Annotated in this window: 108 protein-coding genes (2 of these 108 cut by a window edge); 56 read left to right on the top strand and 52 right to left on the bottom strand. The window is 44.2% G+C overall.

Going from position 1 to position 115,343, the window contains the following annotated elements; all coding sequences use genetic code 11:
* The 3 genes from bfr (K5L93_RS04810) to K5L93_RS04800 form a co-directional block, all read left to right on the top strand.
* On the top strand, positions 1–150 hold the 3' portion of the coding sequence (bfr, locus tag K5L93_RS04810) for a bacterioferritin (RefSeq protein WP_220718702.1). 330 nt of this gene lie to the left of the window's left edge; only the last 150 of its 480 coding nucleotides appear in the window; its start codon lies off the left edge, out of view; its stop codon occupies positions 148–150.
* A complete protein-coding gene (gene bfr, locus K5L93_RS04805) occupies positions 150–617 on the top strand; it encodes a bacterioferritin (protein ID WP_220718701.1) in 468 nt (155 codons plus the stop codon). The genes bfr (K5L93_RS04810) and bfr (K5L93_RS04805) overlap by 1 nt, the downstream gene beginning before the upstream one ends.
* 291 nt (positions 618–908) lie before the next feature.
* Positions 909–2,036 carry an ISAs1 family transposase gene (locus K5L93_RS04800; RefSeq protein ID WP_220718649.1) on the top strand — a complete coding sequence of 376 codons (1,128 nt, stop codon included), beginning with the start codon at positions 909–911 and terminating at the stop codon, positions 2,034–2,036.
* 67 nt (positions 2,037–2,103) lie between these two features.
* Here K5L93_RS04800 and K5L93_RS04795 read toward each other — a convergent pair whose 3' ends face one another.
* A complete protein-coding gene (locus tag K5L93_RS04795; RefSeq protein ID WP_220718700.1) occupies positions 2,104–2,760 on the bottom strand; it encodes an HAD family hydrolase in 657 nt (218 codons plus the stop codon).
* A 117-nt stretch (positions 2,761–2,877) separates the two neighbouring features.
* Positions 2,878–4,224, bottom strand: a complete 1,347-nt coding sequence (locus K5L93_RS04790; protein WP_220718699.1) for a pullulanase-associated domain-containing protein — start codon at positions 4,222–4,224, stop codon at positions 2,878–2,880.
* Between the two features lie 215 nt (positions 4,225–4,439).
* On the opposite strand from K5L93_RS04790, the gene K5L93_RS04785 reads away from it, so the two are divergent.
* Positions 4,440–5,480, top strand: coding sequence for an NADP(H)-dependent aldo-keto reductase (locus K5L93_RS04785; RefSeq protein ID WP_220718698.1), 1,041 nt, complete (start codon positions 4,440–4,442; stop codon positions 5,478–5,480).
* Entirely contained in the window at positions 5,480–6,088 is a 609-nt protein-coding gene (locus K5L93_RS04780) for a uracil-DNA glycosylase family protein (RefSeq protein WP_220718697.1), read from the top strand. Before K5L93_RS04785 ends, K5L93_RS04780 begins: the two co-directional genes overlap by 1 nt.
* Here the strand turns inward: K5L93_RS04780 and K5L93_RS04775 are convergent.
* On the bottom strand, positions 6,085–6,915 hold the full coding sequence (locus tag K5L93_RS04775; RefSeq protein ID WP_220718696.1) for an AraC family transcriptional regulator: 831 nt from the start codon (positions 6,913–6,915) through the stop codon (positions 6,085–6,087). The two genes, K5L93_RS04780 and K5L93_RS04775, sit on opposite strands and share 4 nt — an antisense overlap.
* Positions 6,916–7,028: 113 nt before the next feature.
* Between K5L93_RS04775 and K5L93_RS04770 the strand changes: the two genes are divergently transcribed.
* Positions 7,029–7,502, top strand: a complete 474-nt coding sequence (locus tag K5L93_RS04770) for a YHS domain-containing (seleno)protein (protein ID WP_016402936.1) — start codon at positions 7,029–7,031, stop codon at positions 7,500–7,502.
* 34 nt (positions 7,503–7,536) lie between these two features.
* On the opposite strand, the gene K5L93_RS04765 is transcribed toward K5L93_RS04770, so the two are convergent.
* Positions 7,537–7,842: a 4a-hydroxytetrahydrobiopterin dehydratase gene (locus tag K5L93_RS04765; protein WP_220718695.1), complete on the bottom strand. Its 306-nt coding sequence runs from the start codon at positions 7,840–7,842 to the stop codon at positions 7,537–7,539.
* Between the two features lie 38 nt (positions 7,843–7,880).
* On the bottom strand, positions 7,881–8,798 hold the full coding sequence (locus K5L93_RS04760; protein WP_220718694.1) for a hypothetical protein: 918 nt from the start codon (positions 8,796–8,798) through the stop codon (positions 7,881–7,883).
* A gap of 296 nt (positions 8,799–9,094) precedes the next feature.
* On the opposite strand from K5L93_RS04760, the gene K5L93_RS04755 reads away from it, so the two are divergent.
* Positions 9,095–11,296, top strand: a complete 2,202-nt coding sequence (locus K5L93_RS04755) for a malate synthase G (protein ID WP_220718693.1) — start codon at positions 9,095–9,097, stop codon at positions 11,294–11,296.
* A gap of 183 nt (positions 11,297–11,479) precedes the next feature.
* Positions 11,480–12,208: a hypothetical protein gene (locus K5L93_RS04750; RefSeq protein ID WP_220718692.1), complete on the top strand. Its 729-nt coding sequence runs from the start codon at positions 11,480–11,482 to the stop codon at positions 12,206–12,208.
* Positions 12,209–12,255: 47 nt separating this feature from the next.
* On the opposite strand, the gene K5L93_RS04745 is transcribed toward K5L93_RS04750, so the two are convergent.
* A complete protein-coding gene (locus tag K5L93_RS04745; protein ID WP_220718691.1) occupies positions 12,256–13,380 on the bottom strand; it encodes a DUF481 domain-containing protein in 1,125 nt (374 codons plus the stop codon).
* Positions 13,381–13,649: 269 nt separating this feature from the next.
* Entirely contained in the window at positions 13,650–14,120 is a 471-nt protein-coding gene (locus tag K5L93_RS04740) for a WbuC family cupin fold metalloprotein (protein WP_220718690.1), read from the bottom strand.
* Positions 14,121–14,261: 141 nt separating this feature from the next.
* On the opposite strand from K5L93_RS04740, the gene K5L93_RS04735 reads away from it, so the two are divergent.
* Entirely contained in the window at positions 14,262–14,669 is a 408-nt protein-coding gene (locus tag K5L93_RS04735; protein WP_220718689.1) for a GFA family protein, read from the top strand.
* 367 nt (positions 14,670–15,036) lie between these two features.
* On the opposite strand, the gene K5L93_RS04730 is transcribed toward K5L93_RS04735, so the two are convergent.
* The 4 genes from K5L93_RS04730 to rsmC all read right to left on the bottom strand — a co-directional run bounded on the left by K5L93_RS04730 (position 15,037) and on the right by rsmC (position 19,353).
* Complete coding sequence (locus K5L93_RS04730; protein ID WP_016402924.1) at positions 15,037–15,315, bottom strand: late competence development ComFB family protein; 279 nt, start codon at positions 15,313–15,315, stop codon at positions 15,037–15,039.
* Between the two features lie 77 nt (positions 15,316–15,392).
* Positions 15,393–16,871: a glycogen synthase GlgA gene (gene glgA / locus K5L93_RS04725; protein ID WP_220718688.1), complete on the bottom strand. Its 1,479-nt coding sequence runs from the start codon at positions 16,869–16,871 to the stop codon at positions 15,393–15,395.
* Positions 16,872–16,963: 92 nt separating this feature from the next.
* The gene (gene glgC, locus K5L93_RS04720) at positions 16,964–18,205 is read right to left on the bottom strand and encodes a glucose-1-phosphate adenylyltransferase (protein ID WP_281422601.1); all 1,242 of its coding nucleotides are present in this window, start codon (positions 18,203–18,205) and stop codon (positions 16,964–16,966) included.
* Between the two features lie 116 nt (positions 18,206–18,321).
* Positions 18,322–19,353: a 16S rRNA (guanine(1207)-N(2))-methyltransferase RsmC gene (gene rsmC / locus K5L93_RS04715; RefSeq protein WP_220718686.1), complete on the bottom strand. Its 1,032-nt coding sequence runs from the start codon at positions 19,351–19,353 to the stop codon at positions 18,322–18,324.
* 317 nt (positions 19,354–19,670) lie between these two features.
* Between rsmC and dapA the strand changes: the two genes are divergently transcribed.
* Positions 19,671–20,543: a 4-hydroxy-tetrahydrodipicolinate synthase gene (gene dapA / locus K5L93_RS04710; RefSeq protein WP_220718685.1), complete on the top strand. Its 873-nt coding sequence runs from the start codon at positions 19,671–19,673 to the stop codon at positions 20,541–20,543.
* Between the two features lie 146 nt (positions 20,544–20,689).
* A complete protein-coding gene (locus K5L93_RS04705; RefSeq protein WP_220718684.1) occupies positions 20,690–21,469 on the top strand; it encodes a GGDEF domain-containing protein in 780 nt (259 codons plus the stop codon).
* Positions 21,470–21,519: 50 nt separating this feature from the next.
* Here the strand turns inward: K5L93_RS04705 and K5L93_RS04700 are convergent, their stop codons facing one another.
* The 5 genes from K5L93_RS04700 to thiB all read right to left on the bottom strand — a co-directional run bounded on the left by K5L93_RS04700 (position 21,520) and on the right by thiB (position 27,003).
* Positions 21,520–23,016, bottom strand: a complete 1,497-nt coding sequence (locus K5L93_RS04700; RefSeq protein ID WP_220718683.1) for a hypothetical protein — start codon at positions 23,014–23,016, stop codon at positions 21,520–21,522.
* 305 nt (positions 23,017–23,321) lie between these two features.
* On the bottom strand, positions 23,322–23,660 hold the full coding sequence (locus K5L93_RS04695; RefSeq protein WP_220718682.1) for a hypothetical protein: 339 nt from the start codon (positions 23,658–23,660) through the stop codon (positions 23,322–23,324).
* 96 nt (positions 23,661–23,756) lie between these two features.
* A complete protein-coding gene (gene thiQ, locus K5L93_RS04690) occupies positions 23,757–24,458 on the bottom strand; it encodes a thiamine ABC transporter ATP-binding protein (RefSeq protein WP_220718681.1) in 702 nt (233 codons plus the stop codon).
* A complete protein-coding gene (locus K5L93_RS04685; protein WP_220718680.1) occupies positions 24,442–26,016 on the bottom strand; it encodes an ABC transporter permease subunit in 1,575 nt (524 codons plus the stop codon). The genes thiQ and K5L93_RS04685 overlap by 17 nt, the downstream gene beginning before the upstream one ends.
* Positions 26,017–26,019: 3 nt before the next feature.
* A complete protein-coding gene (gene thiB, locus K5L93_RS04680; RefSeq protein WP_220718679.1) occupies positions 26,020–27,003 on the bottom strand; it encodes a thiamine ABC transporter substrate binding subunit in 984 nt (327 codons plus the stop codon).
* Between the two features lie 46 nt (positions 27,004–27,049).
* Between thiB and K5L93_RS04675 the strand changes: the two genes are divergently transcribed.
* Complete coding sequence (locus K5L93_RS04675) at positions 27,050–27,859, top strand: phosphotransferase (protein ID WP_220718678.1); 810 nt, start codon at positions 27,050–27,052, stop codon at positions 27,857–27,859.
* Positions 27,860–27,989: 130 nt separating this feature from the next.
* Here the strand turns inward: K5L93_RS04675 and K5L93_RS04670 are convergent, their stop codons facing one another.
* Both K5L93_RS04670 and K5L93_RS04665 read right to left on the bottom strand, forming a co-directional pair.
* The gene (locus K5L93_RS04670; RefSeq protein WP_016403823.1) at positions 27,990–28,832 is read right to left on the bottom strand and encodes a 23S rRNA (adenine(2030)-N(6))-methyltransferase RlmJ; all 843 of its coding nucleotides are present in this window, start codon (positions 28,830–28,832) and stop codon (positions 27,990–27,992) included.
* A gap of 109 nt (positions 28,833–28,941) precedes the next feature.
* On the bottom strand, positions 28,942–30,327 hold the full coding sequence (locus tag K5L93_RS04665) for an aminotransferase-like domain-containing protein (RefSeq protein WP_220718677.1): 1,386 nt from the start codon (positions 30,325–30,327) through the stop codon (positions 28,942–28,944).
* Positions 30,328–30,447: 120 nt separating this feature from the next.
* Here K5L93_RS04665 and K5L93_RS04660 point away from each other — a divergent pair, with 120 nt between their 5' ends.
* From K5L93_RS04660 to K5L93_RS04650, 3 genes are all read left to right on the top strand, one after another.
* Positions 30,448–31,041 carry a LysE family translocator gene (locus K5L93_RS04660; protein ID WP_220718676.1) on the top strand — a complete coding sequence of 198 codons (594 nt, stop codon included), beginning with the start codon at positions 30,448–30,450 and terminating at the stop codon, positions 31,039–31,041.
* Between the two features lie 358 nt (positions 31,042–31,399).
* Positions 31,400–33,289, top strand: coding sequence for a DUF1800 domain-containing protein (locus K5L93_RS04655; RefSeq protein WP_246614986.1), 1,890 nt, complete (start codon positions 31,400–31,402; stop codon positions 33,287–33,289).
* A 9-nt stretch (positions 33,290–33,298) separates the two neighbouring features.
* Positions 33,299–34,645 carry a DUF1501 domain-containing protein gene (locus tag K5L93_RS04650; RefSeq protein ID WP_220718674.1) on the top strand — a complete coding sequence of 449 codons (1,347 nt, stop codon included), beginning with the start codon at positions 33,299–33,301 and terminating at the stop codon, positions 34,643–34,645.
* A 62-nt stretch (positions 34,646–34,707) separates the two neighbouring features.
* On the opposite strand, the gene K5L93_RS04645 is transcribed toward K5L93_RS04650, so the two are convergent.
* Positions 34,708–35,928 (bottom strand): uracil-xanthine permease family protein, encoded by a 1,221-nt coding sequence (locus K5L93_RS04645; protein WP_220718673.1) that lies wholly within the window; start codon positions 35,926–35,928, stop codon positions 34,708–34,710.
* Between the two features lie 171 nt (positions 35,929–36,099).
* Here K5L93_RS04645 and K5L93_RS04640 point away from each other — a divergent pair, with 171 nt between their 5' ends.
* Both K5L93_RS04640 and K5L93_RS04635 read left to right on the top strand, forming a co-directional pair.
* The gene (locus tag K5L93_RS04640; RefSeq protein ID WP_220718672.1) at positions 36,100–36,444 is read left to right on the top strand and encodes a DUF2956 domain-containing protein; all 345 of its coding nucleotides are present in this window, start codon (positions 36,100–36,102) and stop codon (positions 36,442–36,444) included.
* 9 nt (positions 36,445–36,453) lie between these two features.
* A complete protein-coding gene (locus K5L93_RS04635; protein WP_152781889.1) occupies positions 36,454–36,999 on the top strand; it encodes a GNAT family N-acetyltransferase in 546 nt (181 codons plus the stop codon).
* On the opposite strand, the gene K5L93_RS04630 is transcribed toward K5L93_RS04635, so the two are convergent.
* The 4 genes from K5L93_RS04630 to K5L93_RS04615 all read right to left on the bottom strand — a co-directional run bounded on the left by K5L93_RS04630 (position 36,996) and on the right by K5L93_RS04615 (position 40,119).
* Positions 36,996–37,493 carry a hypothetical protein gene (locus K5L93_RS04630; RefSeq protein WP_220718671.1) on the bottom strand — a complete coding sequence of 166 codons (498 nt, stop codon included), beginning with the start codon at positions 37,491–37,493 and terminating at the stop codon, positions 36,996–36,998. The two genes, K5L93_RS04635 and K5L93_RS04630, sit on opposite strands and share 4 nt — an antisense overlap.
* Positions 37,494–37,542: 49 nt before the next feature.
* Positions 37,543–38,250: a glycerophosphodiester phosphodiesterase family protein gene (locus K5L93_RS04625; RefSeq protein ID WP_220718670.1), complete on the bottom strand. Its 708-nt coding sequence runs from the start codon at positions 38,248–38,250 to the stop codon at positions 37,543–37,545.
* Positions 38,251–38,317: 67 nt separating this feature from the next.
* Positions 38,318–39,151, bottom strand: coding sequence for an ion transporter (locus K5L93_RS04620; RefSeq protein WP_246614985.1), 834 nt, complete (start codon positions 39,149–39,151; stop codon positions 38,318–38,320).
* A gap of 83 nt (positions 39,152–39,234) precedes the next feature.
* On the bottom strand, positions 39,235–40,119 hold the full coding sequence (locus K5L93_RS04615) for a LysR family transcriptional regulator (protein WP_220718669.1): 885 nt from the start codon (positions 40,117–40,119) through the stop codon (positions 39,235–39,237).
* 104 nt (positions 40,120–40,223) lie between these two features.
* Between K5L93_RS04615 and K5L93_RS04610 the strand changes: the two genes are divergently transcribed.
* Positions 40,224–41,435: an MFS transporter gene (locus K5L93_RS04610; RefSeq protein ID WP_220718668.1), complete on the top strand. Its 1,212-nt coding sequence runs from the start codon at positions 40,224–40,226 to the stop codon at positions 41,433–41,435.
* A gap of 2 nt (positions 41,436–41,437) precedes the next feature.
* Here K5L93_RS04610 and K5L93_RS04605 read toward each other — a convergent pair whose 3' ends face one another.
* Entirely contained in the window at positions 41,438–42,184 is a 747-nt protein-coding gene (locus K5L93_RS04605; RefSeq protein ID WP_220718667.1) for a hypothetical protein, read from the bottom strand.
* 290 nt (positions 42,185–42,474) lie between these two features.
* On the opposite strand from K5L93_RS04605, the gene K5L93_RS04600 reads away from it, so the two are divergent.
* On the top strand, positions 42,475–45,459 hold the full coding sequence (locus K5L93_RS04600; RefSeq protein ID WP_220718666.1) for an ExeM/NucH family extracellular endonuclease: 2,985 nt from the start codon (positions 42,475–42,477) through the stop codon (positions 45,457–45,459).
* Between the two features lie 65 nt (positions 45,460–45,524).
* On the opposite strand, the gene K5L93_RS04595 is transcribed toward K5L93_RS04600, so the two are convergent.
* Both K5L93_RS04595 and K5L93_RS04590 read right to left on the bottom strand, forming a co-directional pair.
* Positions 45,525–46,295, bottom strand: a complete 771-nt coding sequence (locus tag K5L93_RS04595; RefSeq protein WP_220718665.1) for a class I SAM-dependent methyltransferase — start codon at positions 46,293–46,295, stop codon at positions 45,525–45,527.
* Positions 46,296–46,400: 105 nt separating this feature from the next.
* Positions 46,401–48,851, bottom strand: a complete 2,451-nt coding sequence (locus K5L93_RS04590; protein ID WP_220718664.1) for an EAL domain-containing protein — start codon at positions 48,849–48,851, stop codon at positions 46,401–46,403.
* 214 nt (positions 48,852–49,065) lie between these two features.
* On the opposite strand from K5L93_RS04590, the gene K5L93_RS04585 reads away from it, so the two are divergent.
* From K5L93_RS04585 to K5L93_RS04575, 3 genes are all read left to right on the top strand, one after another.
* Complete coding sequence (locus K5L93_RS04585) at positions 49,066–49,413, top strand: hypothetical protein (RefSeq protein ID WP_220718663.1); 348 nt, start codon at positions 49,066–49,068, stop codon at positions 49,411–49,413.
* Between the two features lie 424 nt (positions 49,414–49,837).
* Positions 49,838–50,776, top strand: coding sequence for a nucleoside 2-deoxyribosyltransferase (locus K5L93_RS04580; protein WP_220718662.1), 939 nt, complete (start codon positions 49,838–49,840; stop codon positions 50,774–50,776).
* A 71-nt stretch (positions 50,777–50,847) separates the two neighbouring features.
* The gene (locus K5L93_RS04575; protein ID WP_220718661.1) at positions 50,848–51,255 is read left to right on the top strand and encodes a hypothetical protein; all 408 of its coding nucleotides are present in this window, start codon (positions 50,848–50,850) and stop codon (positions 51,253–51,255) included.
* A gap of 31 nt (positions 51,256–51,286) precedes the next feature.
* On the opposite strand, the gene arsJ is transcribed toward K5L93_RS04575, so the two are convergent.
* The 4 genes from arsJ to K5L93_RS04555 all read right to left on the bottom strand — a co-directional run bounded on the left by arsJ (position 51,287) and on the right by K5L93_RS04555 (position 55,077).
* Positions 51,287–52,498 (bottom strand): organoarsenical effux MFS transporter ArsJ, encoded by a 1,212-nt coding sequence (gene arsJ / locus K5L93_RS04570; protein ID WP_220718660.1) that lies wholly within the window; start codon positions 52,496–52,498, stop codon positions 51,287–51,289.
* Positions 52,499–52,768: 270 nt separating this feature from the next.
* Complete coding sequence (locus tag K5L93_RS04565; protein ID WP_220718659.1) at positions 52,769–53,779, bottom strand: ArsJ-associated glyceraldehyde-3-phosphate dehydrogenase; 1,011 nt, start codon at positions 53,777–53,779, stop codon at positions 52,769–52,771.
* Positions 53,780–53,790: 11 nt separating this feature from the next.
* A complete protein-coding gene (locus K5L93_RS04560) occupies positions 53,791–54,285 on the bottom strand; it encodes a phosphatase domain-containing protein (protein ID WP_220718658.1) in 495 nt (164 codons plus the stop codon).
* A 9-nt stretch (positions 54,286–54,294) separates the two neighbouring features.
* Positions 54,295–55,077 carry a metalloregulator ArsR/SmtB family transcription factor gene (locus tag K5L93_RS04555; protein ID WP_220718657.1) on the bottom strand — a complete coding sequence of 261 codons (783 nt, stop codon included), beginning with the start codon at positions 55,075–55,077 and terminating at the stop codon, positions 54,295–54,297.
* A 203-nt stretch (positions 55,078–55,280) separates the two neighbouring features.
* Between K5L93_RS04555 and K5L93_RS04550 the strand changes: the two genes are divergently transcribed.
* The 5 genes from K5L93_RS04550 to K5L93_RS04530 all read left to right on the top strand — a co-directional run bounded on the left by K5L93_RS04550 (position 55,281) and on the right by K5L93_RS04530 (position 61,322).
* Positions 55,281–55,520 (top strand): HP1242/YdcH family protein, encoded by a 240-nt coding sequence (locus K5L93_RS04550; protein WP_220718656.1) that lies wholly within the window; start codon positions 55,281–55,283, stop codon positions 55,518–55,520.
* A gap of 287 nt (positions 55,521–55,807) precedes the next feature.
* Positions 55,808–56,578: a ribonuclease H family protein gene (locus K5L93_RS04545; RefSeq protein WP_220718655.1), complete on the top strand. Its 771-nt coding sequence runs from the start codon at positions 55,808–55,810 to the stop codon at positions 56,576–56,578.
* A 3-nt stretch (positions 56,579–56,581) separates the two neighbouring features.
* Complete coding sequence (locus K5L93_RS04540; protein WP_220718654.1) at positions 56,582–56,944, top strand: hypothetical protein; 363 nt, start codon at positions 56,582–56,584, stop codon at positions 56,942–56,944.
* 375 nt (positions 56,945–57,319) lie between these two features.
* The gene (locus K5L93_RS04535) at positions 57,320–59,989 is read left to right on the top strand and encodes a nitrate reductase (protein WP_220718653.1); all 2,670 of its coding nucleotides are present in this window, start codon (positions 57,320–57,322) and stop codon (positions 59,987–59,989) included.
* 88 nt (positions 59,990–60,077) lie between these two features.
* The gene (locus K5L93_RS04530) at positions 60,078–61,322 is read left to right on the top strand and encodes an EAL domain-containing protein (protein WP_220718652.1); all 1,245 of its coding nucleotides are present in this window, start codon (positions 60,078–60,080) and stop codon (positions 61,320–61,322) included.
* Between the two features lie 27 nt (positions 61,323–61,349).
* Here K5L93_RS04530 and glgC (K5L93_RS04525) read toward each other — a convergent pair whose 3' ends face one another.
* Positions 61,350–62,603 carry a glucose-1-phosphate adenylyltransferase gene (gene glgC / locus K5L93_RS04525; protein WP_220718651.1) on the bottom strand — a complete coding sequence of 418 codons (1,254 nt, stop codon included), beginning with the start codon at positions 62,601–62,603 and terminating at the stop codon, positions 61,350–61,352.
* Between the two features lie 323 nt (positions 62,604–62,926).
* The gene (locus K5L93_RS04520; protein ID WP_220718650.1) at positions 62,927–63,646 is read right to left on the bottom strand and encodes a substrate-binding periplasmic protein; all 720 of its coding nucleotides are present in this window, start codon (positions 63,644–63,646) and stop codon (positions 62,927–62,929) included.
* A gap of 73 nt (positions 63,647–63,719) precedes the next feature.
* Between K5L93_RS04520 and K5L93_RS04515 the strand changes: the two genes are divergently transcribed.
* Positions 63,720–64,847 carry an ISAs1 family transposase gene (locus K5L93_RS04515; protein ID WP_220718649.1) on the top strand — a complete coding sequence of 376 codons (1,128 nt, stop codon included), beginning with the start codon at positions 63,720–63,722 and terminating at the stop codon, positions 64,845–64,847.
* Positions 64,848–65,032: 185 nt separating this feature from the next.
* On the opposite strand, the gene K5L93_RS04510 is transcribed toward K5L93_RS04515, so the two are convergent.
* The 4 genes from K5L93_RS04510 to K5L93_RS04495 all read right to left on the bottom strand — a co-directional run bounded on the left by K5L93_RS04510 (position 65,033) and on the right by K5L93_RS04495 (position 68,421).
* Positions 65,033–65,575: an acyl-CoA thioesterase gene (locus tag K5L93_RS04510; protein ID WP_220718648.1), complete on the bottom strand. Its 543-nt coding sequence runs from the start codon at positions 65,573–65,575 to the stop codon at positions 65,033–65,035.
* A gap of 118 nt (positions 65,576–65,693) precedes the next feature.
* On the bottom strand, positions 65,694–66,260 hold the full coding sequence (locus K5L93_RS04505; protein ID WP_220718647.1) for a NapC/NirT family cytochrome c: 567 nt from the start codon (positions 66,258–66,260) through the stop codon (positions 65,694–65,696).
* Between the two features lie 49 nt (positions 66,261–66,309).
* Entirely contained in the window at positions 66,310–67,776 is a 1,467-nt protein-coding gene (locus K5L93_RS04500; RefSeq protein ID WP_152781855.1) for a multiheme c-type cytochrome, read from the bottom strand.
* A gap of 114 nt (positions 67,777–67,890) precedes the next feature.
* Complete coding sequence (locus K5L93_RS04495; protein ID WP_220718646.1) at positions 67,891–68,421, bottom strand: NUDIX hydrolase; 531 nt, start codon at positions 68,419–68,421, stop codon at positions 67,891–67,893.
* Positions 68,422–68,730: 309 nt separating this feature from the next.
* On the opposite strand from K5L93_RS04495, the gene K5L93_RS04490 reads away from it, so the two are divergent.
* Entirely contained in the window at positions 68,731–69,846 is a 1,116-nt protein-coding gene (locus K5L93_RS04490) for a phosphoserine transaminase (RefSeq protein ID WP_220718645.1), read from the top strand.
* 81 nt (positions 69,847–69,927) lie between these two features.
* Entirely contained in the window at positions 69,928–71,106 is a 1,179-nt protein-coding gene (locus K5L93_RS04485) for a 3-phosphoglycerate dehydrogenase family protein (protein ID WP_220718644.1), read from the top strand.
* On the opposite strand, the gene K5L93_RS04480 is transcribed toward K5L93_RS04485, so the two are convergent.
* Together K5L93_RS04480 and K5L93_RS04475 are read right to left on the bottom strand one after the other, a co-directional pair.
* Entirely contained in the window at positions 71,103–71,774 is a 672-nt protein-coding gene (locus tag K5L93_RS04480; RefSeq protein ID WP_220718643.1) for a trimeric intracellular cation channel family protein, read from the bottom strand. The two genes, K5L93_RS04485 and K5L93_RS04480, sit on opposite strands and share 4 nt — an antisense overlap.
* Before the next feature lie 79 nt (positions 71,775–71,853).
* Positions 71,854–72,588 carry an autoinducer binding domain-containing protein gene (locus tag K5L93_RS04475; protein ID WP_246614984.1) on the bottom strand — a complete coding sequence of 245 codons (735 nt, stop codon included), beginning with the start codon at positions 72,586–72,588 and terminating at the stop codon, positions 71,854–71,856.
* Positions 72,589–72,712: 124 nt separating this feature from the next.
* On the opposite strand from K5L93_RS04475, the gene K5L93_RS04470 reads away from it, so the two are divergent.
* Positions 72,713–73,159 carry a DUF4902 domain-containing protein gene (locus K5L93_RS04470; RefSeq protein ID WP_220718642.1) on the top strand — a complete coding sequence of 149 codons (447 nt, stop codon included), beginning with the start codon at positions 72,713–72,715 and terminating at the stop codon, positions 73,157–73,159.
* Here the strand turns inward: K5L93_RS04470 and K5L93_RS04465 are convergent.
* Both K5L93_RS04465 and K5L93_RS04460 read right to left on the bottom strand, forming a co-directional pair.
* Positions 73,156–73,707, bottom strand: a complete 552-nt coding sequence (locus K5L93_RS04465; RefSeq protein WP_220718641.1) for an acyl-homoserine-lactone synthase — start codon at positions 73,705–73,707, stop codon at positions 73,156–73,158. The two genes, K5L93_RS04470 and K5L93_RS04465, sit on opposite strands and share 4 nt — an antisense overlap.
* Positions 73,708–73,914: 207 nt before the next feature.
* Entirely contained in the window at positions 73,915–74,361 is a 447-nt protein-coding gene (locus tag K5L93_RS04460; RefSeq protein WP_220718640.1) for a DUF6942 family protein, read from the bottom strand.
* Positions 74,362–74,481: 120 nt separating this feature from the next.
* Here K5L93_RS04460 and olsF point away from each other — a divergent pair, with 120 nt between their 5' ends.
* Entirely contained in the window at positions 74,482–76,227 is a 1,746-nt protein-coding gene (gene olsF, locus K5L93_RS04455; protein ID WP_220718639.1) for a bifunctional ornithine lipid synthase OlsF, read from the top strand.
* 7 nt (positions 76,228–76,234) lie between these two features.
* Here olsF and K5L93_RS04450 read toward each other — a convergent pair whose 3' ends face one another.
* Positions 76,235–77,401, bottom strand: coding sequence for an aminotransferase-like domain-containing protein (locus tag K5L93_RS04450; protein WP_220718638.1), 1,167 nt, complete (start codon positions 77,399–77,401; stop codon positions 76,235–76,237).
* 129 nt (positions 77,402–77,530) lie between these two features.
* Here K5L93_RS04450 and K5L93_RS04445 point away from each other — a divergent pair, with 129 nt between their 5' ends.
* The 3 genes from K5L93_RS04445 to K5L93_RS04435 all read left to right on the top strand — a co-directional run bounded on the left by K5L93_RS04445 (position 77,531) and on the right by K5L93_RS04435 (position 81,450).
* Positions 77,531–78,424, top strand: a complete 894-nt coding sequence (locus K5L93_RS04445; RefSeq protein WP_220718637.1) for an AraC family transcriptional regulator — start codon at positions 77,531–77,533, stop codon at positions 78,422–78,424.
* Between the two features lie 182 nt (positions 78,425–78,606).
* A complete protein-coding gene (locus K5L93_RS04440; RefSeq protein ID WP_220718636.1) occupies positions 78,607–80,523 on the top strand; it encodes a methyl-accepting chemotaxis protein in 1,917 nt (638 codons plus the stop codon).
* Positions 80,524–80,613: 90 nt separating this feature from the next.
* Entirely contained in the window at positions 80,614–81,450 is an 837-nt protein-coding gene (locus K5L93_RS04435) for a CvfB family protein (protein ID WP_220718635.1), read from the top strand.
* 197 nt (positions 81,451–81,647) lie between these two features.
* Here the strand turns inward: K5L93_RS04435 and K5L93_RS04430 are convergent, their stop codons facing one another.
* From K5L93_RS04430 to lhgD, 5 genes are all read right to left on the bottom strand, one after another.
* Positions 81,648–82,625 (bottom strand): DUF4382 domain-containing protein, encoded by a 978-nt coding sequence (locus K5L93_RS04430; protein ID WP_220718634.1) that lies wholly within the window; start codon positions 82,623–82,625, stop codon positions 81,648–81,650.
* A gap of 212 nt (positions 82,626–82,837) precedes the next feature.
* Entirely contained in the window at positions 82,838–83,797 is a 960-nt protein-coding gene (locus K5L93_RS04425; protein ID WP_220718633.1) for a YbgA family protein, read from the bottom strand.
* 73 nt (positions 83,798–83,870) lie between these two features.
* Positions 83,871–84,569: a S1/P1 nuclease gene (locus tag K5L93_RS04420; protein ID WP_220718632.1), complete on the bottom strand. Its 699-nt coding sequence runs from the start codon at positions 84,567–84,569 to the stop codon at positions 83,871–83,873.
* A gap of 116 nt (positions 84,570–84,685) precedes the next feature.
* On the bottom strand, positions 84,686–85,159 hold the full coding sequence (locus K5L93_RS04415) for a peroxiredoxin (protein WP_220718631.1): 474 nt from the start codon (positions 85,157–85,159) through the stop codon (positions 84,686–84,688).
* A 222-nt stretch (positions 85,160–85,381) separates the two neighbouring features.
* Positions 85,382–86,587, bottom strand: coding sequence for an L-2-hydroxyglutarate dehydrogenase (gene lhgD / locus K5L93_RS04410; RefSeq protein ID WP_220718630.1), 1,206 nt, complete (start codon positions 86,585–86,587; stop codon positions 85,382–85,384).
* 153 nt (positions 86,588–86,740) lie between these two features.
* On the opposite strand from lhgD, the gene K5L93_RS04405 reads away from it, so the two are divergent.
* The 5 genes from K5L93_RS04405 to K5L93_RS04385 all read left to right on the top strand — a co-directional run bounded on the left by K5L93_RS04405 (position 86,741) and on the right by K5L93_RS04385 (position 92,755).
* The gene (locus K5L93_RS04405) at positions 86,741–87,499 is read left to right on the top strand and encodes a sulfite exporter TauE/SafE family protein (protein ID WP_220718629.1); all 759 of its coding nucleotides are present in this window, start codon (positions 86,741–86,743) and stop codon (positions 87,497–87,499) included.
* Positions 87,500–87,531: 32 nt separating this feature from the next.
* Positions 87,532–88,071 (top strand): lipocalin family protein, encoded by a 540-nt coding sequence (locus K5L93_RS04400; protein ID WP_220718628.1) that lies wholly within the window; start codon positions 87,532–87,534, stop codon positions 88,069–88,071.
* Positions 88,072–88,095: 24 nt separating this feature from the next.
* Positions 88,096–88,833 (top strand): ferredoxin--NADP reductase, encoded by a 738-nt coding sequence (locus K5L93_RS04395; RefSeq protein ID WP_220718627.1) that lies wholly within the window; start codon positions 88,096–88,098, stop codon positions 88,831–88,833.
* 242 nt (positions 88,834–89,075) lie between these two features.
* Entirely contained in the window at positions 89,076–89,816 is a 741-nt protein-coding gene (gene xdp1, locus K5L93_RS04390; RefSeq protein WP_220718626.1) for an exosortase-dependent surface protein XDP1, read from the top strand.
* A 140-nt stretch (positions 89,817–89,956) separates the two neighbouring features.
* Positions 89,957–92,755, top strand: coding sequence for a tetratricopeptide repeat protein (locus K5L93_RS04385; protein WP_220718625.1), 2,799 nt, complete (start codon positions 89,957–89,959; stop codon positions 92,753–92,755).
* A gap of 54 nt (positions 92,756–92,809) precedes the next feature.
* Here K5L93_RS04385 and ettA read toward each other — a convergent pair whose 3' ends face one another.
* Positions 92,810–94,474: an energy-dependent translational throttle protein EttA gene (ettA, locus tag K5L93_RS04380; protein ID WP_220718624.1), complete on the bottom strand. Its 1,665-nt coding sequence runs from the start codon at positions 94,472–94,474 to the stop codon at positions 92,810–92,812.
* Between the two features lie 273 nt (positions 94,475–94,747).
* On the opposite strand from ettA, the gene K5L93_RS04375 reads away from it, so the two are divergent.
* Entirely contained in the window at positions 94,748–95,659 is a 912-nt protein-coding gene (locus K5L93_RS04375) for a L,D-transpeptidase family protein (protein ID WP_220718623.1), read from the top strand.
* Positions 95,660–95,703: 44 nt separating this feature from the next.
* Here K5L93_RS04375 and K5L93_RS04370 read toward each other — a convergent pair whose 3' ends face one another.
* Together K5L93_RS04370 and K5L93_RS04365 are read right to left on the bottom strand one after the other, a co-directional pair.
* Positions 95,704–95,970: an Lpp/OprI family alanine-zipper lipoprotein gene (locus K5L93_RS04370; protein WP_016402681.1), complete on the bottom strand. Its 267-nt coding sequence runs from the start codon at positions 95,968–95,970 to the stop codon at positions 95,704–95,706.
* Positions 95,971–96,218: 248 nt separating this feature from the next.
* Positions 96,219–97,214 carry a ChaN family lipoprotein gene (locus K5L93_RS04365; protein WP_220718622.1) on the bottom strand — a complete coding sequence of 332 codons (996 nt, stop codon included), beginning with the start codon at positions 97,212–97,214 and terminating at the stop codon, positions 96,219–96,221.
* A gap of 303 nt (positions 97,215–97,517) precedes the next feature.
* Here K5L93_RS04365 and glyA point away from each other — a divergent pair, with 303 nt between their 5' ends.
* Entirely contained in the window at positions 97,518–98,771 is a 1,254-nt protein-coding gene (glyA, locus tag K5L93_RS04360; protein ID WP_220718621.1) for a serine hydroxymethyltransferase, read from the top strand.
* A gap of 536 nt (positions 98,772–99,307) precedes the next feature.
* Here the strand turns inward: glyA and K5L93_RS04355 are convergent.
* Both K5L93_RS04355 and K5L93_RS04350 read right to left on the bottom strand, forming a co-directional pair.
* Entirely contained in the window at positions 99,308–99,640 is a 333-nt protein-coding gene (locus tag K5L93_RS04355) for a ribbon-helix-helix domain-containing protein (RefSeq protein WP_220718620.1), read from the bottom strand.
* A 74-nt stretch (positions 99,641–99,714) separates the two neighbouring features.
* Positions 99,715–100,275, bottom strand: coding sequence for a DJ-1/PfpI family protein (locus K5L93_RS04350; protein WP_220718619.1), 561 nt, complete (start codon positions 100,273–100,275; stop codon positions 99,715–99,717).
* 354 nt (positions 100,276–100,629) lie between these two features.
* Between K5L93_RS04350 and nrdR the strand changes: the two genes are divergently transcribed.
* The 14 genes from nrdR (at position 100,630) to K5L93_RS04280 (ending at position 114,153) form a co-directional block, all read left to right on the top strand.
* Positions 100,630–101,079: a transcriptional regulator NrdR gene (gene nrdR, locus K5L93_RS04345; protein ID WP_016402688.1), complete on the top strand. Its 450-nt coding sequence runs from the start codon at positions 100,630–100,632 to the stop codon at positions 101,077–101,079.
* Positions 101,080–102,213: a bifunctional diaminohydroxyphosphoribosylaminopyrimidine deaminase/5-amino-6-(5-phosphoribosylamino)uracil reductase RibD gene (gene ribD, locus K5L93_RS04340; protein ID WP_246614983.1), complete on the top strand. Its 1,134-nt coding sequence runs from the start codon at positions 101,080–101,082 to the stop codon at positions 102,211–102,213.
* The gene (locus K5L93_RS04335) at positions 102,213–102,869 is read left to right on the top strand and encodes a riboflavin synthase (protein ID WP_016402690.1); all 657 of its coding nucleotides are present in this window, start codon (positions 102,213–102,215) and stop codon (positions 102,867–102,869) included. The genes ribD and K5L93_RS04335 overlap by 1 nt, the downstream gene beginning before the upstream one ends.
* Positions 102,870–102,933: 64 nt before the next feature.
* Positions 102,934–104,046 (top strand): bifunctional 3,4-dihydroxy-2-butanone-4-phosphate synthase/GTP cyclohydrolase II, encoded by a 1,113-nt coding sequence (gene ribBA / locus K5L93_RS04330; RefSeq protein ID WP_220718618.1) that lies wholly within the window; start codon positions 102,934–102,936, stop codon positions 104,044–104,046.
* Positions 104,047–104,149: 103 nt separating this feature from the next.
* Positions 104,150–104,620, top strand: a complete 471-nt coding sequence (ribH, locus tag K5L93_RS04325) for a 6,7-dimethyl-8-ribityllumazine synthase (protein WP_220718617.1) — start codon at positions 104,150–104,152, stop codon at positions 104,618–104,620.
* 15 nt (positions 104,621–104,635) lie between these two features.
* Entirely contained in the window at positions 104,636–105,052 is a 417-nt protein-coding gene (gene nusB / locus K5L93_RS04320; protein WP_220718616.1) for a transcription antitermination factor NusB, read from the top strand.
* Between the two features lie 4 nt (positions 105,053–105,056).
* On the top strand, positions 105,057–106,034 hold the full coding sequence (gene thiL, locus K5L93_RS04315; protein WP_246614982.1) for a thiamine-phosphate kinase: 978 nt from the start codon (positions 105,057–105,059) through the stop codon (positions 106,032–106,034).
* 24 nt (positions 106,035–106,058) lie between these two features.
* Positions 106,059–106,538 (top strand): phosphatidylglycerophosphatase A family protein, encoded by a 480-nt coding sequence (locus tag K5L93_RS04310; RefSeq protein WP_220718615.1) that lies wholly within the window; start codon positions 106,059–106,061, stop codon positions 106,536–106,538.
* 390 nt (positions 106,539–106,928) lie between these two features.
* Entirely contained in the window at positions 106,929–108,518 is a 1,590-nt protein-coding gene (locus tag K5L93_RS04305) for an ABC transporter substrate-binding protein (RefSeq protein WP_220718614.1), read from the top strand.
* A 58-nt stretch (positions 108,519–108,576) separates the two neighbouring features.
* Entirely contained in the window at positions 108,577–109,587 is a 1,011-nt protein-coding gene (locus K5L93_RS04300) for an ABC transporter permease subunit (protein WP_220718613.1), read from the top strand.
* A gap of 13 nt (positions 109,588–109,600) precedes the next feature.
* A complete protein-coding gene (dppC, locus tag K5L93_RS04295) occupies positions 109,601–110,503 on the top strand; it encodes a dipeptide ABC transporter permease DppC (RefSeq protein WP_220718612.1) in 903 nt (300 codons plus the stop codon).
* A 10-nt stretch (positions 110,504–110,513) separates the two neighbouring features.
* Positions 110,514–111,494, top strand: coding sequence for a dipeptide ABC transporter ATP-binding protein (gene dppD / locus K5L93_RS04290; RefSeq protein ID WP_220718611.1), 981 nt, complete (start codon positions 110,514–110,516; stop codon positions 111,492–111,494).
* 53 nt (positions 111,495–111,547) lie between these two features.
* On the top strand, positions 111,548–112,525 hold the full coding sequence (locus tag K5L93_RS04285; protein ID WP_373869982.1) for a peptide ABC transporter ATP-binding protein: 978 nt from the start codon (positions 111,548–111,550) through the stop codon (positions 112,523–112,525).
* 98 nt (positions 112,526–112,623) lie between these two features.
* Positions 112,624–114,153 (top strand): ABC transporter substrate-binding protein, encoded by a 1,530-nt coding sequence (locus K5L93_RS04280; protein WP_220718610.1) that lies wholly within the window; start codon positions 112,624–112,626, stop codon positions 114,151–114,153.
* A gap of 4 nt (positions 114,154–114,157) precedes the next feature.
* Here the strand turns inward: K5L93_RS04280 and dxs are convergent, their stop codons facing one another.
* A protein-coding gene (gene dxs / locus K5L93_RS04275) for a 1-deoxy-D-xylulose-5-phosphate synthase (protein WP_220718609.1) crosses the window boundary here: on the bottom strand, positions 114,158–115,343 show its 3' portion. The gene runs 683 nt beyond the window's last position; only the last 1,186 of its 1,869 coding nucleotides appear in the window; the start codon falls outside the window, past its right edge; its stop codon occupies positions 114,158–114,160.

Genomic DNA, 115,343 nt, shown 5'->3' with positions numbered 1-115,343 from the left:
GCTAAAGACTTTGTCAGCCGAGATTTATTAGAAGAAATATTAGGTTTTGAAGAAGATCATATTGATTGGATTGAAACACAGCAATATCAAATTAAAAAAATGGGCCTAGACAATTACTTAGCTGCTCAAATTACCAAAGGAGATGATTAATGAAAGGTAATAGTGAAGTCATTGATGCGCTAAACCGCCTGCTAATGAATGAACTAACGGCAATGGATCAGTACTTTATTCATTCACGCATGTATGAAGACTGGGGCCTTAATAAATTGTATGAGCGTATAGATCATGAGTTCGATGATGAAAAAGGTCATGCCTCACTACTTATTCAACGTATTCTGTTCCTCGAAGGTACGCCAGACTTAAGCAAACGCGAGCCTTTGCGTATTGGTAGTGATGTGCCAAGCATGCTTGAGAATGACTTAAAGGTTGAATACGAAGTAGATGCGCTTCTTAAAGAAGCTATGGCCCTTTGCGAACTGAAGCAAGATTATGTAACACGCAATATGTTGCAAACTCTGATTGACGATACCGAAATGGACCATGCGTACTGGTTAGAGCAACAGCTAGGACTTATCAAGAAAATTGGCTTAGAGAATTACCTACAAAGCCAAATGTAAAACTTGTGCTCAGCAGATATAAAAACGAGAGCTCTTGCTCTCGTTTTTTGTTTTATACCAATCACACTAAGTAGGTGTTCAAAAAAACGCAGGAAAAATACTCGAGAATGAGGCAGAATTTTTTGATAAGTAGTTATTCTACAATCAAAAATTCTAACGCAGTTATCGAGTATTTTAACCAGATAGAGTGAACAGTTACTTAGTCAGGGCGAGATCATGAACGCTTTCGCCCTTTGATTTGACGCCGATCGCCGTCTGTGATCATATGCTCTCTTTTTGGGAGCCCTCACCATGCACATCAAATCGTTTCAGGAACACTTTAAGCCCGTCGAAGACCCTCGCCAAGGAGCCAAGGTGCGTCACCCGCTGTTCGATGTGTTGTTTGGTACCTTGTGTGCGGTGATTTCCGGCGCAAAAGGCTGGCACGATATTCGTGAATACGTGCTTGGCCACCACGACTGGTTTAGGGACCACGGGCTTTTTAAACTCGGTGTTCCTGTCGATGACACCTTTGCCCGGATCATCTCAAGCGTTGAACCTGAACAGTTCAGAGAGAGCTTTCTGGTGTGGATGAAAGCGGTACATGAACTAACTGAAGGCAACGTTGTTGCTATCGATGGCAAAACGCTCCGAGGCTCCTACAATCGCGACGAACGCAGTAGCGCCATCCACATGGTCAGCGCTTATGCGTCAGCCAATAAGTTGGTTCTCGGACAGCTAAAAACCGACAGCAAGAGCAACGAAATCATCGCAATCCCGGAACTGATAAAGATGCTTGAGCTGCGTGGCGCACTGGTCACCATTGATGCCATGGCATGCCAGACCAAGATCGCTAAAGCCATTGTTAAGCAAGGTGGTCACTACCTGCTGGCGGTAAAGGGCAATCAGAGCAACCTGGCAAAAGCGGTACAGGCAGCATTCAGTAAGCAGCGCGGGCAATCACCTGACGCACAAGAGCTTCAGACTGAAACAGGTCGGGGACGGATAGAATCCCGAATCAGCCACGTACTCAGAGCAGATGCGCTGGAAGGCGATTTCAGTAACTGGTGCAGCCTGAATACCATTGCTATGGTTGAGAGCTATCGCACCGAAAAAGGCAAACCGACCAGCCTTGAGTACCGTTACTACATCAGTTCTAAAGAGATGACAGCGACGCAAATTGCCACTGCTGTTCGCGAGCATTGGGCCATTGAAGCGATGCACTGGGTGCTCGATGTCAGTTTGCAGGAAGACGCCTGTCAGATATTTAAAAAGAACGCAGCGGAAAACCTAGCTTGTCTGCGCCATATGTCATTGAACATGCTGCGCTCTGAGCCGACTAAGGCCAGTATTCCGACGAAGCAGAAGCGCTGCTGGATGAAAACTGAAAACCTCGAGAAGGTGTTGGTCGCCGGGTTCTCAGCAATGGCTGATAGCTAAGTTTCGACGCAGACAATCGGTCAAAAAACATTCATGCGCTTGCCCTGGTTACTTAGTACGATTGGTATTAGTTGAGCTGCCAGCTAAATTGCGTCCAATTCCGCTCTAAGGCGAGCTGTTTAAGCTTAGGGCAGGGGTTAACCGTGTATGCATTGTCTACATACTCTAGTAAGGGCTGATCGTTAATTGAGTCAGAATAAAAGCTGATTGATGAGTATTGCCTTGACTGATCGGTGAGCCATTGCTTAAGCCGTGTGACTTTACCTTCTCGAAAGCTAGCAACACCCTGTATTTGTTCTGTGTATTTTCCCTGCTCGGTATGTAAATCAACGCCTAAGTGATGTTCAACACCTAGTAATTGCGCAACTTGGTTAACGATAAAGCTAACTGTAGCCGAGATTATTAGTACTTCATGGCTTTGCTTTAACTGAGAGATTAATACTCGGCCTTGTGGGTAGGCAATACGATTAACTTGCTGGCGAACAAAGTGACTTACTAAGCGGTCAACTTGCTCACTACTAAGGTGTTTTATCGGAGTTAAACTGAAAGATATGTATTGTTCTAAAGCTAGCTCGCCTAACGCATATTGCTGCATCATTGCTGCGTCTTGCTCAAGAAAACCTGCTTGGGTAACTACTCCTTCTTGTACTAGAAATTGATGCCATAGTACACCGCTGTCTCCGGCGATCAGTGTTTCATCTAAATCGAATATATGTAGTTCCACAAAAGCCTCTTTCACGAGTGAGTGACTAAAGACGATGCTAAGGAAAACTGAAGGATAGCTCAATGGCTAAATTTTATTTAGGGTAAAGAAAAGGCCAGCTAAGCTGGCCTTGTTATTTTATGCAGTATCTTTTTTGAGATTCTCTGGTAAGCCATCTGGTACTGGCGCCCAACTGCGTTGTTGCGCTTCGCCGTGAAGTACCTTGCGTAGCTTCTCGTTAGCAGCTGCAGCGTAAATTTTCTCGGTTTTGATTTCTTCTTCTTTACGTTTAAGGGCATCTTCCATATCTAACTGGAGATCTTTGTAACGTTTGCTGGTTGCCAAAAAGACTAGACCAATTAATACCACTAGCACCGCAACTACCGCGCCGAATAACCACCAAGCAATGCCTGATTCTTGGGCTTGGCCGGAACTTTCTGAGCGTTGAACGAGTTCTACAATATGAGCGCTTAGCTTATTGTTGTCTGCTCGTAATTCATCTCGTTGCGTTTGCATTTGGTTAAACTGTTCTTGCAACTGTTTTTGTTGCTCAGAGTTACCCGTGTTTTCAGCAATGGTTTTCTGTAAACCAAGGACTTGCTCGTTTACGCCAGCGAGTTGTTTTTCAAGCTGCTGATTTCGCTCTAACAACTGAGCCTCAGCATTGCTGCTACCAGCTTGTTCAACTTGCGCATATAAGCTTTGGTTAGACGCAGTCAATGTGCGGTTCTCATTGCTTATCTTATCGTTAAGTTGTAGCAGCGCTTGGTAATCAATCAGCTTACTGTTTAAGTCATTTTGTAAACGCTGATTAATTTTTTGAGTGTCATTCAGCGCAGATTGCAGCTTACTAATGGTTGCATTCTTTTTACTTAGATCATTTTTAAGCAAATCTAAGGTACGCTTCATTTCAGGGCTTGGACCACTAGACTTAGCAATTGGCTTAGGTTGGGCTACTGCTTTTGTGGCAGTCGCAGTGGTTGCTTTAGGCACTGGTGGTGGCAGCACGGCTTTAGGTTTAGCTACCGTGCTAGTTGCTTTCTTCGCCGTTGCAGTGGCGCTTTTAGCAAATTTTGCAGGTATTGCGGTGTAAATTTTGGGATCTTTTTCAACAATCCAAATTTCTAAACCATGTTTGCTTTTGATCCACTTCCACTCCTCTACACCCATATGGTGAAGAGCACCATTGGTTAGCGTATAAGAGAACTGTTTAGCATCTTTACGTACAGGAATCGTAAAGGCTACACCGAAGTCGTCAAACTTACTCGGCATTAACGGAGCAGCAGGAGTGGTGCCTTTACGCAAACGGAAGTCGGTTCTAGCACCAACTTGTTTGCCATTCACCATTTCCTCACCAGCCCAGACATGTAAACCCCAGCCGTCATAGTTGTTAGAAATGCTCTTGTAGTGAACAGTCACGCTATCTGCACTGGCAACTGTACTAATACACCAGAAAAGTAATATAAATATGGATGCTCTTTGCACAATTACTCCATTAACTTGTTTAAGTCGCATGAGCCCATAATAACTAAAAAAACATTAAAGAAGTAGCAACTAGATCACCAATATGGTGTTAAATTTTAAAGAAAAATAGACTTAGCTCCAATTGCTGCAGGTTTTTGCCGTAAAAATGTCCAGTTATTACTGTTAATTGATTTTATGGCGAATAACAAATTGTCTGACCTTATGAGGATTGCAAGATGAAATATCGTCAATTAGGAGAATCAAATCTGAGAGTGAGCGAAATTTGTCTAGGAACAATGACTTGGGGGGAACAGAACTCTCAAGATCAAGCATTTGATCAACTTGATTACGCTATAGCAAATGGAGTTAACTTTATAGATACCGCTGAAATGTATCCGGTGCCGCCCCAGCAAAGCACTCAGGGCGATACTGAAACCATCATTGGTAATTATTTAACGAAACGAAATTGTCGCGATGAGTTGATCTTGGCGTCAAAGGTTGCGGCTCCTTCAAAGTCAGATCGTGGAGGCTATATTCGGCAAGATATGCGGCTTACATGGAATGGTATTCATCAAGCACTACAAGACTCTTTAAATCGATTACAAACCGATTACCTTGATCTTTACCAAGTTCATTGGCCAGATCGTGCTACTAACTTTTTTGGCGAGTTAAACTATCAGCACCAAGAAGGCGCTGATCAAACACCTATCATAGAAACACTCGAAGCCTTAGCTGACCTTGTGAATTCGGGAAAGGTTCGCTACCTAGGGATCTCCAACGAAACACCTTGGGGAGCAATGCGTTATGTTCATTTAGCAGAGAAGCATAACTTGCCGAAGATCGTCTCGATTCAGAACCCTTACAATTTGCTTAATCGTAGTTTTGAAGTTGCCTTAGCGGAAGTGTCGCATCGCGAGAATATCCCTTTATTAGCCTACTCCCCATTAGCCTTTGGAGCACTAACTGGGAAGTATTTGAATGATAAGTGGCCCGAAGGAGCGCGCCTCACCTTATATAAGCGTTTTGCGCGCTATGGTCCAGATGCTCAACAAGCGATTCAGCATTATGTAGATTTAGCGCGTGAATTTGAGTTAAGCCCTGCCCAGTTAGCCCTGGCATTTGTCAATCAGCGTAGCTTTGTGGGAGCCAATATCATTGGTGCCACCAACCTTGAACAGCTCAAAGAAAATCTGAATAGTACTAAAGTGTTGCTGTCTGATCAGTTGGAGCAGCGAATTCAAGAGTTGGGTGATAAATTTAGGATCCCTTGTCCCTAATGCGTGAATCTATAATCAAAGAAGATCGTTCTGAAAACCTTAGGCAATTACTAGAGCAGGTAAGTGCTTGTCGTTTGTGTGAGAAACAGCTTGAGCCACGCCCGGTGGTGCAGGCTAGTGTTCTATCAAAGATATTGATTATTGGTCAAGCTCCTGGAATAAAAGTGCACAAAAGTGGCGTGCCTTGGGATGACGCCAGTGGTAAGCGTTTACGACAATGGTTGGGGCTAGAACCAGAGACATTTTATGATGCAGAAACGGTGGCTATTGTACCTTCTGCTTTTTGTTACCCTGGTAAAGGTAAGCATGGAGACTTGCCGCCACCAAAATTGTGTTTTGATACTTGGCATCAACAAATCATTGAGCAACTCAATAAGGTTGAGCTTACTTTGTTAATTGGCCAATACGCCCAAGCTCTTTATTTGCCCACAGATACAAAAACCACGCTAAGCGAAAATGTTGGTAATTATCAGCATTACGCGTCCCAAGGTATATGGCCTTTACCGCATCCTTCACCGCGCAATCGCCATTGGTTTGCTAAGCATCCATGGTTTGAGCAAGATTTAGTTCCTAAACTGCAAAACCAGATTAAGCAGTTATTAACCTAGTTGCTAAAGCTACGCTCATCTAACCATTGTTTAGGAGACATATTGGTGTTGGCTCTAAATGCTCGGGTGAAGCCAGATACACTTTGATAACCCACTTCCGAGGCAACCCAAGTAATTGGTTTTCCCCGCTTTAGCAGCTGTTTGGCTTGGTTGATTTTCCATTCCACTAAATAGTCGCCAGGCGAACAGCCGATAGTCTGCTTAAAGCTTTCAATAAAACTAGTGCGCGACATAGCCGCTTGTTCTGCTAGCCATTCAACTGAGTGCTCGAAAGCCGTTTGCTTATGTAAAGCCGCTAAGGCGAGCGATAGTTTGGGGTGCAATAAGCCGGCAATTAAGCCGGAGTGTTTGTTTTGTTGGTTAATACTGTGGCGTAGTAATAAGGTGACGAGGACTTCCACCAACTTGTCCATAATCACTAACGAGCCCTGGTCAGTCTCAAAGGCTTCGCTAAAGAGCAACTCTATGGTGCGGGCAAATTGAGCATGTTGACTAAGCGGTAGCACAATTTGCTCTGGCAAGGCATTCGCTAGCGCACTGTGATTGGCATTGTCATATCGAATAGTGGCACACACTAGCTCTGCTGGCTGTTGCTCATTCACAATAAGTCGATGGGCTTGCGGTTGGGGGAAAAAAATTAAACTTGGTGCAACTACATTTAATCGTTGCTGCTTGCTTTGAATACATAAACTGCCAGATCGCAATACATGAATGTGTCCAACGAGCTGATCACCTGTAGCCACATCAGATAAGCCACATAATTGCCCTGAATAAAAAACACCAGCGCTGATTGAAAACTGTCTGAGTAGGCTAGAAAGTTGGTCCATTTTAGTTATTCCGTACTTTTTGCACTAATTGCTGAACGATTGTATCCCAACAGACCGGAGCTAGCCGTTAATGTTTCATTGTCGTTTAGCACACTATTATTTGGAGAATGAAAATGAACACACTAAAAGCAATTATTCGTACCAGCGCACTTGCCACTTCCCTAGCTGTTAGTAGCTTTAGCTTTGCTGCCGATGTGGGTATGAGCGTAGACGCCAATGATTTAGCCATTAAGGGCTATGATCCAGTTGCCTACTTTGTCAGTGGTCAGCCAACCCAAGGTAACAATAGCTATACCGCCACTCATAATAATGCTATCTACCATTTTGCATCAGCAGACAATCGTGATGCATTTAAAGCTGACCCTGCTAAATACGCGCCTCAATACGGTGGTTATTGTGCTTTTGGCGTAGCCATGGAGAAGAAGTTTGATACCGACCCAACAGCATGGAAAATTGTCGATGGGAAGCTTTACCTTAACCTTGATAAAAAGGTCCAGCAGCGTTGGTTAGAAAACACCGGTGAATTGATTGTGGACGCCAACCAAAATTGGCCAGAAATAAAAGCCGTAGATGCCGCTAAACTTTAATTGCATCTATTACTATCTCATCAAATAGGGCTGCCTACTTGGTGAGATAGTATTGTTGGTACAAGTCTTCGATAAGTGTGGCCAACTTAAAGTCACGTTCACTTACTCCGCCTAATTCGTGGGTAGTTAATGAAATATCTACCTTGTTATAGCAGTTGGACCAATCTGGATGATGGTTTTGCTGCTCAGCGTAATCAGCTACTCTTCCCATAAATTCAAAGGCTTGTACAAAGTTCTTAAACCGATAAGAGTTTACGATAACGTTATTTTGGTACTGCCAACTTGGTAGGTGTTTTAAGGCTAAGTGAATAGCTGGTTGGCTTAGTGCATGCTCACTCATAATTACCTCTAACTTGTTTGATTACCTATAAGGTTAGTTTAGCGAGAGCGTGAAGTCAGTTTTACTAGCATGGGAAGTAAATATATTGGCAGTTGAATTGCTCCCATGTAAATCATGTATTCAACGCCAAGAAAGCTACCGGTAATACTATAGGTGAGCAAAACATTGCGGTTAGTGGCGGTTATGCCACTAATAATGGCGAGATTTCTTCCTTTATTTAAGAACAATAAAAAGCTGGCGACAAAGGCAATTAAACAGGCAGCACTAGCAATTGCCAAATACTCTAACGCAACGGCTGGACTGGTGTCATACACTTCGCGAAATGCTCCCATTAGACCCAAGGGGAAAAAAAACACCAATACTATGGTTACTGGCCGGATCTGAATAAGTGCTTTGTCGATCAGTTGTTGCTTGAGCAGTTTGTGCAGTAACAAACTGATAATAATAGGTAATATGATGAAAATTGCTAAACGTTGGCCATAAACCTGCATGTCTAATTGTAATTGCTGGTGATGACTAAAGTGGCTAAACAGATGACTATTAAGCAGTAATACGCCAGGCATTAATAGGGTAGAGGCAATTGTCATGGCCATACAGCGTTGAGCATCTAAGCCTATCGAGCGAACAATCGCGGGGCTGGCGAACAGAGAGCCAGTAGCGCAAGTGGCTGCAATGGCTAAATAGAGTTGGCTACTAACATTGAAAAACCAAGCAATTAGCATGATCAACGCGGTTAAACCAAGCGTATGCCAAATTGCGTAAAGCCAAATTGATGTTTGGGCTAAGTCTTTAACTAAAGTTTTGATGTTCAAACTTACGATGGTAAATAACATTAAAGCAAACAGTACCGCCGGTAAAAAAGGCAGTAAGGCATTAGAGAAGTTAGGCAGCGCAAAGCCGATGAAAACACAGCTGGCTAATAGCTGAGTAGAGTAGCGAGTGATAAACCTTAGCAAGTCCTTGCCCCATTTTGGTTATACGCTGTGCTAGCGCGGTGTTATTTACAGATTGAAACGCAAGTTAGAAACAGATTCAAACAAGTGTTTGAAAAATACTAGCAAAGAGATGTATGATTGCAAATGCTACATTTGGCCAATTGTTATTCATGGGCCGAGTATGGGATGCTAATCTGAAATCTATTGCGCGTCGAGTTACTCGTCGGGCTTGCAACACTGTTAAGGGTAACATGAACCAATTAGCGAAGTTTTAACTTCGTTAACTACATAATAACTATAAAATAAAGGAACGTTTGATGAGTAAACCGACTAATAACGCATCTAGCTATCATCAGCTGGAACACTACCAAGTATCGAATTTGCTTTATCAGTTTATTAATCAGGATGTTTTGCCAAACTCTGGTGTTGAGCAAGACAGCTTTTGGTCTGGGCTAGAAGCCTATTTAGACCACTTCATTACTAAAAACCAAGCCTTGTTGGCCAAGCGTGATAGCTTACAAAGCCAAATTGACCAATGGCATCAGCAGCATCCGGGCCCCATAGATGCCAAAGCTTATCAGCAGTTTCTACAAGATATAAATTATCTGGTTAAAGCGCCTGAGCAAGTTAGCCTTGCTACTTCAAAAGTCGATCGCGAACTTGCACTGTTAGCAGGCCCACAATTAGTGGTGCCGGTAATGAATGCTCGCTATGCATTAAATGCCGCTAATGCTCGCTGGGGTAGTTTGTATGATGCACTCTATGGTACCGATGTGATTGAGCAAAGTGGTGAGCTTGCCCCCGGCTCTACCTATAACCCTGCGCGCGGAGAAGCGGTTATTGCTTATGGCCGCGCATTACTTGATAAACATTGTCCCTTAGCTCACGGCAGCCATGCTGACGCTACTAAATACAGTGTGCTTTCTGGCGGTTTATTGGTTGGTCTTAAAGACGGTTCGAATACCACCTTGGAAGAAGCCTCTCACCTTGCTGGCTACCAAGGGGATGCTGAGCAACCTTCGGCGATTTTGTTGCAGCATCATGGTTTACATATCGAGATTCAATTTGATGCAGAACATCAAATTGGCGCGCAAGACAGTGCCAATGTAAAAGATATTGTATTGGAGTCTGCACTTACCACCATCATGGATTGTGAAGACTCTATTGCCGCAGTAGACGCCGAAGATAAAGTGGAAGTTTACAAAAATTGGTTAGGGTTAATGCGTGGAAGCTTAAGTGAAAGCTTAACCAAAAACGGCAAACAGATTACTCGCGAGCTAGCGCCTAACCGCCAATACATTAACGCACAAGGTCATGGCTTTAGCTTAAGTGGACGCTCGTTAATGTTTGTGCGCAACGTGGGTCACCTGATGACCAACAACCTAATGTTGGACGCTAAGGGAAATGAAGTCCCCGAAGGCTTACTTGACGCGGTATTTACCAGTCTTATCGCTAAACATGACTTGCTTGGAAATAGCCCTTATCGCAACTCGCGCGAAGGGTCGATTTACATTGTTAAACCTAAAATGCATGGCCCAGAAGAGGTTGCGTTTAGTAATCAAATTTTTGCAGCCGTTGAAGAGCTTATCGGTCTTACAGCTAACACCATTAAATTGGGCATAATGGATGAAGAACGTCGCACCAGTGTTAATTTAAAAGCCTGTATTGCCGAAGCTCATCAGCGAGTGGTGTTTATTAACACTGGTTTCTTAGATAGAACTGGGGATGAAATTCACACTAGCATGGCTGCCGGCGCTATGGTGCCAAAAGGTGATATAAAAGAAAGCGTGTGGATTAAAGCGTATGAACTCAACAATGTACAAGCCGGCCTTGCTTGCGGTTTGCACGGCAAAGCACAAATAGGTAAAGGCATGTGGGCCATGCCCGAGATGATGGCAGCTATGATGCAGGCCAAACAAGCCCACCCCGAAAGTGGTGCGAGTACGGCTTGGGTTCCATCGCCTACTGCGGCAACGCTGCATGCGATGCATTATCATCAGGTAAATGTAGCGAGTATTCAAAATCAATTATTAGAGGCGCTAAGTAGTGATGACCAGCGTTACTTAGATGACTTATTAACACCGCCATTGGCGGTTGATACCGCTTGGACTGAGCAGCAACTTATTGCAGAACTAGATAACAACATCCAAGGCATTCTTGGCTACGTTGTTCGCTGGGTAGAGCAGGGAGTTGGCTGTTCAAAGGTGCCAGATATTAATGGAATAGGTTTAATGGAAGACCGCGCTACCTTGCGTATATCTAGTCAGCACGTGGCAAACTGGTTAAAACACAATATTGTGAGTGAAGAGCTAGTGAAGCAGCGCTTTGAAGTGATTGCCGCATTGGTCGATGAACAAAACAGTGGCGATCCAGCCTATCTGAATATGGCAGGAAATGTCGCTACCAGTTGCGCCTATCAAGCTGCTCTTGATTTGGTATTTAAAGGTTGTGAGCAACCTAGTGGATATACCGAGCCATTATTACACGCATGGCGACGAGAATTTAAAAAACGCAAGTAAACATTTTCATTATTAATAAGCACCTTAATAGGTGCTTTTTTTGTATTAGTTTGATATTAAACAATAAAAAATTCTCTAAGGCACTGTAATTATTAGTTAATTTAGGTAGTCTCTTGCTTGTGGCTAAGCTGCTTAATTGAGCCTAGCTACTGAAGTGGATAATTAAATTTTTAAAGGATTAAAATGTTGTTACTACGACTGATATTTGCAGTAGTTGTGCTGTCTCTCACGGCATGTTCTACGATTAAAACTAAACCACTAGCCGCTGACGAGTCTCAATTCTTAGCAGATAAAACCTTAGTCTACACCCGCTATAGTTCGCTTCCAGACTTTCCTGCGCAAACTGCCGCTAACGTTCAATTTGGCTTACTCGGCTTAGCTTCGGCAATTTCTTTTGGTAATGCCATGATTGTAAACAATCAAATTGAAGACCCTGCTCTGGATATTGCACGTGAATTAGCCAGTGGCCTAAGTGATAGCTATAAAGTAAAGGTGGTGGATGATGAATCTAAATCAGTAACCATTCCTGAATTACCTAACATCATCGAACTGTACTCTGATTATGACTACATTCTTGATGTTCGTACTTTGTCTTGGAGCTCGATATATTACGCTAGTGACTGGGATAATTATCGAGTGAGCTATCAGGTGCATGCTCGACTTATCGATCGTGAAAAGGGAATCGTTATTGCTGAAGAAGCCTGTAATAATATGCCTGAGTATGAAGATACTGAGCAAGGGCCTTCTTATATAGAGCTGGAAAGTGGTGAAGGGCTTAAGCGTGAGTTAGCTCGTTCAGTGGAGTTTTGTGTAGAACACATTCGAAATATGGCGCGTTTGCGCGATGAGACAAACGCAAACAATGTTAAAGCTGCCACTGCTGAAAGTCAGACAAACACCAAAACCCTTTAAAGTTCGATATTTGCTACTAAAGCCTCTTTGTTAAGAGGCTTTTTTTGTTAAAAATCTAAGCCAATACCTATCACTAAGCGATAGTCATTTTTATCCGGTGTTATGTCGTCTGAGTCTGCTGTGGGGGACTCGGTGTAATCCCAAATAAAGTCGATGTCTAAATCTAGATCATCAGTAATATCGATGGCCAAATTAAGTAGGTTGTGGTGTTGGTAACCACCGGTCTTTTTCTGCGACAAGGTCATTTGGTAGTCATGAGTCAATTCAATGTTTTTGGTGATGTCTATTTCGAAGTGAGAACCAAAGGACAAACCCATACTGCTTTCTTTGTTTGAACTGCCTTCAGTGACTTCTTCAAAACGGGTTTGCTGCCATGAAGGACCAACAGATAACTCCCATTTTTTGTCATCATCGTCCAACGCAATGTAACCCACTTGTGAGGCTAGTTGGGTTTGTAGTTTAATGTTATTAAGTGGAGCATGATAAAAATCTGCTAATACAGGGCGAAAGAACCAATCGTGGTGTTTATATAAATCGTGAGATAGGTTGATTCGGTGGTTTCGCGCGGTGGTTTCATCATTGGACTCAGACATCACCCCTAGGTAGGTAATTATGGTGCGATTAAGAGCGGTTTTTCGTTCACTGTTAAGCTTACCGTTTATCTCCAAGGTATTAGTGTTTCCGCTGGCAACATTGGCGCTTAAGGTCGCTTTGTTCTTCCAGCGGTCTGCTTCTCGCTCGGCTACCCGATACACCGATATAACATCTTGGCGCGAGGCATAATGGGTGTCTTTGCCTATGATGGTCACGCCGTCTTTATTTACCATTAAGCGGCCACGTACTACCCCTAAACCTCGTAAGTTTACTTGAAACCAGTTGGCAGTGCGCAGCCGTTGAATATCGTCAATATCAATGTTTAGATCGTCTAATTCATCGCTGTCGAATAGCACTTCTTTTTGATAAAGCTCTTCTAAGTCTCCTTGAATGACTTCACCTGAGTCCAATTGAATCCAGTCTTTGTTTTCATCCAAATCTAGTGCGCTAAAGTAGTCTTGTTGAAATTGTTTGGTTATGGAGTTGGGTGTCTGCTCAGCCTCGGGAAGAGAGGTTTCTGCAGCTAACGCTAGGCTATGGCTAGAGCTTATTAACAATACAACAACTAAAAGGCGCATTAAGTGGTGGCTGCTCCATCAGACATTTAATAACAGTATTTTGATATTAGCGGCTTTTTAAGCGATACGGAATAAACGCTTGAGAATACAGGGTGTTTTGTTGAGCCTAATTCACCGCGGTTGCGCGTAGAGTGAAGTGAGATAATGGTTTAATTGGCAATTTGTTATCCCCATTAGTAATAATGAGTGATTGTAGAAAGGGATTTAAATGATGGCTGAAACACTTTTATCCCTTTTTTAGTTTACCAAGTCATAATTAACAGAGCTGGCTATTTTACCTGTGCATTGCGCATCCACTCGCGATACTCATCTGCTCCGTCTTCACCTTCAGCTGGAGACCAAGGCGCAAAATCGTTGGCTGGAGTAGGAACGTAAGCACCCTCTTTAATTTCTAGGCCGACTGTTCCAGCTTGCATACAAGCATATCCATGCCAAACATTAGGTGGAACTTCGATAGCTCGGTTTGTTTCTGGGGACAAACTATGGCGCTCGGTAAGTTCGCCTTGCTCATTAAATATTAGTAAGTCGAGCTGTCCTTTTAGCACTAAAAATAGCTCCCATTTGTGGGCTTCGCTATGGCGATGTGGGCGCATATAGGTATCTGGCTCTGTAGCAATAAACAAGCGTTGCACACCTGCATCCAAGGTGTCGTGCAAATTGTGGTGGCTGCGCTGGCGTGGCGCGGCTTTAGCCTTGTCGCTAAAGTCTGAAAAGTCCTTGTTGTTGATGATTTTCAACATTAACTAGCGTCCTATAAATGAGCGTATTTGATTAAGTCACAATAATGGAGCCAGATGGTGGCATATTTTCGCTGACTCAACAAATGCGAATTATCAGTGTAAGGTGATAGTTCATTCCCCATATTGGTTTAGGAATTAGCGATGAGCAAAATAACAGGTCACTGTTTGTGTGGAAAAGTGAGTTATCAAGTTGATAAGCTTGAGCCCCGCATGGCACATTGCCATTGCAGTATGTGCCGAAGGTTTCATGGTGCTGCTTTTGCTACTTATGGAGAGGCGAAAACCGAGCACTTTCGTTGGTTAAGTGGTTCAGAGTACTTAAAGAAATTCACTGCTGAAAATGGCACCGTGAGACAATTTTGTAGCGAGTGCGGCTCAAGTTTAAGCTTTGCGCCGGCTAATGATGATGGGCGATTTATCGAGTTTAGCTTGGCTACTCTTGATAGTGATTTGGATTTGAAGCCCGATGCTCATATTTTTGTGGCTTACAAAGCCAATTGGTTTGATATTTGCGATAGTTTACCGCAACACCAAGAGGGGCGTGAATAGGCCTTATGTATTCGCCTTGGTTTTGGGAAGTATTAATAAGGCACTTACGCAGTGTTAGTACTTAAATGTTTGATTGCACGGTAAAGTAGACTTGAGATTGTAAGCCTATGTTTCAAGCGACTAAAGTAGCGACAGTGATAGAAGAGTAATAGATATGTCGAAATTTAAAGAACTAAATAAGCTCAGGGCTAACGCTTATGCTAAGCAGCGGAATTTAATCAAACAAGTATTAGCTGGCAAGGTCAGGCAGTGTGAGTATTGCAAGCAGCCTTTGACCGCGGTGTTGCCAGGCCAGGAAAAAGCCCCCGGCGTATATTGTGCCAAGGGCTGTACGTCTATCGAGCTAGAACTAAGTTTACCAAAGTAATTAATCGCGTGGGGCCTGGCGACGATCTTGCTCTAGAAATTTTAGGCTTTCTTCAATCGCTACCTTGGTTTTTTCTACTAATTGTTCCCGTTCTGCATCGCTAATTGCACTCAGTACATCAACGTCATGTCGGATATAACGTGGTGGTAAGCGATTAAGCACCAAGCAACATAAATCTTGCAGAGTATCTAGGTCACAGCGCTTATGGATCTCTAAGGCATGAATTTGTTCACCTAGTAGGAACTCAGTAAAATTATGAATTTCCTCTGATAAGCGCATTATTTTTCCCTCAAGCAAATGTATATATTCAGGTTATATAAGAAAAGCCAGAGTCGCCACTCTCTGGCCCGTTAATCTTATTGTTGTTGAACCGGATTCACATTTAACGCGTTGTTGTATAATGCTTCGTATTGCCAAACAGATTCTTTCCAATGGAATCGAGACAACATTGCGCGGTGCCGCATTGCTTGAAACTCTTCGGGATGTTCTAAATATAGCAATAAAGCCCGGCGTAAAATGTTGAGTAAATCGGCCGGTTCTGGATCATAAAAGATATGCCCAGTTGCGTTTTCTGGATCTTCATCGTAATCACTTACGGTGTCTTTTAGGCCGCCTACGCCGCGAACTATTGGCAAAGTCCCGTAGGCTAAGCTGTACATTTGGTTGAGACCGCAAGGCTCAAATAAAGACGGCATTAAGAAGAAATCGGCACCAGCTTCAACTAAGTGAGCCATTTCATTACTGTAGGCATGAATAAAACGCAGCTTATCTGGCCATTGTTTTTGAATAGATTCTAGTTCTGCCACAATGCCACTATCACCGGTACCAACAATAACCACTTGTACGTTATGACGTAAAAACTGTTGCAGGGCAGGTAATAATAAATAGAAGCCTTTCTGCTCAGTCAAGCGACACACCATGCCAAAAATTGGTACGTTTAACTGGGCTAAATTAGCTTCTACTTGAAGTTCCTGGCGACAAACCGCTTTGCCGCTCATATCGGTGGCCGAGTAATTGGTCGGAATAAACTTGTCGGTTGCTGGATCCCAGTCAGAGTATTCACACCCGTTCAAAATACCGACTAAATCAGCACGGCGTTGTTCAAAGTAGTCACAAAGCCCATGAGAGCCTAAACGGGTAAGTAATTCTTGTGCATAATTTGGGCTTACGGCATTAATTTTGTCAGCAAAGCGAATACCCGCTTTAAGTAAGTTAATGCAGTTGTAGCCATCAAGTATTTGATCGACTAAGCCATCGGCTAAGCCTTCTAAAAGTTGAAATTGGTGCTTCTCAAAGATGCCTTGAAAAGCCGCATTATGGATTGTAAGTACTGATTTGCTGTTACAAAAAAATGGGTGACGGGCAAACTTTTGCTTAAGTAAATAAGGTATAAGCGCGGTGTGCCAGTCATTACAGTGAAATATGTCTGGCTTAAACTCTAGAGCCTCCGCTACTTGGAATACCGCACGCGAAAAGAAAGTAAAGCGTTCACCGTTGTCGTCGTAGGCAAATTCGCCCTCACTATATAACTGGTCTCGTTCAAAATAGTCGTTGTGTTGAATGAGATACACAGGTACATCTTCGAGCATCAGCTTGAAGACGGCGTAATCAATATCTAAACAGTCTTGGCCGGTTTGAAGGCTTAAATCGAGGATCTTCTCAGCTTCATCATGACGATTTATAGTTTTATAAAACGGCATAATAATTCTTACATCTTGGCCATGTTCTTTCAGGGCCAGTGGTAAGGCTTTAGCTACATCGGCTAGGCCGCCTGTTTTTGCTAAGCTTTCGACTTCAGACGCTACAAACAGAATCTTGACAGGATGGGCTGTCACAGAGCACTCCTTAACGATTAAGGCACCAAAGGGTGCCTTATGTGATTCAATATTAGAGTAATTGCTTATTTGTTTTCAAGGCAATTTGCAGTTTAAAAACCTACCTTGGCGTTTTTCGGTATCACTACAATCCCTTCTGGAGACACCGTAAAGCGCTTGCGATCTTCCTCGAGGTTCTCACCAATAATGGTACCAGGAGCAATTTCTGCATTCTTATCGATGATAGTACGGCGGATATGACAACCTTCACCAATTCTACAATTACCAATAAGTACCGATTCACTAACCACCGAACCGGGACGTACGTGGCTTCTAAAACCAAATACACTACGGTTAACTTCTGAGCCTAAGATAAAGCTACCTGCAGAAATGAGTGATTGGCTAACGCTGACTTTTTTGTCGCCAACATCTTTAAATGTGGCTGGTGGTAGCGGTGGGTAATGGGTATGTAGTGGAAACTTGGGGTTATATAGTGAGAATGGTGGCTCTTCGTCCAACAAGTCCATGTGGGCAGCCCAATAAGCGTCTAGAGTACCTACATCACGCCAGTAGCCACTTACCGTTTCGCCTGGAATGGTATTTTGGGTGAAGTCATAAGCAAATACTTTTCCTTTAGGGTAAAGCTTTGGAATGATGTCGTGACCAAAGTCGTGGGTTGAGCTGTCTTCTTTAGCGTCGTCGTAAAGAGCTTCTAATAGGGTTTCGCGCTCAAACACATAGTTGCCCATAGATGCCAATACGTGGTCTGGATCGCCAGGAATGGTTTTAGGGTTCACTTTAGGCTTTTCTTCAAACCCTATCATGCGGCCTTCTTCATCTACTTCAATGATGCCAAACTGATCAGCTTGTTCTTTAGGTACTTTAATGGCAGCAACGGTAAGTGCGGCTTCTTTACGGCGGTGTTCATCTACCATTTGGCGAACGTCCATTTTGTAGATATGGTCGCTACCAAAAATACATACATGCTCAGGTTCGTTTATTTCAATAAAGCGGGCATTCTGGTAAATAGCATCAGCGGTGCCGTCGTACCATCGTTTACCAACCCGCATCTGCGCCGGAACTGCATCAATAAAGCGGTCGGTAATACCTGACAAGTGCCAAGCTTGGCGCAAGTGAATGTTTAAAGACTGCGATTTAAACTGAGTAAGTACGTAGATTTTTAAGAAGTCAGAGTTAACAAAGTTATTTAAGGCAAAGTCTATCAGCCTATAACTTCCTCCAAAAGGGACCGCCGGCTTGGTGCGGCTGTCGGTGAGTGGATAAAGGCGAGTGCCTTCACCACCAGCGAGGATCATTGTAAGAATTCCTGCCATGAGACTTTGTACCTCTGTAATTGTGTTTGTTTCGTGAAATCGTTTTCAAAGTGGCTTGGCTTAGTTTCCAGATATTTACCTTAATGTAAATAGCAGAAACTGGCTTTTAGTAATTCCACATTAAAAAAAAGTCTTTTCTATACACAACAACGTAAAATCTTAAATTTTTTGTTGTCGAATACGCTCTCAAAGCGGGAGAAGTGCTGCTTAATTAGTACTTCATATTGTAAAAAGCTATTTGCAACTAACCATAACTCACCGTTGGCGTTTAAGTGCTGCTTTGCCTGGGTAAGAAATGTCTCAGTGGTTTCGTACTGGGTATCGACACCAGCATGAAAAGGCGGATTGCTTACAATAAAATCGAAACACTGCTTCACCTCGCTTAAACCATCCGAAGCAATTACTGTTCCAGTGAGTTGGTTTTCTTTAAGGGTCGCTTCGCTACTGACAATGGCGTATGCACTTACATCGAGCAAACTAATGTCTACTTTGTGTAAAAGCGCTTGGCTTGCACCAATAATGCCCGCTCCGCACCCAAAGTCGAGCACGCTACCTTGCAAAGTGGGTAGGTGTTCCAATAACAACTGGCTGCCTTGGTCGAGTTTTCCATGATTAAATACCCCAGGAAGGGATTTTACTTTTAGGGATGCGTTAGGAAGTGCTACCTCAAAGCTGTTTTGCCAACGGCTAGCATCAAACTGTGGTGCAGCTTGATTGAGCACGCCAAAATAGAGCCCACAACGGCGTGCACTGTCGATTTTATTTACTTTAATACCAAATTCAGCCAGCAGCTTTTCGCAACTTTTTACGCCGCCGCGGTTTTCGCCTACTACAAATATCTCGGCGCCAACTTCAAGTTGCGGCAAAATGCAGGCAAATAAATAAGCGGCTTCTTGTTTGGCCTTAGGCATAAATAGCAGCAAAGCATTGCTGTTGCTTGCTACGGTTGGTGCTGCGTTAAATTGACTATGGAGCTTGCTGCTTGGGTGCTTTGCAAAATACTGGTGGTAGCCAAAGTGACTACAACACACCTGCAACGATGCCACCTGTTCCAGCAAGCTCAAGAGGTAGTTGTCGGCTAGTTGACCAGCCACCACTAAATGCTGTTGAGTGAATAAGTCATCATGACGAGCAAGGACCTGGCTGGTAGGGTGTGGAGAGGTATTCATAATCTGGCTTGGTTGGGGCGTTGGTTACCCGCAATAATAAAAAGTTTTCAAGGAAAAGGCTATCTCATGAGAACTTATGCGGATTTATTTTTAAGGTTACTTGACTTTTACCGCGTGCTAAGGAAACTAGCTAGCAAGAATTTTGATTGTTAAGGACAGCAGCTTGTTGCCATTTTCTTTAGAATTGAAGAAGTATAAACGGCCCGAATTAAAACGCGGGTGGTTAACGGCTGGGTGTAACTAAATCGAAAAAACGTTTTTGAACCCGGCCACTGTGACCGGGTTTTTTTATTTTTGAAGTAAGTGATGGAGCGGGCATGTTTAAAGGATCGATAGTAGCGTTGGTTACTCCCTTTATTAAAGGTGAAGTAGATTATGCAGCGATTCGCGAGTTGGTTGAGTGGCATATTGGCCAAGGTACTCACGGTATTGTGCCTGTAGGTACAACGGGTGAAAGTCCAACCTTAACTCACGATGAGCATATTGCTGTAGTTAAAGCGGTAGTAGAGCAGGCAAAAGGGCGCGTGCCTGTTATTGCTGGCGCTGGTTCAAACAACCCAATCGAAGCCATTGAATATACTAAGGCTGCTCAACAAGCTGGCGCCGATGCTACCTTGCATGTGGCGGGTTATTACAACCGTCCAAATCAAGAAGGCTTGTATCAGCACTTTAAAATGCTGCACGATGCCACCGACATTCCGATTGTTTTATACAATATTCCGCCACGCGCAGTGGTAGATTTAAGCCCTAGCACTATTGCTAAACTGGCGCAGTTACCACGCATTGTGGGCGTTAAAGATGCTACTGGTGATTTATCTCGTCCATTATTTGAACGCCAATTAATTGAGCAAGACTTTTGTTGGTTAAGCGGTGAAGATGCTACTGCAGTTTCTTACAACTTAAGTGGTGGTCAAGGCTGTATTTCGGTTACTGCCAATGTAGCGCCAAAACTGTGTGCTCAAATGCAGCAAGCTACCCTAGATGGTGATTACGCTAAAGCCAGTGAGATTCAAGATAAGTTGATTCCTTTGCATCAAGCAATGTTTGCCGAGCCTAGCCCTGCTGGTGCTAAGTATGCGATGTCTTTGTTGAATAAATGCCAAGCAGAATGCCGTTTACCGGTGACTGAATTGTCAGATTCAACCAAGACCCGTATCCGCAATGTGATGCAGAACTTAGAACTCATTTAGTAATAATATAATTATTGATAAGGCCAAGCTTGCTTGGCCTTTTTATTTACTTAGCGTTTATTCAACTATGGCTTTCCTTCGCTTAAGCTAAGCCCCTGATTTAACTCTGCTATACTGATAATCACGCAAACTTCAGGGACGTAGTAGTGGCAGAAATAGATCTGGTGAGTTTTTTTCATGGCATTGTCGAAGCTGATAGCGGATATTGGTTACTGCAGCCTGATAACGGCCAAGTGTCGGTGCGTTACCCATGGCTAGATGCCCGTTCTGAGCAGCTTAACCTAGAGGAGTGGCTGGGGCGAGTTGACCTACGTTGCCGTGCTGCTTTTCAACAAGCTTTACATACCAGCTTGCAAAGCCAGCAAGCCTTTTTTTGTCATTATTGCCACAGCGATGACGAATGGCTGCGAATTCACGGAATGCCGGTTGAAATTCAACAGCAGCAGTATTTGCTGGCGAGTGTATTGCCCTTAACCATGCCAGTGATAAACGACGAAGCTAAACTGCGTGATCCACAAAGCGGTTTACTCTCAGCGTCGTTGTTTCGAGAGCTGCTAATTCAAGCCATGCGCTTAAGCCAGCGTAATCACGAACCTTTTGCCATCCTTACTTTGCATTACGCCAGCAATGATAGCTCCCTAGTCTGCGCTATTGTTGCTAAAGTTTTGCAAGAACAGTTGCGCCGCTCCGACAGCATTGCCCAGTTTAAAGAGGGGGAGTTAATCGCTTTGTTGTATGGCACCAGCAGGGGAGCGGTAAATACAGTCGCCAGTAAACTGAGTCGTGAGTTGCAAAGGCAACTAGAAGGGGTGACCTTAGATAGCTTAAAAATGGGCTGGGCCTATTACCCGGAGCATGGTGACAACGTTGATACCTTGTTAGCCCACCGTTTAGATACAGTAGAGGCGCTAGGCTTTACGAAATAAAAGTTCAGGCATCTTGGGTAAGGCGAGTTACCTGAACTTGAGTTCTAGTTTTACTTTGCTTGCTGCACTACAGTAGCACTGCTTTTTAGCATTTCGAGATAGATATTTTCATAATCGTCGGGAGTGATGACTAATCCATTGGCATCACTAAACGGCTTTATCTGGCCTGTTTCTGCAATTGCTATAGTGTTTAGATACTTAGCCATAAAGTAATCTTGCTGTGTGTTTGTTAAGTCTGCGTCAATTAACGCAAGTTCAAGGCTTTCTAAATCTTGGATAGACAACTCAACGGCACTGCTTTCTAACAAGGGCTGCAGAGCTTTAGGTGTGGCGTAAATGCTTTGGTAGAAAGCACGATTAGTATGGGTAAGCGCCTTTATTTGGCTACGTTGTACAGCAAAGTCATCAGCAGAAAAGCTATCTGCATTATCGATACAGTGTTTGGCTTCACCTCGTTCGGCAGAACAAGCTTGGTTGATGTCCACACTGGTGATTGGGCTAAGTTCTGGGAGTGTTAAGTTTAAGCTCGAGTCGGTTTCGTCTATTGCTATTACGCTCTCGAACTGCCAAAAACTGTCATTGCTGGTGCCGGAGAACAAACCTAGCCAATGACTGACTTGGTGAAGACTAGGAACTATCGAAAATGTGTCTACATCCTGATATAGGGTTTGCCATTGATAGCTTTGATTATTGTGAATGGCTAAAATTGCGCTACCTTCATCTAGGTCAAGGTTGTTTGCACTTTGCCAGTACATTAGCATTAAATCTTGATTGCTTAGGCTAGCCGCAACAATTTCGTCATAGTTGTCACTGTCGTAGACAAAACTTGGCGCCAAAAAACCATAATAAGCTAAGTTGGTGTGTTGACCGTTATCGCTATCGTAAAACGCTGTAACTAGGGTGTCACGGCTGGCAGGTAATGGGGATAACACTGGAATATGTGAAGCGATATTGCGACCAGATACCGCATTGGCCGAATAACTGGTTTGGTAATAACTAATACCACTTTCTTGTAGCACCGATAATGCGGCGGTATCTGAGGTATCGCTAATTGAACGATAGTCTTTACCTGCGTAACAGCTACTGCCAGTTTGGGCTGAACGTACGTTTAGCACTTTGTGGCCTAATAGGGCTTTTTCTACACTCAGCATATACACATCGGGGTTGCCGCTTAAGTTGCTATCAACCTCTTCCAGAGAAACGTAACCGTCCTCTGGTACTAAGCCGCTATCAATGGTCACAATGCCGCTGCTAGGGACATCAATAGCTGGAATGGTTTGTTCTTTGATAATTGAGCCGTCAGCGTTGTGGAAGAGGATGTTGTAGCCAGCGTTGGCAACGGATGCTGTTATTACTCGGCTAGGATCGCTTTCTGAAGTGCCATAAATAATACAGCCCGATTTTACATCACTCTCTTTTAGGGTATGCAATTGAATTATTTGCCAATTGTACTTGGGAGCACCGGGCGTAGAAGGCGAGCTGTCACCTCCTCCGCAGCCACTTAACATAAGGGTGGCAACCAAACTGGGTAACAAAGCTTTATTCACTGAAAATTCCTCAAACTACGCGTCAAAATATTAATACTGCTACGTAATTAGCAATAACTAAGCCATTTCATCTGGATTTTAGGTTTTTGCGCTGTGCTTTATTTATACTTTAGTGGTTATTGCTGTTTTTTTGGGGAGCGAGTAATTTATCGCTAAGGCTGTTGGTTAGTTTTATTGGTAATTCAACTACAGTGCAGAATAGATTTTTCATGCGTAAATAAAGTGATTATTTTTAGCAGTTAAGTTGGTTGGGAGAATTAAAGTAATTAATAGGTAAATTACAGACAGCAATGGTTTATTAGCGTTTAGGCTCGAGCCAGTAATTGTGGGCCTCGGGTGCCTTTTTCTTCCATATATTGAAAGTACAAACGAATGTGGGTTGCCGATTGATCCACACTGCGTCCCATTGCTTCTCGAATTGCCTTACGGTTAGCTTGTTTGGCGTCGTCACTGTCACGTAGCTGAGTGGCGGTTAATCCGGGTTGAACATCGTTATTACCAAATACCGCAGTACCTGGATTGGTCATTTGGCGCTGCGCCGTATACTCGGTAATGGTTTGACGCGGTGCGGTGCCTTCGATTCGCTGGCGAGCTTGATAGGTAGATTCTAACGAGGCGGCTTGTAGATTGTAATTAACCTGCATAACTGAGCTCTAACCCAAGTACATAAATGACCATTGGACTTATATCGGCTGAATCAATACAAACTTTACTGCCATGAGAGCTGAATAGCTAAAAACCTAGCTACAGGCTAGGTAGTGGGCAATGTGTTGATTGGCCGGCGATTGTTGCAGTTCATCAACGCTGGCAAATTGCTGGGTTTTGCCTTGTTCAATAAACGCCACTCGTTGGGCAACTCTCAATGCGTCTTGCCATTGATGCGTTACCATCAATACCGCTAGCTGATATTGCTCAGCGAGTTGTTTAACTAGCTCTAAACACTCTAGACGTAACATCGGATCAAGTGCGCTAAAGGGTTCATCTAGCAGTAGAATAGGGCGGTGGCGAATTAAGCAGCGAGCTAGCGCGGCGCGTTGTTGTTGACCACCAGACACCTGATCTGGGCGTTTATCTAAGATAGAAGAAATGCCTAGGTTGTCGGCTATCTCGGTTACTTGCTGTAGATGGGCAGCACTGAGTTTGAGCTGCTGGCTTATACCCAAAGCGATGTTCTGCTTGAGGCTTAAATGATGAAATAAATTATGCTGCTGAAATAGTGAAGTTACCGGCCGTTGATTGATCGGCAGTGTTAACAAGTCTTCATTTTGCCAGCTTAAACTGCCCGAGCTAGCCTGAACAAACCCGGAGATAAGCTCCAGCAAGGTGCTTTTGCCGCTTCCGCTGGCACCTAATAAGGCCACCACTTCACCGGGCTTTACTTCTAGAGAGTAACTAAAGTGCTGGTGATGGCGTTGGCACTGTAGCTTAGATATGTTCAGCATTGTCTCGTCCGAGGCTAATATCGAGTAAGTAAAATATGACACCACATAGCAGTAGCATGATTAGCCCTGTGGCACTGGCTAAAGCGTATTGATAGCTACTGAGTTGTTGAAACAGAAGGAGTGGTAGGGTGGTGACATCAACACTGCCGATTAGCGCAATCACTCCCATATCACCCAAAGATAAAACCATGCACAAGCTAATCGCCACACTTAAGGGTTTGCGCATTAAAGGCCAATAAATAAAACGCACTTGGCTAAGCGCTGGCAGGTCTAAACTCTGATTAAGTTTGGCGTATTGCTTTACGCTGTCGTTGAGGGCCGGTTTTAGGCTACGCATATAAAACGGTAAGCTCATTAAGGCGTTAATTAACGCAACTAAGGGCACTGTATAGCGGCTAATGTCGGTGCGGCTAAGCAGTAGAAAAAACAACCCGGTGGTAATCACCATGGCTGGTGCTAATAGCATCACAGACGCAAGTAACTCTTGGCCTTTGTGTCTTTTCGCGCCTTTGTTTTGGTTTAAGTTGCTGCTGTATTGCCACAAAAGAGCGCTGCCCAATATTAACACCCAAACCACACTTTGTAGCGCAATGTTTAACGACCACAAGCTGCTTTCTATCCACTGCTGCCAAGGTAAGGCTTGCCAGCTAAGCGCTACCAGCGGGCTAAACATGCCTAAGACAACTGAGCTTATAAACAGATAGTAGCTGGTAATAATTAGCCGGTGCCAGGTAAGTGACAGGGTGGTGTGTTGATGAATGCTAGTTAAGCTTTGTTGGTGGCGAATACTATCTTGTTGTTCTCGCCCCAGTAGTAACCAGCCAAGGCTAGTTGCTATAAGCAGTTGCAATAAGGCGCATTGAAGTGCGAATAAGGGATCAAAATCGTAGCGAAGCGCCTGATAGATCGCCACCTCAAGAGTTGTACTTTGCGGCCCACCACCTAGTGCCAGCACAATCGTAAAGCTACCAAAACACAATAAAAACACTAAGCCAAACAAACCTGCCAAGCGAGAGCGCAACATTGGCCATTCGATTAAGCGCCAATAACTAAATTGGCTGAACCCAAGTTGCTTGCCTTGGCGCCAATAGCTGGCAGGAATGGCTTGGTATTGCAAATAACAATAGCGCGCTATAAGCGGCATGTTTAGAAAGGTATGTGCGATTAAAATGCCCGGTAGGCCGTATATCTTCCATGAAAAAGGGGCTAAATGTTGCCAAAAACCATTTAAGCCAAAGCTACCAACGCAGCCTAGTACCACCAAAATCACCGGGCATACAAAACATAAGTTTGCTAGGCGCAACTGCCAGTTAAGGCTTTTGGGTTGCAGATAAAACCAAGCGCGAGCGAGCAATATACCGCCAACACAGGCGAGCAATGCCGACAGCAAAGCTTGCCAAAGGCTAAAGCGCAGTACTCGCCATAAATAGGGATCGTTAAACGCGCTCCAGCTTAACTCCTTGGTTTGCTCTGCAAGGCCCCAAAAGGCAGCGCAAATTACCAAGGCAAGAAATGCACTGGCGGTATAACCCGCAATGGCCGCCAGTTTCTTCATCATTTATTATTGGCTAACCGTGTTACGCCATTCTTTAGTCCACGCTTTACGCTGTTGGCTAACAGTAGCTTGGTCAAGGCTTAAGGCTTTTGGTGTTACAAGTGTTGAGAAGGCTTCTGGCAGCTCAGCTTCTGGGTTTACTGGCAGCATCCAGTTGGTGGTGGCAATAACCTGTTGAGCAGGTGCGCTAACCAAGAAAGCCAAAAATTGCTGAGCCAACTCTAGCTGTTGGCTGGTTGCACTTATTGCAGCCACTTCCACTTGGCTCATGTGCCCCTCACTAAACTCTAGCGCTTGGTAGCGGTTTTCTTGCTCGGCTACCATGTGGTAAGCCGGGGAGGTGGTGTAACTTAGCACTAAATCGGCTTCGCCTTTTAAGAACATGCCGTAAGCTTCGCTCCAGCCTTTGGTTACGGTAACCGTTTTATCTTTTAACTTGCTCCAAGCTTGCTCGGTATCATCACCATATAATGCTTTTAGCCAAAGCATTAAACCTTGGCCTACAGTGCTAGTTCGCGGATCTTGGTAAAGAATGGTGCCATCAAACTCATTAATTAGCTCTTCCATTGAGCTAGGTTTATTCTTTAACAACTCGGTATTGTAAATAAACGCGAAGTAACCGTAGTCATAAGGCACAAAGTTGTTGTCTTGCCAGTCTATGGCTAACTTTGGAAGGGTTAATTGGTGAGCTTGCACTGCACCAATTGCTTCAGCTTCTGGGATAAGGTTAGTGTCTAAACCTAAAATAACATCAGCTTTATTGCGTTTTCCCTCTAGCTTTAAGCGGTTCAAAATGGCTACGCCATCGTCTAAACCTACCCAGTTAATGCTGCAGTTACATTCAGCTTCAAAGGCTTTGCTTAAGGCTGGGCCTGGCCCCCAGTCAGAGACAAAGCTTTGGTAGGTATAAACCGTTAGCTCGCTGTTTGCTTGGGCATTTAAGCCAAATACACTAAGAGTACAGCAGGCTAGCCATAGCAATTTTTTCATCTTACACTCCTTGATAATAGATTTAAGACCACCGCCGGACGTCACTTTGCCTAACTCTCCACTGCCAGAATCGATAGCCACTTATTTACAACAGCATTTGGGCAACATTCTAACAGTAGACCGTTTTGCGGGGGGACATCAGCATTCTTGGTTATTAACAACCGAACACCAACGCTTGGTATTGCGACTCAATCAACAACAGCCTTGTTATGGCTTGGATTATCAACGCGAAAGAGAAGTATTACAACAGCTTAAAGGTCAAGCGTGGATTATTGATTTGCACCCGCTAAGTTTTAAGGGGCGGTTTCTACTCTATCATTACCAATCTGGTGAAGTGCTTAGTGGCTTAAGCTGTTTTTCTGACGCGCTTTGGCAGCAGCTATTGTCGATAATCATTAGCTTGCCACGGTTAGGCGAGGGATTACCCAAGTTTGATATGGTCCTCTATATAAGCCGTTATGTGGCGGATATTTCCACCGCTCAAGCGAAGCGTTTTCGACAACTCGCTTTGGCATGGCTTAAGGAGCAGCTTTGGCCAAGCGGGCTAGCCTTTAATCATCATGATCTACATTTAGACAATCTGCTACTTAGCCCCAAGCAGCAATTGTTTGTATTGGATTGGGAATATGCTGCCAGCTCTATGCAAGGCTGGGATGCTGCTAGTGTTGCGGTACGTTGCCCAGTAAGCAGCCAGCAGCGCCAAGATTTAGTGCTAGCCTCTCAATTAAGCGAAGCTCAATTTACTTTGTTAGAAGCTGCTGTTGAGCTATTAGATCTGGCTTGGTACTGGCAATATCAACCCAGTTTAGCTGGGTTAAACCAGCGCACAGAGCGCTGGTTGTTCGCTAACGTTTAGGACTTCAACTTATTAACGTAATCTTGCAGGGATACAGAAATGTGTATGACTTAGCGAGCTTATAAAAGATGTTATTTAGTGAAAGGGCTTAGAATAACTGGCGCAAGGCGCGCCAGTTGGGCATGTTAGCTTACTCTTCTACCAGTACTTCGGCGCGCCAATTACCTTCGCCTTCTTCGCCTAAGGTTTCTGCTAAATAGGGTAGTACTTCTTGCATTTCTTTCATCAATGTCCATGGTGGATTAATGACGATCATGCCGCTGGCGGTCATGCCAAACTCTTCACTGTCGTGGCGAATACCTAATTCAAACAATTGAATATTGCTAATGCCGCTGTTGATGAGCTGCTTTTCTAGTTTGTCGATGCGGTGGCGGTCTACCACAGGATACCAAAGTGCATAAGTACCAGAGGCAAAGCGTTTGTGAGCTTCTTTTAAGGTTTTAACCACCGTTTGGTATTCGTCTTTAACTTCGTAAGATGGATCAATTAATACTAAGCCACGGCGCTCTTTGGGTGGCATCAATCCGATAAGGCTTTGATGACCATTTTCTTGGCGAATTTTGGCGCGGCGGTCACGCTGGAATAAACTGTTTAACGGCGCTTGTTCACTTGGGTGCAACTCGTGCAAAAATAAGCGATCTTCACGGCGTAGCATCATTTTGGCTATCCACGGTGAACCGGGGTAGTGCTGGCGAGTTTTTTCTGGATGAATTTGATTAACCAGCTTTAGGTAGTTTTTAACCAACTCGGGCAAGTCTTCAGCATCCCAGAGTTTACCTACGCCGTTTTCGTACTCACTCTTTTTCTTAGCTTCTGGGCTATTAAGGCTATACGCCCCAGCGCCTGCATGGGTGTCGATGTAACACAAGGGTTTATCTTTTTGAGTAAGGTAAGAAATGATGCGTTGCTGCACTAAGTGTTTAAGTACATCGGCAAAGTTGCCTGCATGATAAGAGTGACGATAGCTTAACAAAGTGTTGTCTCGACATTGAAGAAATATGAGGGCTCAGCCAAGGCTGGCAATATTGCGCTAGTCTAGGTAGAGACCAGCGCAGATGCAAGTTTATCGGTGGTTTTAGGGCTTAGAATATTTGCCGTTTTTGCTCTGGTGCGGTATTTAGCAGCTTGGCCAATATTGCTAAGCCTTGATCGAGTTGTTGGTTAGATTCAGCTTGGCCTAAAGATAAACGCACTGCGTTAGGGCTAGCTTGATTATCTACCACAAAATGCTCTGCAGAAGCGACCTCTACACCGTGTTGCTGTGCTGCAGCAACAAATTGGCTGCAGCGCCAGTTAGCGGGTAAGCGCAGCCAGCAATGTAAACCGCCTTCTTGGTAACTGTAATCCATGCCTGCTAAATGGTGGTGAAGTAGCTGGGCCCGTTGGCCAATTAAGCGTCGTTGCTCTATTAGGGCTTTGTCGGCAAAACCGGCTTGTATCCACTGGATCGCCACATCAACCAGCAAAGGACTAATATTCCAAACACTGCCCCTTATCGCGCTATTAAAGGCGGTTTGCAAGTGAGCCGGCGTGTGTAAGTAAGCAAACCTAAGCCCTTTAAAAGCGCCTTTAGAGAAACTGTTTAAGTAAATAACCTGTTGCGGTGCCATTTCAACCATGGCTGGTGGGCGTTGGTCGGGCAGTAAGCCACATACATCATCTTCAATAATAATCACCTGATGCGCACGACAAATATCGATGATTTGCTGACGTCGGACTTCGGACATTATTGCGGTAGTTGGGTTTTGCAGGGTTGGCGTAAGGTATAAAGCTTTGGGATGATATTTCTCGATATGGCTTAGCAGGCTATCTGGGCAAATGCCTTGTTCATCTAAGGCAACACCTTTTAGCTCTATCTTTAATTGTTTAGCGAGGGTGATTAAGCCGGGATAACACAGGGCCTCGCACAGTACCCGTTCACCGACCAATTCAAGGGCGATTAAACATAGATTTAAGCCATGCTGGGCACCATAACTAAAAAAAAGTTGTTCAGGTTTAAAGCAGCTGCTGCTCTGATTAAGCCAAGCACACACCGATTCACGCTGAGCCACTAAGTTTTGGCTGTGGTCATTGTCTAATAACTGATCGAGCTGCTCTCCTGCTTGAGCATAGTTTTGCAGCAAGGGCACCAACTGCTGCGCCCGCGCTTGGGTAAAGGCGGTGTTTTGCCAAAGCTCAATATGCTGATTATTGCCCTTTAAGCTCCCCCATTGTTGCTGATAATTGGTTGGGCTTTTTACATAACTGCCACTGCCGGTTTTCGACTCTATTAAACCTTGCAGTTCTGCTTGGGCGTAGCCGCGGCTAATTGTACCTACCGTAACAGCGAGGTGCTCTGCCAGTTGTCGCTGAGGCGGTAATTTTTCGCCAGGTTTAAGTTGCTGTTGCTCAATATGAAGGCGGATCTGTTCAACAATTTGAGTCGCTTTGTTATTGCTATTATCTAAGTCCTGCCAAATTGTCATCATGACAATAAACCTTTTGATCTCTTGTTAGCGCTATATTAGCGTGAGCAATGAGACTTAACTACGATTTTTTAATCATTTTGGTTGATTGTATCGATACAATTTTGATTTTGGGAGGACGGTATGGATATCGCGTTATTTTCATCTATGGTGTTATTTGCTTTTGTTATGGCTGGCACGCCTGGCCCTAATAATATGTTGTTAACCTTTTCTGGTGCTAATTTTGGCTATAAGCGCAGTGTGCCGCAAATGGCTGGGATCCCAACGGGCATTGCAACGATGATTTTACTGATGGGCTTGGGATTGAGTTGGGTGTTTCAGCAATATCCTAGTGTGCAATGGACCTTAAAGATATTGGGCAGTGCTTATTTGCTTTATTTGGCTTTGCGTATTTTGCGTCAAAGTCAGCTAGCTAAGCAGCAGATGGCAAAACCGCTGAGTTTTTTTGAATCACTGGGTTTTCAATACTTAAACCCTAAAGCGTGGATGATGACCTCTTCGGCAGTGGCCAGTTTTGCCTTACCGGGCGAAGCTTACTGGGAGTCTATTTGGGCTTTAGTTCTCACGTTTTTCTTGGTGAATCCGGTTACTGGTTCAATTTGGGTAAGCTTTGGAAAGTTTATTGCCCGTTGGTTAAGTGCTCCTATCGCTCGGCAGCGTTTTAATATCACCATGTCATTCTTAACGGCTAGCTGCGTAGTGCTGTTGTGGGTGTAAGTTTCTAGCAATACTGGGTATTCGATGTGCTTAGTATTGCGTTTTGTCCTTCGCTGTTTGGTCATATTACTGATTTTAACGAATTGTTATCTCCCAATAACCCAATAATATGAGCGCTTGCCTATGCTCAGCCGATCACTTAGTCAAGCCCACTTGTTCATTGTGCTGGGTATCCCGCCTATAAACTAGCCGAAGACTACTTTGGTCATATTTAGAGCCTTGTGCGCTTATTAATCATATTGTTGGTGTAAAGTCGCGCTAACAGGTATAGATAAACCAGATGTTAGCAAGTTGTTGATTTGTAGGTTTGGTTTCTAGACACTCTATCTTTTTATTTGTTAATAACATGGACGTGTTAATGCGAAGTCTGATTAGTATTGCTTTGCTTTTGTTATTGTTTGCTTGTGGTGGTGGGGGCTCAGAGTCTGGACCTGCAGAGCCTCAAGAGCCCAATGTAGAAGTAGAGCTAACTGAAACCGCCCGCAAGGGGCAAGCTGTAAGCCTAAGAGCGAAAGCAACTGGTTTAGGCACCATTAGCAAAGTTGAATGGCGCCAAGTATCGGGCCCTAGCATTAACTTTGTTCAAAGCGACAGTTTAGAATTGGAAATTGTTCCAGATAACAATACTAGCCTTAGCGCTGATACTTACACTTTTGAAGTTGCTATTACTAACGACCAGGATCAAGTAACTCGCCAGCGTTTGACTTTTGAGGTGAAAAACGCAATGAGCAGCTCGCAAGCAGCCCGCTTATTGCACCAAGCTACTTTAGGGCCTAAAGGCAGCGAAATTGACGAGGCAACAGGCATTAGCGAGCAAGAGTGGTTAGCCGAACAAATGCAGTTGCCAATAACCAAGCACTTACCTTTAGTGGCTAATTACCCAGACCGTGAAGAGCCAAACCAAATTAACCGAATTGATGCGTGGTGGAAGGCCTCTCTTAATGCTCCAGACCAGCTGCGACAGCGGGTGGCTTTTGCTTTAAGTGAGATTTTTGTTGTATCTGATAGTAATACTGCTTTGAGCGGCGAGCCAGAAGGCATGGCGCATTATCAAGATATTTTGCTGACCCATGCCTTTGGTAATTTTCGTGAGCTGTTGGAAGACGTAACCTTATCACCAGTAATGGGCACTTATTTAAGTCATTTAGGCAACGAAAAAGCTGACGAAGAACTTAATATTCGCCCAGATGAAAACTACGCCCGAGAAGTGATGCAGTTATTTACCATTGGTTTAGCTGAGCTGAATCAAGATGGTAGCGTTAAACGCGATGGTGAAGGCAATACCATTGCCACCTATGGGCAAGAGGAAATTGAAGGTTTTGCGAGAGTTTTCACCGGTTGGACCTTTGGTGCAAGCGCCCGTTGGAAGCGACCAAGCCGTAATTTCACTATCCCTATGGAAGCTTACCCTGATTATCACTCGCAAAAGGACAAAACACTGCTAAATGGTGTGGTGCTAGCAGGGGGGCAAACTGCTGAAGATGACATGCGTGATGCGCTAGATAATCTATTTGAGCACCCTAATGTTGCGCCATTTATCTCTAAGCAGCTTATTCAACGTTTAGTGACGTCAAACCCCACACCACAATATGTAGAGCGTGTAGCCAATGTATTTGATGACAATGGCAGTGGAGAGCGCGGTGATTTAGCGGCTGTAGTTAGCGCTATTTTGCTTGATGATGAAGCTAGGCAAAACTCAGGAGTCATTAGTTACTACGGAAAAATTCGCGAGCCTTTATTACGAACCGTTCAGTTCTGGCGTGAACTAGATGCCGCTAGCCCTGCTAATTGGTACTTCACTTGGTCACTAAACGACAGCCACGGACAAACCCCGCTGGGCTCACCGTCGGTATTTAATTTCTTTAGGCCAGATTATCAGCCTGCCGATTTGTTGGAGTTAGATATTGTTGCACCAGAGCTACAAATTGCTAATGACGCAGCGTTAATTGGTCAGTTTAATAGCCAATACAGCGGCTTTCTATGGAACATAAAAGAGCTGATTTCTGAGCCAAGTGATAAACGCATTATGCTGAGCCTGCAAGCTCACGTGGATATTCTTGAGCAACAGGGTTTAGAAGCGTTATTCGATTACTACGATACCTTGTTTTATAGCGGCAGCATGAGCAGTGACCAGCGCCAAACCTTGCGTGCTGTGCAGGATATTTGGTCGAGTTGGACCCCTTATCAGCAAGTTGCATTTTTGTTGTTTACCGTGTCGGTGTCTCCCGACTACATAGTTCAGCTTTAGGAGCCTGAGATGACTTATAAAAACAGGCGAGAGTTTTTATCGCTGTGCTTAAAAGGTGGGGTGTCGATGGCAGCGCTCACCAGTATGCAATTAAAAGCGATGACAAGTTTGGCGACACCCGCGGCCAGCGCCGATGGATTTAAAGCCTTAGTATGTATTTTTTTGAAAGGCGGCAACGACTCTTTCAATATGCTAATTCCTCAGCAAGGTGATCCTTTAGCGGCTTACTTAAACAGTCGCCAAAATCTGGCGGTGAGTGATGCGATTGCGATTGACCCGATTACCGCAGTTGATGGGGGAATTGGTTTAAACCCTGCGTTATCACCCATTGCACCTTTGTTTAATAATCAAAAGCTTGCGGTAGTTTCTGGCGTAGGGAGTTTAGTTGCGCCAATTACCTTGGAGCAGTACAAAGCCAAAAGTGCTGCTATACCTAACAACCTGTTTTCACATAACGACCAGCAAGCCACGTGGATGCAAGGTCGAGAAAAAGAAAGTATTAATTATGGTTGGGGTGGGCGCATTTTAGAGTTGCTCAATCAACATGATAGCTTTGGTTCAAACATCTCTTTATCGGGAAATAACCTGTGGCAAACTGGCCCAAATGCAATTCCTTTTGCCATGAATAAATCGGGTATTACCCGAGTGAATGCTTACAACAGTACTTCGCAACGTACTCAAGATTTTAGGCAACAACTCGAGCAAATGTTTAGTCGTGCCAGTCACCCCTTGGCAAAAAGCTACAGTGATAAATTAGACACCTCGATTAGCAATACCGAGCAGCTAAACGAAGCGCTTGGCAGCGCCGAAGAGTTCACCGATGTATTTGGTGATAGCAATTTGTCTAAGCAATTGCTTGCAGTTGCCAAAACCTTATCTGTGCAATCGCAATTTGGGGTAGGGCGACAAGTTTTTTTTGTCGGCATGGGCGGTTTTGATACTCACGATGATCAAAATGTTAATCACCCGGATTTATTGCAGCAGCTTTCTCAAGCCATGGCTGAGTTTGACAGCGCGATAACGAGCTTAGGTTTATCTAATCAAGTGACTACTTTCACCATGTCAGATTTTGGCAGAACCCTAAGCTCTAATGGTGACGGCACTGATCATGGCTGGGCGGGTAATCAACTGGTGATGGGCGGCGCGGTAAATGGTGGCGAGATTTATGGCTCGGTTATCGAGCAAGCCTTAGACAGCGCTTATGATGTGGGCGGTGGTCGAATGATTCCACAAGTGGCAAATGAGCAATATTTTGCCAGTTTAGCCCGCTGGTTTGGCTTAAGTGATAGTGAGGTATTGGAGCTCTTCCCAAGCCTTAGCAACTTTAATCAAACGCATCTGTCGATGTTTAGCTAAGGGCTTAAATTAGCAACAACAAAGGCCAGCGAGATGCTGGCCTTTTGAGTAGTAAACTAAGCCTATTTGGTTTCTGTTGCTTTCTCTTCTTGAGGTAATACCAAGTTAAGAATAATCGCTACAATGCCACACAGGCCAACACCTTTAAGGGTGAACTCGCCTACGCCAACGGCCATGCCGCCAATGCCAAACACTAGGGTTACAGACACAATCACCAAGTTGCGTGGAATAGAGAGATCAACTTGTTTGCTAATTAAGGTGTTTAAACCAATGGCAGCAATAGCACCAAATAACAAACACATAATGCCGCCCATTACCGGTACCGGAATCGACAACAACAAGGCACCGGTTTTACCCACAAAAGCTAGGCCAATGGCAAATACTGCAGCCCAAGTCATAATCACTGGGTTGTAGGTTTTAAGTAGGCTCACCGCGCCGGTTACTTCGCCGTAGCTTACAACCGGTGGTGCACCAAAGCTGGCGGCTGTCATAGTGGCTAAACCGTCACCCAATAATGAGCGGTGAATACCAGGCTTCTCTACGAAGTTTTTGCCAGTAACATTGGAGATTGCCAGTATGTCACCAAAGTGTTCAATGGTAACAATCAAACCAATCGGGGCAATAAATAGAATGGCCTGCCAGTTAAACTCTGGTGTTACAAACTCTGGGATCGCAAACCAAGCGGCTTGGCTTACAGAAGTAAAATCTACTAAGCCAAAGAATAAGCTGAGTACATAACCTACCACTACGCCGCTAATAATTGGCATCAGTTTTAACATGCCTTTGGCAAAAATAGATACCACAATGGTAGTGAACAAGGCGGCTAAAGAGATAAGCAATGCGATGTCTTGTTCAACCAATACCGCTGAGCCATCACCGGTTTTACCTAGCGCCATGTTTACCGCAACTGGTGCTAAGCCTAAGCCAATCACCATAATTACAGGGCCAACCACTACCGGTGGTAAAAAGCGCTCAATCACTTTAACGCCACGTACTTTTACCACGGCACTAATAATAATGAACATTAAGCCTGCAGCCATTAGGCCACTTAAGGTAGCAGGTAAGCCAAATTGTTGCGTGCCCAAAATAATTGGACCAATAAAGGCGAATGAACTTCCTAAGAAAATAGGAATTTGTCGCTTGGTGCAAAACTGAAAGATTAAGGTACCAATACCCGCACCCAACAGTGCAAGGTTGGGGCTTATTCCGGTTAATAGTGGTACTAAGGTGGTAGCGCCAAATGCAACAAGTAACATTTGTGCCCCAAGTAGTGGGGTGTTCATCCGTCATTCTCCCTGAACAAAAAAATTTGCTTAGTGTAAGCCTAAGGCTGCTATAAAAAAATGATCAAGGTAGTTACTCTTTAAAAAAGTCTTTGTTTTATTATAGTTGCGTGATCTTTTAGACTTATGTAGCGGGATAGTTCAAAGTAATACTCTACGCTAGGAGGTAATGTGGCAAAGCAACAGAAACAAAAGGTCTCAGATGAAACGGTGACAACGGCAGATGCGATAGCAAAAGCTAATCAGCGGCCGGGTCAAACCAAAGAGCAAACCAAATTAATATCGGCGGGTATTCAAAAAGGCATTGAGCAATACAAAAAGCAGCATAAAGCTAAAATGCGTGAAGCCGACAAAGCACGCAAAAAACAAGCTCGCCAGCAAAGCGATAAGCAAGTTGAAGCACAGAAAAGCCCACAATCTGCAGGCTCAAACAAGCCGCAGTATTTGCCTTGGCTACTGCTAGGTTTGTCGTGGATAGGTTTTGCAGCCTATGTTTATAGTTACTCGCCAAATTAGGAGCTAAACATGCGCGGCAAGCACGTACTTATTCGCCCTTACTTACCAAGCGATGCTGTCGCCCATGCCGAGGCGGTTCGCGAAACGGCTATTAGCGGCTGTCGTTGGCTAGATTGGATGGAAGAAGATTACCCTGAAGAGGAAAGCCGCTCTTGGTTAGCGCTAAGCCAGGCTGCAATCGCCAAGAATATTGCCTTTGATATGGGCATATTTGCGAGCCAAGGTGGTGAGTTTTTGGGCGCTATTGCCATTAATCGTATTGAATGGAATTACCGCGCTGCCAACCTGGGTTATTGGATAAAAGACAGCGCCAGCGGAAAAGGCATTGCTACCGAAGCCGTGCGTTTAATGGCTGATTATGCCTTTAATGCTTTGCAGCTAAACCGACTAGAGTTGGTTATCGCTGAAGAAAATTTTGCCAGCCGCCGGGTTGCCGAAAAGGCCGGCGCTCAGTTTGAATGCTTAGCACGTGCACGAGTATTGGATTACGGCAAGCCCTGCCATGCGGCAATTTACTCACTGATTGGCGATGACCTACTACAGCCACAAAGTTAGCTATCTACGCTTTTAAGTGATGTACGACCACGTTGGTTAATAAATTTGAGCATCGATTTCCCCAGCAGCCAGGGGAGATCTTGATTCACGGCCTGATAACCTAAATGGCTAGCCACATGGTTAGTAAACTGATTCCATCCAACGTTAGCTAAACGCCACGCCACACTTTTTTGCTGAGACGCATCAATAAACAAATGCACAATCGCCCGAAAACGCGGAGACTCAAGGCTGTCTAACCACGTGAGGCGCAAACTTTCTCGGCTACTTAAATCTAGGTGTTGAATAAAGTTTTGAGTTAGTCGGCTATTTACCGCTGAGGTAATTGATTGCAAGTTAGGGAAGCAGTCGTTAAGTTCAGCGTCGCTAATAGCGCATTGGCTAGCGATGTTCTTCATCTCAATTTGCTGCCAATCACCCTCTAATAGAAAGGCCAATACCTGATCGAGAATACGTTCTTTAAGTTGCTGCTTAGGTGACAAGTTTGCTGGCGTCATGGCTCGCTTCCTGCGAATTAAGTGTGCAAACTTTCCACACACTTAGGGACTATAAAAATCGCTCAGGAAAGTCACTAATAACCATATCCAACCATGGTAACAATGCGGTGATTTCGGTGGGCTCATTTACAGTGTATGTAGACAAACGATAACCCGCCAGTTTGATTTGTTTAGCTTGGGCCACACTCAGCTTTTGATAATTACAATGGCAAGCAACGGCATCAATGTCTGCGAGTTGTTGTCGCCAGTTTTCTGGAGGGGCTTCATAAAGCTGGGCGAGCTCTAATTGCTTGGCATGTTTATGTAAAAACAACAAAATTTGATGATCGAAGCTGGATATCAGCAAATCGCTTAAGGGAAAATTACAGTGCTTAATCTCCTCTAGCACCGCTTCAGCAAGCTGTTGGCGGGGCTGTTGGTGATACTTAAGCTCTAAATTTAGCTTCAACCCTAATTTTTTGGCGTGTATTAAATATTGGCGCAAGCTTGGGATTTGTTGGCCAATAAACTCTGGCGCAAACTTAACTCCAGCATCGATGGTTAGCAATTGATCTAAGCTGTGATCAGCCACTTTGCCGCTGCTGTGGGTGCAGCGATCCAAGTTTTCATCGTGAAATACTATAGCTTGGTGATCACTTGCTAAAAAGGTATCAAATTCGACCCAGCTTAAACCTAGCTCAGCAGCTCGGTCTAAACCTGCTAAAGTGTTTTCTGGCGCGCTGCCTGCTGCGCCGCGATGTCCTACAATAATCACCATAGATTTACCGTTATTAAGTTATGTAATTCAGTTTAGCCCAGCAGACTAATGCCTGAATAATACATTTTTATGATTGTTCTAATAGGCTGGCTCCACAGTGTTTACAGTAGTCTGCATCATGGTCGTGACCTGCGCGCTCACAGTGTAAACAACGATGTTCGCGCTGTTCTCTGCGCATCTCGTTTACTAACTCAGCGCCCACAATGCCGGTTGGCACGGTGATAATGGCAAAGCCGGTTATCATGACTAAAGCCGCCAGTGCTTGCCCTAATGGTGTAGCAGGGGAGATATCGCCATAACCCACGGTAGTAATGGTAACAATTGCCCAGTAGATGCTCTTAGGAATACTGGTAAAGCCGTTTTCGGGCCCTTCAATGGCATACATTAAGGCACCATAAATGGTGGTAATTAAGCAGATACAGAATAAGAACACTAAAATCTTGCGCCTTGCCAGCATTAAGGCGCGCAGTAGCACGTTGGCCTCACTCATATAGCGCACTAACTTAAGCACCCGCAAAATTCGCAATATACGCAGTAAACGAAATAAAAGCATAACTTGAGCGGCGGGGTAAAGCAGCGCTAAATAGGTAGGCAGAATAGCCAATAAATCAACAATGCCATAAAAGCTTTTAGCGTACTCTTTAGGTTGCGGAGAGCAGTACAAGCGGGCGATGTATTCCAGCGTAAAAAATACCGTAAACACCACTTCAATAGCGATAAACCAGGTATGGTAGAGCTGCTCAAACTCACTCACCGAATCTAAGATAACCACGCTTACGCTGGTGATAATGGCGACAACTAATAGCAGATCAAAGCGTTTACCGGCCTTTGAGTTGTAACCAAAAATTATCTCATAAAGCCGCTGCTGCATTGGGCTTTGTTTGCTTGTTTCGTTAGACACACATTCATCCTTGATTAGCTTTCTGGCTTAAGTATATCGGGAATAATACGCAATGGTAGTTGCTGGGTTTTCCGGTTTGTTGATTATGCCTCGACCTGTTTGCAGTTCTCTAATACAAAATCTTTGAAGCGCTGATTGGCTCGAGACATATAGGCGTCGCGACGCCAAGCTAAGCCCAGTTCTAGATAAAATGGCGGATTAAAGCTTAATGAGTGCAGCGAGTCGCCCGGTTGCACCACCATGCTAAGCAGGGTGGTGATGCCAAAATCTCGTGCCACTATCGATTTAATCAACGGTATTAAGTTGGTTTGAAAAGAGACCTGCGGCACTCGCTGCTGCTCACGACTTATTTGCTCAATCACCTTGTGGTGAAAATAGCCCTCTCTAAATAGCACTAACTCATGATCTAAAAACTCTTGGTGGCTAATACTGTCTTGTTGGCTTAGCGGGTTATCTTGGCTACAACAAGCTAGCAGTTCTCCTTTGTAAATTGGTTCGCAATGTAGCTCGGGTGGTACATCGTGGGTGACTACAATGCCTAGATCTAATTCGCCGCTTAGTAGTTTTTTTCTCACCAATTCGGTACCTGCATCTACCACCGAGAGGTTAAGTTGTGGGTAGAGGCTTTTAAAGCCCATGAGTAAAGGCGGGAAGAAATAAGAGCCCATCATGCTAGGAATGCCGATGGTTACCGTGCCGCTTTCTAAGCCTACTAAGGATTGCATGGCTTGTTCGGCGTCTTCGGCCTGTTTAAGCAATTGTATTGCATGCTGGTAAAGAATTTGGCCTTCGGCGCTTAAGCTTACTTTACGCTCATTGCGTTGTAGCAATTGAATGGAGAGCTGCTGTTCCAACTTTTTTATGGTAGCGCTAATGGCTGGCTGGGCAATACCCAAGTGTTTAGCCGCGGCGGTAAAACTAGCTAACTCTACTACCGTTACAAATTGTCGCAGTTGTCGCAGTTCCATTTGTATATCCATAAGTAAAAGTTATCACGGTGATAATACTAATATATTTTATTTATTGGTAGTGGAAGCTTAGGATTTAACTATTCCACGATGTCGAGCACGCTATGCAGTATCAGCAAAACAGTAAAGGTTTTTGGAGAGTCACCGCAGCGGTATCGGCCGCTTCACTGGTAACTTTTTTCAATTTGTATTTGGTGCAACCTTTGCTACCTATGTTTGCCAGTGAGTATCAAGTTTCTCCCTTGGCGGCAAGCGCGATGCTGTCGGCTGCCATGTTAGGCATGGCTTTGGGTTTGCTGCTGTTGGCTTCTTTGTCGGATGCCGTGGGTCGGCGCAAGATACTGCTGTTCTCTATCGCTTTAGTCCCTTGTTTAAGTTTACTGATAGGCTTGGCGCACCCCCAATCGTTTTATGCCATTGTCGCTTTGCGTTTTCTACAGGGTGTTTGTTTGGCTGGTGTTCCAGCAGTAGCGATTGCTTACTTAGCAGAGCAATTAGATCCGCAAGCTTTGATCAAAGCGGTGGGTATTTTTATCGCGGCCAACTCTTTAGGTGGAATTGGTGGGCGTTTACTTGGGGGCTGGAGTGCCGACTTGCTGGGCTCTTGGCAGATGTCGTTTATGGTAGTTGCTTTGCTTAGCTTGTTTATGGCGCTAGCGGTGGTGATGCTACTGCCAGCAGAACAAGCTAAAACCTTAGGTCGCTGGCGCTTATGTCAAAGTCTTGCTAACTATAAGCGGCATATCCGCAACCCACAGTTAGTATGTGCTTACTTAGTGGGAGGCATCGGTTTTGGGGTGTTTATAAACCAGTTCTCTTACCTCACTTTTATTTTGGCCGAAGCACCGTTTTCGCTGCCCGCTAGCCTTACATCGTTATTGTTTCTTAGTTATCTAGGAGGCACATTTACTGCCAGCTCGGCCGGGCGAATTGCGCAACGTTACGGAGGCAAAAGTTGCATAGTGTTGGGTTTGTTGGTGATGACTATCGCCAGCTTATTAAGTCTGTTTGGCGAGCTATGGGTGTTGTTATTGGCAATGGTGGTGTCATCCATGGGCTTCTTTTTCTGCCATGCTCAAGCCAGCGCGTGGGTAAACCAACATGCCACTCAAGCTAAGGCCAGCGCATCAGCTCTTTATACTATTAGTTATTACATTGGCGCAGCAAGTGGCGGCGCATTAATGCAGCCCTTCTTTGCAGCTTGGGGCTGGCAGGGCATTGTGTTGGTAAGTGTTTGCTCACTGTCGGCGGTGGCATTTATGGCGCAGCGTTACCTGCATACTGACGAAGGCGCATTAGAGATTGCTAAGGTGTAAGGCTATAGGCGGGTGATTGCTCCACTGAAATGCTGTTTAGCGTTTTTTATCACTGGGCTGCCATGGGCGGGAATCACATGTTCAAAATCTAGTTCTAATAGGCTTTTAATCTCATTTTTTTCTGGTTTGGCCATTTTTAACCAACCTGGTCCAACATTATAGGCTTTAAGAAAACCCATCATCTTCATGAGCACAGCACCAGCAAAGTTGAAGTAACTATCGGCTGTTTGCCAGTTTTGTAAGCTATCACCGGCAATCAGTACTCCTTTATTTTGTGGTAACAAAATGAGTGACTCCTTGGGCTCGGCTGAACTTATTTCTATATATTTAGCGTCATTTATAGGAAGCTTAGTCTGTTGTGTACTCAGTATATGATCCGGCTCAAAGTAGATGTTTTCTTGTTTGGCTACTCGGCTAAGCTCGCTGTTATATGGTGCGTCAACCGACCACACCTTCGCGCCATAGTGGTGTTTGTAAAATGGGTCGTCCATGCCATGAAAAGCGGCGAGACGAATAACATCGCTTACCTTACCTAGCATATCCAGTTGGCTTAAACCTGCAGGGCTTAGTTGCACCGAATTAATTAACACCAGCTGAGAGCCCTGTTTAACAATACACATATTACGGCTAAACGACATACTCAAGGGTTTAGTCATGGTCACAGTACCAGTTACAAAATAAATATTATCAAATAGTTGCTTTATATCGCCGTGCTTTAAAGCCACGCTTAAAGGCGCTGAATTGTTCATGGTTAAGCCACATTTAGTTGTTTCTATAAACTTAGCTTAAAACCTTTATTTTGCTATCGGTAAATATCTTAATGCCTGGCCTGTTTATATTGTGGTTAGCCTTGCTTTTTCAATCGGCGTGAATGGCGGATTTTTAGCAGTCACAGTGACTATCTTGTTTACAGTTTTGCCATTAAATTGTCACATTTTGTTCGCCATTTTTGTGTTTTATTGTCATTAAATTTCGTCAGGCTAGACCAGTTAATGGCGCCGCTATATGCGGCATTCTTATGGTCTCAGGGACGAGTAATATGAACCCCAGAAATTTTATGTTAGTGGGCCTATGTGCCTTAGGTACTAGCGCTCAAGCGAATGTACTCATTAGTGAATATATAGAAGGTAGTAGTTTTAACAAGGCAATTGAAATTGCGAACTATGGTGATCAAACAGTCGATCTAAGCGCTGGTGACTATCAGCTGCGCTTGTTTTCCAACGGAGCAAGCATTGCCACCAATACCCAAGCGTTAAGTGGCAGTTTAGCGCCAGGCGAAACCTTAGTATTTGTGAACAGCAATGCGGTGATTGGCAATAACGACAATGCCCTAATTCCCCCGGGTGTGGGCATTGAGTCAAGTGTGATTAACTTTAATGGTGATGATGCAGTTGGCTTGTTTGCCAACGATGTATTGCTTGATCGCGTTGGTCAAATTGGCGTGCGTCAAACCTGGAATGATGGCGGCGCTTCAACGCAAAATCAAACCTTGCGTCGCCTTGATGAAAGCAGCCCAGATAACGACAACGGCCAAGAGTTTGTGATTTCATCTCGCTGGTTCAACTACGCAATAAACACTGTTGATGGTCTAGGCTGCATTGGCCAAGATGCTTGTGATAATGGTGGCGGGCCAATTGATCCTCCAATCTCAGAAATTGGCCAATGTGGTGATACAAGCACTGCGATTCATAGCATTCGTTCTGCCAATTTATTAGACCAAGAAGTGGTGGTTGAAGCTGTTGTTGTGGGTGATTTCCAAGGCGATGCCAACAATAATCAATTATCTGGCTTTTTTATACAGCACGCCGATGCTAACTGGGATGCAGACCCTCAAACTTCTGAAGGGATTTTTGTTTACCACTATGCTGATGAGGTTTCGCTAGGCCAACGAGTACGCGTAAAAGCAACTGTAGCCACTTATAGCGGTGGTAATCAGCTTAAAGATGTAAGCGGCTTAATTGTGTGTGGCGAAGAAGCGCTACCTAGTGCAACCAGCCTAAGCTTACCCTTGGTGGATGCGGATCTTTATCACCTAGAAGGCATGCGTGTGGTGCTGCCACAAACCTTGCATGCCACGCCTGCCTACACCTTTAATCGCTATGGTGAAACGGTGTTGTCCTTAGGTAAGCGCTTTAAGTCTACCCAGGTTTACCCAGCCAATACGCCAGAAGCCGAAGCTTTAGCCCTCGCTAATCAGCTTAACCGCTTGGTATTGGATGATGGTTTAAGTTCGCAAAATCCCGATGATATAGCCTACTTCCCTAACTTCTCGGCCTTAAACAGCCTGCGCGCTGGTTCGCAAGTGAGCAATGTTGAAGGTGTTATTAATTACAGTTTCGGCCAGTTTCGGGTGCAGCCTACGGTAGTACCTAACTTTATCGATGCAAACCCAAGAACCACCGAGCCAGAACTAGGCGAGCTAGGTAACTTAACTGTTGCAAGCTTCAACGTGCTTAACTTTTTCACTGATTTAGACATCGACAATGCGACTGATTTTCGTGGTGCGGATACTGCTGAAGAGTTTGAACGTCAGCGGGCTAAATTGGTCTCGGCCTTAGTCGCGATGAATGCCAACGTTGTAGGCTTAATGGAGTTGCAAAACAACGGTTTTGATGAGGCTAGCGCAATTCAAAACTTAGTTGATGCGGTTAATGTTCAGCTGCCCGAGCAACAACATTACGCCGTAGTGAAGCCTTTAAGTGAACGTATTGGCAACGATATGATCACGGTAGGCTTAATCTACCAACCAAGTGTGGTACAAGTTTATGGCGATGCAGAGCTAATTCGCGCTTACCCGTTTGATGCTGATACTGCTAAACATCGCGTTCCTTTAGTGCAGCAATTTAGCATGGTAGACGGCGGCGAGCGCTTTTATGTTGCAGTTAACCACTTTAAATCTAAGGGCAGTAACTGTAATGCCTTAGGCGACCCAGACATGGGAGATGGTCAGGGCAATTGTAATGGTCAGCGCACTTTAGCGGCGCAAACACTGAGCCAGTTTTTTGCCGAAAAACAACAGGTCTTGTTGTTAGGAGACTTTAACGCGTACGCCAAAGAAGACCCAATGTTAGCCTTTGAAACGGCCGGCTTTACTAACCTAGTACCACTGTTCGAAGCAAACAGTTACTCCTACTACTACGATGAAGAAGCGGGCAGTTTAGACCACGCCTTGGCCGATTCAGCCTTAACATCACGAGTGCTAGATGCCACCGATTGGCATATTAATGCCGACGAACCAACCGGTTTAGATTACAACACTGAGTATAAGTCTGATGCGCAAATCACTAACTTTTATGCGCCACATGCTTACCGCGCATCGGATCATGATCCCGTCATCATTGCTTTAGATATGCGCAGTGCGGGCACTATTAGCACCGCGACTGAACTCACCATTGCCGAAGGCAGTAATGGCTCGTTAACGATAGAGCGTTTAGCCGGTGATTTTGGCGATGTAGTGCTTAAGTACCAAGTAGTTGCGGGTTCTGCCGATGAGCAAGATTTAGCATTGCTAAGTGGCGAACTAACTTGGCTTGATGGTGATATGAGTAGCCGTGAGCTAAACATTGCTGCGTACACCGACGAGCTAACAGAGGGAGCGGAGCGCGCCTATTTGCAGTTAAGCATAGAGCAAGGCGCGGCCAGTTTAGCCTTGCCGCAAGTTGAGCTGATTATTCAAGACAACACGCCATTAAGTGTAGCCATGCAGTTTGAGCAAATGAACGTTGCTGAGTCTGCTGGCAACATTACCATCCCGCTGGTGTTAAATGGTGAAGCTAGCACTACTGTTAGTGCGTGGGTATTGGTATTGCCATCGTCTGCTAATTGGTTTGACTACCGCGCGCCGTTTTTCCAGCGTGTACAATGGAGCGAAGGTGAAAGTGGGGTTAAAACGGTGAGCGCAAAAATCGTTGATGATAAGCGCAAAGAAGGTGACGAACGCTTTAAGGTTTACTTGTTCTCAGCCCGTCCTGCCCAACTAGGTAACATTACCAGCACTTGGGTAAATATTAGCGACAACGATTAGCAAATTGTGAATAAATAAAAATAGGCGAGCTTTAAAGCTCGCCCGCTTTATCTGTTTTACACTGCTTAGCTTTTGCTGGCTACAATGGCGTAAACCAGTGGCGAGTTATAGTGCTCGTGTTCATAAACAAACTCGTCGGCTGCGCGCTCGGTTAAATCTTCAAAACAATTGTATGGGCTGTAATCGTATTCGTTTAGCAACTCAATGTTTAAGCCAGCTTGAATCAGTGCATTTACTACATCAGATAAGGGATGACCCCAGGTTAACATTGGGCTCGCTTCGCCATTGTCGTTTTCGGTATAAGTGCCTTCTTCATCTAAATCTGCTTCATCACGGTGAAAGTAACCATAGCCACTGACTAAATCGTGCACCGGATGAAACTCAGCTAAACAAAGCCTGCCGCCGGGTTTTAAGCTGGTTGCTACTACTTGCGCCCAGCGAGTAATGTCGGGCAGCCAACATAGTGCGCCGTAAGACACAAATACCCAGTCATAGGTGGTTTGATTTGTGTCGCCAAAAGCATATACATCACTACAAATAAACTCGGCCTTTAAGCCTGTTTTTTCGGCCAGTTCTTCAGCGCGCTTAATCGCCTCGCTAGAGAGATCAACAGCGGTAACCTCGGCGCCCAAGCGCGCCCAAGATAAGCTGTCTAAGCCAAAATGGCATTGCAGGTGTAACAGCTTTTTACCATTAACATCGCCCATGAGCTCGCGCTCAATAGACTTGAGTGAACTGTTCCCAGCGAGAAATCCATTTACATCATAAAAATCAGAATCTACGTGAAGCTCAGTACGTTTGTCCCAAGCAGCTTTGTTTAGCGCTAAATAGTCCATAATCGTTTCTGTGTGCAAAGTATAATGAGCAATGAGTTTACGTCAGTTTGAACTATTTAGAACGTAAATATTTGCTTTAAATGACACCTGTTGAGGGAATAACTTTTAGTGTTTATTGGCGATATGCTCGTGTTGTAACAGCATATCTTCCAAGGTGATCAAGCCTAAGCAGATACCTGAGTCCCCTTCAACAATTGCAACGGTATAGGGCTGGTTAACAAATTGCTCAAATAAATGTTCGTAGGTGGTATTTATGGCTACCTTTATATGGCTTTTATGCATCACCTGATGAACCCGTTTATTAAGTGTAAGCAAATCTCGGTTTTGTTCTCCTTTGGTATTTAAATAGGGGCTAATTGCCGCATTTACATCACCTTGGTGTAGCACCCCTAAACAGCGACTTTTCTCTATAACGATTAAGTCTCTAGATTGATACTTTTTAAAGCGTTCGACCGCAGTTTTTAACTTGTCGTCGGGTCCAATTTTGGGAAAGTCACGGCGCATAATACTGTGTGCGTTAATAATGTTTTCTTGGTACACATGCTGACTTAAGTGAGGGTATATATTATCTTGCGTGGTAGCCAGAATATCAGCCAAGCTACGTGGTTTACTAAAAATGTAACCTTGCAGCATATCTGCGTTTAACTTGGATAATAGGTAGAGCTCTTGTTGGGTTTCTACGCCTTCGGCGATCACCTTTCCCCCCATTTTATGGGTGAGCTTGCACAGCATGTCGATCATTGCGTATTCGTTAGATTCTTCCGTTAAACCTGACACAAATGAGCGATCAATTTTTACAACGTTTACCGGAATTTGCCGCAGATAAGAGAACGACGAATAGCCGGTACCAAAGTCATCTAAGGCAATGGCAATATTACGTGCTTTAAGTTTGTCTAACCACTCAGAGTGGTAGTAAGAATCATCAAAATAGGCAGACTCGGTGAGCTCTAAGGTAATTAAGCCTAAATCTATATCACTAGCTTCAAAAATATTTAGGGTGTCTTCCAAACAACAATGAGAGACCCTATCGTTAACCACTGAGCGATTAATTGACATCCCTAAGCTATTGCTACGGTAATGTTTTTGTAAAATAGGTAAATCGTGTAAGGCTTGTTTGGTGACTGCCGCATCAATTTGGTCAATCCAGTTGTATTCTTCGGCTATCTCAATTAACTCTTGCACGCTGTAGGGGATGTTTGTATCTAGCTTTACTCGGCATAATGCTTCGAATTTAACAATTTTTAGCTCGGGCAAAGCAACAATAGGTTGGTAATAAGCTTCTATTTTGTTGGCTGTAAGCGCTTGTCTTAGTAAGGTAGCTAAAGTCGCTTTTCGGTTAAAGCGCTTGGATAAACGCCGATCAAAATAATATAAGGAAGAGTCGTTGCCTTGGCTATTTGCGATGAGCGCTTGGCTAGCATGTGCCAACATTTGTGATGGGCTAGAGGCATCAATTTGTAGTACCGAGGCACCACCATGTACAGTGGCAGACAGGCCAATATCTTCATAACTATTGTGCCCCTCCAATGCGGCTAGAGCGCTTTTTAAAGTGTGTTCAATGTCTTCCATTTGCTTGGGTACTATCCAATAAGCAGCAAACATTTTTTCGTTAAGTATGCCTAAGTGACCTCGTTGACTAAGCTGGCTAAAGCGTTGCGCCACTAACCATTGGCGCGTTACTGCACTGGTGGCTTGTGCAAGGTTAACGCTAAATACCAAGGTCACTATGGTCACGTCATTACTAAGCTGCTTATAATCAGCATTTAGTTTCTTGCTAAATGCGTTTTTGTCGGGAACATGCACCTTTGAGCTGGCGTTCGGGTTGTCTTCGTCCCACAGGTCGGCAGAGGTATCTAAGCGGTGGCTAGAGGAAACATAAACGTGGTCTTGGCCTGGCAAATCAATACGCTGAATACGGGCCTCATGGGCGTATACCTCACCTTGTTTGGTTTTTGCTAACAATTCGCCGGTCCAAATTTTTTGCTCGTCTACATGGCTCCACAGCTTTTGATAAAAAGATTGTGTATAGCGGCCACTTTTAAGTATTGATGCTGGCTGGCCTAATAATTCATGTTCTTGGTAGCCAGTGTTGTTACACCATGCCTTGTTCACTATTAAAATAGTGTGATTAATATCGGCAATCATTAGGCCTTCATTTGACTGAGCAAAAATACGTTTTAAAAATGCTAGCTCTTGTTGTTTAGTCAGAAAATACTGCTTTAACTCAATAGTACCGGTAATCACCTTGTCATTTTTTGGTAGGGGATTAATGACAATCTCAGCAATGTAGCGATGTTGGTAAGCATTTAATATAGCGGTTTGAATAATCGGTTTACCGGTGTCTATTACTTGGCGAATATGCTTCTTGAGTAGTGATACTTGGTTTTTTTCAAAGGCCGCAAAAAGCTGGGAAAGCGTGATCACCGATTGACTAGGGTAACCCAGCATAGCAATAAGTTGCTGAGGGCAAGTAAAGTTGTTGTTTTGTAAATCAATACTCCAAGCTTGGGGAGCAAAATCTTTAACTTTTTGAAATGATGATTCATCAACGACCATTATTCACTTCTCAATGTGGTTTGGTTTGTTTGTGGGTACTTGTCATTACAAATAACAATTAGATTGCTCACTTAAACTCTAGCAAACCTTGAGTTAAGTTACTGACAAATTAGTGCCTTAATGTTGATGGTTTGCTTTAGTTCAATATTTCAAGGTGTTTATATTCACTCTGTTCAAGCTTATTTTCAACAGGCTGTAAGTCTCCCTTAGGGATATGGCTAAAGCTTACAATGCAAAAAGAAAGGCTGCCTCGCGTTATCTTTTTTCCTCGTTACTCAGTGCCAAGCGCGCCTGCGCAACTCGCTACGCTCAAACAGTGCTCGGCTTAATTGCTAGGCTCTTGCGTGACTCGGTGATAATGAGGGTGAATAACTTACTATCGACGATGGTGTTCTATTTCGCCTTTCGGCGACGTCATTTTTCTTTGGCGACTAAAGAAAAACGAAGCAAAAAGAAAGGTCGCCCCGCATTATCTTATTTCCTCGTTACTCAGCGCCAAGCGCGCCTGCGCAACTCGCTACGCTCAAACAGTGCTTGGCTTAATCGCTTGGCTCTTGCGTGACTCGGCGATAATGTAGGGGAGCTGATAATTGACTGCAGTGGTTAGTTTCGCCTGTCGGCGACGTCATTTTCTTTGAACAGCCAAAGAAAACGAAGCAAAAGAAAGGCTGCCCCGCATTATCTTATTTCCTCGTTACTCAGTGCCAAGCGAGCCTGCGCAACTCGCTACGCTCAAACAGTGCTCGGCTTAATCGCTTGGCACTTGCGTGACTCGGCGATAATGAAGGGGAAGGAAGAGCGAACATGAGGAATCTTAATTTATTGAGCTTGTTGTTATTTTAGAAAGTACTGTTAGGGTATGATTGTTGTAGATTTTTGCAGGTTGCTAGCTTTTTTGCATATAGAACCCAGATACCTTATAAGGTCGCAATAACCAAGTATTAAGCTGAACCTCAAATTGGCATACCAAACTAATAAGGAAGCAAATGAAAAACCAACCCAAACCATTCATCTTTGTTTTAATGCCATTTGATGACGTACTCAGTGATACTTATAAATTTGGCATCAAAGGAGCAGCTGAGGATGCAGGAGCATATGCAGAAAGGCTTGACGAGCAGATTTTTAATGAAGGAATGCTGGATAGAATATTTAACCAGATAAATAAAGCAGATGTAGTTGTAGCTGATATGACTGGCAGAAATCCAAATGTTTTCTACGAGGTGGGCTATGCTCACGCATTAGGAAAGAATGTAATTCTTCTCACTCAGAGTGCTGATGACATCCCCTTCGACCTGCAGCATCAGCAACACCTTGTTTATGATGGAAGCATAAGTAAACTGAAGGAAATGCTGTCTAGCAAGATTAAGTGGGCATTAGAACAGGAAAGAACGGACAACAAACCAAGCGAGTTTCTTTCACTGAGAGTATTTGATGTAGAAGTTCCCGCCAATGGCGACGGGGAAATCCCGTATATAGATGGCAGTATTCCAAGCGATGAAGAATATTTTACTCTCCCTGTTTATTTAAGAAATGAATCATCTAAGCCCGTTACTCCAATTACTCATGCATATCTGTTTTTGGAGGCTAATTCAGAGGTTGTTCCTGCAAACTATACAACTCAACAAATTATCAGTAATGCAGGATCTCCTCATAGTAAAGAAACAAAAAAGGTTGTTCCTCATCAGTTGCAATCATTTGATGCAATGGCGTTTGAAAATGATGATCTACTCTCACGGCAAGTGAGAATTCCAATTTCATTTGACGCGTTACCGCCTGGAGCAATAGAAGAAAGAAACATCGGTTTAATGTTTAGAGAAAATAGTCAAGATATGAATAAAAGACGCTTCAAGCTTCGAGTTCATACACAAGATAATGCTTTTCAATATACTTTCGATTTACGTATTCATGCCACAACTGGCAGATAACAAATAATGGTATTGATGGTGGCGGGGGAATGATATTGTCACATTGCTTAAGATAAGTTGCAGGTTAGCATTTGAATATAGCTGTTTTAAGAATTCAAGGTAATGAAAAGGAAATCGACGTAGTAAAAGCGTTGTATCCATTTAATATCATCGGAGAGTGGGAAAAAGGCGATTCAATTTCTAGAACTAGATTCTTTTCGTCATCTGGTTTCAGTGTGGATTTACCTGATGCAGATTCTCCAACGGAAATGCTTAATAATATTGAGTCTTTTTTTAACGAGTTAAGTTCTAGTTCTATCAATTTTGTTAACTTAAATCTAACTGCAAACTTGGATGTCGGACTTGGGGTTGGTGAATGTGAGCAGTATGCAGCCGAGTACGAAATCTCATTACCTCTCATGGAGTTAGCTTTAAAGGTTGGAGCTTCAATCTCTTTGACTGCCTATCCTGTTAATGAAATAGAGCAAACAAACGACTAGCCATCTATTTGGGTTGAGTGGCTTATATTCTTTACCCCTCGTTACCTTTCGGCAGCGCTACACTAATCACACAGCATATCGCTAACATCGCAAAGCTCACCCACAAACAGGCGGCGAGGCCGGCCATTTGAAATACTACGCCCGACAATACTGTACCCACTAATCGCCCCATGGCATTGGCCATGTAGTAAAAACCTACGTCCATGGATACGCCGTCTTCGCTGGCGTAACTCACCACTAAGTAAGAGTGCAGTGAGGAGTTAATGGCAAAGGCGATGCCAAATAACATTAAACCGACGATTATGGTGGCTTGTGGCTGCCAGCCTAGTTGCACTAAGTAAGCGAGGATGCCGGTAATAATGCTAAGCAATAGTGCCCAGATTAAGGCTGCGCCTTGCCCGGGCACTTTGCCCGATTGGCTGCCGGTGATTTTGGGAGCCAAGCCTTGCACTACGCCATAGGCGATGACCCACGCGGCCATAAAGGTGCCGGTTTCGATGTGTGACCAGTTTAAGCTGGCACCTAAATATACTGGCAGGGCAACTACAAACCATACGTCGCGGGCGGCAAATAAAAATAAACGGGCTGCTGCTAAAATATTGATTTGTGGGCTTTTAGAAAATATTTGCGAGAACTTAGGTTTGCTCTTGGCTTTGCCTAAGTCTTTTTCCAGCAGTTTTAAGCTTAATAGCAGCACCACAAACAATACCGCCGCCATAGCCAGCATCGATAGCTGAAAGCCAATTAAGTTAAGCAGCGCACCACCTAGAAAAAAGCCAAAGCCTTTTAGGGCGTTTTTTGAGCCGGTAAGAATGGCCACCCATTTGTACAAGCTATGTTGTTGGTCACCGCTCACTAAGCCCTTAATCGAGCTTTTAGCGCTCATTTTATTTAGATCTTTAGCTATGCCCGACAAGGCTTGCGCTGCCATAACTAAGGGAATAGATAAAAACTCAGAGGGCAAACCCAATGCCAACAAGGCAATAATTTGCATGGCCAAGCCAATGTTCATGGTGTGGTTAAGACCAATACGCGCCCCTAACCAGCCACCAATTAAATTGGTCACTACCCCAAAAAACTCGTAAAACAAGAACAGCATGGCAATCGCAATCGCCGAATAACCTAGCTGGTGAAAATACAGCACCACCAACATGCGCAATGCACCGTCGGTAATGGTGAAGTTCCAATAGTTAAAAGTAACTAATAGGTATTGTTTAAGTTGTTGAGGTAGTGCTTTTATCATGTTTACCTAGGGTCTGTTGATCTTTGGTGTTGAAATTTTGTTCGAGATAAGCGGGCTTTAATTGCGGCGAGCACTTTGAAGCCTAGTGGGCTAAGCGAGAAGTGCTTAACAAAGAGTAAAGTTCGCTTATCTGAACCCTTCGGGCAGCATTTGTTAGCCATTTATTCAGCGTTAGTGAGTGATTATTAAGCCCACTTAACTTCACACTCACTGCCTTGCCTAAATGGCGAATAAATTGCTGCAAAAACCATCAGCAAGGTTCAACAGGTCCTAGCTTTTATCTGCTAAACCAACTTTGCGAATAAGCTCGCTGGTGCGGGTTGCATAGCCCATTTCGTTGTCGTACCAGGCGTACACTTTAAGCATGCGTTTGCCTACCATCATGGTGGATTGTGCATCTACAATGCTAGAGCGTTGGTCACCCTTGTAGTCAATAGAAACTAGCGGCTTTTCTTCGTAACCCAGAATGCCTTTTAGCTCACCTTCGCTGGCTTGCTTAAACAGGCTATTTACTTCTTCGGCGGTGGTATCGCGCTCTAGAGTAAACACCATGTCGGTGAGTGACGCGTTAGCTAAAGGTACGCGCACAGCGTGGCCGTTTAGCTTGCCGTCTAGCTCTGGGAAAATATCGCAAATTGCTTTAGCGCTGCCGGTAGTGGTAGGAATTAACGACATGCCACAAGCGCGGGCGCGGCGTAAGTCTTTATGCGGTGCATCTAAAATGGTTTGGGTATTGGTTAAATCATGAATAGTGGTCATGCAGCCAGACTCAATACCCAAATGCTGTTGAATCACCTTAATTACAGGTGCCAAACAGTTAGTGGTACAAGATGCGGCGGTAACAATTTGGTGTTGGCTAGCATCAAAAATATCGTCATTCACACCCACAACAATGTTGGCTACACCGTCTTCTTTAACAGGCGCAGATACCACAACACGTTTAACGCCTTGGGCTAGGTAAGGTGCTAGTTTGGCTTTAGAACGGTGCACGCCGGTAGACTCAAGTACCACATCACAGCCCGACCAATCTACTTTGCTTAAGTCTTTTTCTTGGTAGCACTTAATGGTGTTGTTGTTGATAACAATGCCATCGGCGTTGTGTTCAACGCCGTGGTGCCAGCGCCCCTGTACAGAATCAAACTCGAGTAAGTGGCCTAGTGTTTCGGCATTGCCGGCCACATCGTTAATCATTACAAACTCTAACTCTGGCCAGTCGTAAGCTGCGCGCAGGGCAAGGCGGCCAATACGGCCAAAGCCGTTAATTCCTACTTTAATGGTCATTGCTAAGTCTCTTATTTGGCAAATTGTTGAATGTAAGTTTGTTGAGCAGGCACGCTGAATGCGTTGGGGCGCACTGCCTTAATTTTTGCGATGGCATCGTCTAGCTCGAAACCTAGCGCTAGCATAATGCGAGCAGCTAGCAAGCCAGTGCGGCCACTGCCACCTTTACAATGAATGGTTAAGTTCATGCCATTGTTTAGTAGCTGTAAAAAACGCGGAAGCACGCTTTGAAATTGCTCTTCCCAAGCTTCGTCTGGCACAGTGTCGTCTGCTAAAGGCAGGTGGAACCACTGCATATCGTGAGTGACAGACGTTTTCGGTAAATCACTTAAGTTATTGTCGGCCAGCTCTTGCTCGGTCATTAAGGTGATGAGTGCCGGGCTATTTTTGTAGCAAAGCTGTTGTAGTGAGGTAGAAAGATCTACCCCTTTAGTGCCTGGGCAAGGAGTTAACAGTAGTTGCGCTGTGTCGCTAACATCAACGGTAAAAATAGGATGTGAAGACATAAAAGTACCTTAATCTTGATTAACTAATTGGGGATTAGCCTGCTGCCTAATGCGTGCTAGCGGCTGGTTTATATAACTGGGGTTGGCTACTCGTGTAGTTGATAGCGTTTGCGCCACCCATTCTGGTAACAAGGGATTTAGGTGATAAAACACCTGCTGGCCTTGGCGCGTGGTAGACAATAACTGACATTCGCGCAGTAAGGCTAGGTGGCGCGATACCTTTGGTTGGCTTACTTCTAGAGCAGTACAAAGCTGATTAACGCTCAAGCGTTGTTCATCTTCTATCAGCATCAAAATTTGTAAGCGAGTATTGTCGCTAAACTGCTTAAATACATCGATGGCTTCGATTTGCAGTGCGGCTTGTGGGTTGTGATTAAAGCGCACAAATTCGGCTAAACGTAGTTCTAATTCGCTAAATACTTGCTCGAATAAGGCCATGCCTTGTTCGCCAGCGGGATCGGGCAAATTCCAATGCAAAATCGCTGCGCCTTTTGGCAGTAAGGCGCATTCTTGTTTAGCGCTGTCACACAAAGTAATGATGAAATTAAATAAAGCAGGGCGCTGAGTTTGCTGTTGAATATTTTGCTCAAGCTCCGCAATGGTTTTGCTGCGTAGGCCGCTGCTAGATAGACCTTGAGCCTGTAAGTGTTTAATGGTGCGAGGGTCGATACCTTTAGGCTGAGTGCCCGCACTATAAGCCACAAAGTGCTCTGGGTAACGTTGGTTAACCAAGGCTTCGGCTAACTGAGAGCGAGCAGCATTAGCGGTACATAAAAATAACACAGACAACATTACAGCAACCAGATATATGTAAAAGCGTATATACGGTATTTCATATATTATGTTTGAGCAAGTAAATTTTTCATCATGAGAAAAATTTAGTTTAACTGACAAATTAACACGGTGTTTTACAAGGGATTTGCTAAGTTTTAAGAACTAGTCAAATTTGGCTAAGGCTGAAACAACATATCGGGTTTAAATGGGAAGGAGTTTTTATGTTAGGTGAAGATCATTCTTTGGCAAAAGAGTTTCCAGAGCTACTAGATAAAATTACTGCCTTAACTGGCAGCGATGAGAAGTTTGCCGCAGACACCAAACGCTACAATGCCTTAGATAAAGAAATTCGTGTATTGGAGCTGCGCGGCGGCCCGATAGATGACGAGGCAATGCACCAGCTAAAACATGATAGGGCAGAGCTTAAAGACTCCCTTTATTTACGCTTAAAACACGCCTAACTGCTATAACACCCTCGCCGAGCGTAATGCTGGTCTAATACCATTTGTTAATGCGCTCGGTTGGTTTGTGTTTATCGCTAAGCTGTTTTAGTGTTTCTCTTCCTCGTTATTTAATTTGTATTGTGTAACAAGTAAAAAAATAGGGGAGCCTTTTAGATAAGCCTGTAAGCATCGGCAGTAAACCTGGTGGAGCTGTGTTACTGCAGTTTGATAAATGCTAAGTTTTTCTTCGTGTTCAGCGGCTTGCTTGGTTATATTAGCCCGCAAACTAAGTAAAAGAGCAAAACATGGCTAAAAAGTACTACGTGGTATGGCAAGGGCGAGACACCGGCATTTTTAACGATTGGCTCACTTGTAAACGCAGCATTGATAAGTTTGCTGGCGCGCGTTACAAGTCTTTCCCCACTTTAGCTGAGGCTGAAGCTGCTTTTGGCGGTAAGGCCAGTGCTAGTGTAAAAGCTTCCGGTGCAGCGCCAGCGCGTAAACGAGCGTCGGGGCAAACGGTGAAAACTTATACCGCTGCGGAAATCAATAAATTAGCCGCAGAAGTGAAAATTTATACCGACGGTGGCTGCGAGCCAAATCCAGGAGAGGCCGGCTCGGGCTTAGCCTTGTATCGCAACGAAGAGTTGGCCGAGCTTTGGTATGGCCTATATAACCCCATGGGCACTAACAATACCGCAGAACTAAACGCCCTTAATCAAGCAATGATTATGGCCCAGCAAGAGCTGGCAAAAGGCTTACGAGTGGCGATTTTGTGTGACTCTAAGTACTCCATTCAATGCATTACTCAATGGGCTGCAGGCTGGAAGAAAAAAGGCTGGAAGAAAGCCAGTGGTGAGATTAAGAATCTGCAGTTAATTCAGGAAATGTTTGAACGCTACCAACAGCTTAAAGACAAACTGCAAATATTGCATGTAAACGGCCATGTGGGAGTAGAGGGCAACGAGCTGGCAGATCGTATGTCGATGGTGGCCATTGCCGAGAAAAAGCAGCCTTTTGTTGCTTACAGCAAGGCTTTAAATATTCCGGCAATTCTTGCCTTGCGAGCGGGCTAGCCAATGGAAAATAAGCCTGAAGATACTCATCTTAGCGAACAACGTTTAGTGAGCTTGTCGGATATGGCAAACGCGGCTCATTTAAGCATTCAGCAAGATTTTGCGCACATCGATCCGGTGATAGGCATTAGTCGTAACATGCGTAAAAATGGCGTGCCGGCCGATGTGATGACCATAGATTGCTTAAAAACCAGCAAGCGGATTATTGTGATTTTGCATGATCAAAATCCTGAGCAAGTGCTGTATAAATTTGCTTTTAAAGAGCAAGACCCCGCGGGCGATTTTACTCAAATCGCTTTTGCCGAGTTTAACCAACAAGTACTTTACGGTTGGATAAAATCTTACTTTTCTCCAGCTGTAAACTAAGCATACAACCAGAGCTAAGGCTCTGGTTTTGTGTTTTATATCTTGCTAGCCATTGTTGTAAATAAGCTGGTTGGTTTAATCACTCTCCCGTTCAGCGCTTTATATCTGTTCGTATAAGAAATGAGCTTTAAACAGCTAGAAAGAGATGTTTGCTGTTATTTCAATAAAGCCCAATTTCGGGACGTGTTGCACCATGCTTGTGCGCTATTTTGTTTCAGCACTCAAAATTCGGCTTTTTCTGCCAATTTAGCGATTTTTTATACTCCTTAAGTAATAGGTTTTTGCGGGATTTTATTGGTTCGCCTTTTGCTTTGTATCTAAGCATTAAAGCGGGCAGTAAAAGCCCAGCAAAGAATAAGGTGAGGAGTTTACGTGGTGTCTCAACAACAATGGATTAAGACCACCTGCCCATATTGTGGAACGGGCTGTGGTGTTGAAGCAAAAGTAGCAAGTAATGGGGCGGTGGAAGTACGCGGTGATGCGAGCCATCCGGCCAACCGAGGCTTGTTATGTTCTAAAGGCTCAGCGCTGGGTGAAACGGTGATTAAACAAGGCCGTTTAGAGCATGCATATATTAAAGGCCATCAAGAATCTTTAGATAAAGCATTAAGTTATGTAGCCTCTCGCTTCAGCCAAACCATTGCTGAACATGGCCCCGAATCGGTAGCATTTTATGTTTCGGGACAGCTATTAACTGAAGACTACTACGTTGCTAACAAGCTGATTAAAGGCTTTATTGGTTGCTCAAACATCGATTCGAATTCTCGCTTATGTATGTCGTCTGCGGTTGCTGGCCATAAACGCGCCTTTGGTGAGGATATTGTCCCGGGGAGCTATGAAGATTTAGAGCATGCTCAGCTGGTGACCTTGGTTGGGTCAAACCTGGCCTGGTGTCACCCCATTGTTTACCAACGTTTAAAGCGCGCTAAGCAAGCCAATCCAAACTTAAAAGTTGTGGTGATTGACCCACGTAGAACCGATAGCTGCGATATTGCAGATTTACACCTGCCACTAAATGGCGGTAGCGATGTAGCCTTATTCAATGGTTTATTAGCGTATTTAAGTGAGCATGGAAAACTAGATAGTGATTATATCGCCCAGTTTACCGAGGGCTTCGAAGCTGCGGTGGCAAGCGCTGTAGAAGATGCTGGTGATTTAGCTGCCTTAGCCAAAACCTGTGGCTTAGAGCCTGAAGCGCTACTTCGTTTCTTCCAGTTGTTTGCTAACAACGAGCGTTGTGTCACCGTGTTTAGCCAAGGCGTTAATCAAAGCAGCCAAGGCGTAGACAAGGTTAATGCGATTATTAACAGCCACTTAGCTACAGGTAAGTTAGGTAAACTTGGCGCTAGCGCATTTTCTATTACCGGTCAGCCTAATGCTATGGGTGGGCGCGAAGTAGGTGCTTTATCTAACTTATTAGCCGGCCATTTAGACTACAAACCAGAGCATTTAGATGCCTTAGCGGGCTTTTGGAACACGTCCAACGTAAGCCAAAAGCCTGGCCATAAAGCCGTTGACTTGTTTGATAAAGTCGCCAAAGGCGAAATTAAAGCTATTTGGATTATGGGCACGAACCCTGCGGTAAGTTTGCCTGAGTCTGCAAAAATACGCGAAGCGCTGTTGTCATGCCCAATGGTGGTGGTGTCAGACTGTATTGCCGAAACCGATACAACCCGTTATGCCGATGTATTGTTACCGGCAGCAGGCTGGGGAGAGCGTGATGGCACAGTGACTAACTCGGAGCGAATGTTGTCTCGTCAGCGCGCTTTTGTTGAGGCGCAAGGTGATACTAAGCCTGATTGGTATTTAATAAGCCAAGTAGCGCAAAAAATGGGGTTTGTTGAAGCATTTTCTTATACCAGCTCGGCCGATATATTTAGTGAGCACGCTGCGTTATCTGGCCTGTTAGCAGAAAGTGGGGAGCGTTTATTTAACATAAGTGAGTTGTCGGGCAAAGACCAACAAGCCTTTGATGCCATTGAGCCACAGCGGTGGCCGGTAAGTAAACAAGGTAGCGATAATCGTAGTTTGTTTAGTGATGGTCGTTTCTCTACCGCTTCTGGTAAGGCACAACTTATTGCGGTGACTAACCAAGCGACTCAGCAAGTGACCAGTGAAGCCTTCCCCCTTGTATTGAACACTGGCCGGATGCGAGATCAGTGGCACACCATGACACGTACAGGTTTAGCTGCGCAGCTAAGTAGTCATAGCTCAGAGCCTTTGCTAGAAGTGAACCCACAAGATGCAGCTAACCAAGGTTTGTGTGATCACAGCATTGTGAATTTATCTAGCAATGTTGGTCAGCTAAAAGTGCGAATTCAAATCAGTGAAGGGCAAAAAGCCGGGCACGTATTTATGCCTATTCATTGGACCGAACAATATTCAAGTGATGGTTTAGTGAGCCAAGTGGTTGATAGCTCTGTGGATCCTCTTTCTGGTCAGCCTGAGTCAAAGTATACGCCGGTTAAATTGGCAGTTTGGGAATATGCCAGTGAGGCAGTCTTGCTTACAGCTAAGCCTTTAACAAAAGAGCAATGCCAAGCCTTACCTGCAGATTATTGGGTGAAACAAGGTTTGGCCGATGGCTTTTTATATCGCTTGGCTGATGGCCGCAGTCCTGCTGAATTAGCGGCCAAGCTAAAGGGCTTTTTAATGTCGCAAACCAAGCTGCAAAGCTTAGATTTTGCGGACCCTATCAAACAGAACTTCCGCAGCGCTTTGGTGATTGAGGGCGAGCTTTTCTCTAGCTTTAGCGTGGCGGCTAAAGGGGAGCTTAATGCAAGCTCTTGGTTGGAATCGTTGTTGCAGCAACCTATGTCTGACAATATTCGCCGCGGCGTGCTGGCAGGTACCAGCCCTGCGCCAGATTTAGGCAAAATAGTTTGTTCTTGTCACCAAGTTCGCGAGCAGACCATTAGTGATGTGATTAGCGAACATGCTTGCGAAAGTGCAGAGCAAGTGGGTAAGCATTGTAAAGCAGGAACCAACTGTGGATCTTGTGTTCCTGAGATAAAACGGATGATTAAAACTGTAACCATTGAGTAGCTAAGGTTTTTATGGCGTGGTTTGTGCATTGAACTAGTGATTAATTTTAGGCTATGCGCTGGTAGTATTGATATGGACAACAAATGCTGTGACTAGAAACCCTTCAAAAGTGGTGAGCTTGAATCATGCTCTATTAGCAGCTAAGCGGACACAACTCAATCCGCTTAGCTACTTCCCACATTACCAACCCATAGTGTACTTACCCACAGGTGAAATTGCCGGGTACGAAGCTTTGGCGCGCCGAAATAATCCGGCAGGAGAGCCTACCAGCGCCGGAGAGCTATTTGCTAATCATCAATATTCACTTAGCAATCGTCGCCAAGTAGATCGTTATGTAAGGCAGCAAGCCTTAGAGCAGTTTTCGCAATCACAGCAAGAAGGCTTTCTTACTTTAAATATCGTGCCCGATTGGGTGGATATGCTCAGTGAAGATATTGTTACGCCAACCATTTCGATGATTGAAAAAATTGGTATAGACCCAAGCCGTGTAGTGATGGAAATTACTGAAGCGAGTGGCAATATCGACAATTTGCAGCGAGTGGTGAAAGAGTACCACCAAGCTGGTTTAAAAGTGGCGATTGACGACTTTGGCGCTGGGGCTTCACAAATCGATCGAATTATCGCACTCGAACCAGACATCATTAAGTTAGATATGCGTTTGTTTAAAGACGCCACCAAAGGAGGCTTGCCCGCAGATGTGGTGTTGTCTATTTCTGAACTGGTACAGCGTGCGGGCTGTGAACTGATTTGTGAAGGCGTGGAAACCGAGCAGGAGTTTCACTTTGGGGTAGAGTGTGGTGCGCGTTATATGCAAGGTTGGTTGTTTTATAAAGCGGAGAAGGCGTTTCTATCTGCCCAGTCTAGCCAAGCTAAAGTTAAAACCCTATTAGCGAGTTATTTAAAACGCAAGAGTCAGCGCTCTTTAGCAACGGTAAAACACAATGTTTCTGTTAAGACTACGGTACTGGCGCTTAAACACCAATTACAAAATGGTGGCAATGCCTTAAGCTTAGAGCGGCAGCTCGCGAGTATGGGAATATTACGTTATTTTTTATGCCGTATCGATGGCACCCAAGTCTCACCAAACTTTGAAGTCACTAGCTTTGGTATTGAGGAAGATGATAACTTTGTAGGGTTTAACTGGAGTTTTCGACCCTATTTCCACGCCTTAATAGCTTTAGATTCGGTAAAGCCTCAGCAGTTAATTTTGTCGAAAATCTATCGAGACTCCAGCAGTAAAGAAATGTGTAAAACCTTTAGTACTTACTTAACTAAAGATTTGGTGTTGTTAGTGGACTGTAAGGTGGCAGACGATACCTTGTTGGTAGAATAAAGGGCTAGCAAGCTAGCCCCTTTTGAATCAACTTAGCATTTCACAGGAGACTAAAATAACGCCGCCGGCTGATACAGTGAAGCGGCGTTTGTCTTCGGCATCATCATAGCCAATGATCGTACCGTCTGGCACAACGCAGCCTTCGGCAATAATCGCCTTACGGATCTTACAGTTCTTACCAATGCTGCAGCCATTAAGTGCAATCACTTGCTCAAGCTCGCTGTGCTCTTCGACTCGCACATCCAACGAAAGTAGAGAGCGATCCACTTTAGCGCCCGATACGATGGTGCCAGCGGATAGTAGTGAATCGGTGGCGTAACCTCTGCGATCCTCTTCATTGAATACAAACTTAGCACCGGGGCGTTGTTTTTGATCGGTAATGATCGGCCAATCACGGTCGTATAAGTCTAGTTCAGGGTTAGGGTCAACTAAGTCCATGTTTGCTGCAAAGTACTCGTCAATATCACCGACATCGCGCCAGTAAGCCGTGCGCCCCGGATGGCCTTTATCGGCAAACACGTAGCCATAAACCTTGCGGTCTTTAAGCATGTTGGGAATTACGTTGTGGCCGAAGTCGTGTGAATAGCCTGGTTTTAACAAGCCTTTGCGTAGTTCATCGTCTAACACATCCATATTAAAAATGTATATGCCCATAGATACGAGGGCTTTTTCAGGATTGCTTGGGTCAGATTTAGGGTGAGCAGGCTTTTCTTCAAAATCGACTATTCTACCTTGATCATCTAAGCCCATTACGCCAAAAGAGGAGGCTTGTGATAAGGGTTTTCGAATACAAGCTACGGTAACATCGGCATCGTTTTCTGCATGGAAGTTGATCATGCGCGAATAGTCCATTTTGTAGATGTGGTCGCCACCTAGAATCAGTACTCGGTCATAGTGTTCATGATCAATAATATCGAGGTTTTGGTATACGGCATCAGCCGTGCCGCGGTACCAGTTTTCGCCAGTTCGTTGTTGCGCAGGAATAATTGACACTCGTTCGTTTAAGGCGGGGTTAAGAATTTGCCAACCCGATTGTAGATGCATGATCAAATCATGCGCCATATATTGCGTGAGTACCCCAATATTTCGCACCCCAGAATTAATACAATTTGATAGGGTGAAATCGATAATTCTATATTTACCACCAAAAGAAACTGCGGGCTTAGCAACCTTGTTGGTTAACTCTTTTAAACGAGTGCCTTTGCCTCCAGCAAGAACCAAAGCAACTGAACGTCTCACTAAGCGATTACTGGAAGTATGGGAATAGCGGTTTTCGGACATATCGAAAATTTCCTCGTGGGCCTAATAGAAAGTCTATGATAACGCTTTCATGCTGAATGTAACTGTCATTTATGACAGTTTTGGATTAAATATTTTATTCGATAAGTAAAAAAAAGATGATTTTTCTAAAAGGTGATCTTGAACAGCTAGCTGGCCCAAAGATAATTGGGCATTGCTACGATTTTAAAGCTGCTCAATTAGTGGGCTGTTAAATTTTTGTTATCTGTGTTGAGCTCAATTACTCTTGTGAAAACTGTTAAAAATAGCTGCTTGATCTAATTTGTAACACAAAATAGCTGTTTTCACTGGTTTAGCCAGCTGGTTCATTCTGAGTGCTCTAGCTGTTTATCATTTAATTGCTTGAGTCCGGCGTTAAATTTGTCGCGAAGCTCTGGGTCATGAAAACCCAATAGCCGCGGTGATTCTGGAAATATGAGGTGCTTGGTCACTGGCGCAGTAGGGCGTTTATTGGCAATAAGTTTTTGATTTAAATAGTGGAATATCCGCTTGTCTAAAACAATTACATCCACTTGTCCGCGGTATAAACGCTCTAGTTGGGCAGATTGGTTAGCAACTTCGGTATAGAATTTAGCTTGCTCAGTTGCTTTGGCAAAGTGTTCACCAAGGTACTTCTTAGCATTTTGAAAAGCCATTAAACGAAACTTAGCTAAGTCATCAATGGACTCGATGTTTAGCTGACGAATAGACAAGCTAATAGCGATGTTTTGATAAAAGATAACCGGTTCCGAAAGATAAGCGTGTGTGCCGTTGTTAGGGGCGTTTACAATGGCGTCTACGGCATTTTGTTCTAGCATCCGTTCTGCACGTAGATTAGAAGTGAAAATAACTTGCTTCACTTGATAGCCTGCATTGCTAAAAGCCTGCTTAATAATATCTAGCTGAATGCCAGATTGCTGCTCTTTGATGATGTAAGGCGGAATGGATTTGCTGGTGGCCAAGGTAATGGTTTGGGCTTGGGTGAAGCCCATGTAGCTAACAAAGAGAATTAATAAAGCAGGAAGCCAAATACAGGGCGAGATCATGAACGCTTTCGCCCTTTGATTTGACGCCGATCGCCGTCTGTGATCATATGCTCTCTTTTTGGGAGCCCTCACCATGCACATCAAATCGTTTCAGGAACACTTTAAGCCCGTCGAAGACCCTCGCCAAGGAGCCAAGGTGCGTCACCCGCTGTTCGATGTGTTGTTTGGTACCTTGTGTGCGGTGATTTCCGGCGCAAAAGGCTGGCACGATATTCGTGAATACGTGCTTGGCCACCACGACTGGTTTAGGGACCACGGGCTTTTTAAACTCGGTGTTCCTGTCGATGACACCTTTGCCCGGATCATCTCAAGCGTTGAACCTGAACAGTTCAGAGAGAGCTTTCTGGTGTGGATGAAAGCGGTACATGAACTAACTGAAGGCAACGTTGTTGCTATCGATGGCAAAACGCTCCGAGGCTCCTACAATCGCGACGAACGCAGTAGCGCCATCCACATGGTCAGCGCTTATGCGTCAGCCAATAAGTTGGTTCTCGGACAGCTAAAAACCGACAGCAAGAGCAACGAAATCATCGCAATCCCGGAACTGATAAAGATGCTTGAGCTGCGTGGCGCACTGGTCACCATTGATGCCATGGCATGCCAGACCAAGATCGCTAAAGCCATTGTTAAGCAAGGTGGTCACTACCTGCTGGCGGTAAAGGGCAATCAGAGCAACCTGGCAAAAGCGGTACAGGCAGCATTCAGTAAGCAGCGCGGGCAATCACCTGACGCACAAGAGCTTCAGACTGAAACAGGTCGGGGACGGATAGAATCCCGAATCAGCCACGTACTCAGAGCAGATGCGCTGGAAGGCGATTTCAGTAACTGGTGCAGCCTGAATACCATTGCTATGGTTGAGAGCTATCGCACCGAAAAAGGCAAACCGACCAGCCTTGAGTACCGTTACTACATCAGTTCTAAAGAGATGACAGCGACGCAAATTGCCACTGCTGTTCGCGAGCATTGGGCCATTGAAGCGATGCACTGGGTGCTCGATGTCAGTTTGCAGGAAGACGCCTGTCAGATATTTAAAAAGAACGCAGCGGAAAACCTAGCTTGTCTGCGCCATATGTCATTGAACATGCTGCGCTCTGAGCCGACTAAGGCCAGTATTCCGACGAAGCAGAAGCGCTGCTGGATGAAAACTGAAAACCTCGAGAAGGTGTTGGTCGCCGGGTTCTCAGCAATGGCTGATAGCTAAGTTTCGACGCAGACAATCGGTCAAAAAACATTCATGCGCTTGCCCTGAAGCCAAATAGGCTTTGGGTGTTTATTCATTGGTATACCAAGTCGCCGTTCTACTTAAATTATGGCAGATAGAACGACTTTTTGATTACCCATCGGCGGATATTTTATTGCTTACAGATTTCCAGCAAAGTAAGGCATTTAGCTTAGCACCGGAGATTCTTGCTTTTTAGTCGACAGTAGTTGCTTCCAGTGAGCTACCCGCATTGGTAACTCTGGAGAAGGATGATCATGGTCCACCAGAGACAGTAGCTCGCTCATTGGCACTGGCTTTTTACCTTTTAAAAATACTCCTCGCACTAAGATGGTGGCGTACAACGTATTATTGCCAATAAAGCGGTGTTCAAAATACCAATACTTTTCATCCCAGCCTAATAGCTTGCTGTGTAGCTCTACCTTGGCCATAGGTTTAATCGGGCGAATATAAGTTACCGACTGAGCATTCACTACGCCTAACCAGCGCTTTTTAAGTGCCACCGAGCCCAGTTTGGTTTTTAACATCATATCGATACGCCCTAGATCACCAAAGCTAAAGTAGCGAGAGTTCGTAAGGTGCATGTTGGCATCGCAATCTAAGGGTAAGGCACGTAGTTTAATAACAAAATCTTCCGTGGGATCTCGGTGAGTTTTGGCACTAAACCAATGGCGGATAAACATGCTTAATAGGCGAAAGTAGTGATTCATAATTTACTTTGTGGTTTTTTACAAGTTTTTAACATGAGAGGTCGGATGAGTAAAGAGTAGAAAAACAAAAGTCTTCAAAGCAGTTACTTTGAAGACTTTATATTTAATAGTAAAGGTCTTATTCGATTACTATCCGCTTGTGGGTTAAGCCTTGGTGGCAGTCTACGCAGGTTTCTCCGCGGGCGGCTATTTGCTGGTGATTTAATCGCGCGCGCTGTGGTTGTTTGCTTAAATCAAAGTTGTCACCTTGGTGGCAGTGTCGGCAGTTGGCTGAGTCATTGGCTTGCATATCACGCCAAACGGTTTCAGCAAGGGCTGGCCGGTGCTCTTCGAAATTCTCCTTGGTTATGGTGCCTACCATCATGTGATAAATATCGGCGGTGGCGGCAATTTTTACCTGTAGCATTTCCAAGTATGGGTGTGGTACGTGGCAGTCGGCACAGGTGGCGGCGATGTTGCTGCCGTCTCCGTAGTGACTCGATGCCTTGTACTCTTGCACAATAGTGTCCATTTTAAGGTGGCAACTAAAACAAAACTCATTAGTACTGGACAGTACTAAGCTGCCTTGCACAGTTGCTAAACCTAACACTAATACAAATACACCAATGGGTATCCCAACAATGAGTGGCTTTTTAAGCCAAGCCCATAGCTTTTGCCACCGAGTCTTCTGCTGGTTATTTGTCATATCAGCATCCTCTTTTAAAAGAGGGGAGCATTACTGCTCCCATCGGTGGCTATTTGCTTTCGCTTAAGTAACGGGCTTTAAACGCCGCTTGTGCTTCTTTTCTGGCTTTTTTCACTTCTTCCGGTTCGTTGCCACTAAACCAAGCGTGCTCTGGGCGATCGAGTATTTCGGCAAGAACAGCGCGGGCTTTTTCTGCACCTTCGGTATTGCCGTTGTGTTCGGCTTTTTCTACCACTTCTAGGAATTGTGGAACTAACTCTATGTAGAAGCGTTCTGCGACTTCATACATGCCGTGCCATTGCACGTAGTCTGGTGCTTGCATGGCAGCGCCGTGACGAGCTCTGCGTCCTTCGTGGTGCCATAAGTAGAACCAGGTCCATTCTATCTCTTCATCAAAGCCAGTTTCGGTTAGCATTTTTTCACTCTTCAACACATCCATTAAGTCTTTACCTGGACGGGCGAATTTGTCGTTGTATAAAACAACCAGTGAATCAAATTGTTGGTAGAAATTGTCGATCATCGACTTAGTATGGCAAGACTCACAGACGTTCTTCATGTCGTCGCGGCGTGCTTCCCAAGACTTAACTTCTTTACCTTGGGCCTTCGCTTTAGCATCAATTTTTTCCGAGATCGCTGGGCGCAATGTCCATGAAATGCGGTTGCCAACATCATGGGTAACAGGCAGCTCGCGAGTAGCTGACATATGACAAGTAGCACACGTTGGCGCGGCGTCGTAATCTTCACCAACAATCCACTTGGCCGAGTCGAGGTTCATCCGATCAACGTTGGCGTAGAAATTAATGCCATGCTTAGACTCTTCGTAAACCTCTTTTTGAGGGTGGTCTGGCCCTAGGTGACACTTACCACAGGCTTCTGGTCTGCGCGCTTGCACCATCGAAAATTCGTGGCGTTGGTGACAAGCAGTACAAGCGCCAACCGAGCCATCTGGGTTAATTCGTCCAATGCCGGTGTTGGGCCACGTGGTGGGGTCTAAATCGCCGTTTTCCAGCACTTTCACCTCAGAACCGTGACACTGCCAGCAGCCATTAACCGCAGCGGGAGACTGGCCATTAAAGGTGAGTGCTCCTTCCACTACCTCTGCGAGGAAGTTATCTAGTGAGCCAATGATCTGCCCAGCTTTTGCGTGGTGGCTTTTAGCGAACTCGTCAACTTCTTGAGTGTGGCAATTAGCACAATCGGTAGGTGAAACAATCACCGAGATAGTGTGGCCTTCGTGAGTGATGGCGTCTTTGTCTTCAGGGTTTGCTTGGTGACATTCGTAGCACCCTACGTTGGCTCCGTAGTGTTTTGAACGGCCCCATTGTGCATAAATTGATGGGTTTTTGTCTTTATGACATCCGGCACACTCGGCGCTTTCTTGGCTGAGCTGCTTGAATGGTTTTAGCACTAAGGCTTTGGGTTCCGCATTACTTGAAAATGACAGTATTAAACACAGCGCTGCTGCCAAGGTGAGTATTGCAGTAATAACACTAGAACTACGGGGATGGTTATCCATATTTGTACCCTCTTTTTGCTTCCTGCTAGAAGTTCTTGTTGTTCGCTTTTTGAGCAAATTAACCATAGTAAAAATATGGTTAAAAGGGTATGTTCTAAATCAACTTTATGTGATTTATTTGTAAATAGGATTGATGGTTTGTTGAGAAAGTTCTTTAAGTCCTTGCTTTACCGATGTAAAAGCTATTTTGTCTAAAGGAAGGTTTTTTAGATTCTGCCATTGCCAGCCTGCCACATCATCTCTTGCTTGTGGTGATATTTTGCTGTCTAGCAAGTAAACAAAAAAGCTGTCGCAAGTATGATAAAGCACTTGGTTGTAGGTATATTGATTAGCAAATGAGCCAAAGTAGCTAAATTTTTCGGTGGCTAGTTCAAGCCCAAGTTCTTCATTTAGCTCTCGTTGTAAGCCCTGCTCTAAGCTTTCGCCATATTCAATGAATCCACCCGGTAAGTCCCAGTAGCCTTTTTGCGGATCAATGGCGCGCTCTACCAGTAATAGTTCTCCTTTATATATGAGTAAGGCGCCAGCGGTAGAGGCCATATTGTGAAAGTAGCTAAATTGGCATTGTTCACAAACCCATTGTTTAACATCGATTTGCTTGAATGTAGTACTGGAGCATTGTGGGCAATAAGTAAGGGCTGGCAAGCTATGTTCGCTTTTTGAGATTGAGACTTTGTTAAATACTACCCAGCTTTAGGTCTTAAATGAAGTCAAGGATTTGGGCCTTAGTGTTATATGGTGGATTAGTATCGCTATTTAGTTTTAAGCGTTACTCACCACTATTTATGCTCTGCAATTATCTTGATAATTAGAACATTTACCTTTGTTTGTATTGAAGTTTTCGCCAGCGTTTAAAGTTGGTGTTAGGTCATTTTATGCTCTAGCTCTCTCGCATATACTGCTTTTAGTTATTATTCCATTGCCTAGTTAGGCAGCTACTTACAAGGATCGTTAATGAAACCGCAGTTAAAACCCAATTGCCCAAATTTTTCATCTGGGCCTTGTGCAAAACGACCGGGCTACGCACTTAGCCAGCTGAACATTGATGCGCTGGGCCGCTCTCATCGCAGTAAAATTGGTAAAGCTCAACTAGGCGAAGCGATTCAACTTACCGAGCAATTATTGGAGTTACCAGAAGGTTACCGAGTGGGCATTGTTCCGGGTTCTGATACTGGAGCGATGGAAATGGTGATGTGGTCGCTTTTAGGCCCTAAGCCATTAGATATTTTTAGTTGGGAGTCTTTTGGTAAAGGGTGGTTCACCGATGTGAGCAAGCAGCTAAAGCTTGAGCAGGTTAATCACTACAGCAGTGATTACGGCCAGTTGCCAGACATGAACCTAGCTAACCCTGATAACGATTGCATTTTTACCTGGAACGGCACCACCTCTGGTGTGGCGGTGCCAAATGGTGATTGGATAAGCTCGCAACGCAGCGGATTAACGATTTGTGATGCTACTTCTGCAGTATTTGCTATGCCTATGCCTTGGGAAAAGCTTGATGTTGTGACTTACAGCTGGCAAAAAGCGTTGGGCGGTGAGGGCGCTCATGGGGTGATTATTCTTAGCCCACGAGCAGTAGAACGATTAGAGAGCTACCAACCAAGTTGGCCAATGCCTAAAGTATTTCGATTAACCCAAGGAGGGAAACTCATTGAAGGTATATTCAAAGGCGAAACGATTAACACGCCGTCGATGTTATGTGTGGCGGACTATGTCGACGCCCTCAAATGGGTTCAATCGTTGGGCGGAGTCTCGGCAAGTATCAGTAAATCCGAGCAAAACCTTGAAGTTATAAAGCGATTTGTTGCCGACAACGCGTGGATCAGTTTCTTGGCTAAGCAGCCTGAAACCCTATCAAATACCAGTGTTTGTTTAACTCTAGATGCTTCAGCTGATCAGGTTAAAACCATTATTGGTCTGTTAGACCAAGAGCAGGTTGCTTTTGACATAGGTGCCTACCGAGATGCTCCTGCAGGCTTGCGCATTTGGTGTGGTGCCACCGTTGAGAAAGAAGATCTAGAGCGCTTTATGCCATGGTTAGCCTGGGCATACAAGCAGGTGTGCTTATAAGTTTGTACAGATTTTAATATTCTATTTTCGTGCTGCAGTTTGTCACGAAAACACCGTAATTGTTGTTTAGGGAGAAACTGTATGCCGAATATTCGGACCATTAATAATATTCACCAACAAGGTTTGGCTTGTTTTAATGAGCGCTACCAAGTGGCTGAAGGGCAAGAGGCTCCAGATGCCATTATGCTCCGCAGCGCTAATCTACATGACTACAATTTTCCAAGTGAAGTTAAAGCCTTAGCGCGTTGTGGTGCTGGAGTAAATAACATTCCCATCCAGCGTTGTAGTGAGCAGGGTATCGTTGTGTTTAATACGCCTGGCGCTAATGCCAATGCCGTAAAAGAGTTAGTCTTGGGGGGAATGCTACTAAGTGCGCGTAACATCTCTGCTGGTTTAAGCTTTATTGAGGGCTTGAGCGAAGATATGGACGCAAAAGCTTTGCAGCTTAAAGTTGAAGCCGAGAAAAAAGAGTTTGTTGGCTCGGAGCTTACCGGTAAAACGCTAGGAGTAGTTGGCTTAGGTGCTATTGGTGCCGAGGTGGCTCATGCTGCTCTTGGTTTAGGCATGAAGGTGGTTGGCTTTGACCCTGCGCTTAGTGTGCAAGCAGCTTGGCGTCTATCTTCAGAGGTTGAGTGTGCTGATGAGCTAAAAGATCTTTTAGCTGCTAGTGATTATGTCACTATTCATGTGCCTGCTAACAAACATACCCAAGGCTTAATTAATAGCGATAACTTAGCATCTATCAAACAAGGTGCTGTGTTGCTCAACTTTGCGCGAGGCAGCATTGTAGACGAAGACGCCTTGCTTACCGCCTTAGCCAAACAGCAGTTATCTCAATACGTTAGCGACTTCCCTAGCCTTGCTTTACTAAAACATCCTAAGGTACTTAGTTTGCCACACCTAGGCGCAAGCACTCATGAGGCAGAGCAAAACTGTGCAGTAATGGCAGCACGCCAGTTAATTGATTTCTTGGAGAATGGAAACATTCATAATTCGGTTAATTTTCCTAACATTAAGTTGAGTAGAACGGAAGGCTACCGTATTGCCTTTGCTAACGACAACGTACCCAAGGTATTAAGTAATGTATTAGCCTTGCTCTCAGATATGGATATTAACGTGATTGATATGCTGAACAAGAGTCGCAATGACATTGCTTACACTTTAATGGATATTGCTATGCCAGCCACTAAAGAGCTTTTAGGCGCAATTGCCAAGGTAGAACATGTTTTTCATGTGAACGCGATTGGTGAACACGCTTAAGGTTTATGTTGTTGTTTACGAATTTCCCGGTTTTGTAGTTTACTAAGTGTGAAGCTGGGAAATCTTAAATCTAATTCTACGGCGAGTATTCGTAATAACAATGCCGCGCTACTAGATAGCAATATATTGTACACATCGTTGATGCCAAAGTGATTGAGTATTACGTAGCTTAAACTACCCAATAAACATACTGTTACATATATTTCAGGCTCAAAAATAACCAATTTAACTTGTAACATTAAATCGCGTATTGCAGAGCCCAAGGTGGAGGTTATTACTCCCATCAATATGGCAATTAATGGAGTTACTTCATAGCTCAAAGCCTTACTAGTGCCAAGTACGGCAAACAAGGCAATACCTGCAGCATCCATCCACAATAAAATGCGGTCAATTTTAATCACCCAATGAGCAAAAAAGTAAGTCATTATTGAGGCGACAATGCATACAGTTAGGTAGTTGGGGTCGGCAATCCAAAATATTTGCTCGGTTCTTAATAATAAATCTCGAATTGTGCCACCACCAATGCCGGTTACGGTGCCAACAAATACAAATGCCAGAATATCTAGCTCGCGCTTTGCAGCAGCCAGCGCGCCAGTTAGCGCAAACACAAATACTGCGATTAAACCTATCAGGTATAAAGTGGAGTGAAAATCTAATTCAAGGGTCATATTGGCTACTGGTGATGAAAAACAGCTAGATTATAGTCTATAACTATTTGGCGACTTTGATTTCTAACAGAAGTCAGCTTTAGATTAAGCCCATTAGGGCCGCTTTCACTGTTGCAGCGGTTTTATTTACTACATCTAGTTTGCGCATCGCTTGGCTAATATGAAAATTGACAGTTCGAGCGGTGATACTAAGTATGGTGGCTATCTCTTCAGCGGTTTTTCCGTCGGCAGTCCACTTTAGCATTTCCAATTCACGCACGCTCAGTTCTGGCATTTCAAGCTTTTCCTCGGTAATGCGTGATGCAAGTCCATGATGAGTGACTTGAGTTAGCCATAATAACTGATATCGGTAGCGCACTAACTCTGCGGGTGTGAGCATCTCAGAAGAACGGGCTAGGGTTAACATGCCTACAGTACCATTGGCTTGGCGGGAAGATTGCGCCCAGCCGTACTCAAGACCAAATGCTCGAGCGTCTTCCATTAGCTCTGGTGTTTGGGAGAACACTTGGTCACTCCAAACAATCGGCAGTTGGGACGTCATCCCATGGTGCACTGTAGGATCAACTGCCAAATAGTTTTTCTCTTGGTAGGTATGTTGCCAAATAGTGGGGTAGTTATTGAGCATTTCGGTGCGAGGAGCAGACAAGGGATAAGGAACCCGCAAGCCATAAGCGCAAAAGTCAAACCCTAAAGCGTTGGTGATTTTAGATAATTCTTGGAAAAAGGCCTCACTAGAACCTTGGGTTTCCAACAAACAGAACTGTTCTTCTAACCAAGCTTCCATGGTGGTTTTATCTTCTCCTATTTTATGCAAAAAATGCGCATAATCATTTATCTGTAGAGTTACTAGTATAGCGCAACTGTTAATGTTGACAATTGAAGCTTGAGCTTCAGAATGCTTTCATGAGGGAAAGCTCAAATAATTAAAAAATAAAATTATGAAAACACAGGCAAGTGTACAGAATGTAATCGAATCGGCTCGCTATCAGGTTGTACCTAGCAGTGATGGTTTGGTGAGATTATCTATTGAGCAGCTCAATGTGCTCGATTTTAGTCATATTATTTCTGGTTTAGACAGGATTAGTAGCGAAGAATTTAATAGTGACCAGGCAATTTTTAGTGGCTATACCGAATGGTTATTTGAAAATGTGTGCGCTATCACTCTAGGTTGGGATTGGCATTGGCAATGGACAATTGACCGGATGCAATGCCAAGTAAAGGGCTTGCCACGCAGTAACATTTTACTGCAAGAGGACGGTTTTGATGTAAGCCCACGTCGTAATGATGAGCTGTTATTAGAAGCTATTAATGCAATGTCTTGGCAAGCAACAACTGCGGGAGCGATTAAAAAACGCTACCGCGAGTCGCCGATGACCATTGATTAAGCAATATCTATGTAGCAGGCAAAGAGGGCGTATCCATTAACAATTTTTGGTGGACCGGCACGGTGGTAGCGGAACCCTGCATTGCGTAACATTCGCTCTATACCTAGTGGTGAAACTGAAATTAGGCGTTTAGCGCCATGTTTTTTAGCACATTCAATAGAGGCTGTAAGTAAGGCTAAAGCTTCACTCGACATCAGTTGAGTTGGTGCTTGGTTATGGTTATCAAAGTCCACCGCTGCAAAGCGTGAAAGTTCCCAGATGTCGTGTTGTTTGGGGCATGGAAGGCCATTTAGTAGTTCTGGAAATACTTCCTCTAGTAAGTAAGGTTGGGTGGTTGGTAGTAAACGTGCGCAGCCACTAATGTGGTCTTGGTCGTTTTTAGCGATAACATAAACGGTGTCGTCGCGATCAAATTGGTCTTGCTCTATGCCATCAGGGGTATCGAGCTCCCAGCCAAGCATTTCTACAAACACTTGGTGACGGTAATGATTAAGGTGCTGAAAAGTAGTTGGTGAAAGTTGTTCTGCAACGCCATTAACAAAGTCCATTAGCATCTCTCCCTTAGTGATGATGCTATGAGTACAATCCAGTGCGAGCAGTTTTTAAACTGTTAAACCTAACAGCTAGCTAAGGCAGTTATAATCAGCTATGGCTTTGTTTTTGTTGTATTTATCAATTGAGTCCTTGCGCAAATAATTATCTAATTGCTCAAAAAATAAACTTATTATAATTCAGTTAACTAGCTAATATTTGGTCTAATTATTATGAAGTTTCACTCTGCATTCATTAATCATGCTATTGGGGAATTGTCGATAGTCTGGATAGGGGGTAAACAAAATATTCGGTGCAAAAAAAATCCATTTTTTTTGATTTGAGGCATCTATATTTGCTTTTAGTGCTTCAAATAGCTGCCAATTAGCCTTGCCAGCTATTAAGTGTGTTTGTGCTGACTCAACCAATTTATTATCAAAGTTAATTTGCTGAACCTGCAATAATTCCTTCTTTAAATAATCTCGCCAATCATCATTAGGGGCACAAAGCTTGGCAAAGATAGTTAGCACTTTACGCCAATTATTATTGTTGTTTTCTAGAATTGCATGGCTTAGTTCAGCACCCTTTAAAGCTTGATGATTCTTTGGCAGAGAGGGGATTTGGGTATTGAGATAGAGTACGATTTGCGGATTTTCGCTACCTAATTGCACTTAACAGTCCTTGTTATTTATCCACTTTCTAAGTGTGGGAGTGTCATGCAACTGACACAAAATTGTTGCTTCTTTGTCATCTTCTGCTTCTAGCCTAACGGCGAATACAGGGAGAGAGCAATGATTTCAGCACAGCAGGTACTCAATCAACATTACCCCAGCCTAGCACAGCATCCGCGTCGTTATTCCTTGGCTAAATGGTTTTTTTCTAAAGTGTTGTTTGAAGAAGAATTTCAAGCCTTTGGTGAAAAGCACCCTCACTTAAAAGGGGTGGCTTTTATCGACCAAGTATTCACTGAGCTTAATGTTAGTTATCGCGTTAGTCAGAATGAGCGAGAGCGCATTCCTAGCGAAGGGCGAGTGATTATTGTAGCTAACCATCCAATAGGTTCGATAGATGGCCTTGCTTTGCTACATCTGGTTAGCCAAGTACGTAAAGACGTGAAAATTGTTGCTAATGAAATTCTCTCTGCCATTAAGCCACTTGACGATTTATTACTGCCAGTAGACAACATGCGCGGCAATAGCCAGCGTAAGCAGCTTAATGCTATTAAAGCGCTATTAGATGAAGAAGGGGCAGTGATTATTTTTCCTGCCGGTGAGGTCTCTCGTTTAAAGGGCGTTAAGGTAAAAGACGGAAAGTGGACCAAGGGTTTTGTGAGCATTGCCAAAAAAACCAACACTCCCTTATTGCCTATTTGCGTAAAGGCTAAAAACAGCAAGTTGTTTTATTTTTGCTCTTTTGTATATAGACCTTTATCTACTTTGTTATTGGTAAAAGAGCTGTTTTTTCATCGCGATAAAGTGTTCTCGATGGTGGTGGGTGAGCAGATCCCAGTAAAGAGTTTTGGTTTAAGTGGTCTAGACCGTTCCACCCAAGCTCAGTTAATCAAAAAGCACCTTTATCGTATTGGCAGTAACAAAAAAGGCCTGTTCCAAACAGAGGCTGCGATTGCTCATCCTGAGCAGCGTCTTGCTTTAAAAAAGGCGATTAAGCAATTAGAGAAAATAGGTGAGACGCCAGATGGAAAGCAGATTTGCATCTGTTATGGAAACTCTCAAGCTTTGGTTTTATCTGAACTTGGCCGCCTCCGAGAGTTAGCTTTCCGTGCCGTAGGTGAAGGCACTGGTCGACGCACTGATACCGACAAATACGACGCAAACTATATGCATCTTATATTGTGGGACGCAGAGCAACTCGAAATTGCCGGAGCTTATCGTTTTGCCGATACTAAACGTTTAATCGAAGATAAGGGCATTGGCGCGCTATATAGCCAATCACTCTTCGAATACGATGAGAAAAACTGTGACTTTTTAGCTTCGGGTCTTGAATTAGGGCGCAGCTTTGTGCAGCCGAAATACTGGGGCAAACGCAGCTTAGACTACCTGTGGCTGGGTATTGGCGCATTTTTAGCGCGCAATCCACATTATCGATACTTGTTTGGCCCAGTGAGCATTAGCGCCGCAATGCCAGAGGCTGGTAGAGACTTGCTGATTCATTTTTATCAAACTTACTTCCCTTCGAACAAAAACTATGCGCGTTCGCGTCAGCCTTACCAGCTGGCCAAGCAACTAAAAAACAGTATTCACATGTCCTTCAGCGGTGATGATTATAAAGCTGATTTTGCCCAGCTAAAAAGTGCATTGGCAGCAATGGGTACCGCAGTGCCAACGCTTTATAAGCAATACACCGAGTTATGTCACGCTGGTGGGGTTCAGTTCATCGATTTCAATGTCGATCCAGAATTCAACCAGTGTATTGATGGCTTGGTATTGGTTGACTTACATCAGCTAAAAGAAAAGAAAAAAGCCCGCTATATCGACACCCACATTAGTGAAGAGCCGAGGTTAGTTGAAGTGACATAAAGGCGCTCTATTTAATAGGCGAACATTGCTGTAGCGCCTTTTTTAGGCGGCTTACTGCCTGCTCCAGCTGAGGTTCTGTTAAGCCAGTGAAGTTTAGTCTAATTGCTTGGTAGTCTGGTGTATGATTGCTTGGCCAAAACTCATCCCCCGGCACTATTGCTACCTTTTGCTTTAATGCAGCCTCTGCTAAAGACATTGCATTGTGATGAGGAAGCCTTGCCCAAATAAACATGCCTCCTTGGGGGACATTAAATTCTAGTTCATCGCTAAGTTGCTGCTGCAAAAGCTCTGCTAAGTAGTCTCGCCGAGTTCGGTAAGTATTGGTCAACTTATCCAAGTGCTCAGCAAACGAAGGGTGACGAACGGTGGCTAATAGCATCAACTGCATGGGCTGAGCGGTATGTAAATCGCTTGCTTGTTTCACTTTAATTAGCGCTGCTAGTAATGCTTGTTTGGCCCTTACATAGCCCACTCGCATGCCTGGTGTGGCTATTTTTGAAAAAGAGCCGAGGTGAAATGCTGCATAACTAGACAGCTCACTCACCGTGGGAAGTGGCTCACCTTGGTAGCGAAGTTGGCGGTAAGGGGCATCTTCAATAAGTGCGACTTTATATTTAGCTAGTAGGCTGGCAACGGCCTTTCGTTTGCTAAGGCTCCAACAGTGGCCGCTAGGGTTTTGAAAATCTGGCACAGTATAAAAAAGCTTTATTTTGTAGTTAGCTAGCTGTTGCTCTAGCTGGGCTAAATTGGGGCCGTCAGCTTCTGCTATCACGGTATGTATCTTGGCTTCTGCTAAATCAAAAACCTGCAAGGCGCCTAAATAACTAGGGGCTTCACACAAGACTTTATCCCCTGGGTTTAAGTAACTTCGAGCGATTAAGTCCAAGGCTTGTTGTGAGCCTGTGGTAATTAATACCTCCTCCGCGGCACCATTTTCTTCAAGTAGCCATTGGCGAAGCGCAGTTAAACCTTCGGTGGCACCATATTGAAAGATGCTAGGTTGTTGAGCCAACTCATCAGCTGCTTGCTTTAAAATATCTAGCGGAAACAATTCTGCATCGGGTAAACCGCCGGCAAGAGAGAGCATATCAGCTTGCTGAGTTACTTTTAAAATGTTGCGTATATATGATGGTTTAGTTTGTTTAACTCGCTTGCTCACCGCTAACATGGCCATTTACCTACTTTATAAAAACTGCTGACTATCATTGCAGAAGCTGCTGCGGCAATGCTTTAGCGTTTATGTGCAATGACTTGTCCATATGTGCTATTTTGAGGAACTGACGGTGGGTCTTTAAGGTATCGAATGTCTTTAAGCACAGATGGAATGCGAGTAAATCGAATCAACGATGCCCTCTACTACATTCACCAACATATCGCCGAGCCCTTAGATGCGAGGCAATTGGCTAAAGTAGCAGCGTATTCCCCCTATCATTTTCATCGTTGTTTTAAGCAAGTGACTGGCGAAAATGTTAATGAGTATATTCGCCGTGCGCGTTTGGAGCGTTGTGCAAATTTATTAATGTTTTCACCCGGCCTCACCATACAAGAAGCATCGCAATGTTGTGGTTTTTTGTCACCGGCGTCGTTTTCTCAAGCTTTTAAAAAGCACTTTGCCTGCTCACCTACACAATGGCGAAGTCATGGTTACAGTAAGTTTAGCCAAGCTAATTACCAGCAGCATTGGAGCGATGACTTACAACAGCGAATCCTAAATGCCAAGGTGCTGCAAATGCCTGAGGTTAAGGTGCAGCGCTTGCCTGCCCAACCAGTCGCTTATGTGAGGCACCAAGGCTACGACCGTTCAATTCGCCAAGCCTATGAAAAACTGCAAGTTTGGGCTGATAGTCAAGGCGTGGAGTGGCAAGTAAATAAGCTATTGGGTTTGTATCATTCTAATCCTGATATTGTTCCGGCGCCGCTTTGCCACTATGTTGCTTGTTTAGCGGTAGATGGCCCAATAATACGTCGAGGTGGTATTAGTGCCTTAACGATTCCCGAAGGCATGCATGCAACCTTGCATGCCGCTGGAGAATATGGAGATTTGTTACCAATATTGCATAAATTTTATATGCAATGGCTGCCCAATAGTGGTTACCGTTTAGGTAATACGCCTGCTTATGTGCGCTACTCTCGATGTCAATTTCTGGATCCAAATGAACGCTTTGAGTTACAGCTTTGTATACCGATAACATTGTAGTTAAGTTGCTGTAATTGTTATTTTTCATTTATATATCAAATGCTTTTCTATTTTTAACACAGTTGTCAATGTAATATTATTGTCATATTTTAGTCATAAAATCTTTGCCCAAATTAGCGCCTAATAGGCCTGTTAGGGATTGCCGCAGAGCTATTTTTAGCCAATCTGCGAATGGAGTTTTTATGCGAGTATCACGATTCTCTAGACTATCTGCGATAGCATTATTTGCCGTAAGTGCGGTGTTAATTGCAGCCTTATATTTTTCTTTAGTTGAGTTGTCGAGCTCCAATCAGCAGCTACAGAATTATCAATCTCTTAAATCTCAGTTTAATAGCCAGCTGGTGGCTAAGGTAAACAATTACTTAAATACCGGTAACGCGTTAGAGCTTAGTGAAGCTGAGCGTTTGCTGCTGGAACTGGTAGAGCGCTCCAATCAGCAGCATTTGCCTGGCTTGGCTGAGCTGCTAAATCAGCTACATAGTGCCTTGCAAGACCGTTATTTAGCACTGGGCAAACTCAGCGGTAATGAGCAAGGCTTGTTGATAAATGCAGAGCGTGAAATGCTTGGTTGGGCAGACAGCACCGTAGATTATGGCTTAAGCGCTAATGGTGCCAAGTCACGAGATTATATCCAGCAAGGCAGTGAGTTACTCAATGCTTTGGTTAACTTATCTATGCAGCGAAGCCGCTACTTTGCAGACCCTAGTGCCAACAGTAAAACTGCTTACGACGATGCATTTTTGCGGGTAAACAAACAAGCAAAAGCAATTGATGCTTTACCATTGTTGGGGGTGATGAGTGAAGTTGAAGTTGATGAGTTTGCCTTAGGCGACCCTGAAGAAGCTGTCGATTTAGCCGAAGAGATAAAGAGCGAGTTAGTAAGTTTAACTCAGCGCTACCCAAGAGAGCTGCAATCGACTAACGCTTTAATCGAACAACGGATGGTATTACGCAGCGCATTAGCGGCCGACATTGAGTTACTTACACAGCAGATATCTCAAGCTGAGCAAGGTGTTATTAAGCAGCGAGATGGGGTTACCCAAACGGTTAAGATTACCCTATACAGTGTTGCGGGCTTAATTTTGCTAATTGCCATCGTAATGCAAGTTGTGATGCAAAGCACCGTATTAAAACCGCTTCGTGAACTGCGAAATGGCTTTGCCTCACTCGTTGAAAACGGCAGTATCGAGCGATTAAAAGTACGCCGAAAAAATACCGAAATTGGCGAGATTGCGACTTTCTTTAACCAGCTGCTAGCCAAGCAAGAAGACTTAGAAGAGCTTAAGAATAAGCAGCTATCTGTTGTATCTAATTCACTCGATTCGGTGACTAAACAGGTACGTGAGGTGTACTTAACCTCAGAGCAAACCGATCACCAAGTAGCTGAATCTCAATTGCTGATGGAACAACTGCGCGCATTAACAGAGCAGCTTAATCAGGTTTCTAGCGATGTAGAGCACAATGCCAACGCTACCCAGAGCGCGATGAACGAATCGCAGCAAAATGTAGAGCAGGTGATGAATGCCAGTAAGCGCACCAGTACCGCTGTTATTGAAGGGCGAGAGTCATTGGCAACCTTGGTAAAAGCCGTCACAGACGTGAGCGCAATTTTGGATGTGATTCGCAGTATTGCCGAGCAAACTAACTTACTCGCTTTAAATGCGGCTATTGAATCGGCTCGGGCCGGTGAACATGGCCGTGGTTTTGCCGTGGTGGCAGATGAAGTTAGAACGCTATCAATGCGTACTCAAACTTCACTAGAAGAAATAACCGGTATTTTGAATCAGTTAAAACTGTCTTCGACTAGCCTAGAGTCAAACATTGGTGGCATAGCAGAAGCCAGTGAGCACCAACAGGCTATTTCTTCTAAGCTAATGGAAACCACTCATCAAGTGCGTGAGCAAGCAGAAACTTCTGCTCAAGTGGCACATCAAGCCAGTGAGTATATTCGTGAACAAAGTGAGCATGTAGGTAGCTTCACTTCCAAAATGAGCACCGTGAAAACGCAAGTAGAGTCGGCCTACGAACTAGCAACTAAAATTGAATCGGATGTAAGCCAGCAAGTCGCTACTATTGTTAATGCCTTAAAACCAGCCTAAGCCAATTAAGCCAAGTGCATCTTGGCCTATGCATGCTATACTCGCGCATTGGCTCATACTGAGCTTATCGAATGTGAAAAGAGAGATAAAATGCTAGAAATTGGACGCCTTAATCAACTAGCCGTGATTGAAATGGCTGACTTAGGTGCCTACCTAGAAGGTGGCGAGTTTGGTGATGTTTTGCTACCAAGCAAAGAGCTGCCTACTGATTTAAGTATCGGTCAGCAAATAGAGGTATTTGTTTACCGAGATAGCCAAGGTAATCTATTAGCGACTTTACAGAAGCCTTTGGTGCAAGTAGGTGAATGCGCTAACTTGCAGGTGAAGGACATTAACGACGTTGGTATCTTCCTTGATTGGGGCCTAGACAAAGATTTGTTCTTACCTTTTGGTGAGCAACAGCAGCCAATGGAAGTTGATCGTCATTACGTAGTGTATGTCTACTTAGACAACGAGCAACGCATTACCGCCAGCAATAAACTTGATCGTTACATCGATAAGTCTGATCACAACTACAAACGTGGTGACAAAGTTGAGTTATTGGTCGCTGGGCGTACCGAGCTAGGTTACAAAGCAGTGGTAAATAACAAGCACTGGGGCGTACTGTATTACGATCAAGTGTTTAAGCGTATTCGCGCGGGTTATGCTGGTACTGGCTATATTCAAAAAGTACGAGAAGACCAAAAGTTAGACGTAAGTTTAGAGCCCATCGGCATACAAAAAGCCATTGATATTGGCGACACCATTTTAGCTAAGCTTCGCGAAGAGCAAGGCTACTTGGCTTTGAGTGATAAAAGTACCCCGCAAGCCATTTCTGCTATTTTTGGTGTAAGTAAAGGTACCTTTAAAAAAGCGATTGGTAAGCTTTATAAAGAAGGTTTAATCACCATTAGTAAAACTGGCATAGTGTTAAACGACAAAGAATAGTGAACGTTTTTTATTAGCCAGATTAGCCCGCAACTTAGCGGGCTTTTTGGGCTTTTTAAGTCGTCAGCAGCTCGAATATATCAGCACTTATCTTTAGCAGACCGCTTTGTCGTCATTAGTGGGCAGGTAGGTGCTGAGTAAGTATGCTTATAGTGTTAGATTGTAACAGCTACAAGCATACTATCGTCAGCAAAGTGCTATTCGATGTTTTCTACAAAGTTATACTCTGTTGTTTCGCCTGATACTACTGAAATGGTGGCTTGCTGTTCACTTGGGTCTGCAATCAATATTTCGTCATAAAGTTCTGGATCGTCATTAACAGCACTACAGCTAAACGCTAGTAAATAATCCGCAGCAGGTAAGTGAGCAAAACTGTAGGAGTATTCACCTGTTTCACTATCTAGTTGAACCATTTTCGAAGCGTAAGGCTGAACCACATTCGCGGGAACCTCGGTGTCTATTTCTGGATCAAACTCATCACCAAGTACAGACTCTTCAGCAATAGGGCTGGTGTAAAGGTAAACAACATTCCCTGTGTCAGCGACACATTCACCTGCAGAGAGAAGGTTTGGGTCTACAGTGCCCGAGACATTGCCAACCGTGGTATTGTCAATAATAGTTACGCCATGAGGTTTTAAGTTGTAGCTAGCACCGCCAGCGGTGCTCACTAACGATTTTCTCAAGTTAAAGTCGATAGTATAGGCCTGAGTTCCCTCTGTAGTTACTGTAAAGCCACCTAAACGAAGTTTATTACTTGGCGTTTTTAACGGTAGTACCGCATTCGAATCTTCTACAACGTTACAGTATTGAGTATCACCATTTTGATTTTGTGGGCACTCATAAGTATTTATGATTAGCTCACTGTATTCACCAACTGGTAATTCTGCATCGCTTAGCACTAACAGGCTGTCACCATTTTGGTAATCAAGTAGGTTAATGCTTATCGGATCGCCATTTTCATCTTCAATGGGTAATTCGATATCATCTTGGTCTGTACGCTGTAAGGTTAACGAAGCGTAACTTACATTTACTTCTTGGGCGCTATCGACAGGTGCGTCTGCGATGGAAAAGGAGACCAATGCTGTAGTGGGCTGGCTGTCGGAGTCATCGCTACCACAGGCGGTAAGTCCAAGGGTTAACGAAGCAATAAGTGATAACTTAAATATATTATTCATATTTTTCTCTTGTTAGCGTTTAGTCTAAATTTTGCGTCGTCTAGTTTTAATGTTTCGCCTTTGAGTATAGTTTTTTTGGCGAGCGGCGCTACTTTAACACAGCATTTACTGGTAATAAGCAATAAATCGCTTCGTTAGCATTATTGGATGGCTTGGCAATAAAAAAAAGCCCAACCAGCATCGATTGGGCAAACAATTGCAGTTAGGGAAATTTACAAACTGTAACGTAGCTTTAGCTCGTTGGGATGCGGCGTTAAATAAGCTTGTTTAGCCACATAGTGGTTAGGGTGCTCTCGTAAGTAGTGCTGTATAAGGCTAATGGGCACTAACAAGGGCAATAAACCTTCTCGATATTGATGAATACGTTCGGCCAATTCTTCACGCTGTTGAGCGGTGATTTCTCGCTTAAAGTAGCCCTGCAAGTGTTGCAATACATTACAGTGATTTTTACGGCTACAGTTATGTTTCAAAATTTCCATAAAACCTTTGATGTAGTTAGCGAAACCCTCTAGGTCTTGATTGCTGCTAATGTTGGCTAATAATGGACCCAGTTCGCGATATTTTGCAGGGTGATGCGCCATCAATAAGTATTTATATTTAACATGAAAATCTTGTACTTTAGCCACGGTAAAACCTTCGTGCTCTAGAGTTTTCCACTGGTGATAAGCAAATACTCGGTTAACAAAGTTTTCGCGCAGTACCGGGTCATTTAAACGGCCGTCTTCTTCTACTGGCAATAAGGGATAAGCTTTCATTAATTCGGCGGTAAATATACCAACACCGTCTTTAGTGGCATTGTTTTTAGCCGGTGAATAAACGCTGACTCGTTCCATACCGCAGCTAGGAGACTTTGCACATACGATGTAACCGCTATGATGACTTAACTGAGGTAAACGACGCTTAGCGTACTGTTGCATTTTTTCGGTAACATCGAAGCTGCCGTCACTGGCTTGGATGCTAATCACGTCTTCTTGCTGAACTAAACGAATGGTTTTTCTTGGGGTGCCCATGCCTATAGCCATTTCAGGGCAAGTGGGTTCAAAATCAAAATACTTGGCTAATTCGATGCGACAAAAGCGCGATTGTTTGTGTCCGCCATCGTAGCGCACTTCTTCACCCAACAAGCAGCTACTAATACCTACAGAAATTTTGTCGCTAGAAAATTTATTCATGCTGTCAGCTCCTTCACATTATATTGAGTATAACGTTGCTCAAACAATTAGGATCACTTAGAGCTCAGCATTTCTATCGCTTGTTATTAAATATATGATTTAGCTTGTCGGCTAAGCGCTTGCCGGCACGAACAATTTGTAGCTCTAAAGTGGGGAGATGTTGGTTTGCGTAGTTATCGGATAAGTTTTTATCGCCAACTTGATAAACAGCCGACAATAGATCACGGCTTTGATTTAGCCATTCTTCATAGTGAAAAAGCGGGTCGTTGCTAGGATATTGGCGCTGAAGTTGCTCGGCATATTTGCCCAATGACAGCTTGTTACTATCAAGTAGTTGGCTATCCCACACCCGATGTAGATTTGAGTTTTCCCCATACCAACTAACTGAGACCTTATTACCGCCCCGATCGTTTGCGTAACCTACATGTAAAGGTTGATGAATATCACCCACAAAGTGAATATAAAACTTTAGGGCTTGTTGGCGCTCTAACTTACTGATATTCGGCTGCTTGAGCTGCTGTTCAAAATACTCCAGTTGGCTGAGTACATCTCCTTTGGGGTTTCGCTGGCTTTGCTCAAGTGACAGCCCTTTGGGAATATTAATGTAGTGCCAAGGGCCTGTGTGCTCCCAAGCTTTTTGTTTTCTCGCATAGTCTGCCCATGTTGCAAGTACCACCATGCTTTTGCCATCAAGTATTTGCTCTATGTGTTTTTGGCTTTGCGGGTCGAGTTGTTGCTGGGCAATATAAGCGATTAGTTGATGCCCTTTCATGCCAAAGGCGAAACAGCTTTGAGACAGTGAGAATAGACAGATAAAAACAATACTAAATCTCACTGCCACTAGATGTTGAGCATTTAGACGGCTTAGCATTGCTAGTTTATTGATGTTTATAGTTGACTAAGAACATGTTCGGCCTTGCTCACCTCAAAGGATTTAGGCGGTTCTACATTTAGCTGAGTGACCGTTAAGTTATCAATTATCATTGCGTAGCGCCGCGAACGTACCCCGCCAAAACTGGCGGTGTCCATTTCTAAACCAAGTGCTTTAGTAAAACTGGCATCGCCATCGCCCAACATCAGTATATTTTCTGCGTTTTGCGCTTCGCCCCATGCTTGCATAACAAAGGCATCATTCACTGAAACACAGGCAATAAGATCTACGCCTTTGGCTTTTATTTCGTCAGCCAACACGACGTATCCGGGGAGGTGGGCTTCAGAACAAGTGGGGGTAAATGCACCGGGTACCGCAAATAGCACCACCTTTTTGCCCGCAAACAGCTCATGGCTGGTGTGATTCTGCATACCTTGTTGATTAAGTTCGGCTAATGGGGTGTCTGGAATAACTTGCCCTAGTTCTATCATTTTGCACTTCCTAGTGAGTAGTGAAACCAAGCTATTGCTTGCTTAGACGTTTTAGCCTAGGGGGTAACTTAGATTAGTGCAAGTGGTGTAGTAATTTACAACTTCAAGCTTTGCTCTAAGGTGTTAAAGCTCTGCTTGTTGGTTAGAGAGCCAAGCTTAATGCCGCCTATAATAAAAAGAGCAGCCGATTGGCTACCCTTGCTAATAGCTAAGCTTAGCGAGTTACTTTGATGGACTTAAATCTTGCTCTAGCTTATCGCAAATATATCTACTAATTGGGAAGGCAGAAGTAGCTGCGGGCGAGGGCGCATTACATACGTGCAAGCTACGCGGGCTGCTTGCAAATAAAAAGTCGTGAACCAAGGTTCCATCTGTTAACACTGCTTGAGCCCGAATGCCTGCAGGGTAAGGGCGCAGATCGTGAATGTTTAAACTAGGGCAGTATTTTCTTACCCGCTGCAGATAACCTGATTTAAACATGGAGTCTTTAGTTTCGCTGAAGCCGCTACGAAAATGTTGTTTAGCCACTTTCCAAAACCCCTTGAAACCGAGCATTTCTCTGGTATCGACAAGGTTAAAAGAACCCTTGTTGTAACCCTCTCTTGACCAACCTTGTACGGCGTTGGGCCCTACGGTGACGCTGCCATCTATCATCTTGGTAAGATGAACTCCTAAAAATGGCAAATCGGGATTGGGGATGGGGTAAATAAGGTGTTTAATCAGCTGGTTATGACGAGGCTGTAATTGATAGTATTCGCCTCGATAAGGAACAATTTGAAAATCGATATCTAGCTTAAGCATGTTGCATAGGCGGTCGGCCATCAGCCCTCCGCAGGCAATAAGGTATTGGCTACTAATTTGACCATGCTGCGTATCAATCAATACCTTATCGGTTTGTTCGCTCAATCCTGTTACTTGGTGAGACAGCAAAATTTCGCCGCCCGCTTGTTGAAATAACTCAGCCAGTTTTTGGCAGATTTGAGGATAACTAACGATGCCGGTGTCTTTTACTTGCAAAGCACCTAAGCCAACGATGTTAGGTTCTATTTCCTGCAGTTGTTTGGCGTTAAGCGGTTTTACCTTAATGCCATTTAGCTCACAGCGTGTGGCGAGCGCCTGCATATCACTCAACTCTTGGTGATTAGTGGCCACGAGTAGTTTGCCGCATTGCAAGTAGGGAATGTCGTGCTGTTGGCAAAAGCTGATGGTGTCTAATAAACCCTGCTTACAGAATTCGGCTTTTAGGCTGCCTGGCTGGTAGTAAACGCCAGCATGAATCACGCCGCTGTTATGGCCTGTTTGATGAAAGGCGAGTGAAGATTCTTTTTCTAGTAGCACTATTTTGGCGCTAGGTTTTCGCTTGATCAATTCTAAAGCGCTGGCAAGGCCTACGATGCCTCCACCAATAATGCTGTAATCGTAGTTCACTGAACCATTCCTTTTACTACTGATATCCATATAACGTTAAGTTTATTCTGGCATAGAAAAATCTCAGCTTAGACTAAAGATATAAATCTGCTACTGAATAAAGCCTGCGTCAGTGATAAGGTCAAACTTATTAAAGGGCTAATGAGGCGCTAAATGGATTTCACAATTTATCATGGAGTGTTGTTACTCACAGTAGGATTATTTGCTGGAGTTATCAATACCTTGGCGGGAGGGGGATCGAATCTAACACTTCCTGCGTTAATGGTAATGGGGATGCCTGCAGAGGTTGCAAACGCAACCAATAGGGTGGGTATTTTTTTGCAGTGTTTAACCGGGGTACTTGGCTTTAAAAAACACGGTAAATTGGACACTGATGACGTAGCCCCAATTTTATGGCCAACCTTGGTGGGTGGTTTGGTTGGCGCAGTAGCGGCCTCCTATGCTCCTTCATGGATCATTAAATATTTGTTGCTTGGCGCCATGCTGGCGATGGCGGCATTAATGCTGATTAAACCTAGTGTTGTTGCTCCCGAGGCAGGAACTGAAGCGCGTAAGATGAAAGATACTCCCTCAGCTAAATGGAGCTTGGCCGTCGCAGGTTTTTACGGCGGTTTTGTACAAGCTGGGGTCGGGTTTATTTTGGTTGCCGCGTTGGCTGGGAGTTTGCGCTACGATTTAGTTAGGGCTAACGCGCTGAAATTAGTATGTACCATTGCTTTTACTAGTGTGGCCTTGGTGGTCTTTATCGCCCGTGACCAAGTGTTATGGCTACCGGGTTTAATATTAGCTATTGGTTATATTGTTGGCGCGCACTACGCGGTTAAATTTGCCATAAAAGCTGCTGCTAATACGCTTAAATGGTTTTTGTTTGTGATGACCTTAGTAGGTTGCGTGGCCGCATTGTGGTTTTAGAACCCATAGCGCCAATTTATAGGGAAGGTAGTATGCAAAAAGTGTTAATCATCATTGCTATGCTAGCATTGAGTGCTTGCAGTTCTAAGCCTGAAGGTATTGAACCTGTTCAGAATTTCAATCTAGATAAGTACTTAGGCACTTGGTACGAAATCGCCCGCTTGGATCATTCATTTGAGCGCGGCATGAGCCACGTTACTGCGACTTATACCCTGCGTGATGACGGTAAGGTATCTGTTCTTAATAAAGGCTTTTCCGAGCAAGACCACCAATGGTTTGAAGCAGAAGGCGTAGCACAGTTTGTTAGTGAGCCTGATGTTGCACACTTGAAAGTGTCATTCTTTAGGCCATTTTACGGCGCTTACGTGGTGTTTGCTTTAGATGAAAAAGACTATCAATATGCTCTAGTTGCAGGGCCAAACCGAGACTATTTGTGGTTGTTGGCCAGAAGCCCCGAGCTATCGCACGCCATTCGTACCGATTTGGTACATCAAGCTAAAGCGCTTGGCTTTGACACCAGAGAGTTAATTTTTGTTGAGCACCATAGTGATGTGATAACGTCAAAAGAGTAAAGAGATGTGACAACAGGAGCAACTATGTGGACTGAAGGTAAAGTTATTCAACGCATTGATTGGAACGATGAACTGTTTTCCTTACGCATTAAAGCAGAGATAGACCCTTTTGTTGCAGGGCAGTTTATCAAGTTGTCTGAAATGCGAGACAACAAACGTATTGCTCGTGCTTACTCGCTGGTTAACCCTCCCAGCACCGACTACATAGAAATACTGGCTATTAAGGTGGAAGATGGGCTGTTGTCACCCAATTTACACTTATTGCAAGCTGGCGATAGTATTGAAGTTTCAACTGCGGCAGCAGGGTTTATGGTATTAGACGAAGTCCCTCCCGCTAAGCACCTTTGGTTAATCGGAACGGGTACTGGAATAGGCCCATTTTTCTCAATATTAGAAACGCCAGAGCCTTGGGAGCGCTTCGAGAAAATTGTGCTGGTTTACGGCGTACGAAAAGCTAAGGACATTGCTTATCAAGAACTGATCGATAAATACTTAAATGAGCAAGCGGATAAATTTGTCTTTCAAGCCATGGTAACCAGAGAAGATTGCGCCGGCGCACTACGGGCTAGGATCCCAGCAGCACTGGAAATGGATCAGCTGGAGAATTCAGTAGGGCTTAGTCTTAACGCTCAAGACTCTCAGGTGATCATGTGTGGCAATCCGCAAATGATCACTGATGCTCAAAGCATACTTGAGAATAAAGGCTTAAAGAAAAACCTTCGGAGAAAGCCAGGACAAGTAACGGTAGAACGTTATTGGTAGTGTGTTTTTTGAGCGTAGATGTTACTCTTTTATATAGAATATTTGCCATTTATTTGATGCACTGATTAGCAATGAGCGCAAAAACTCAGCAATTGTTGTCGGTATTTTTTACAATATGACCATAATAATTAAGATCTATTATTTAAGTTGCTGTATATAAAGAGTTATTTATCTTGGCTTGATTTTTGCTTTATTTGGCTTAGTGATATTAAAGATATACATACTGCTATTTTGGGGGCACTGTGTTTAAACAAATTTTATTAGTAGCAAGTTGCGCGGTTTCGTTGTCTGCTTTTGGCTCTACTCAGACTTGGGACTTTAGCACATTTACCGAAAGCGGAAGCGGTAATGGGAATACCTTCAGTGGTAACGGTCTTACTCTTTCAGGGTGGTCTAATACCGACGGTGGTGCTCAGAATATCGAAAGTGGCGAGCTAGATTATGCAAACGGTTATGGTTTGACATTACAAAACCGTGATGAAGGTGGAAGCTCTCCAGACCATGCAATCGACAGCTACAACAATCGTGACTGGAAGAAAGATTATGACATGGTTTTACTTAGCTTCGATGAAGCAGTAAACCTTGCTGGTTTCTCGTTGGGCTGGGCTAAAGAGGGGCGTAACCGTGAGGCTGATGTAACTGTATTAGCATACTCTGGTAACGATACTCCTACTTTAGCGGGTAGTAACTGGGGAGACGTGGCAAGTGCTTGGTCAACTGAAGCTCAGGTTGATGATGCTAACTCATACGCATATCAAGCAATCAGCTCTAGTGCTTCTTCTAAGTATTGGTTAATTGGTGCATATAACCCAATTTTTGGAGATATGGGTTTCTCAACCGCTAACGATGCATTTAAGTTGGCTGGTGTTAAAGCGAACAGCCCTCAAGTACCTGTAACCAGCGTACCAGAACCAGGCACAGTATTAATGTTTGCTGCTGGTTTACTTGGCATCGCATTACGTAGCAGAAAGCGCCAAGCTTAAACCAATACTTCCTTTTCCTGTTTAATCAAAAATACGAAATACTCTGTATTTCGTATTTTTTTGTCTTTTTTTTACTACCTGTTCATTAGATACTGTTTAAGGCTTAATTGACTAGCCCTTGAAGCAACAAGGAATTAGCTTTGATAATTAACAAATTTTTAGTAGCTCTGTGTTTACTGTGTGTAACGAATCTTAGCTTCGCAGATCAGCAGGCTAACGAGTACGAACTCGCCGTTAAAGCCTTTTATAGTGGAGAAGAGAATGAAGCCTTCATCCATTTAAAAAATGCACTAAAAGCTAATCCTGAACACCTTTCCTCAAAGCTACTGCTTGCCAAAGTATACTTTAACGCAAATAACTTAGGTTCTGCTGAGAAACAGTTAGAAGAAGCCCTAGCTTTAGGGGCCGACATTAATTTGGTGTTGCCATTGCTTGGCAATATTTTAATGTTGCAGGGAAAAACCAACGAACTGCTTGCGTTTGAAGAACGAATTAATGAGTTCTCTAACCCGAGTTTATTTGAGTGGAAGCTATTGCGTGGTCGAATTTATTTGAAGAATGCTCAACCAGAATTAGCACGCAATGAATTTGAGCAAGCCACTAAACTTATGCCGAACAAGCCAAGTGCGATGAATACCTTGGCAACCTTATATTTAAGACAAAAAGAATACGTACTTGCAGAACAATGGATAGAGCGCTCATTACAAATAGCCAAAAATAATGAGAGAACATGGTTGCTGAAAGGGGACTTGGCAGCGAGTCAGAACAACTTACCCCTCGCCTTGGAACATTATCAAACGGCTTATCAACTTGATCCTCAAGACCCAAAAATCTTGCGAAGCTTAGTGATGACTCACCTTAAGCTTAATCAGACTGAGCAAGCTAAACGCTATTTAAAGCAGATCCAAGAACAAACACCCAATGATCCCACGGCGATACTGATTGGTGCTACTTTGTTTGCCGGTGAAGATAATACCGAAATGGCCGAGCGAGCCTTAGCGGATTTATCTCAAAAAGTTTCTGCTGCAGAAACTGAGGAGCTAACAGACGCAAACACCTTGCTATTTATTCAGGGCGCGTCGGAATTTATTCTAGAAAACGACGAAAAAGCCCAGCAGTACCTCAGTCAGTACTTGCGTCAAAAGCCCAGTGATCTTGGGGCTACCCGAATGCTGTCTAAGCTTTATCTTCGTAACAATGAGTCCTACAAGCTGCAGTTACTTCTGCAAGATAACTTCGATTACATCATTCGCGACTTAGGCTTGTCGGTTCAACTCGTGTATTTGTACATTGATGCTGGTAGGTTACGCGCGGCTCAACAAGCCTTTGAGCAAATTAGAGCCTACCATAGCGACTCAAATTACATGGTGATTTTGGATGCTGAATTGGCTCGGGCAAGTGGTGAATCCGAGCGGGCCTTAAGTTTGTTGGAAGCGCTTCCTTTTACCGAGGATAACGCGCCAATAAAGTGGTTACAGTTGAAAGGTGAGTTGGCTTTAGAACTGAACAAGTTTGACCAAGCTAGCCCGGTAATTGAGAGTTTAATTGCCAGAAACATAAACAATGCTAATGCGCAAAATTTGATTGCTGCTTATTACATTAAAACTGAACAAGCAGAATTGGCACTGCGTTATCTTGATGAAGTGTTAGCAACCAACCCCAATAATGTAGGCGCTAGCTTTAACAAAGCGGTGGTCTTGAGAGCCCAGGGCAGCACTGAAGAAGCACTACAAATCTTAGACACCTTGTTAGCAATAAACAAACAGCACACGCCAAGTCACCTTTTGGCTGCTCGCATTCACCTTGAGCAAAAAAGCTATCTAGAAGCGACTGAACAGCTTGATAAAGTTTTGCTATACGAACAAGACAATCGCCAGGCACGCGAGCTAAAACTTGATACGTATATGCAAACAGCACAATGGTCGAATGCCTTAGCCGAAGTTGAGAAGCTAAATCGAGAGTATATTTTGAATGAGCGTTACTTAAGTGCTTATGCAGAAATTCTTATTCGATTAGAGCGATATGAAGACGCAGACTACCCCTTAGGTTTATTAGACAGTATTTGGAAAGAGCAGCCAAATAAGTTAATAGGCTTAGCCAGAATGCAGGCCCAGGCCAAGCAGTTAGCAAATGCCAAGAGTTCTTTATTAAAGTCTCACCAGTTGGCACCAGAAAATATGTCAACGTTGATCCTATTAACTAAAGTAGAACTGGAACAAAACGACTTGGAAGCTGCAGAAAAGACGGTGGCGGATTTAGCCAACAAATTTGGTGAAAGTAGCCAGTTGTTTCTCTTGCAAGGCGATATTCAAATGCGCAAGAGCCAAAAGGAACAAGCGCAGCAAAGTTACAGTAAAGCTGTAGAGTTGAATGCGTTTAATCGAGAGGCGGTAGTGCGTTTGTATCAACTGGCTAAGCAAGGCATTGCCGATGATGCTTTTCATCAACAAATGGAAGGTTTAGTTACTACTGCTGCAGAGTTGGCTTGGCATAAACGTATTTTAGCCGATAGCTATTTGCACCATAAGCAGCTTGTTAAAGCTCAACAACACTATGAAGACCTGCTCGCCTTGCCAGCATTAACGCAAGATCCGGGGATTTTGAATAACTTGGCAAATATCTACTCTGGCCAAGACTTAGATAAAGCTTATCAAACCGTTGCACAGGTAGTAGAGCAAGGCGCTAAAAACGCCGCTATTTTAGACACTATTGGCTGGATTGAAGTACAGCGCGGCAATGTTGACCAAGGTTTAGTTTACTTGCGAGAAGCCTACACAATGAACGCATCGGATGCTGCGATTCGTTATCATTTGGCTGTTGCTCTTAGTAAGTTGGGGCGTAAGGTCGAGGCTAAAGCGGAAGCAGAAGCAGCGGTGGAGTTGGATCAGCAATTCTCTGAGTATGAAGACGCTAAAGTATTATTGGAGAGCTTAGGCTAAGCCCCTTGGAGGAATTAAAAAGGCCACGTAAGTGGCCTTTTTTAATCCTCATACTTAGCTAATACGTTTGTATTTTATGCGATGAGGCTGAGCAGCTTCTTCGCCAATGGTTTCTTTTAACCAAGCTTCGTACTCGGTAAAGTTACCAGCATGGAAGTTTACTTGCCCTTCGTCGCGGTAATCTAGAATGTGAGTGGCGATACGGTCTAAGAACCAACGGTCATGCGAGATAACCATGGCGCAGCCAGCAAATTCCAAGAGTGCGTTTTCTAGTGCGCGTAATGTTTCAACATCTAGGTCGTTGGTTGGTTCATCTAATAGCAGCACGTTGCCACCAGTTTGCAGTAACTTAGCCAAATGCAAACGGCCACGTTCACCACCCGATAGCTCGCCCACTCGCTTTTGTTGGTCTCCACCTCTAAAGTTGAATCGACCGACATAAGCGCGACTTGGTACTTCGATATTACCAATTTTTAGTATATCGGAACCGCCAGACACTTCTTGCCATACGGTGGCTTTATCATCCATCGCATCACGGAACTGATCTACGCTAGCTATTTGAACACTTTCGCCAATTTCTACGCTACCAGAGTCTGCTTTCTCTGCTCCGGTAATCATCTTAAAGAGGGTCGATTTGCCCGCGCCGTTAGGACCGATAATACCTACAATCGCTCCCTTAGGAATGCTAAATGACAGGTCATTAATAAGTACTCGTCCATCATAAGACTTAGACAAGTTAGTAACATCAATAACCTTATCACCTAGGCGTTGCGCAGCAGGAATAAATAGTTCGTTGGTTTCATTTCGGCTTTGGAAGCTTTGAGTATTCAGCTCTTCAAAGCGAGCCATACGGGATTTACTTTTACTTTGACGACCTTTCGCGTTTGAACGAACCCATTCCAGCTCTTTCTGAATTGATTTCATTCGAGCTTTTTCTTGAGAGGCCTCTCGGTTCAAGCGTTCTTCTTTTTGTTCTAGCCAAGAAGAGTAGTTACCTTCCCATGGAATACCTTCACCGCGGTCTAGTTCTAGAATCCAGCCTGCTACGTTATCGAGGAAGTAACGGTCGTGGGTTACCGCCACAACAGTACCTTCATAATCATGTAAGAAGCGCTCTAACCAAGCTACGGATTCTGCATCTAAGTGGTTGGTTGGTTCGTCTAGTAGCAGCATGTCTGGTTTTTCAAGCAACAAGCGACACAGCGCTACGCGGCGACGTTCACCCCCAGACAGCTTTTCAATTTTTTGGTCCCACTCTGGTAGGCGCAAAGCATCGGCTGCGCGCTCTAATTGGTTCTCTAAACTGTGTGCATCATGAGTGGCTAAAATCGCTTCTAGTTCACCTTGCTCTTTAGCTAAGGCGTCAAAGTCTGCATCGGGTTCTGCGTATTCGGCATAAACTTGGTCTAAGCGAGTTTGGGCATTTTTTACCACCGCTACTGCTTCTTCAACCACTTCGCGAACTGTTTTGTCTAAGTCCATTTGAGGTTCTTGGGCAAGGTAACCAATTTTGGTTCCTGGGTTAGCACGCGCTTCACCCTCAATATCGGTATCAATACCTGCCATAATGCGTAACAGGGTAGATTTACCCGAGCCGTTTAAACCGAGTACGCCAATTTTAGCGCCAGGGAAAAAGCTTAAAGAAATATTTTTAAGAATATGTTTTTTAGGGGGAACGATTTTACCAACGCGGTTCATCGTATAAATAAATTGGGCCATTTGCCGTTCCTTTAAGGGTCTATACTCGAATTTTTGTGTCGCTAAAGCATACACCCAAATTCGCTAAATTTATCTTCCGCTATGATACTGGCTTCGTAGATGGAAGCTAGCTTTGTGAGCTACTTTATACGGCGGTTTTTTGATGTTGCATAGTGAAGCAGCATAAAGCGGTACTATCAGCTTGTTTTTAACAGAGATAGCCAGCGGAGCTTGTCGAATTTCTAAAGTAATAGTGGTATGTTGGAATTATCACTATTTAACACTACAGATTAAATGAAACAGATTTTATTGGCCTGTGTTGCCCTATGTATGGCATTTTCAGTTTCAGCCTTAACTTACGATTTACCCGAAGATGGCAGTCGCCTGTTGGGCGGAAACCAATGGCACAGAGTGCAAAAAGGCGAAACTATAGCGCTTATCGCCGAGCGTTATGGCGTAGGTTTTTTAGCGGTAATGGCGGCGAATAAAGGGGTAGACCCTTTCTTACCAGAGGAAGGTACCGAGCTTCTTATTCCCACGCAAATTTTGCTGCCCGATGTGGAGCGCAAAGGGGTGGTGGTAAATCTTGCCGAGTTGCGTTTGTATTACTTTCGCCCAAATAGCACCGAGGTAGATGTTTTACCCATTGGCATTGGTCGAATTGGCCGCGAAACACCAGAGATGAGCACTTACATTAGTCAAAAACGTGAGCAACCTACTTGGACACCTACTCAAAATATTCGTAATGAATATGCAGCCAAGGGCATTATTTTGCCACCAGTTGTACAGGCAGGGCCAGAAAATCCACTGGGTGAATATGCCTTGCGTTTGGCTTATGGTAATGGTGAATATTTAATTCATGGCACTAACAAAGAATTTGGTGTTGGCCTGCGCGTAAGCTCTGGTTGCATTCGTTTGTTTCCCGACGATATTGAATATCTGTTTTCGCAGGTTAATGTGAAAACGCCGGTGAGGATCATTAATCAATCGATTAAACATTCGCTTGAACCTAGTGGTGAGTATTTATTAGAAGTGCACCAGCCGCTTAATCGCTCTGAAGAAGAAGTAACCCAAGCAACTACCTTACAATTGAGTCGTGATGATATTAAGTTTATTACTCAATCAGGGGTTGACTCGTCGGTGGTGAATCAAGCGCTGAAAAACCAGCAAGGTATTGCTTTGTCGGTAGGTGAAAAACAAGGATAAAAAAAGGTGATGCTTAGCATCACCTTTTTTACATCGCTTTAAACTTACTTAGTGTAAGAAGATGCGATGTTGTCGATACGTTCGTTAGCGCGCATCGCTTCAGCTTTAGCTTGGTCAGCACTCATTTGAGCTGACTTAATGTCGCCACTCAAAGAGCTTTGCTCTGCACGAAGAGCTGCAACTTCGTTTGATAGTGCATCAACTTTGTCGCTTAGAGATTGTACGTTGTTTTCTAGAGCGGTAGTGTTTGAAGAACAACCCGCTAGTAAAATGGTAGAAGCAATAGCGCCTGCAACTAAAAACTTATTCATGGTAAGTCCGTCCTTTATATTCAATTCTAACGATTGTCAGCAATCGTTGATTCGTTTAAGCAAAGCTATTCACTGCAATTGAGTGAGCCGCTGGTATGATTATGGCTCAATATGAGCAAGCTGCAAGCGTTTGTTAGTAAAACCAAAAAAAAATAAGGCGAATACAGTTATTTAAGTTGATTTATTAACATTTATTTAACAAGAGGCGTCGTCGTCGAGAGACATTTTAAATAACAGCTAGCTAATTGTTAGTTAGCGCTTTTACACTGCTTACTAGATTGTTTCTTAATATGCTTAAATTCTGCTTGCTGATTGGCTTTGTTTTGATAACGCACTGGCAAGCTTTTTACCACAATTAAGTAGTCACCTAATGCTTGTTTTTGTTGCTCGTTTAACTTAATAAACTCACTGTGGTTTATCGCCACTAAAGAACTAACTTTTTTACCTTCGAGGCGTTGTTCTACTCTTGAGTAGGTGCCTTGTCGTTGTTCAATATGAAAGTTGCCCACCGTGTGCATCACTTGTTGAGTAGTTTGAGACTGTAGTTGCAGAGCGATAGATTCTGCCATTGTTTCGTCCCAAGCTAACATGGCGAGAAAGTGATTTTTGCTTTGTTCGCTATCGCCATGGTGAGCGTTACCAAACAGTCGCTGTTGGTAGGCCGGATCGTTGGTTGTAAAGTCTTGGGCAAGTTTGCTGCGTTCAGATTCTTCTAAGCCCTCTAAATAGCCTAAGCCTTGCTGACCAATACAGCGAACATGCTCGCGAGGAGCGTTGGCTGCTACTACCGTAAGTTGTTTATCTTTGGCAAATTCAACTAGCGGCCGATAATCCGAGCGGTAGTTATCCCAGGCCTTGGTTTGTTTGATAAGCCATTCTTCACCTATTTCGTTGGCTAGGTAGCTGTCTAATAAAGCTTGTTGGCTGCGAGAAAATTGCTCCATCGATAAACTAATTTGGTTTTGTTGCTGATATAAGGCTTCCAATAAACGCAGCTGTGCTAAGTGGATAGCGGGGTGACTGTGGTATTCGCCAAACAGTATCACCTGCGAATCAGCCAGTTGCTTGGCAAGTGCTTGGGTGTTTTCAAAAATTTGTTGGTCGTTTGGGTTGTAGAGTACGTAGTCATAGTAGGTCTGCAATTGAATATCTGCAGATGGCTTTGTTTGATCTACAGGTGGAGTAGCGCTGCAAGCCGATAGAAAGAAAAATGACAAAATGAGGCCAGAGAGGCGAAGTGACATAATATAAACTCTAATTGTAGATGATAATCATTATCATCTTAACCTTTGTTGGGCTGAGATGTAATGCCTAAATTAACGTGAATTTATTTCATAAAGATCAAAGCAGCTAGTGAGAAAATTGCAAATTTAACAGGCTAAACGCACACTACAGCTTCCAAGGCAGCTAGCGTTTTATTGTTACATTTGTTCATTTGAATAGCGTTAATGGTAAAAAATTTTGCTGTGATCTGAAAAGGACTCAGGTTAGAATGCGCCTTCGAAAAATCACCCACCAACATGTAACAAAAGAGTCAGGAGATACTGATGTTAAAGCGTGATATGAATATCGCCGATTACGATGCCGAATTATGGCAAGCCATTACTAAAGAAGAAGTTCGTCAAGAAGAGCACATCGAGCTGATTGCTTCTGAGAACTATGCCAGCCCACGAGTAATGGAAGCGCAAGGCTCTTACCTTACTAATAAGTACGCCGAAGGATACCCAGGTAAGCGTTACTATGGTGGTTGTGAGTATGTAGATAAAGCAGAAGTACTAGCCATTGAGCGTGCCAAGCAACTATTTGGTGCCGACTATGCAAACGTGCAACCACATGCTGGTTCACAGGCTAACTCAGCTGTTTTTATGGCTTTGCTTAAAGCAGGTGACACAGTGCTAGGTATGAGCTTAGCTCATGGTGGTCACTTAACTCACGGTGCAAGCGTAAGCTTCTCAGGTAAAATCTACAACGCCGTTCAGTACGGGATTAACCCAGAAACTGGTGAGTTAGACTATGCTGAAGTTGAGCGTTTAGCTAAAGAACACAAACCTAAAATGATTATTGCTGGTTTCTCAGCATACTCAGGTGTGGTTGATTGGCAGCGTTTCCGTGACATCGCTGACGAAGTAGGTGCTTACCTGTTCGTAGATATGGCACACATTGCTGGTTTAGTAGCTGCTGGTTTGTATCCAAACCCAGTGCCAATTGCTGATGTAGTAACAACGACTACTCACAAAACGCTAGCTGGCCCACGTGGAGGCTTGATTTTGGCGCGTGCTAACGAAGAAGTAGAGAAGAAGCTTAACTCTGCAGTATTCCCAGGCGGTCAAGGCGGTCCTTTGATGCATGTTATTGCTGCAAAAGCGGTAGCGTTCAAAGAAGCGATGGAGCCAGAGTTTAAGCAATACCAGCAAAACGTATTAGATAATGCCAAAGCTATGGTAGCGGTACTGCAAGAGCGCGGTTACAAGATTGTGTCTAACGGTACAGAAAACCACTTGTTCTTGGTTGATCTCATCGACAAAGACATTACTGGTAAAGATGCCGACGCGGCACTAGGCCGTGCAAACATCACAGTAAATAAAAACTCGGTTCCAAACGATCCGCGTTCTCCGTTTGTAACCAGTGGTTTACGTATTGGTACTCCAGCAATTACTCGTCGTGGCTTAGATGTCGCTGCTTCTAAAGAGTTAGCTGGCTGGATTTGTGATGTATTAGATAATTTACAAGACGAAGCGGTAATTGAGCGCGTTAAAGGCCAAGTGTTAGAACTTTGCCAGCGTTTCCCGGTCTACGCTTAAGTAAGCATGTAAACGTCAGGGATTGACTAGATAAAAGAAAGGAGGCTTTATGCCTCCTTTTTTGTATTTGTTTGTTAGGGTCTGTTGATCTTTGGTGTTGAAATTTTGTTCGCTTATCCGACCCCTTCGGGCAGCATTTCTTAGCCATTTATTCAGCGTTAGCGAGTGATTATTAAGCCCACTTAACTGCACACTCACTGCCTTGCCTAAATGGCTAATAAATTGCTGCAAAAACCATCAGCAAAGATCAACAGACCCTAGTAAAACTACGGATTATTAAGACTAAATGTGAATAGGAACACAAACCAAGGAGGGATAGGCTGGGTTTTAGCCTGAGAATTAGACAGTTGGTACTGAAATTGCTCAGTTTTTAAGACCTAATTGATAAGTCAAATTACCAGCGCTAAAGGGTAATTGCAGAAGAGAGAGAATCACCATGGACATGAATCCTGTGGCTAGTGCAAAACGATTAATGATTATGCAGTTTGTAATTTGGGGCAGCTTTATGTTGTTCATCATTTCTTAATGTTTGCACATTAAAGATATCCGTTGGCAATGGAATTGCCTGATTCCGCTTGTTTAAGCGAAGGATGAGAGAGTGTTAAGCGCTTGCCTTGATTAAGGTGAGTAGTACAAGCCACTCTAAGTAAAGATGTAAAATTACCTACCTTTTCTTCTCGCTGTAATACTTCATGGTAAATTTGTGTTAAAAAGCCCGCCAAACTAAGGTTGGCCTCTTCGGCTATTTGCTCCAGTAGTTGCCAAAATATCGCTTCCAATCGAATACTGGTTACTACGCCATCTAAACGTACCGACCGAGATTTCAATTCAAACAATTCCGCTTCAGTGCCAGAATAGATTTCACACATAGGCAATCCCACCATGATCAAACCGAAGTCTAATCATGGTATACAAAATCAACTTTTGCCGTTTTACTTTAGTATTAAGCCAATAGTTTATTAAATTGCGCTAGCCATTGCGGGTGGGCAGGCCAAGCTGGCGCGGTGACCAAGTTCCCATCAGTAAGGGCTTGGTCAACGGCAATATCGGCATAGTCGCCGCCAGCGGCTGTCACTTCAGGCGCACAAGCCGGGTAGGCAGAAATGTGTCTGCCAGAGGCAATACCTGCCGCCGTTAATAGCTGTGCGCCATGGCATATTGCCGCTATCGGCTGTTGTTTAGCGGCAAAGGCTTGAATTATTTCTAATACCTTAGCATTTAAGCGTAAGTATTCCGGGGCACGTCCGCCGGGCAACAATAGCGCGTCAAACTCCTCGGTATCGATGTCAGCAAAATTGCCATTGAGGGTGAAGTTGTGCCCTGGTTTTTCGGTATAGGTTTGATCGCCTTCAAAGTCATGGATGGCGGTTTTAATTTGTTCGCCAGTGCGTTTCTCTGGGCAAGTTGCGATAACTTCGTGGCCTACCATTTGCAGCGCCTGAAATGGCACCATTAATTCGTAATCTTCAACAAAATCACCTGCAATAATCAGTATCTTCGCCATGATGCTTTCCTTAACAAGTTATTTACATTTATAGTGCAGCCTAACTTGTGCGGTAAGCTAAGCGGTAGTAATTGGTTACTACGCAAACGCAATTTGCTTAAATAACAAGCTTAACTTGAATCTAATCAGACTGTTAACAAGCTAAGGGCTAAACATTAAGTATTTGCTTCAGTGGTTAAACTGAGAGCTAATTCTCATTATTTCTTCCTTTACTAAGTTGGCACCATTCTCTATGGACAAGACCTTATCTAAATAAAGGAATTGTGGGCATTTTCGATAGTTACGCTTTAGCTAACCTGTACCTCTGACGGTTTAGCAGATAAAATTGCCGGATACTCGAATAAGGGATCGCCCATGCATTGTCCATTTTGTTCTGCTCATGAAACTAAGGTTATTGACTCGCGTTTGGTTGCCGATGGCCACCAAGTAAGAAGGCGTCGTGAATGCTTAGAGTGCCATGAGCGCTTCACCTCTTTTGAAGTAGCTGAGTTGGTGATGCCAAGAGTGATTAAAGGCAACGGCATTAGAGAACCCTTTAACGAAGAGAAAATGCGTGCTGGTATGATGCGCGCGCTGGAAAAACGCCCAGTAAGCGTTGACCAAGTAGAGCAAGCAGTTAACAAAATTAAGTCGCAGCTGCGGGCGACTGGCGAACGCGAAGTTGCTACTAAGTTCATCGGCAAGATTGTTATGGAACAGTTGATTGGCCTAGATAAAGTGGCCTACGTGCGTTTTGCTTCGGTTTATCACTCCTTTGAAGATATCAAAGAATTTAGTGACGAAATTGCTAAGTTGGAAAAGTAAGTGAGTTTTAGCGTTCAAGATTGCCAGTTCATGGCAAAGGCCATTGCTCTTGCCAAGCGCGGAAGATATACCACGGCACCCAATCCTAATGTGGGTTGTGTGTTGGTAAAAGACGGTCAGATTATTGGTGAAGGTTTTCACCGTAAAGCCGGCGAAGGGCACGCCGAAGTGAATGCCGCTGCAGATGCTAAGCAACGAGGCTTTAGCCTCTTAGGGGCGACTTGTTATGTCACCCTTGAGCCCTGCAGCCATGTAGGCAGAACGCCCGCTTGCGCCTCAATGTTAGTTGAGCAACAAGTGGCTGAAGTAGTGATTGCTATGGTTGACCCTAATCCACAGGTAGCTGGGCGCGGTATTAAGCACCTTGAAGAGGCTGGTATTAAGGTTCGTACTGGTCTAATGGAGCAGTCAGCGCGTGCGCTTAACCCCGGATTTTTGAGCCGCGTTGAGCGTAAACGTCCCTTTGTTCGCTTGAAACTTGCGGGTTCTATCGACGCTAAAACCGCTTTGGCCAATGGCGAAAGCAAGTGGATTACCTCGGCTCATTCTCGCAGCGACGTGCAACGAGAGCGTGCCGCTAGCCATGCTATTTTGTCCACCGCTACGACGGTTATTCGTGATAATGCCAGCCTAAACGTGAGATTTAATGAGCTAGGCAGCCTTGCAAAGCAACTTGATGAAACACTGCTGCGTCAGCCATTGCGGGTGATTATTGACCGCAAACAACGCCTCGCAGAAGCAGCTCAAGACCTTAATATTTTTAACAATAGTGAGTCTTTGTGGTTGGCTGGCCATCAATCACAAACGCAACTGCCAGCCGTAAAACAGCTGGTGATTGAAGACACGCCAAACTTTTTGCCGCAATTAATGCAGCAATTAGCTGAAGCGGAAGTCAATGACATCTGGGTTGAAGCTGGAGCCAAGCTAGCGGCTGCTCTAATTCAAGCCAACTTGGTTGATCAACTTATTTGTTACCAAGCCGGTTTATTGATGGGAGCCGATGCTCACAGTTTAGTGGGGCTAGAGGGCTATCAGTCGATGAGTGCGTTAAATTCTTGGCAATGCCTTGAAACTCGCCGAATTGGCCCCGACATTAAAACTATCTGGATCCCGCAAGCACAGGGCACACATTAATGTTTACTGGAATAATTGAAGCCCTAGGCAAGATTTCTCGCATTGAAAAACGCAGTGGTGACGTGCGATTAAACATCGCTAGCGCTGGTTTAGACATGTCGGATGTAAGGCTTGGCGATAGCATCGCGGTAAACGGTATATGTTTAACCGTGGTCGACTTTAGCAATGAGCACTTTTGCGCCGATGTATCTACTGAGACTTTAAGTTTAACTTCACTGGCTAAATGCAAACAAGGTGACAAGGTTAACCTTGAAAAAGCCATGCTTGCAACTAATCGCTTTGGTGGTCATATTGTCAGTGGTCATGTTGATGGCTTAGCAGAGGTAGTAAGCATTAGCCCCAGTGCGCGTGCGATTAATATTTGGCTAAAGGTTCCTAATGATCTGGCGCGCTACATAGCCCATAAAGGATCTGTAACCGTAGATGGCATTAGCTTAACGGTGAACGAAGTACAACAGCAACAGCTACGTTTAACCATTATTCCCCATACAGCCGAGCAAACAACCATTGGTGCTTGGTCGCCTGGGCAAAAAATTAACTTAGAAGTTGATGTTATCGCTCGCTATGTGGAGCGTTTAATCGGCTATGCTGATGAGAATACTAACGATTCAAAAATAAATACTGCATTTTTGGCGCAGCACGGCTTTATGAAATAGCTCGCCCAATCAAGATGCGCTAATAACGATAAATACTATCCCCAAAGGTAAGAAAGGTTTTGCTATGTCACTAAGCAGTATCGAAGAAATTATTGAAGATTTACGCCATGGAAAAATGGTGGTGCTAATGGATGATGAAGATCGAGAGAATGAAGGCGATCTCATCATGGCAGCCGATATGGTAACACCAGAGGCCATTAACTTTATGGCTACCTATGGGCGTGGATTGATTTGTTTACCCATGACTAAACAGCGCTGTCAGCAACTAAAGTTGCCGCTGATGGTGGATGTGAATACCGAACAGTTTGCTACTAACTTCACGGTATCTATTGAAGCAGCACAAGGCGTGACTACCGGTATTTCTGCTGCAGATCGCTCGCGCACTGTGCAAGCAGCAGTTGCCCGCGATGCTAAGCCTAGTGACATTGTTATGCCTGGGCATATTTTCCCGCTAATGGCACAAGAAGGTGGGGTACTTACCCGCGCTGGACATACTGAAGCAGGAACTGATTTGGCAAGGTTAGCTGGTAGAGAACCAGCTGCAGTGATTGTTGAGATCCTTAATCAAGATGGCACCATGGCTCGTCGCCCTGATCTTGAGGTGTTTTGTAAAGAACACGGTTTAAAGATGGGCACTATCGCCGATCTCATCGAATACCGTAATAACAACGAAACCACTATTGAGCGAGTTGCAGAATGTAAAATGCCTAGCCGCCACGGTGATTTCAAGTTGATTACCTACCGCGATACCATCGATGAAAAAGTCCACTTTGTTATGCAAGCCGGTGAGATAAAAGAAGATGAGGCCACGCTGGTACGCGTGCACTTGCACAATACCTTTAGTGATTTATTAGGCAGTGACCGGGCTGGAAAGATGAGCTGGCCACTGGATAAAGCCTTAGAAAAAATTGCTCAAGAAAATGGCGTGCTGGTGCTACTTAGTACCGATGACAAGGCTGATAATTTGATTGACCAAGTTAAAGCCTTCGCCCTGCAAGATCGCGGCGAAACTCCAGCACAAAAGCAAGCACACACTGCTTCACGTACTGTTGGAGTAGGCTCTCAGATTTTGGCCGACCTAGGTGTAAGCAAAATGCGTTTATTAAGTTCACCTAAGCGTTATCACGCATTATCTGGCTTTGGTTTGGAAGTGGTTGAGTATATCGACCAAGAATAACCTAAGTGTTAGTGAGACATAATTTTAATAAGGGCCTAGCAGATTAGTTGTGCTAGAATAGCGCGATTTTTTTGATGGACTCAAAGAAAAGGCAGAAATAGGTATGAAAGTAATTGAAGCAAATTTAGCTACACCAAACGCTAAAGTGGCTATTGTTATCGCTCGTTTTAACAGCTTTATTAACGAGAGCTTGTTATCTGGCGCTGTGGATACGCTAACTCGTCAAGGTGGAATTAGCGATGACAACATTACTGTTGTTCGTGTACCGGGTGCGGTAGAAATTCCACTGGCTGCTAAACGCATTGCAGCAAGCAAAAAGTACGATGCTATTATTGCTTTAGGTACGGTAATTCGTGGTGGCACTTACCACTTTGAATTAGTGGCTAACGAATGCCACAAAGGTTTAGCTCAAGTTATGATGGAATTTGATATTCCAGTTACCTTTGGTGTGCTTACTACTGAGTCTATCGAGCAAGCGATTGAACGCGCTGGCACTAAAATGGGTAATAAAGGTACCGAAGCCGCCCTAAGCGCTTTGGAAATGATCAACTTAATTGATCAGATAGAAGTTTAATTTGAGGAATTCTCTGTGAAACCAGCTGCACGTCGTAAAGCTAGACAATTTGCTACTCAAGCAATTTATCAATGGCAGGTGACCAAGGACAGCGTTGCTAACATCGAGCATCAGTTCTTAACCGAACAAGATATGAGTAAGGCTGATGTTCCTTATTTTTCTACCCTACTTACAGGCGTAGTGGCAAACTGCGACAAGTTAGATCAAGCGATGAGTTCTTCGCTTTCTCGTAAGCTAGAAGAATTAGATATTGTTGAACACGCAATTTTGTTGATTGGTGTTTACGAGCTATTAATGGTGAGCGATGTGCCGCCTAAAGTTGTGATTAACGAAGCGATTGAATTAGCTAAGTCATTTGCCGCTGAAGATAGCCACAAGTTTGTTAATGGCGTGCTAGATAAAGTTCTACGTTTACAGCAATTTAAGTCTTAGTTACATGCCATCTCAGCCTCCTTTGGGTGAATTTGATATTATCGAAAAGTTCTTCCAGCGCAGTGCCTCACGCCCAGATGTATTACTGGGGGTTGGGGATGATGCTGCGCTGGTAACTGTTCCCGAGAATAATCAAATTGCTATATCTACCGACACCTTGGTAGAAGGCGTACACTTTTTCTCTGATATACCACCTCGCGCGCTAGGGCATAAAGCGCTTGCCGTTAATTTAAGTGACATGGCCGCCATGGGCGCAGAGCCGCGTTGGGTAACCTTAGCGATCACCTTGCCGAAAATTGACGAAGCGTGGTTAGCCCAATTCAGCAAAGGTTTTTATGACTTAGCCGAATACTTCAATGTCGCTTTAATTGGTGGTGACACCACCAAAGGCCCCTTAAGTATTACCGTAACTGTGCATGGTGTAGTGCCAGAAGGTAAAGCTTTACGCAGAGACGGAGCTAAACCGGGCGATTGGGTATATGTGACTGGCAATATTGGTGACTCAGGCCTTGCGTTAGCGCATCTTCAAAACAAAATTAGCTTAAACCCACAACAGTTAGAGCTAAGCTTAAAGCAGCACTATTACCCGCAACCTCGAGTTCTAGCTGGGTACGGCTTGCGTGATATTGCATCGGCAACTATCGATATCTCAGACGGTTTATACAACGATTTACAGCATATTCTTAAAAAGAGCCATTGCTCAGCGACTTTGAAGCTGGAGAATTTGCCGCTTTCAGAAACCATGAATGAAGCGGTAGGTGTGGACCAAAGTATTGCCTTGGCGTTAAACGGTGGTGAGGATTATGAGCTGTGTTTTACTGTGCCTGAGTCAAATAAAGGTTCAGTTGATACCTCCTTGTCATATAGTGGTGTGCCTTATACCTGTATTGGGCAATTGGCACCTGGCCATGGCGAGATAAAGCTAAAATATCAGGATAAACCCTATCAAATCGAACCCACCGGTTGGGATCACTTCAACTAATCCTAGCGAGTAGCGAGAACTGCCATGGATAAAGCTTTAGCCAAATTAAGCTTACGTAACCCTCTACACTTATGCGCACTCGGCTTAGGTAGTGGTTTAGCCCCCAAAGCACCGGGTACTTTTGGTACTTTAGCTGCCATTCCTTTATATTTATTGCTCGCGCCATTACCTGTTTGGGCATACGTGGCAGTGCTACTCCTAAGCTTTGTTTTTGGTGTTTGGTGCTGTCAAAAAGCCAGTGATGCGATGGGGGTGCATGATCATGGGGCTATTGTGTGGGATGAGTTTGTTGGTTACTGGATTACCATGTTTATGGTGCCGCTATCTCCCCTTAATGTGCTGCTCGGTTTTATACTATTTCGCTTTTTTGACGTATTGAAGCCTTGGCCTATCAAAATTTTGGATAAAAAAGTTCATGGTGGCTTTGGTATAATGATAGATGACGTATTAGCTGGCGTGTTTGCAGCAATATCTTTGCAAGTTGTGCTGTTTGCTCTCGCTTAATTGAGCATTCGCTCTGCTTGCTAAATTTGTTCTCCCCTAAATGTAGTTAAATCTGCTTATGCAAACCTCGTATAAGCTTATTCTTTATTGCATAAATATGACGATATACCGAATCCTTAATCACTATAACTGTATTCTTTGATTTTTGGATTATAAAATCCTGTTTATGCTATTTACAGTGGCAGATAAAAATACTAATTTATTACGGGCAAAAAGCGGATCAGGCTTGATTAACTCTTACTCAGTTCACAATTGTTGTTTGAATAGCGACAATTGCTAGTACAGGGTCTAGATTTATCAAGAACAATAATTATTAGTCTATTCGCAAACACACCGGAAATGCAGCCATAACGGTTGCATACATGACAAGATGTCACACGGAGAATCATAATGAAGAAAGGATTGGCGAAGCTGTCACTTGCACTGGTTGCTAGTGCAGTAGCTGTAGGCGTTCAAGCGCAAACATTTGTCTTCTGTTCAGAAGGCAGTCCAGAAGGTTTTAACCCAAGCTTATATACAGCAGGAACCACGTTTGATGCGTCTTCAAAGACCATCTTCAATCGTTTGGTTGAATTTGAAGTAGGCACAACCAATGTTGTTCCAGGTTTGGCAGAGTCTTGGGAAGTTTCTGAAGATGGCCTAGAGTACACCTTTCATTTACGCAAAGGCGTAAAATTTCACAGTCAGAAAAAAGGTTTCAAACCTTCTCGCGAATTTAATGCTGACGACGTAGTGTTCACCTTTGAACGCCAAGACGACCCAGAGCATCCTTACCATAAAGTATCAGGCGGTTCTTACGAGTACTACAGTGGTATGGGGATGAACGATCTGGTTAAGGAAATCGTTAAAGTTGACGATTACACGGTTAAGTTTGTACTAAGCAAGCCTGAAGCTCCGTTTATTGCAAACATGGCGATGGACTTTGCATCTATCTTCTCTGCTGAGCAAGCTGATGCCATGTTAGCTGCAGGTACGCCTGAAAAACTAGACTTAGACCCTGTGGGTACAGGTCCTTTCCAAAAAGTACAATACCAGAAAGATTCAATTATTCGCTACGTAGGTAATGCTGATTACTGGCAAGGCGCGCCTAAGATTGACCGTTTGGTATTCTCTATTACTCCAGATGCTTCAGTACGTTACGCCAAGCTTAAAGCAGGCGAGTGTCACGTAATGCCTTATCCAAATCCTGCTGATGTTGAACAAATGCAAAGCGATCCCGACATCAATCTAATGAGTCAAGAGGGTTTGAACGTAGGTTACTTGGCATTTAATACCCAAAAACCACCATTTGATAACGTTAAAGTTCGCCAAGCACTTAGCCTAGCGGTTAACAAGCAAGCGATTATTGACGCGGTATTCCAAGGCAGTGGTAAAATTGCTAAAAACCCAATCCCACCAACAATGTGGTCATACAACAACGATACCGTTGATTACCCTTACGATCCGGTTAAAGCAAAAGCCTTGTTGGCCGAAGCGGGTGTAACTGATCTTAAGACTAACATTTGGGCAATGCCAGTACAGCGTCCATACAACCCTAATGCTCGTCGTATGGCGGAAGTGATTCAAGCAGACTGGGCTAACGTAGGCGTTCAAGCTGAAGTGGTTAGCTATGAGTGGGGTGAATACCTTAAGCGTTCTAAGCAAGGTGAGCATGATACCGTGCTACTTGGTTGGACCGGTGATAATGGTGACCCAGACAACTTCCTAAGTGTATTGCTAGGTTGTGACGCTGTTGGCGGTGGTAATCGCGCGATGTGGTGTCATAAGCCATTTAACGACGTAATCATGAAAGCGAAGCAGATCTCTGTGCAAGCTGAGCGTGCACCATTGTACGAAGAAGCACAGTTAATCTTTAAAGAACAAGCTCCGTGGGTAACTATCGCTCACTCAGTGGCTTACAAGCCAGTTCGTAAAGAAGTTCAAGGCTTTAAGATTGATCCATTAGGTGGTCACCACTTCTATGGCGTGTCGCTAAAATAAACATACCTAAGGGGCTGGCAACAGCCCCTTTCCTTCCTTCAGACACAGAGCTGTAGTTATGTTCCAGTTTATTATAAAAAAATTGATGTTGGTGATACCCACCTTCATCGGCATTACTCTTTTAACCTTTACTTTGATTCGCTTGATTCCTGGCGACCCAATAGAAGTAATGGCAGGTGAAAGGGGCGTGTCTCCTGAACGTCACGCAGCCTTGCGTGCCGAGTTGGGCTTAGACCAACCCTTGTTGGTCCAATACTTTGATTATGTGAAGAATATTGCGAGTGGCGATCTTGGACGTTCATTAATCACCAAGACGCCTGTAACCGAAGAATTTATGACCTTGTTTCCAGCCACCGTAGAGTTGGCTACCTGCGCAGCAATCTTTGCCATATTGGTAGGCTTGCCCTGCGGGATTGTTGCTGCTGTGAAACGAGGTTCCTTATTTGACCACTCGGTCATGACTTTTTCTCTCACCGGCTACTCCATGCCCATATTTTGGTGGGCCTTGCTATTGATGCTGGTGTTCTCGGTTCACTTGGGGATAACCCCGGTATCCGGGCGGCTTGATGTGACCTTCTGGATAGATGAGGTTACCGGCTTTATGTTAATTGATACTCTGCTCTCCGACGAAGACGGCGCATTTTTATCTGCATTACATCACTTAGTTTTGCCAAGTATTGTGCTGGGCACCATCCCGATGGCGGTTATCGCCCGTATGACCCGCTCATCAATGCTTGAAGTATTAGGCGAAGACTACATTCGTACCGCTCGCTCAAAAGGCATGGCGCCAATGCGAGTAATTGTGGTGCACGCTTTGCGTAATGCGCTTATTCCAGTAATTACAGTAATTGGTTTGCAGGTAGGCATTTTGTTATCGGGTGCGATTCTTACCGAGACAATTTTTGCTTGGCCGGGCATTGGTAAATGGTTGATTGAATCTATTGGCCGACGCGACTACCCAGTGGTACAAGGGGGCATTCTGATCGTGGCTACCATTATTATTGTGGTGAATTTGATTGTCGATATTCTTTACGGCGTGGTAAACCCACGGATCCGTCACGGCAAATAAGGAGGAGTGTATTATGTCTGAACAAACAACAACTCCAGCCACCACTGGACCACAAGTACAAACGCCGTTACAAGAATTTTGGGGCTACTTTAGCCAAAATACTGGAGCAGTAGTTGGCTTGGTGTTTATCGTGAGCATGATCGTGATTGCTTTACTGGCAAGTGTAATTGCACCGCATTCTCCCATTGAGCAATATCGTGATGCCTTACTGCTACCACCGTTTTGGGTAGAAGGTGGTACCACCGCTCATATCCTCGGAACCGATGATGTTGGCCGTGATATCTTGTCGCGTCTAATTCATGGTGCGCAACTATCATTGTTTATTGGTTGCTTAGTGGTAACGCTGTCCTTAGGTATTGGCGTTATTCTGGGGCTAATTGCTGGATTCTTCCGCGGCTATGTTGAAACCATCATCATGCGCGCAGTAGACATTATGTTGGCCATGCCAAGCTTGTTATTGGCAATTGCAATTGTAGCCATCTTAGGTCCAAGCATTTTCAACGCAGCTATGGCAATTGCCATTGTATCTATGCCGCACTATGTGCGTTTAACTCGAGCCTCAACCATCGCCGAGTTAAACAAAGATTACGTGATTTCTTCACGGGTTGCTGGTGCTGGCTCACTGCGTTTAATGTTTATTACAATTCTACCTAACTGTACTGCACCACTTATCGTGCAGGCTACCTTGGGCTTCTCGAACGCTATTTTGGATATGGCTGCACTGGGCTTCCTAGGTTTAGGTGCTCAACCGCCAACACCAGAGTGGGGAAGCATGCTAGCCGATGCCTTGCAGTTTGTACAACGTGCTTGGTGGGTAGTTACCTTCCCTGGCTTAGTGATTCTGTTAACGGTATTAGCCTTTAACTTAATGGGCGATGGTTTACGTGATGCCCTTGATCCCAAGTTGAAGCAGTAGGAGAAGCCTTGTGTCTTTATTAGAAGTGAATAACCTTACTGTTGAGTTTGGTGATGGAGATAATCCATTTCGTGCGGTGGACCAAGTAGGTTACAGCGTAGAAAAGGGTGAAATTGTAGGTATTGTTGGTGAATCGGGCTCGGGCAAAAGTGTTAGTTCTTTGTCCATCATGGGGTTGATTGACTACCCAGGAAAAGTGACTGCCGACACCCTTAATTTTGAAGGGCAAGACTTATTGGCCATGGCAGAGGATAAACGTCGCGCGATTACCGGTGCTGAAATCGCGATGATTTTCCAAGAGCCAATGTCGAGCTTAAACCCGTGTTATACCGTTGAATACCAAATTAGCGAAGCGCTTAAAATTCATCAAAGCGGTGACAAAAAGTGGCGTCGTAAACGGGTAATCGAATTACTTGAGCAAGTGGGTATTCCAGATCCCGAATCGCGCTTAAAAACCTATCCGCATCAGTTGTCGGGCGGTATGAGCCAGCGGGTGATGATTGCCATGGCGATAGCCTGCGATCCAAAGCTGTTGATTGCCGATGAGCCAACCACCGCTTTGGATGTAACCATTCAAGCGCAAATCGTCGATTTGTTGTTGGAATTACAAAAGCAGAAAAACATGGGCTTGGTGCTGATTACTCACGATTTAGCATTAGTGGCTGAGTCTGCTCACCGAGTGATTGTGATGTACGCAGGACAAGTAGTAGAAACCGGACCAGCTGAAGAGATTTTCTCAACGCCGAAACATCCTTATACCCAAGCCTTGCTCCGTTCACTGCCTGAATCATCGGCAGGTAAAGCGCGTTTAGACGCACTACCTGGTGTGGTGCCCGGTGCGTTTGACCGACCAATTGGTTGCTTGTTAAACCCGCGTTGCCCTTATGCCACCGAGCGTTGTCAAAATGAACAGCCTGCAATGCAGGGAGAAGGAATGCGTCAAGTGCGATGCTTTACACCACTGGATGAAAGCGGGAGACCAAGCGCATGAGTGATAGCATTATGAAAGCAGCGGCTTTAGATGCTGCTCCGGTAGAAGAAACTATGCAAGAATCGGTATTGGCGGTAAATGGGGTTAAAAAGCATTACCACGTAAAAGCCGGTATGTTTAAACCAGACGCTACGGTTAAAGCGCTAGATGGTGTGAGCTTTAAGTTAGAGAAGGGGAAAACGCTGGCAGTGGTTGGTGAGTCAGGCTGCGGTAAATCGACCTTGGCTCGGGTATTAACCATGATTGAAACCCCCACTGCTGGAGAGCTTTGCTTTGATGGCAAAGATATTCTTAGCTTGGGTAAAGATGCCGCCAAAGCCTTGCGTCAAAAAATCCAAATCATCTTTCAAAACCCTTATGGTTCGCTGAATCCGCGTAAAAAAGTAGGAACGATTCTCGAAGAACCTTTGGTGATTAACAGCGATATGAGCAAGGCTGAGCGAAAGCAAAAAGCTTTAGCGATGTTAGCCAAAGTGGGCTTACGCCCTGAGCATTACGATCGATACCCTCATATGTTCTCTGGTGGTCAGCGTCAACGTATCGCTATTGCACGCGGTTTAATGCTTGATCCTAAGGTTGTGGTAGCCGATGAGCCAGTATCCGCGCTAGACGTGTCGGTGCAGGCGCAGGTGCTAAACCTGATGATGGATTTGCAAGATGAAATGGGCTTAAGCTATATCTTCATTTCGCATGATTTATCAGTAGTAGAGCACATTGCAGATGAAGTGATGGTGATGTATTTAGGCAAGGCAGTAGAATATGCTTCTTGTGAGGAGCTGTTTGCCAACCCTAAACACCCGTATACTCAAGCGCTGTTATCAAGTACACCGCGCTTAGATCCTAGCCATCGCCGCGAGAAAATTAAGCTAGAAGGTGAACTGCCTTCGCCACTTAACCCACCTAAAGGTTGTGCTTTCCACGCACGTTGTCGTTATGCCAATGAAAGATGCAATAAAGAGCAGCCAAGTTTGGTAAGCGAAGCTAATGCGCAAGTTGCGTGTTTTGCTCGAGAAGAAGGGCGAATCGCTTAACTTGCACGCTATCCAATCAAAAAGCGGGCTTGTCCCGCTTTTTTTATTGCCTCATCACGTGTAAGTTAGCAGCATTAATCGTTTTAAGGTTCAAGACGTTGGCGTTGTTAGCAAAGTTGAAAATCAAATCCCTGCCTATTACTTTGTTGTTGCTTGTAAGCCTTGGGGCTTGGCAACACGCTAAGGCCAATACAGTGGTATGGGGAACCGCTTTTCATGCCGAGCCACAGCAACTTGTTGATGAACTAGATGCAAATAGTAACTTTATTAATCACTTGTTATTCGATCCGCTATTTTTGTTGGATCAACAAGGGCGTATTGCGCCACGTTTAGTCACTAAGTGGAAAATTGTTTCTCCTACACAAATTCAATTTGAGTTACGTAGTGGCGTAGTGTTTCACTCTGGCAACCCACTGACAGCCGAAGACGTAGAGTGGACCTTCCAACAAATTTCTCAGCAAGCGCATTTACATGCTTTGTTTGCGCCCATTAAGAGCTTAAAGGCGCTTAATACCCTGCAATTTGAAGTTCGTACTTATCGGCCTTTTTCTGAATTGATTCAGCGCTTAAGTTTTATCTTCCCTGCGGATAAACAGTTTTATACCGCTGAAGAAAATACCAACCCATCTTTTGCTGTATCGGGTACCGGCCCTTTTAAAGTAAGCCGTTACGTGCCGGGTATTGTTACCGAATTTGAAATTCATTCAAGTTACTGGCGTACTAATCGTAGCAATGTACAACGGATTAAAGTGGTGCCAATTAAACAAGCTGAAATGCGCATGGCGAGCTTGTTTTCTCGCGATGTTGATATCGTAGACCACGTGCCAGAGAACTACGTAGAGTTGCTCAATAAAGATAAGCAATTGTCGGTGATTCAAACTGAAGGTTTAAAGTGGTTAGCTATTGAATTAAACCAGCGTAACCCAGCCTTAGAAAATCGACGGGTTCGCCAAGCGCTAAACCTAGCCATTGATAATATTCGTTTGGCTGAAGTATTAGGGCCTTATGCTTTGGCATCTACTCAGCTAAGCATTCCAGGGCGAGCTGGTTACAACGCCGAGCTATTGCCACGTTATAATTTGCTATTAGCTCACCAATTATTGCAACAAGCGGGTTATGAAAAAGGTTTTAAACTTACCATGGCTGTGCCAAAGTCATTATTTGGAGAGCAATCTAAAGTAGTTTCTCAACTCGTATCTATGCTGGATCGGGTGAATATCTCTTTGCAGCCGCAATGGTTAAGTGATCAAGACTACCAATTAGCAGTGGATAGCTGTTCAAGTGACTTAGTGTTAACACGAAGGCAGGGAGATGCAGGCAATGTATTGTCGATAGCGCGGGCGATGTTTCTCAGTGAAGGTGAACCGATTACCAATGAAGGTGGACTTTGTAAGGCCTATCAAAATGATAAAATTAGCCAACTTATTTTGGCCGGTGAGCAAGAGTTAGATGAGGAGAAACGCGCTAAAATTATTGAGTATTTAGAGCAGAAAATTTATCAAGAAGCGGTATTTGTACCTTTATACTGGCAAAGAAAAATCTGGGCATTGAACCAGCGGATTAACATAAAGAATATGAATCGGGCTAGTCCATTCCCATTGTTTGAGCAGCTACAGGTACTCGAATAACAACTTAAGCTTGGCAGAAGCGTTCAATTTTTTGTTGAATGCCTTTGCTATCTAAACCGAGTAAGTCATAGATTTGTTCTTGGCTACCTTGTTCTATAAAGTTGTCAGGGAGGCCTATGTTTAATACTTTTACTTGGTTAAGCTGCTGAGCAAATAAAAATTCGTTTACTGCGGAGCCGGCGCCGCCTTGTATCGCATTCTCTTCTAGGGTTACTAACACATCGTGCTCAGTTACTAGCAATTTGATACAGGCTTCATCTAAGGGCTTAACAAAACGCATATCAACCAAGGTCGCATCAAGTTGCTCGGCTACTGGCGCAGCTTTACATAATAAGCTGCCAAAGTTGAGAATGGCGACTTTCTTGCCTTCTCGAATGACTCGCGCTTTACCAATCTCGATAGCGCTCATCTCGGCTTTAACCGGGGTATTATCGGCACCACCACGCGGGTAACGCACCGCTGCAGGACCTTGGTGTAAGTGGCCGGTGTAGAGCATCTGCCTACATTCGTCTTCGTTAGCCGGTGCCATAATTACCAAGTTAGGCACGGTGCGTAGGTAGCTTAAATCAAAAGCACCTTGGTGAGTAGGGCCATCGGCACCCACAATACCGGCACGGTCAATGGCAAACAAAACCGGTAGGTTTTGAATCGCCACGTCATGAATTAATTGATCATAAGCGCGCTGCAAAAAGGTACTGTAAATTGCAACTACTGGCTGATAGCCCGCAATCGCTAAGCCTGCGGCAAAAGTTACAGCGTGCTGTTCGGCAATAGCTACATCAAAGTATTGTTCTGGATACTCTTTAGAAAAGCGCACCATGCCCGAGCCTTCACGCATGGCAGGAGTGATACCCATTAGCTTTTTATCTTTGGCTGCCATATCGCAGAGCCAGTCTCCAAATACTTTAGAAAAAGTAGGCGCAGCGCTTTTGCTTTTAGGTAAGTTATCTTGGCTTGGGTCAAACTTAGGCACACCGTGATAACCAATAGGATCTTGCTCGGCAGGTAGGTAACCTTTACCTTTTTTGGTCATAACATGCAGAATTTGTGGACCTTTTAGGTCGCGCATATTGCTTAAGGTGCGCACTAAGCCTTTTACATCGTGGCCATCAATAGGACCAATGTAATTAAATCCGAATTCTTCAAATAAGGTGCCCGGCACCACCATGCCTTTTAGATGTTCTTCAGCC

Source organism: Agarivorans litoreus, from assembly GCF_019649015.1.
Lineage (GTDB): Bacteria > Pseudomonadota > Gammaproteobacteria > Enterobacterales > Celerinatantimonadaceae > Agarivorans > Agarivorans litoreus.
Note: the sequence above shows the minus strand (reverse complement) of the source record. Positions and strands in the feature narration are given on the sequence as shown.

What these genes read in the sequence shown, in the direction of transcription:
- K5L93_RS04615 (WP_220718669.1), bottom strand. Translation starts at nt 40,119, where the DNA reads ATGGAACTGCGACAACTGCGACAATTTGTAACGGTAGTAGAGTTAGCT.
- K5L93_RS04450 (WP_220718638.1), bottom strand. Translation starts at nt 77,401, where the DNA reads ATGGCCATGTTAGCGGTGAGCAAGCGAGTTAAACAAACTAAACCATCA.
- K5L93_RS04440 (WP_220718636.1), top strand. Translation starts at nt 78,607, where the DNA reads ATGCGAGTATCACGATTCTCTAGACTATCTGCGATAGCATTATTTGCC.
- K5L93_RS04465 (WP_220718641.1), bottom strand. Translation starts at nt 73,707, where the DNA reads ATGGACTTTGTTAATGGCGTTGCAGAACAACTTTCACCAACTACTTTT.
- K5L93_RS04555 (WP_220718657.1), bottom strand. Translation starts at nt 55,077, where the DNA reads ATGTTGTCTGTGTTATTTTTATGTACCGCTAATGCTGCTCGCTCTCAG.
- K5L93_RS04595 (WP_220718665.1), bottom strand. Translation starts at nt 46,295, where the DNA reads ATGGACTATTTAGCGCTAAACAAAGCTGCTTGGGACAAACGTACTGAG.
- K5L93_RS04370 (WP_016402681.1), bottom strand. Translation starts at nt 95,970, where the DNA reads ATGAATAAGTTTTTAGTTGCAGGCGCTATTGCTTCTACCATTTTACTA.
- K5L93_RS04375 (WP_220718623.1), top strand. Translation starts at nt 94,748, where the DNA reads ATGAAACAGATTTTATTGGCCTGTGTTGCCCTATGTATGGCATTTTCA.
- K5L93_RS04585 (WP_220718663.1), top strand. Translation starts at nt 49,066, where the DNA reads ATGGCTAAAGCTTACAATGCAAAAAGAAAGGCTGCCTCGCGTTATCTT.
- dapA (WP_220718685.1), top strand. Translation starts at nt 19,671, where the DNA reads ATGTTTAAAGGATCGATAGTAGCGTTGGTTACTCCCTTTATTAAAGGT.
- ribH (WP_220718617.1), top strand. Translation starts at nt 104,150, where the DNA reads ATGAAAGTAATTGAAGCAAATTTAGCTACACCAAACGCTAAAGTGGCT.
- K5L93_RS04490 (WP_220718645.1), top strand. Translation starts at nt 68,731, where the DNA reads ATGAAACCGCAGTTAAAACCCAATTGCCCAAATTTTTCATCTGGGCCT.
- K5L93_RS04755 (WP_220718693.1), top strand. Translation starts at nt 9,095, where the DNA reads ATGAGTAAACCGACTAATAACGCATCTAGCTATCATCAGCTGGAACAC.
- thiL (WP_246614982.1), top strand. Translation starts at nt 105,057, where the DNA reads ATGCCATCTCAGCCTCCTTTGGGTGAATTTGATATTATCGAAAAGTTC.
- olsF (WP_220718639.1), top strand. Translation starts at nt 74,482, where the DNA reads ATGATTTCAGCACAGCAGGTACTCAATCAACATTACCCCAGCCTAGCA.
- K5L93_RS04565 (WP_220718659.1), bottom strand. Translation starts at nt 53,779, where the DNA reads ATGACCATTAAAGTAGGAATTAACGGCTTTGGCCGTATTGGCCGCCTT.
- K5L93_RS04430 (WP_220718634.1), bottom strand. Translation starts at nt 82,625, where the DNA reads ATGAATAATATATTTAAGTTATCACTTATTGCTTCGTTAACCCTTGGA.
- K5L93_RS04515 (WP_220718649.1), top strand. Translation starts at nt 63,720, where the DNA reads ATGCACATCAAATCGTTTCAGGAACACTTTAAGCCCGTCGAAGACCCT.
- K5L93_RS04610 (WP_220718668.1), top strand. Translation starts at nt 40,224, where the DNA reads ATGCAGTATCAGCAAAACAGTAAAGGTTTTTGGAGAGTCACCGCAGCG.
- K5L93_RS04770 (WP_016402936.1), top strand. Translation starts at nt 7,029, where the DNA reads ATGAACACACTAAAAGCAATTATTCGTACCAGCGCACTTGCCACTTCC.
- K5L93_RS04400 (WP_220718628.1), top strand. Translation starts at nt 87,532, where the DNA reads ATGCAAAAAGTGTTAATCATCATTGCTATGCTAGCATTGAGTGCTTGC.
- K5L93_RS04350 (WP_220718619.1), bottom strand. Translation starts at nt 100,275, where the DNA reads ATGGCGAAGATACTGATTATTGCAGGTGATTTTGTTGAAGATTACGAA.
- K5L93_RS04500 (WP_152781855.1), bottom strand. Translation starts at nt 67,776, where the DNA reads ATGGATAACCATCCCCGTAGTTCTAGTGTTATTACTGCAATACTCACC.
- K5L93_RS04425 (WP_220718633.1), bottom strand. Translation starts at nt 83,797, where the DNA reads ATGAATAAATTTTCTAGCGACAAAATTTCTGTAGGTATTAGTAGCTGC.
- K5L93_RS04505 (WP_220718647.1), bottom strand. Translation starts at nt 66,260, where the DNA reads ATGACAAATAACCAGCAGAAGACTCGGTGGCAAAAGCTATGGGCTTGG.
- K5L93_RS04740 (WP_220718690.1), bottom strand. Translation starts at nt 14,120, where the DNA reads ATGTTGAAAATCATCAACAACAAGGACTTTTCAGACTTTAGCGACAAG.
- K5L93_RS04485 (WP_220718644.1), top strand. Translation starts at nt 69,928, where the DNA reads ATGCCGAATATTCGGACCATTAATAATATTCACCAACAAGGTTTGGCT.
- K5L93_RS04600 (WP_220718666.1), top strand. Translation starts at nt 42,475, where the DNA reads ATGAACCCCAGAAATTTTATGTTAGTGGGCCTATGTGCCTTAGGTACT.
- K5L93_RS04745 (WP_220718691.1), bottom strand. Translation starts at nt 13,380, where the DNA reads ATGCGCCTTTTAGTTGTTGTATTGTTAATAAGCTCTAGCCATAGCCTA.
- K5L93_RS04650 (WP_220718674.1), top strand. Translation starts at nt 33,299, where the DNA reads ATGACTTATAAAAACAGGCGAGAGTTTTTATCGCTGTGCTTAAAAGGT.
- K5L93_RS04665 (WP_220718677.1), bottom strand. Translation starts at nt 30,327, where the DNA reads ATGATGACAATTTGGCAGGACTTAGATAATAGCAATAACAAAGCGACT.
- K5L93_RS04405 (WP_220718629.1), top strand. Translation starts at nt 86,741, where the DNA reads ATGGATTTCACAATTTATCATGGAGTGTTGTTACTCACAGTAGGATTA.
- K5L93_RS04660 (WP_220718676.1), top strand. Translation starts at nt 30,448, where the DNA reads ATGGATATCGCGTTATTTTCATCTATGGTGTTATTTGCTTTTGTTATG.
- nrdR (WP_016402688.1), top strand. Translation starts at nt 100,630, where the DNA reads ATGCATTGTCCATTTTGTTCTGCTCATGAAACTAAGGTTATTGACTCG.
- K5L93_RS04785 (WP_220718698.1), top strand. Translation starts at nt 4,440, where the DNA reads ATGAAATATCGTCAATTAGGAGAATCAAATCTGAGAGTGAGCGAAATT.
- K5L93_RS04730 (WP_016402924.1), bottom strand. Translation starts at nt 15,315, where the DNA reads ATGCGCTTATCAGAGGAAATTCATAATTTTACTGAGTTCCTACTAGGT.
- K5L93_RS04605 (WP_220718667.1), bottom strand. Translation starts at nt 42,184, where the DNA reads ATGAACAATTCAGCGCCTTTAAGCGTGGCTTTAAAGCACGGCGATATA.
- ribBA (WP_220718618.1), top strand. Translation starts at nt 102,934, where the DNA reads ATGTCACTAAGCAGTATCGAAGAAATTATTGAAGATTTACGCCATGGA.
- K5L93_RS04420 (WP_220718632.1), bottom strand. Translation starts at nt 84,569, where the DNA reads ATGAAAGGGCATCAACTAATCGCTTATATTGCCCAGCAACAACTCGAC.
- K5L93_RS04285 (WP_373869982.1), top strand. Translation starts at nt 111,548, where the DNA reads ATGCAAGAATCGGTATTGGCGGTAAATGGGGTTAAAAAGCATTACCAC.
- K5L93_RS04750 (WP_220718692.1), top strand. Translation starts at nt 11,480, where the DNA reads ATGTTGTTACTACGACTGATATTTGCAGTAGTTGTGCTGTCTCTCACG.
- K5L93_RS04655 (WP_246614986.1), top strand. Translation starts at nt 31,400, where the DNA reads ATGCGAAGTCTGATTAGTATTGCTTTGCTTTTGTTATTGTTTGCTTGT.
- K5L93_RS04560 (WP_220718658.1), bottom strand. Translation starts at nt 54,285, where the DNA reads ATGTCTTCACATCCTATTTTTACCGTTGATGTTAGCGACACAGCGCAA.
- K5L93_RS04780 (WP_220718697.1), top strand. Translation starts at nt 5,480, where the DNA reads ATGCGTGAATCTATAATCAAAGAAGATCGTTCTGAAAACCTTAGGCAA.
- K5L93_RS04695 (WP_220718682.1), bottom strand. Translation starts at nt 23,660, where the DNA reads ATGCAGGTTAATTACAATCTACAAGCCGCCTCGTTAGAATCTACCTAT.
- K5L93_RS04625 (WP_220718670.1), bottom strand. Translation starts at nt 38,250, where the DNA reads ATGGTGATTATTGTAGGACATCGCGGCGCAGCAGGCAGCGCGCCAGAA.
- thiQ (WP_220718681.1), bottom strand. Translation starts at nt 24,458, where the DNA reads ATGCTGAACATATCTAAGCTACAGTGCCAACGCCATCACCAGCACTTT.
- K5L93_RS04415 (WP_220718631.1), bottom strand. Translation starts at nt 85,159, where the DNA reads ATGATAGAACTAGGGCAAGTTATTCCAGACACCCCATTAGCCGAACTT.
- K5L93_RS04300 (WP_220718613.1), top strand. Translation starts at nt 108,577, where the DNA reads ATGTTCCAGTTTATTATAAAAAAATTGATGTTGGTGATACCCACCTTC.
- K5L93_RS04470 (WP_220718642.1), top strand. Translation starts at nt 72,713, where the DNA reads ATGAAAACACAGGCAAGTGTACAGAATGTAATCGAATCGGCTCGCTAT.
- rsmC (WP_220718686.1), bottom strand. Translation starts at nt 19,353, where the DNA reads ATGAATACCTCTCCACACCCTACCAGCCAGGTCCTTGCTCGTCATGAT.
- K5L93_RS04775 (WP_220718696.1), bottom strand. Translation starts at nt 6,915, where the DNA reads ATGGACCAACTTTCTAGCCTACTCAGACAGTTTTCAATCAGCGCTGGT.
- K5L93_RS04305 (WP_220718614.1), top strand. Translation starts at nt 106,929, where the DNA reads ATGAAGAAAGGATTGGCGAAGCTGTCACTTGCACTGGTTGCTAGTGCA.
- K5L93_RS04765 (WP_220718695.1), bottom strand. Translation starts at nt 7,842, where the DNA reads ATGAGTGAGCATGCACTAAGCCAACCAGCTATTCACTTAGCCTTAAAA.
- K5L93_RS04800 (WP_220718649.1), top strand. Translation starts at nt 909, where the DNA reads ATGCACATCAAATCGTTTCAGGAACACTTTAAGCCCGTCGAAGACCCT.
- K5L93_RS04545 (WP_220718655.1), top strand. Translation starts at nt 55,808, where the DNA reads ATGGCTAAAAAGTACTACGTGGTATGGCAAGGGCGAGACACCGGCATT.
- K5L93_RS04590 (WP_220718664.1), bottom strand. Translation starts at nt 48,851, where the DNA reads ATGGTCGTTGATGAATCATCATTTCAAAAAGTTAAAGATTTTGCTCCC.
- K5L93_RS04480 (WP_220718643.1), bottom strand. Translation starts at nt 71,774, where the DNA reads ATGACCCTTGAATTAGATTTTCACTCCACTTTATACCTGATAGGTTTA.
- K5L93_RS04685 (WP_220718680.1), bottom strand. Translation starts at nt 26,016, where the DNA reads ATGATGAAGAAACTGGCGGCCATTGCGGGTTATACCGCCAGTGCATTT.
- arsJ (WP_220718660.1), bottom strand. Translation starts at nt 52,498, where the DNA reads ATGATAAAAGCACTACCTCAACAACTTAAACAATACCTATTAGTTACT.
- K5L93_RS04540 (WP_220718654.1), top strand. Translation starts at nt 56,582, where the DNA reads ATGGAAAATAAGCCTGAAGATACTCATCTTAGCGAACAACGTTTAGTG.
- K5L93_RS04445 (WP_220718637.1), top strand. Translation starts at nt 77,531, where the DNA reads ATGTCTTTAAGCACAGATGGAATGCGAGTAAATCGAATCAACGATGCC.
- K5L93_RS04395 (WP_220718627.1), top strand. Translation starts at nt 88,096, where the DNA reads ATGTGGACTGAAGGTAAAGTTATTCAACGCATTGATTGGAACGATGAA.
- dppC (WP_220718612.1), top strand. Translation starts at nt 109,601, where the DNA reads ATGTCTGAACAAACAACAACTCCAGCCACCACTGGACCACAAGTACAA.
- K5L93_RS04735 (WP_220718689.1), top strand. Translation starts at nt 14,262, where the DNA reads ATGAGCAAAATAACAGGTCACTGTTTGTGTGGAAAAGTGAGTTATCAA.
- K5L93_RS04635 (WP_152781889.1), top strand. Translation starts at nt 36,454, where the DNA reads ATGCGCGGCAAGCACGTACTTATTCGCCCTTACTTACCAAGCGATGCT.
- glyA (WP_220718621.1), top strand. Translation starts at nt 97,518, where the DNA reads ATGTTAAAGCGTGATATGAATATCGCCGATTACGATGCCGAATTATGG.
- K5L93_RS04510 (WP_220718648.1), bottom strand. Translation starts at nt 65,575, where the DNA reads ATGAATCACTACTTTCGCCTATTAAGCATGTTTATCCGCCATTGGTTT.
- K5L93_RS04630 (WP_220718671.1), bottom strand. Translation starts at nt 37,493, where the DNA reads ATGACGCCAGCAAACTTGTCACCTAAGCAGCAACTTAAAGAACGTATT.
- K5L93_RS04645 (WP_220718673.1), bottom strand. Translation starts at nt 35,928, where the DNA reads ATGAACACCCCACTACTTGGGGCACAAATGTTACTTGTTGCATTTGGC.
- bfr (WP_220718701.1), top strand. Translation starts at nt 150, where the DNA reads ATGAAAGGTAATAGTGAAGTCATTGATGCGCTAAACCGCCTGCTAATG.
- K5L93_RS04310 (WP_220718615.1), top strand. Translation starts at nt 106,059, where the DNA reads ATGGATAAAGCTTTAGCCAAATTAAGCTTACGTAACCCTCTACACTTA.
- thiB (WP_220718679.1), bottom strand. Translation starts at nt 27,003, where the DNA reads ATGAAAAAATTGCTATGGCTAGCCTGCTGTACTCTTAGTGTATTTGGC.
- K5L93_RS04435 (WP_220718635.1), top strand. Translation starts at nt 80,614, where the DNA reads ATGCTAGAAATTGGACGCCTTAATCAACTAGCCGTGATTGAAATGGCT.
- glgC (WP_220718651.1), bottom strand. Translation starts at nt 62,603, where the DNA reads ATGTCCGAAAACCGCTATTCCCATACTTCCAGTAATCGCTTAGTGAGA.
- K5L93_RS04335 (WP_016402690.1), top strand. Translation starts at nt 102,213, where the DNA reads ATGTTTACTGGAATAATTGAAGCCCTAGGCAAGATTTCTCGCATTGAA.
- K5L93_RS04520 (WP_220718650.1), bottom strand. Translation starts at nt 63,646, where the DNA reads ATGATCTCGCCCTGTATTTGGCTTCCTGCTTTATTAATTCTCTTTGTT.
- K5L93_RS04580 (WP_220718662.1), top strand. Translation starts at nt 49,838, where the DNA reads ATGAAAAACCAACCCAAACCATTCATCTTTGTTTTAATGCCATTTGAT.
- ettA (WP_220718624.1), bottom strand. Translation starts at nt 94,474, where the DNA reads ATGGCCCAATTTATTTATACGATGAACCGCGTTGGTAAAATCGTTCCC.
- K5L93_RS04355 (WP_220718620.1), bottom strand. Translation starts at nt 99,640, where the DNA reads ATGTGTGAAATCTATTCTGGCACTGAAGCGGAATTGTTTGAATTGAAA.
- K5L93_RS04365 (WP_220718622.1), bottom strand. Translation starts at nt 97,214, where the DNA reads ATGTCACTTCGCCTCTCTGGCCTCATTTTGTCATTTTTCTTTCTATCG.
- K5L93_RS04550 (WP_220718656.1), top strand. Translation starts at nt 55,281, where the DNA reads ATGTTAGGTGAAGATCATTCTTTGGCAAAAGAGTTTCCAGAGCTACTA.